The following is a 115,343-nucleotide window of genomic DNA, read 5'->3' as shown; positions in this document are numbered from 1 at the left end:
CAGCAATATATAACAACCATTTAACGATCGGGGACATCCCCGCAGCGGCAGGACTACCTTCGGCCAGGCCACCTTCTTCTTCATCTACTTCACGATCACCCATGTTATTCCCCTCCTTCTACATTGGTTTCTGTATTCGGCAAACGAGACTCAGGCAAACCGTATTTACTTTCCCCTGGAGCTCGTTTTGTCGACTTTTCAGTTAATATGATGATATCTACTCTTCTATTGAACGCCTTTGCCTCTGGAGTCCCTTCGTTTTCCAAAACCATAGGGCGATACGATCCGAAACTTACCGCCTGAAACCAACTCGGATCGATTTCTTCCGCATTGATCATAAACACAGTAGTGTTTACGGATCTGGCTGCCGCCAAATCCCAGTTATTGATATATTCTCTTTCTTCTCGTCCGGGACGATTCACAGGATTGACCGCATCGTCATCACTATGACCTTCCACTCTTACGAATCTTTCCAAACCTTTGATGAGCCCTGCCGCTTTGCGAAGAGTTTCCCGAATGGAAGGAGTGAGAATAGCGGAACCTGGATAAAAATAATCGGCACCTACGAGAGAGATGACAAGACCTCTTTCGTTTTCGGAGATCCTTACTTTTCCCGCCTCCACTTCCGGTTTGAATACTTCTTGCGCATCCTTTTTGGATTTGGATAAGTTTCTTCCCACAGTTTGAGAAGGAAGAGATTCAATATTCATCCCCATCTCTTCCAAAGATCCTTTGGAAAGAGTTTGTCCCCCCGTAAAAAATCCAGTAGTGGATTTGAATGCGGACAAAATGATCTGCATTTCCCTGGCATCCGTTTTACCGGTTGTATACAGAAGGATAAAGAAACACAATAACAAAGTCACCATATCCCCGTAAGTCGCCATGAACTCGGGTACTTTTTGAATGCATTCAGGGCATTTTTCTTTAGCCATGGTTAACGATTAATCCCCGTCGTCTTTCAATGCGGCTCTTTCGTTAGGTGTTAGGAAACTCGCCAATTTTTCCTTAACGATACGAGGGTTGTCCCCCGATTGGATGGAAAGAGTTCCTTCCACCATAACCTGTTTAATCACTAGTTCGTCTTCCGAACGTCTGGTCAATTTACGAACGAGAGGTGCGGCAAATAAGTTCTGAGCCAAAGATCCGTACAATGTAGTAATCAAGGCGGTCGCCATACCCTGTCCGATCGCACTTGCGTCCCCACCACCTAAGTTCTTTAACATCCCCACAAGACCCACAAGGGTCCCAAGCATCCCGAAACCGGGCGCAAAACCCGCATAAGCATCCCACCAAGCTCTACCATAAGCATGGCGTTGGGAAGTGTTTCCGATTTCGGTTTCCATGATATTTCTTACAAGTTCAGGATCCGTTCCGTCCACAACCAATTGAATTCCTTTTTTGAGGAACTCTTCGGGAAGTTCGTTGATATCGTCTTCCAATGCAAGAAGACCTTCCCTTCTGGCTTTCTCGGAGAAACTAACAAGCGTAGTAATTAAATTCGGAAGATCAAATGTAGGATTCTGAAAACCCTTTTTTGTTACGGCTCCGATTCCCATAGTAGAAGTCCAAGGGAAGGAGATGATCGTCGCTGCGGCGGCACCACCGAACGTAATCAAGACGGAAGGAATGTCGATCAAGTCCATGATACTAAGACCACCGGAGATGGTTCCTAGTACCATCAGAGCGGAACCAAGCGCTAGACCAATGATTGTTGCTATATCCATAATTACTTACTTTCCTTCTTCAGTTTGAGAATTGGTCTTCGGCAAAGAGTGAATTCTGGCTTTATATACAAAAACCTTATCCACCACTTCAGTGACGGATTCTTGAACGATATATTTCTTATCGTTGATGAGAGTGATTACTGTATCGGGATTCGCTTCAACCGACTCGATATGGTCCGCATTGAGAACGAATTCCGCCCCTTTCAGCCGATGTAGGATGACCAATGGATCCCCCTATAGATTTCTACTTATGTCTATCGACTGCCTTTCGAATTTCGCTTACGAATTTTTCTTCCGTAAAGCGATCGATTGATTTTTGGAAATCCCTGCGTTTGTAGGAGATGGATTCCGATTCTTTTATGGCTGAATTGAGAGATTCCACGGTTTGTTCCGGGAAAAATACCCCTGTTTTACCGGAAACTACGCTTTCCAAAGCCCCTCCCCTTCCATAAGCAATGACAGGAGTGGCATAGGCTTGGGACTCTACGGGGGTGATTCCGAAATCTTCCAATCCCGGGAAGATAAACCCTCTGGCTTTTTTGTAATAATCCAAAACTTCCTGACGAGGGATTCCCTTCTTCCAGATGATATTGGAAGGGAGATTTTTGACTAGTTTGGCCTCGTCCTGCCCTCCTCCGATGAGGATGAGTTTTTTCTTGTTTTTGGTGAAAGCTTCGATGGCTAGATCGATTTTTTTATAAGGAGCGAATGCGGAAACCATCAAGTAATAGTCTTCTTTCGAATAGTCCTGAACTCGGAACTCTTCCGACAAACAAGGAGGATAAACGATTTGATAGTCTCTTCTGTAATATTTTTGAATTCTTTTTCCCACAAAATGAGAGTTACACGTAAAATGGTCGACTCTATGTGAAGAAGCAACGTCCCAAGTTCTTAAATAATTGGAGATCATTTGAAACAGGAAAAACTTCAATCCGCTTTTATTGGGGAAATAATCGTAATACATATCCCAGACATAACGCATTGGGGAATGGATATAACTCATGTGAAACGTATTCGGATGAGGAATCACTCCTTTGGCCACACAATGAGAAGAACTGATGACGATATCGTATCCTCTCAAATCCAAAGATTCGATCGCAGTAGGAAACAAAGGAAGATAATGCCTGTAATATTTTTCTTTAAAAGGAAGATTGTTCGTGAAGGCGGTAAAGATCTTTCTATCTTCAATACGAGCATTTAACTTTCCTTTGGTGTAAAACAAAGTAAAAAGATCTGCATCCGGGTAAGCCTTGAGAAGTGCATCCAATACGACTTCTCCTCCTCTCATCCCCGTCAACCAGTCGTGTATGATGGCAACTTTCATTAGTTTTGCGGTCCTATCCTTCGTCCGAGCAGTGTGGTTCTTCCGTAAAAGGAAGCGGTGATGACGAAGGGAATGGGCAATGTGTTTTCTAAGTTTCTGGAAGATTCCATATACCTTCTTGCCTCGACACCGATCGTTTCCGCATCCGTCACAGTCGTATAAAGTTCGTCGTACATTTCCGTCGTGCCAATGAATTTAGGAATGGTTCCTTGATTGGAATTCAATTTATCGGAAATGGATCGGAGATTGAGAGTGATGTCTCGAATGTCTCCTTTGTTTTCTTCCATAGTTTGGGAAGCTGCCTTGAAAAAATCGTCGAAGTAACGGGCGGACGGCAGATAGTCGGGAGTTTTTTCCCCTGCCTGAAACGTAGGTCGGAAATAAGGAGTTTTACCGTCAGAACTTCCCGGATTGATGTTGATGACCCTATTGGAAAAAACGGTGATCGTTTGAAAATCGACGGAATAATTATCCCAAAGAGTGAGAGGTTCTTCCAATGCGATATGAAGCTCAATCGCATGATCCATGTTAGTATCTAAAAAGCGGCGGTCAGGAATGTCCAACATAGGTCTGGAATCGATATGGGCGACGTAACCCTTAGGAATACCTAAGATGCGGACTTCGGTTCCTTCTTTGATTCCGTCGATTCGGGAGTAAAACAAAGAAAGTCGATAGGGATAATTTTTGGACGGTTTTTCGGGCTGGATGACGGTAGCAAAAAAGGCGAATCCCAAAAATGCGAAAAAGCAGATTCCTACAAACAATTCGGGTGAATTCCTTTTCCAGCGCACTTTTAAAACCAACCTCTAGGTTCGAAGGCAAAGAAAGGCTTGGCAAGCAGTTTTTCAATAGAGTTAATGGAAGTCATGAAAGCAGTCACTCTTCTTAAATACGATGAGAATCAACCCGCCTTGGAATTGAGAGAAAAGGAAATTCCGGAACCGAAAGACAACGAAGTTTTAATCCGGATACACGCTGCTCCGATCAATCCTTCTGACCTAATGTTCATTAGAGGGTTGTACGGAATCAAAAAGAAAGCACCTGTCTCCGCAGGATTCGAAGCCAGTGGAACCGTAGTCTCCGTGGGCAAAGACATCAAAACTCTCAAACCGGATATGAGAGTATCTTGCGTTGCCGGACATAATGACGGTTCTTGGGCCGAATATATGCTCACTACGGAAGAGAACTGTCTTCCTCTTTTGGATGAGATCACTCTTGATGAAGGAAGCAGTTTTTTCGTAAACCCGATGACTGCTTGGGCTATGGTCACAAAATGCCAAACGGAAAAACATGAAGCTATGATCCAAACCGCTTCCGCCAGCGCTTTGGGAAAGATGGTGGTTCGCCTTTGCCAAGAAAAGAAAATTCCCCTAATCAATGTTGTACGAAAGAAAGAGCAGGAAGATGCTCTCAAAGAAATCGGAGCCGAATACGTTTTGAACTCGGAAACTCCGGGTTTCGAAAAAGAACTTTTTAAAATCTCGAAAAAATTAAATGCAACCTATGCCATCGATGCGGTAGCGGGAGATACTGCGAAAAAGGTTCTGGAATGTATGCCTTACGGAGGAAAACTGGTATGTTACGGAGCTCTTTCCGAACAGCCTTTTTCCGTGAACGCAGGTATGATCCTTTTCCAAAACAAAAAAGTGGAAGGGTATTGGTTATCTTCCTGGATTTATTCCATAGGTTTGGAAGAGTTTCAAAAACAGGCGAAAGAAGCTCAGAAACATTTGAAGACCATATTCCAAACGAAAATCAATAAGAAGTTTTCTTTCTCTCAATTCGAAGAAGGTTTGGAATTTTACAAAAAACATATGACCGAAGGAAAAGTAGTTTTCACTCCATGATCCGTTTTTTCAAATCCGACATTTCCCGATTTTCCATCGGGATCTATTTTCTAATGACCGCCTTTACTCTTTCTTGCGTATCCGATGCCAAAAAAAATCTGGATCGTCTGAAGAAGTGTAAGGTGGAACTAGTCAACGTGGAAATAACTCTTCTTCCTAGCAAAGGTTTGGCTTTTATTCCTAATCTTTCCATCTCTCCCATTGTGGAAGTCACCAATCCGAATGAGGAAGATGTGGAAGTTTACGAATTCGATCTCGACCTAACACTAGTAAATGCTTCCGGAAAGGAAAAGGTGGGAAAGGTGAAAAATCTCTCTCCTCAAAAGGTGAGTGCGAAATCCTCCCTGATCATTCCTCTTCAATTGGATTTGGAAGATGAAAAAGGCGGCCCTTCTCGCATCATTCAAATAGGAATGAAGTTATTGTCCGCCGCTTCTCGAGGAGAAGACGCCGAATTTGAAATCGAAGGAAACATAAGTTTCGATACAGGACTCGGAAAAATCCCTCTTCCCGTTTCCGAAAAACAAACGATCCGACTGAAAAAATAGAATGAAACTTTTTTTTCCGTTGTTTCTTTGTTTCTCCTTACTTTTGTTTTCCTGCATCGATTCCAAAGACGAAATCTATTACGATGGAGCGGAAGCGAATTCTAAAATCTTTTCCGCCTACGCTCTGAAAGACGCTTCTTGCGGATCCAACCATCGCATTACAACCATTCTATTCGGAAGAGTGAAAGTGACCGATGTGAATCGCTGCATCAGTGCCGTGAATTTAATGGACTGTGTGGCTTGGAATGTGGAAGACCCTTCCCCTCTAAGCTGCAAATCCATCAATTATATATTCAAATAGTTATGCTGCGGTATCTTTTCAATTTTTCCCAAACCGAGTATGTACTTCTTTTACTGCTGATTTTAGCGGGGGGGTTTTTACTTCTGTTCGGACTTTTGAAAAGAAAACACAATCCTATTGCTTCGAAAACATCCGGCTCCAAAAACGATCCTTCTTCCAAAGAAGGGAAAGGAAAATCGAAAGACCCTGCCTTACAGGTGATGGAAATTTTCGATTATAACGGAACTAAGATACTCCACCAAGACGGAGCTTATACCGTGAACGACAAAGGGGTCGTTACCAACTATTCCAATTGGAATTTACTTCCCAGAAACTATCAGGCAATGGTTAAGGAACTCGATAAACGTTCTTTAGGCGAAAAAGGGCAGGATTACTTTTTGGAAATGATCAACGGTTTTTATTACGTCTCCCAACCGGGAGGAAAGAAAAAAAGATACGATTCGATCAGTGACATACCCCCGGACATTCGAAAAAAACTGGGGGTATGAAAATCAACTTTAGTGGCTGGTAACTACGGTTCTGCGAGCTGGAATTTTTTCTTTCACGGTTTTGTTTGCCGCTTTCGCTTTTTTCTCCAAATCTCTTCTTCTGCCTTCTTCCAAAACTTTCACAGGAGGCTTTTTCAAATCCCAGACGATTCCCACAAAACTCAAGGCTTTCAAAATGTAGTAGGATAGATCCACTTCGTACCAGTAGAATCCTTGGTTTACGGAAGAACAATAGTAATGATGGTTGTTGTGCCATCCTTCTCCCATAGTCAACAAAGCTAGAAAGAAATTGTTTTTACTCGTATCTCTGGATTCGAAACGAGCGGATCCGTAAACATGGGAAAGGGAATTGATGGTCCAAGTCGCATGACCTAACAAAAATGTGGCGACTGCGTACCCGTAAACCAAATAACCCCATCCTCCTACAAGATACAATCCGACCGCAAAACTCAAAGGAGCGATCCAATGATTTCGATCCAGCCATCTGAGTTCCGGATATTTGTAAAAATCGGGAATGAGTTTCGCTTCGTAATCGTTGTATTCGTTTCTTAAAAACCAGAACATGTGAGAATACCAAAACCCTTTTCGAGAAGGGGAATGGATGTCTTTCTCAGTATCCGAATATTTATGGTGGTTTCTATGATGGGCCGCCCACCAAAGAACTCCTTTTTGCATGGCCATTGAGCCGATCCAAGCCAGAATGAACTGGAACACTCGGGAAGTTTTGAAGGAAGCATGGGAAAAATAACGATGATATGCGGCAGTAATCCCGAACATTCTCAAAAAATAAGAACCTACTGCGACCCAAAACAACTCCCAACTGAAAGGAACCGTAAAAACGGTGAATACGGTTGCCTGGATGAGAAAGAAAAGAATCAAAAACAATAGGGGGGCTTGGTTTTTAATGACCGGTTCGATTTTCTGATGAGAAGTTTCCATAGTGAATCCTATGTAAGATAGGAGCCGTTTTCCGCAGATCGGTTGCAAAAAAATTCATTCTACTTGATTCCCGCACCCACCGCACCACCCTGTCCATAGAAACCATGTCCTCAAGAGTTGTTGTTCAAAAGTATGGTGGTACCTCCGTCGGCGACACCACAAAGATTAAGAACGTTGCAAAACGAATCAAACGTTATCATGACGAAGGAAACAAGGTGGCAGTCGTTGTCTCTGCAATGGGACATACTACGGATGAGCTGGTAGACCTTGCCGATCAAATTTCCCAAAATCCTCCCAAACGCGAAATGGATATGCTCCTTTCTACGGGAGAACAAGTTTCCATCGCACTTCTTGCGATCGCCTTAAATGAAATCGGCGTTCCCGCTCAATCCTTCACGGGTTCTCAAGTAAAGATACTCACTGACGGTAACTTTTCCAATGCGAAGATCGAAATGATCGACCGCACACGAATCGATGAAGCATTTAGCAAAGGAAAGGTGGTCATCGTTGCCGGCTTTCAAGGAATCGATAAGGACGAAAACATAGTCACCCTGGGAAGAGGGGGAAGCGACACTTCCGCAGTGGCCCTTGCTGCAGCGTTAGGCGCAGATGAATGTGAAATTTATACCGATGTGGACGGAGTGTACACTGCCGATCCGCGCAAAATTCCTACAGCGAAGATGCACAAACAAGTCACATACGAAGAGATGTTGGAACTGGCAAGTCTCGGAGCGGGAGTTCTTCATTCCCGAAGTGTTGAATTAGGAATGAACTATAACGTAGTGATTCATGTCCGATCCAGTTTTCACGATAAACCGGGAACTCTCGTTATGAGTGAGGAAAAAATTATGGAAAAAATGAAAGTAAGCGGAGTTACCGCAAAAGGCGATCAAGCTCGCGTAACCATCGCAGACGTAAAAGACAAACCTGGAATTGCTGCGGATCTATTCACTCAACTGGCAAACAAGGACGTAATCGTAGATGTGATCGTTCAATCCTCTCCGAGAGACGGAATCAATACGATCTCTTTCACTATCGCTAAAAAAGATATCTCTGCCGCAAAACCGATCATAGATACTTATGCGAAAGATCATGGAAACGGTAAGGCGGAAATCGACGAAAACATTGCGATCGTATCCGCAGTGGGTGTGGGAATGAAATCTCACGTAGGTGTGGCCGCAAAAATGTTCCAAGCATTGGCGGATAAAAGCATCAACATTGAAATGATCTCCACTTCAGAAATTAAAATTTCTTGTGTGATCAAACAGAATCAATCGGAAGAAGCGGTGAAAGCGCTTCATACTACCTTCATCGGTTGATTTTTTCCTGATTCGGGTGAAACAAGTTCCCTAAAAAGAGCCTTTTGCCCGAAAATCGAAAAATCTTCACCCTGCCGTCTTCATTTTACAATTGCTAAAATGAAGTAAAAATAGAAAACATAGGATATTAGGATTGTTCCCTTGAAAACGACCGTACGCATCCTTTCTGTTTTTTTACTTCTATTATCTTTTTCCGTTTATCCTTACGAATCCATCAATCAAGTCATTGCTATCGTGGGTACACGCTCCATTTCCCAAATCGAATATGAAGACGGAGTGGAACGATACAAATCCCTTTCTCGATTCGTTCCCGCTTATAGAAAAAAAGGTTCTTTGCATTCTCAGGTTTTGGATTTTCTCATCGATCGTGCCATCGTAGACATCGCTGCCGATGAAGAATCGATTCAAGTGAATGAAAAAAGAATCGAGGCTGAAATTCAAAAGAGAATGGAAGCACAGGGAATCACCGATATCGAACAATTCAAAAGAACCGTGCAGCAGCAATTCGGTCTTCCTTATAATCTTTGGCTGGAAGATCTCCCTTATCAGATTAAAAAAGGGCAGCTTCTTCAGGTAAAAGTGTCCCCTCCTCTTCCTTCCGAACAAGAAGTGGTGAGTTGGTATAACAAGAACAAGTCGAAGGTGGGATTCGAATTCAAGTTCAGAGAACTCATCATCTCTCCCGCAAACTCTTCCATCGATGAAGAGACAAGAGTTTTCCAGGAATTGAACGACATCAGGACCAAATCCATCAAAGATCCTTCTTTTTTCAAACTGGTTGCTTCCGGGCCAAGAAACGAATCCAGAAACAAAGCAAGCGGCGGTTTGGTGAACTGGATTCCCAGTTTCGAACTTTTTAAATCCCAACCTACTACCGCTTCCGTACTCAGCCAGGTACAACAAGGTAAAGTTTCGGAAGTATTCCGTGACGATCGAAAAAGATACTGTCTTGTTTTTGTGGAAGGGATTCGTCCGACTCCTCTGGATGCGGTAAGAAAAGGAATTCAAGGCCTTTTGTTTAGAGATAAGGAACAATCATCCTTCGAAGATTGGGTTGCAGTTACTAGAAAAAACACTCCTATCATCATATTCGATCCGATCTATATGAAAGAGTACAACATCTCTAATCCGGAAGAAAAATACAACGCAGACTAAAATGACGAAAAAGGACTACTTACCTTCTCTTGCTGCCGTTTTTTTGGATGAGGAATCGTTACGATTCTTAAAAAAAAATCCCAGTCCCGATTTATGGATACGATTCAAAAATCAAATCCATTCCGTATTTCCTAATTTAACAATACATATACGAACGAACGAGGATCTTACGGATTGGATCCGAAATGAAAAAGAGTTATCCGATCTTGTTTCTTATGACAATACGAGCAGCGAACTCGAATTTTTAAACCGCATCGGAGAAAAACTTCCTCCCTCTAAATACCAAGATCCGGATTGGGATGAAGTTTGTTTTTTATACTTCAAAGGCATTTCACCTTTGTTAGATGTCAATCTGATGAAAAGATCCTGGCAGAGACATACCGATTTTTTCAGTCAATATTCCTACAGCGAAAACCTTCCCGAAGGATTGATTCCCACAGTGATTTCCAGAGAGTTTTTAGCGACTCTACCGGACGGATTAGGAACGGAAGTTCATTCTTTTTTTCTGAAAAATATCAATCATTATGATGTGGATATATTTTTCGTTCCCCCGGACCTCAGACAATATAGGTTCGACCTTAGAGTCAGAGACTATCGTAGCTTGAATTTGATTCGATCCGTTTTAAATCAAACCAAAGAACCTGTTTACGAATCGATCCTTCCCGTTCTGAAAGAACAACCATCTATTTTTCGTTATGCGCCTTCCTATATAGAATGGGAAATATTCAGAGGAAACGAAACCCTCCCTATCTTCAGTCCGAAACAATTTCTTTCCAAGGACAAAGAAGGAAGTTTCATTTCCCATAAGGACGCAAAAACGATCCTTCAAAAACTCGATTCCGCATTTCCCAGTGAAATGACGTTTTGTTTGGGCGGTAGCGGAGAACCTCTTCTGCATCCTGAGTGGAAAGAAATCGTAAGTTCCATACTGGAATATTCGAATCTGAAAGAACTCATCATCGAAACCGGCCTGTACGGAAACAGAAATGACCTGATCGATTTCATCAACATCCTGCCGGAAGAAACCAAAAAGAAACTTTGTCTGATCGTAGATGTAACTACTCTCAAAGAAAACAGATATGAACAGATCTATGGAAAAAACTTTCTCTCTTCCGTGTTGGAAAATATAGAAAGCCTAAAACAAATTCTGCCTTCTACTTCTCTTTACGTTCAAATGATCAAAATGAAAGAAGTGGAAGATGAAATCGACGCCTACTTCACTTTCTTCGAGAAAAAGAACATCAATGTCATCCTGCAAAAATACAATTCTTATGCGGGCAAACTTCCCGAAAGAAGAGTAAGTGACCTAACACCGATTCATCGGGAATTCTGCTGGCATTTGGCGAGAGACCTGTACGTGAACGTGGACGGTGAAGTTTCCATCTGCAAACAGCACCAAACATACGGTCTAGGAAATATCCTCAAAGAAGATCTTTCCTCCATTTGGGAAAAAGGCCATCCTCACTTCCGCCAATCCTTTTTAGGAAATCATTCCGAAATACCGGCCCCTTGCGTGAACTGCGATGAATGGTACACCTTCAACGCCTAAACCGTTTGCGTTCATCCAGGCAAGATTCGGCTCCACTAGACTTCCTGGAAAAATATTAGATACGATTCCGAAAGAGAGTGAAACAACTCTTCTCGATCATATCCATAAACGCATATCCTGCGTCCTTCCTTCCGAACAAATCGTATTTTTAATACCGGAAAAAGACGAAGTTTTAATCTCCTTTTTAGAAAAAAGAAAGTATATATATTTTACAGGATCGGAAGACGACGTAAGAGAAAGATACAGACTGGCTGCTGAAAAATTCGGAGCAAAAGATATAATTCGCCTAACTGGAGATAATCCTTTTATAGATATCGTTTCGATCGAACTTTTATGGGAAGCGATGTTCTATTTAAAGAACAGAATGTACTGTTTATCGATCTCGGGTCTGCCTTTGGGAATGGGAGTGGAATGTTTTTCCTACGAAGCTTTGGTTTCGAAATGGGATGAAAAAACCGAAACTAAATATAAGGAACATGTAAGTCTTCACATCAAGGAAGATTTGAATCGATACTCTGTGTTTCGATTGTCCGCCCCTCATCTTACGGAAGAAGAACGAGGCCTTTCCACTCAGATCCGAATGACAATGGATGAAACTTTGGATCGGGAATTACTTCTGAAAGTTTGGAATCTTCTGGGAAAACAAAATCCTTTTTTCGGTGCCAAAGAAGTGATTCGACTCTATGAAGAAAATCAAGATTTGTTTTCTCTCAACCAACCGGTCAAACAAGTTACATTCTCTCTTCCTAAAAAAGAATTTTCAGGAAAAGAAATAGGTGTGTTGTACGGAGAACCGAAACGTTTGGGATCGGGTCATTTCGAAAGATGTAAATCCCTTTCCATCGAGCTGCAAATGAACGGATTTAACGTCTCTTTGGCGCCTCATTTAGAGAACGAAACTTTCGAATCCAAAGATGCTTATATCATCGATGCGAGAGAGGCAAGAACTCCTAAAGACAAACCTTTTTTCACGATCGATCATCTGGATTTTTCCCCTCATCAGCAAAACTCTTGTTTGTTTCTGATGCATCCTAGATGGCCGGAGACGATTCTTCCTTTTTATTCTTCTCCATTACTCTCCTCCTTTCGAAATCGAAACAGCAAACAAGGGCAATGGATGATTTATGCAGGTTCTCTATCTAAGGAAGAATCTTTTTCTTTGGACGAATATGTGACGAATGTTTTGGCTCCTCATTGGAAGATTGATTCCATCTTGAGGATCGGAGGTGCGAAACCGGAAAAACAAAACATCCGCTTCCACGAAAGACTCACCAAATGGGAATATTATTCCGCTCTTTCCGAATCGGAAGGTTTTATCTCTTATTTCGGGCAAAGTATGATGGAAGCATTGTATTTGGAAAAAAAACTTGCTATCTTTGGAATGACTGAAATTCACAAAGAGTTAGGAGAATTTTTCGAGAGACAAACGAAAGTTCCCTATCTGGGAGAACCCGAAAACTGGATACAAACTCAGAAAGAACCTTCTTCTGAAAAACACAACCTGATCAGAAATGCTCAAAATAAAATATTACAATGGTTACACTCGATTTGAAACAACTCTCTCTTAAACTACTGCCAATCACTCTCTTCTTATTCGTATTGCATTCCGAAACTTTTTCCCTTTTGGGGCAAGGTACCCCGAACGAATCGGATGTTTTCAAATATAAAATCGAATTGGAAAAAACGGGAAGAACCATCATCAATGCGCTTCGTTACGGAAAGTTCGGAGTGGCTGATTTCGAATGGAAAAAACTCCAAGCAGAACCTTACAAGTCTGAGGCGGAATATTATTATCTAGCCGGATCCATTCACTACTCCCGATTGGAATGGCCGGAAGCAAAAGAGAATCTTACCAAAGCTCTTGCAAAAGAACCGAATCATGAAGCGGCAAGTTACCTTCTGGGAATGATTTATGCTCAGGAAGACAATTGGATGGAAGCGAAAGATACTTGGTTGGAAACGAATCAAATTTCTCCTTATAATCCTTTTTATCATTACAATTTGGGAGTCGCATACTATATATTAGGTGAATATTCAAAAGCGATCGACTCCCTTTCCAAATCTTTGGAATACAAACCCAATTATTTGGAAGCGAAAACGATCCTCGCCAAAACCTATGCGGACACAGGACATTATGAAGAAGCGAAAAAGGAAATCGCTTCCATCTTGGAGGCGGATCCTAAAAATAATTTCGCATCCAATCTTATGGGAAGGATCGTTTACGTTACGGAAAAAGATCCTAAAAAAGCGTTAGCGAATCTAAAAGACGAACGAATCTTAGGTTGGAGAGAGAAAAAAGTTTACGCACGCTGTTATTATGAGGTGAGAAAATGGAGAAATGCGGAAGCTCTTTTCAGAACAATCGCCTTTTCTCCATTTGCCGATGACTACGATCAAAGTTTTTATTTGAATTTACTTTTGAATTTAGGTTTGGAAGAAAAGGCGAACGAGTTCTTTCACTTCAGCCAGAAGAAAAACAAAAACGATTCTACGATTGCGGAAGCTTACAGGATGCTCCTCTCCAGCAGAGAGGGCAAAACCTTACTGTATCACTACTTCAAAGTCAGATACTGACTAGGAAACGACTACTTCCGTTTTGGTCTGAGTGTATTTCCACTCTACGGCCACACGGATGAGTTTTTCATTTTCGTGAATGCTTAACTTTGTTTTGATTCTGGAACGAAGAGTTTCGATGGTAGATGCGGCAAGACCCATACTTGCTGCGATTTCCTTCACAGGCATTCCTTCTCCGATCATCAAAAACACTTCCAGCTCTCTGTTGGAAAGTCTGTCGATAGGATCTTTCTCTTCTTTTTGCGAACTGCGGTACAAATGACCTAAAAGCCTTGTGGCTTGGGAAGAACTTACGAAATAATCTCCACGCAGAACGGTATGAATCGCTTCCACGATTTGAGTAGTAGTATCTTCCTTAAATACGTAACCCATCGCACCCAATTTGAAAGCACGATCCACAAAAGTGTCATCTGTAAGCATACTGATGATCACAACTGCAATATTAGGGAAAGCGGTGCGAAGTTTTTTAAGAAGCTGAAGACCGTTTTGGTTTTGTCTCAATTGAATATCGATCAAAACCAAACTAGGTTGCAGGTTTTCTATCTCGGCAAACGCCTTCTCTATGTTATCCGAGCTTCCGATGCACTCCAAATCTTCCGATTTGGAAATTAAATTCTGAAGGGCGTCGACAACCAAAGGATGGTCATCGACGATATAAACCTGCTTTTTCATGTTTCACCAACTACGATTCTTTAAGCGCGTTGATCATCTCTTGAGTAGCTTTCTTCCCATCTCCAAATAACATTAAACAGTTGTCTGCAATGAACAATGGATTCGGAACTCCCGCAAAACCCGGACTGAGTGATCTTTTTATCACAATTACTGTTTTCGCTTTATCGACATCCAAGATCGGCATTCCCGCAATAGGAGATGTCGGATCCGTTTTGGCCAATGGATTTGTTACATCATTTGCACCGTTGACAATTACAACATCAACATTTTCGAAAGTACTGTTAATCTCGTCCATTTCTTTCAGTCTATCGTACGGAATATCCGCTTCCGCAAGAAGAACGTTCATATGTCCCGGCATACGCCCTGCCACAGGGTGAATCGCAAAAGTAACATCGATTCCCTTATTTGTAAGCAATTGGTAAAGATCTCGAACAGTATGCTGTGCTTGCGCAACCGCCATACCGTAACCTGGAACGATCACTACGCTGCGGGCAATATCAAGTAGCATGGCAACTTCTTCAGAGCTTGTGGATTTCACTTTGCCATGATAAAAATTACCGTCATCTTTCACTTCTCCGCTAGCAGCAGCACCGAAACCGCCAAAAAGAACATTCGTCAAACTTCGATTCATCGCTTTACACATGATCTGAGTCAGAATGATCCCCGAAGCTCCTACAAGAGAACCGGAGATGATAAGAACGTTGTTATTCAAAACGAAACCGGTTGCGGAAGCTGCGATACCAGAATAGGAGTTCAAAAGGGAAATGACCACAGGCATATCCGCTCCTCCGATAGGTACCACAAGCAGGATTCCTAACAACAAACTCACTCCGCTCAAAATCCAGTAAATGGATTCATCGGTAGGAGCCAGAACGTTATAAACCCCTAGTCCGATACAAACGAGTCCGATAACTACCTTAACAATTTGGTCACCGGAATATCTCACAGCTTTTTCAGTGATAAACCCTTGTAGTTTACCGAATGCGACAAAACTTCCGCTGAAAGTCACCCCGCCTACAACGGCAGAGAATACGATGGAAATGATTTCTTGATAATTGACTATATAGGTATATCTGGGAATGGAAATTTGAAGAGCAGAACCTGCCACAAGAACCGAAGCAATACCACCTAAACCGTTCAAAACTGCAACCAATTGAGGCATAGCAGTCATTTGGATTTTGTAAGCAAGTACCACACCAATCAAGGAACCGACTACGATCCCGGCAAGAATCAATGTGTAATCTACAATTTGATGGTCAAACAGAGTTACCACAACGGCAATGAACATACCTACCGCACCCAGCATGTTTCCCCTAGTAGCGGTTTTAGGGTGAGCCAACTGCTTTAAACCTACAATGAATAGGACAGAAGCTATTAGATAAGAGATATTGAGTATATGAGCTAAAGTCATTGAATTTCCGATTAGTCCTTCTTTTTAAACATGGCGAGCATACGATGTGTCACAAGAAATCCACCAACTACGTTGACGGTGGCAAAAATGACAGATAAAAGACCTAAGATCTTAGTGATGTTGGTGTAGTCGCCCGGAAGTCCGGCCGAAAACAAGGCTCCGATCAAAGTGATTCCAGAAATCGCATTGGAACCCGACATAAGTGGGGTGTGAAGGATGGGTGGGATTTTTGTGATGATTTCAAATCCAACGAAAATCGCCAAAACGAAGATCGTGACTGCTGTTACAAATATTTCCATAGGTTTAGAAGTAGTTATGTAGAATTTGGGGTTTTTGGAAAACCAAATTTTATGGAGAATTCACTTGTATTTGATGAGAAAGGAATCTTCAGTACCGGATTTGCTCTGCCCATCCAAATTGCCATCCGTATCACCAGTGAGAGAAAGACCCCCGTAAATATCGGAAGACATGCCTTTGGAGGAGGTATTGGATCCGGAAGTTCCGAAAACACGAGTCCAGATTTGATTTCCATCCAAATCGTATTTGGTAAGATATCCATCCTTCAAACCTATCTTGGTATTTCCTTCCAAATTGCCGTTCGTATTTCCTGTGGTGTAGATATGGCCTGCATTGTCCGCATAAATATCCGCTGAATTCGTCGTGGAAGAACTCCCTCCTCCCAAAAGACGAGTCTAAAGTTTAACTCCTGCTAAGTTATATTTGGATAGCATTTGTACTTCAGTGCCGGATTTGATTTGGCCGTCCAAATTACCGGTTGTGTATCCGGCTGTATAAACATTTCCCATCCCGTCCCAAGAAACTGCCATAGCTTCCGTGCTGGCTGAGGCAACTCCAGAAAGGCGAATCCATTGTCTCGTTCCATCGGAAGTGATTCCAGCCCCGAGAGTTTCGGATAATGTAGGATAAATGCGAGTCCAAAGAAGATTCCCTTCGCTATCGAACTTAGAAATGAAAAAATTCTCATAAGAACCGATCTTAGGTATTCCCGACAAAGATCCATTTGTCGTTCCCGTAATATAAATATTACCATTAAGATCAGTGGCGGAAGACTTTGCAGTAGTGATCGCACCGGATGCGCCTAGAAGGCGGATCCACACTTTGATTCCTTGGTTGTCTTGATAGATGATTTTATCGGAACAAACTCCTTGTTTCAAAGCGCAACGAACTAACTCCGTTTGCCAAAAGGAAAGAGTTCCATGTTCTGAAGGATTATTAAAATCGATTTTTTGGCAGTTCGAGAGGAAAAAACAAATCAGAAAAAAAAAGTAAAAGCGTAAAAGCATAGAAGATCTAGTTCAAAAACTTTGTGAAAGGATAAAATTTGAAGATCTTCCGCTCTCAAAGCCTTTTCTTTCTTAGTATTCAGGAAACCCATTTTTGGCAATGGTTTTGCCAAAATAGGATTTCCTTTGCTCGTTTCAAAGAATGATAAGTATAAACAATTGTATTTTAAGTACAAATGGAAGTATTGTGGGGAATTTGTGAATATATCTCCCCGCCCTGATCGATGGGTGGGGAACTAGACCCGCCACCCAATGCCTTCCATCTATCAAAATTTTTCAATTTACGCAAAGGTTATTCGGAATTTCAAAAATTTTTTGAAATTCTTTTCACCTTTTTGCCTATTCGTTGAACATATATTAAACTATTTTCTTTCCAACTGAGATACGTCTCTCACAGCTCCCGTATGTGCGGAAGTTGTCATGGCGGCATACGCTTTCAATGCAGCGGATACGTATCGATCTCTTTGTTTCGGTTTCCAAGCAAGAGCCCCTTTCGCTTCCATAGCGGCTCTTCTCTTTTCCAATTCGGAATCGGAGATTTTTAATTCTATTTTACGGTTAGGGATATCGATCTCGATCGTATCTCCTTCTTCCACAAGCCCGATGATTCCTTTTTCCGCCGCTTCCGGAGAAACATGACCGATGGATAAACCGGAAGTTCCTCCTGAAAAACGACCATCCGTCAAAAGAGCACAAGCTTTCCCTAATCCTTTGGATTTGAGATACGAAGTAGGATACAACATTTCTTGCATCCCTGGCCCGCCTTTAGGACCTTCATAACGAATCACTACTACATCACCCGCTACGATTTGGTTTCCTAAAATCTTTTCCGTAGCTTCATCCTGGCTTTCCATTACACGAGCCTTTCCGGTGAACTTCCAAATAGACTCGTCCACTCCTGCGGTCTTCACAATACAACCATAAGGTGCCAAATTTCCAAACAGAACCGCCAAACCACCGTCTTGTGAATAGGCATGTTCTTTGTTTCTAATACATCCGTTTTCTCTGTCCAAATCAAGTTCGGGCCATCTCATGGATTGGGAAAAAGGTTCAACAGTGCGGATTCCTCCGGGGGCGGCCAAAAATAATTCTTTAGATTTCGCCCCTTCCTTCGCTTTAACAATATCCCATTCGTCGATCGCTTTACCGATGGTTTCCGTGTGAACGGTAGGAACTTCTCTGTTGATGAGACCTGCACGATCCAACTCAGCTAAAATTCCCATAATCCCGCCCGCACGATGGACGTCTTCAATGTGGTATTTTTGAGTGGCGGGAGCCACCTTACAAAGGCAAGGTGTCTTTCGAGAGATTTTGTCGATATCTTTCACTGTAAAATCGACACCCGCTTCTCTTGCGGCAGCTAATATATGTAATACCGTGTTTGTGGAACCGCCCATCGCAACATCAAGGCTCATCGCATTTTGAAATGCGCCGAATGTGGCGATGTTTCTAGGAAGAACGGATTGATCTTCTTTTTCATAATATCTTTTCGCCATGTCGACAATTTGTCTGCCGGCATTTAAAAACAGTTCCTTTCGATCGGAATGTGTGGCGAGGATCGTTCCGTTGCCTGGAAGTGAAAGCCCCAAAGCTTCCGTCAAACAGTTCATTGAATTTGCAGTAAACATCCCGGAACAAGAACCGCAGGTAGGACAAGCAGACCGTTCGATAGAAGCGATTTCTTCATCGGAAACATTAGGATTGGCAGCATCTACCATCGCATCCACAAGGTCTAACTTTCGAGTTTCCCCTTTCCAAATGACTTTCCCTGCTTCCATCGGCCCGCCGGAAACGAAAATCGTAGGAATGTTTAACCGCATAGCAGCCATTAACATACCTGGAGTGATTTTATCACAATTCGAAATACAAAGAAGAGCGTCCGCAGTATGTGCGTTCACCATATACTCTACAGAGTCTGCGATCAAATCCCTGCTGGGAAGAGAATACAACATCCCTCCGTGGCCCATTGCAATTCCGTCGTCGACTGCAATCGTATTGAACTCTTTGGCCACTCCGCCCGCTTTTTCGATTTCTCTGGCAACCATCTGGCCGAGATCTTTCAAGTGCACATGACCTGGAACGAATTGAGTGAACGAATTCGCAATGGCAATGATCGGCTTACCGAAATCATTGTCTTTCATTCCAGTCGCTCTCCAAAGAGCTCTGGCTCCGGCCATATTTCGACCATGAGTGGATGTGCGGGATCTATACTGAGGCATAATACCAATATCCTATTTATTTTTAGACTTACAATGATTATTAGTTAGAGAAAGGAATTCGAAAAAGATCCTCTCGAATTTTCGGAAATTATTTGTATTTGATAAGAAATGCGTCTTGGATTCCCGATCTCACCTGGCCGTCAAAATTTCCGTTGGTGATACCGGTGACATAAAGAGTTCCGTAAATATCGGAAGACAACCCTCTTCCTTCCACATCCACCAGACTTGCACCGGAAAGACGAACCCAAATCAAATTCCCTTCCGAGTCGTATTTCGTAAGAACCGCATCCTTAGTTCCATTGATAGCGACTCCATTCAAACTACCGGAAGTGTATCCTGCAGTGTAGATATGTCCTGAATTGTCCGCATAAACTCCTGTCGCAGCAGTATTCGTTGTTCCTCCCGCACCCAAAAGACGGGTCCACAACCTAACACCTGCTGAATTATATTTGGAAAGTACTTGGACATTATTTCCCGAGACAGTCTGACCGTCCAATGGATTGAGCGTGTTTCCTGCGATGTAAATCGATCCTTTGCGATCCGCAGAAATCCCTCTCATCTGAGTCGTACCCCCCGACACGCCTAGAACACTTGCCCATATCAGAGCACCGTTGTCCGGACGAAAAGACATCACTATGGAATCACTTAGTCCGCCGGGCAAACTCACTCCCGCTAAAGTCCCACTGCCGCCAGTTTCACCTAACACAAGAATGGTTCCGGAAACCGGTTCGAAACTGATTCCGTATCCGTAAGCACCTACTGCCGCATTTCCGATCAATCGAGACCAAAGTTTGTTTCCATTCCGATCGTATTTCACAAAAAATAGATTTCTTCCCCCTAAAGCGGATTCTCCATCTAATAGCTGTTCTTCTGTATTTCCTGTGATGTAAACATTTCCTTGTGGATCGGATGCGGTAGATAAACCTAAAGTTTCCGAAGGTGTTCTGTAAATCCTAGTCCATAAAACGGAACCTGCCGAATTCATTTTGATCAAAACATATCCGTCGCCCGATCCGGATTCCCCGTTTAAATCCCCGCCTCCCGAACCTGCGACCAGAATGTCACCGAAGGCATCCACATGAATGGAGTCGCAGTAAAGAGAACTGACGACAGTACTTCCCATCAAACGAATCCAAACGCGGTTTCCTCCGCTGTCATATTTGGCGACGTAGTAATTATAATTCGAACCGATCATCGGTTCTCCCCCTAAGGAGCCGCTTGTGGTACCTGCAAAATACGTATTTCCGAAACGATCCGTAGCGGAAGCTTTCGTGTCCGTATTGACGGAACTCGCTCCTAAAAAGCGGGTCCATTCCTTGATTCCTTCGTTGTTTTGCGGGATCTCAGTTTCTTTAGGAACGCATATCCCCTGACCCAAAGCACATCGAAGCATTTCCGTTTCCCAAAATGATTTTGTGCCCGGTTCTGCAGGATGATTTAGATTTAAATTTCGACATTGCATCGAAATCAAAACTAAAAATAGAAATAAATAATTTCTAAGAGCCATGTCAACGAAGCGATCCTTTTCGTTTAGACTAAAGAAGTGTCTATAACTCCTGCTTCTGCAAAACCTTTCGCGCGAAGAATACAAGAATCACATTTGCCGCACGCCTTGCCTCGAACCGGATCATAACAAGAATGGGTCAAATGAAAAGGAACTCCCACTTCCAATCCGGCAAGCACGATCTCTTTTTTATTCAGATGAAGGAGAGGAGTTTTGATTCGGATGGAATCTCCCTGTCCGGTGACTCCTTTTTTAGTCCCTAGATTCGCCATCTTTTGAAAAGATTCTATGAATTCGGGACGGCAGTCGGGATAACCGGAATAATCCAAAGCGTTGACTCCGATATAAATGGAATCGTAACCGTGTCCTTCGGCCAAAGACAAAGCAAAAGATAAGAATAGGATATTTCTGCCGGGAACATAAGTATTCGGAATTTCCTTATCTTCTCCGCTAAACAAAGATTTGGCGTTTTTTCTGACTTTTATCTTTTTTTCAGTAAGGGAACTTCCCAGAAAAAACTGAGGATCTAATTTTTGTACGAGATGTTTGATCCCGAGTAATTTAGCGATCTTTTTGCTTTTTTGAATCTCTATCTTATGTTTTTGGGAATAATCGAAAGATAGAGCAAGTAAAGGTAATTTTTTATTTTTCGGGTAACCGTAATCGCGGGCAGCAAGATAAAGACAAGTGGTAGAATCCAAACCGCCTGACAGAAGTACAACGGCTCCTTTTGCTTCGGGAAGATTTTCTTTTTTCGGATTCGGTTGGGAACCCATGAAACTACCTCTTAGGGCCTCTGTAAACGCAAGAGCTTGTGCAGGTTTCGTAAACTGTGATTTGATCCAAAAGAGGAAGCTGAGGTTTGATTTTGTTCCAAATCCAAACGGCAACATTTTCGCTCGTTGGATTTTCCAAACCTTTCACATCGTTTAAAATGTAATGATCCAAATGTTCGTCGATGATCGGTTTTACTATGCTTTTGAGTTCGCCAAAGTCCATCACCCAGCCAGTATGAGGATCGATCTCGCCTTTGAGAGTGACTGAAAATCGAAAGCTGTGGCCGTGCATTCTTTTGCACTTATGACCTTCCGGAACATTCGGTAAAAAATGAGCGGCTTCGAAACCGAACGTTTTGGAGAGTTCAATTTCCTCCATAAAACTACTCTTCTACCGCATACTCTGTGAACAAAGACTTTTGGTTTCCTATATGTTCTTGGAACTCTACCGGGTAATTGGAAGTAAAACATGCATCGCAGAAACCTCCCCCCTTATGACCTTCCACAGCACCGTGCATACCATCTAATGTAAGATAGGCGATTGAATCGACTCGGAGATATTTTTTGATCTCGTCGATGCTGTGCGTGGCTGCGATCAATTCATTATGGGTAGGAATATCGATTCCATAATAACAAGGAGAAATGGTAGGAGGAGCGGAAACTCTGAAATGGATTTCTTTGGCTCCCGCATTGCGGATCATTTTAATGATCTTTCTGCTTGTGGTTCCCCGCATAACAGAATCGTCTATGACCACGACTCGTTTGCCGTCAACCACTTCCTTCACTACGTTGTATTTGATTTTAGCACCGAAATCCCTGATCTTTTGATCGGGCTCGATGAAAGTTCTTCCCACATAATGAGAACGGATGAGCCCGCTTTGGTAAGGAATTCCTGATTCTTCACTGTAACCCAATGCTGCGATCGTAGCAGAATCGGGAACAGGGATGACAACATCGGCCTCCACTGGCATCACTCTTGCCAATTGACGACCCAATGACTTTCTTACTTTGTAAACGGAATCCCCGAAGATATAGGAATCGGGCCGTGCAAAATAGATGTATTCGAAAATGCAAAGACTCGGTTTTGCTTTGGCAAAAGGATATAGGGAACGCATTCCCGTATGATCGATGACGATCATTTCTCCCGGCTCAACATCTCTTACATATTCCGTTTCCGTGATATCGAAAGCACAAGTTTCGGAAGCGAAAACGATGGAACCGTCGGAACGTTTTCCCATCACCAAAGGACGGAAACCGTTCGGATCTCTCACTGCCACCAAATAACGAGGAGTGAGAACCAGAAGAGAGTAAGCTCCTCTGATTTGGTTCAAGGATTCGCAAAGAGCCTGAAGTAAGTCATTCGCATGACTTTTTGCCATCAAATGGACAATCACTTCGGAATCGATCGTAGTTTGGAAGATGGAACCGTCTCTTTCCAATTTATTACGAATGTCCCAGGAATTAACTAAATTTCCGTTATGCGCTAGAGCGATGGGACCCAGATGGGATTCGACCCGAATCGGCTGGGCATTCCTCAAAAAACTAGCGCCTGTTGTAGAATAGCGGTTATGACCGATGGCTGAGTCACCGATGAGTTCTTTGATTTTCGTTTGGGTGAAAATATTGGCGACTAAGCCCATATTTGCATAACGATAAAGGTGAGAACCGTCGGTGGAAACAATCCCGCTGGACTCTTGTCCTCGGTGCTGCATGGAGTAAAGACCCAGGTAAGTAAAATTAGCCGCTTCTTTACTGTTGTAGATGCCAAAAATGGCACACTCTTCTTTTGGTTTGTCAGATTGAAGAATCATTGGTAGAATGACAATTGCAGTATTTCTAAAATCGCAATTAGATGCAAATCAATTCCAACTATATTCTCGTCGACTCTCCAAAAGCGCTCGATCTTGCACTGATCAACCTCAGACAGTCGAAAATCCTATCGATTGACACAGAATCCTCGGGTTATTACACGTATTACCCACGAGTTTGCCTCATTCAGATCAATTCCAACGGTAAAAATTACATCATCGACCCCTTAAAAATTCCGGATTTGAAGGGTTTGAGTCCCCTTTTTGCGGATCCGAACATCTTAAAAATTTTTCATTCTGCGCAAGATGACATCAAAGCGCTGAAAAGAGATTTCGGTTTTCAATTCAAAAATGTCGCAGATACGATGATCAGTTCTCGGCTGCTTTCTTTGGAACAAAGCTCTTTATCCTTCGTTGTCGAGTTCTATCACCAGGTCACTCTCTCTAAAGTGGAACAAAAATCGAATTGGGAAATTCGTCCTCTTCAAAAACAACAACTACGTTATGCGGCGCTAGACACTGCTTATCTTGAATCCATCTGGCTCAAGATGGAAGAGGAATTGAAACGACGCAATCTTTACGAAGAAGCAAAATCCGATTTCGAATTCACTGCAGCAGAAGAGTATGTAGCCAAAGAAGGAGAAGGTTTTTCTTTGGCGAAGTTCCCCGATATAGTCAATTTCACTCCTCTTGAAAGAAGAAAAATTTTAGAACTTCTTCGCTACAGAGATGAGAAAGCGAAAAAGATCAACAAAGCAAGTTTCAGAGTCTTCAATAACGATAAACTTTCTCAAGCAGTGAAAGAGCAACCTAACGAAGGTAAATGTATCGAGTGGTTTGGAAAAAAAGACGGAAGTGAAATTTACAAACTGCTCGTCAGTGAATACAACGATCCGATAGAAGCATCTGAACTTTCCAAACGTCACGGGGAAGATCTCAACGAAGAAGAGGACAAAAAATTCGAATCCGCTAAAAAGTGGAGACTTCGCGTAATGAGAATTAGGCGAATGGAACATTCCCTTCTTCCTTCCAACAAACAATTGATCATTATTTTAAAATCGAATCCGAGCAATCTGGAAGAACTGAGAGCTTTGAAAGTTTTTTCCGATTGGAAAGTAGATAATTACGGTCCTTCTCTTCTGGCAGCTCTTTCCGGACTGCACTACGACTCCATGCTGAATCGTTTGGTGGCGATCCGATCCAAAGAAGCCTTCGTAGCCAAAAGGAGAAAAAAACAGAACTTCTCTCAAAAGGAAGGCTGATGTTAGACCTCACTTCTCTTTCCGAAAAACTTTCGCAAGATTGGAAAGAGAAGCCCGATACGAACGAAACCGTTTCCAGCGTCATCATTCCTATTTTCCACGATCCCCATCTGGGCCAAGGACTCATCCTGCAACAAAGGTCCGTACATCTCAAATCTCATCCCGGCCAAATCGCATTTCCGGGAGGGGTAATGGAAGAAGGAGACGCAGATCTATTGGACTGTGCTCTTAGGGAATGGGAAGAAGAGATGGGAGTCCCTCGCAGCCGTTTGCAGATTTTAGGAAGGTATGCAGGATTAAAAACCAGAACCGGTTACCACATCACTCCTTTTGTGGGGCTCTATGAAGGAGAACTCAAGTTTTCATGTAACATCGAAGAGGTGGAAAGAACAATCACTCTTCCTCTGCAATCCCTGTTCACACTCCCCTTTTATGCATTAAAAATTCCGAACCGAAAACCGGAAGAATATGTCTATTATTTCGATCTGGAAGACGGGCTATTATGGGGTGCTACTTGCGAAATCATCCTCCGCTTTTTGAAGGAATTCGCTCATTTCGATCGAAAACCGAAATTAGTGGCTCCCAATCTCTCCCAACCTCCTTTTTTAGACCCGAAACGACTCTAAGGTAAATTCGAAGAAACACCGAAGTACATTCTGTGGTTTCGGTTCGCAGGCGATTTTTTATCTTTTCGGTAGGGATTTTTCTTTTATCCTCCTTCCATTCCGTATCGCCAGACATCTCCATTTCCATCCCATCTAACAAAAGATATGTTTTTATACTGGATGCCAGCGGTTCCATGACGGAAAAGCTGAACGGAAGAACCAGAATGGAAATCGCAAAAGAACAAATGACTCAGGTTTTATCAGGGCTGCCGAAAGACAGCGAAGTAGGATTCGTCGCCTATGGAAACAGAATCGCAGGATGCAACTCGGCAAGGTTATATCATCCCATACAAAGAGGAGGTGCTTCCGCAGTCATAGGAAAATTGTACGGTGTGGTTCCGGCGGGATCTACTCCCATTGCAAATACCTTGGAAATCGTGGGAGAATACATCCTTTCCGAAAATAAAGAAACCGATATCATTTTCATTTCGGACGGAGTGGAAAGTTGTGAGGGAGATCCTCTCGCCGTATTACATGCATTAAAAACTAGAGGCAAAAAATTCAATCTTCAGATTATGGGAATCGCCATCGATTCCAAAGGAGAAGAGGATTTTGCCAAATTAGCAGCCATAGGAAACGGAAAGTATTATCCAGTAAAAGATAAAGAAGATATGGAACTTGCTTTCCAATCCATATTCTCAGGAAATCCTCCCGTTTATCTTCCTCCCACGAAAAAGGAAGATCCTAAAAAAGAGACGGATGTACCGGCTAACATCCGCATCGTAAGCATCCTGCCTTATACTTCCCTGGAAGGATCGGAAACTTATATTCTTCATTTTGAATACGATGGAATTCCGAATATTCAGGATTATATGATCCAAATGAACGTATTTTCCAAAGAGGAAAAAAACAATTCCTTCCCGATCCCTCCCCTCAGAGAAAGAAGAATGGGGGATTTGATGTTCCATGACGTTCAATTCCGGGAAGGAAGAAACGGGAAAGGGAAAATGATCATTCCCAAAAAATCCTTAAAGGAAATCCAAACCTCTTTGGAGTTATGGAGTCTGGACGACATTCCCAAGATTATTGCCAAATCGGAAACAAAACAACTTCAGGACTTTTCCAAAACCACCCGACAATCTAAGTAATGAGACAAAATCTTCTTTTTTCCGCCCTGATTTTCGGAAGCCTAATTTGTAGTTTGTCAATTTCTGCGCAATCTTCGAAAAAAATTTCCGAAGTGTACGAAACGGAAAATAAAAAACAAGGCGAACTGCTTTTTCGAAAAGCGCAGGAATTTTTTGAAGATCGTAACTACACAAAATCCATCGAAGAATTAAAGTTATTTTTAGTCCTCTATCCCCGTCATTCCCGTGAATGGGAGGCTAGGAAATTACTTTCTTCCTCATTCCGCAAAACCGGAGATACCTTGGCTCTTGCCCAAAACGAGTTACGTATGTACAAAGATTATCCCAATACGGAAGACGGATTGGATGCATATCTGGAATCCGCACGGGCTTTCCTTCGGCTGGGAAAAGAAGAAAAAGCCATTTCTATCTTAAAAGATATCACTACAAATACCTTCTCTTCCAAGATCGCTCAGGAAGCCGAATTGGAATTGTCGCAGATGGAAATTTTAGGTGAGATTAAAAATAACTAATTTTCGGGAAAATATTGCCTCCCTGCTTTCCGATAATAAAGTAGGCAAGTCCCCCAAGTAAAGGCTCAGAGTAATTTAAAGATGTCATTTTTTCAAATGGTTACCTTCCCTGCGAATTCCTACATTATTGTAGAGGGAAAGAAAGATGCGAATAACTTCTATATCATTAGAGAAGGGAAAGTCCGCGTCACCAGAGAGACTGCCGTTGTAGGGGAAGATCCGAACCAAGTCCTCGGGCCGGGAGACTTTTTCGGTGTCGTTGCTGCGATGAGCCAACACGCTCAAATCGAATCCGCTACATCCCTAACAAACGTTTCACTCATCTCCGTCAGTTACGATCAATTCGGAACTCTGATCCAAAAATCGACAGCTGTTGCGATGAACATCATTCGATTCTTTTCGATGAAGTTGCGTCAGTTCGATACTACCATCACTCGTTTGTCTTTTCGAAATGCGGTGGAAGAAGATCCGAACGAACTTTTCAAAATCGGGGAATATTATTTCCAACAGCAAAACAACCAACACGCTACTTTTGCTTATCAAAGTTATTTGAAACATTTGCCGAACGGTCAGTTCGTACCTCAGGCAAAACTCAGACTTCAGACGATGAATCAGGCATTCCAAGGCCCTGCCATCGACTATACAAAGTTCAACCGTAATTATAAAGACAGTGAAATGATCTTTTGTGAACACGAGCCGGGTAAGGAACTTTTTATCCTGCAGCAAGGTAAGGTAAAAATCTCCAAAATCGTGAATCAAAACGAAGTGATGTTAGCCGTTCTTCAAGCGGGCGATATCTTCGGTGAAATGGCGATCTTGGACAATAAACCCAGATCCGCTTCCGCAATCGCTTCCGGAGACGTGGAACTTCTTGCCATCAACAAAGCCAACTTCGAAGGGATGGTAAAGGCGCAGCCTCAATTGGCAACGAGACTCATCACTCTTTTATCAGAAAGAATTTGGACCGCTTATAAACAACTTGCCAACTTACTTTTAAAAGACTCTCAAGCGCGTATCGTAGATACATTAATGACCTTAGCTGAAAAAAATAGAGTCAAAATTGCGCCAAAACAGACTTATAATTTTGAGATAGGTACTAAAGACCTATTAAAAATGGTGGGACTTACTGATCCCAAAGATGAACTCATCATTGCAGAGTTAATGAAGCAAAATAAGTTTATTCGTTTAGATTTGGGAAAAATCGTCTGCTCCGACATGGCTGAATTGGAAAAACTCGTCCAATTTTATCATAAGAAGGCGTCGATGGAGAATAAGCTCAAGAAGCTGAAATAAATTTCTTGCAAGCAAACTTCCTCTATCGATCCTTTAGAGGCCAGTTAAAAACATGAACGAAAAAATACTAATTGAAGAAAAAGGAAATACGATCCGAGTTCGCTTTATGGATCAAATCTTGGATGGGAATTCATCCGAGTTAAGAGAAACCCTCGGAAGTATCTTGGAAAAGAACGTTTCCGAAGTGTATCTAGATTTAGAAAAAGTTGTTATCGTAAGTTCGCTTGGAATTTCACGTTTGCTTTCTTTTAAGAACAAAGCGGATGAAAAGAAAATCGCGGTTAAGATCGTAAATATCCAAGATAAACTGAAAGAGACCTTAAAGAAGCTGATGCTGGATCAATTCTTCGGACTTTAATTCCTGGAATTGCCCAGCTTTTACAATATTATGAAATGGTTATGCTTCCGGCTTTAGGCCGTGTGTAGCCAAATCAGCCTCAGTCATAATTCTAACCAATTCCTTAAACTTAATCTTAGGACTCCAACCTAACTGGCGTTTTGCTTTCGCAGGATCCCCGATCAAAAGCTCTACTTCCGTAGGACGATAGTATTTAGGATCGATTTTTACCAAAACCTTTCCCGTTTTTTTGTCCTTACCGATTTCGTGATCCGCTTTTCCTTCCCAGACCACTTCGAAACCGGCGATTTTATAAGATTCTTCAATGAATTCGCGAACCGTATGAGTTTCATTGGTAGCTACCACATAATCATCCGGTTTCTCTTGTTGGAGCATCATCCACATCATTTCCACATAGTCGGGAGCGTATCCCCAATCTCTTTTGGAATCGATATTTCCCATTGTGATGTGAGGAAGTTTTCCCGCCTTTACTGCGGATACTCCCAAAGTCACTTTTCGTGTAACAAATGTTTCACCGCGTCTAGGGGATTCGTGGTTGAATAAAATTCCGTTGGATGCATGAAGATCGTACGCTTCTCTGTAATTCACAACCGCCCAATAAGCGTATAACTTCGCAACGGCGTAAGGAGAACGAGGATAAAAAGGAGTTTTTTCCGTTTGAGGAACTTCCTGCACCAAACCGTACAATTCGGATGTGGAAGCTTGGTAGAATCTGGATTTAATCCCTGTTTGTTTGATGGCATCTAAAATCCGCAAAGTTCCCACAGCATCCACTTCTGCAGTGTATTCCGGCACTTCAAAAGAAACCTGAACGTGGGACTGTGCCGCTAGATTGTAAATCTCTTCGGGCTGAATTTTTTCCAAGATTCGATTGAGGTTGGAAGAATCGGTAAGATCTCCATAGTGCAAAGTAAGATTAGGATTTCCGTGAAGGTGTTCGATTCGATTTCGATTGAATAAACTGGTTCTACGAACGATTCCGTGAACTTGATACCCTTTTTCCAAAAGGAGTTCCGCTAAATAAGAACCGTCTTGTCCGGTGATTCCCGTGATGAGTGCTTTTTTCATATAGAATGAGAACAGTTTTGCTCCCTAAGGTTTTTGGAAAAGGAAAAAGATGGGGAACTTACATCGATTTTTACAAAATCAAAGCCTGAAATCCGTTGGTCTTTGTCCCTTCTTTCCATTTACTGGCCATTATTACGTTTATGTTTCGTTTTGATGTCAGGTCGTTTTATCTATTTTTCGGTTTTTTCTCTCTCTTTGCCCTTCCTTTAGGAGCGGAAGGAGAAAAAGAAACGAAGGAGGTACCACAATCCACTCCTCCTAAATTCGAAACAGGCTTAGGGAAAGGAATCCGACTTTCCAGCGAAAACAATGTACACAACATCCAAGTTCGATTTCGAGCGGCTCCCCGAGTAGAACAAAGCATGAACCTGGATCAATCCAACGATACTACCAACTTTTTAGTGCGCAGAACGAGGCTCGCCGTCAAAGGGGGACTCTTCAATGAAGAGTGGGTTTTCAACCTCCAATTAGGTTTTGCGGACAGGGACGTGGAAGCGGATCGCAGAAACAATCTCAGAGATGCGAATATTATATATAATAAATATAGGGATGTTAAGTTCTCTTTCGGGCAGATGAAAATCCCTTTCAGCAGGCAAAGATGGAATTCCTCTTCCGCCATGCAGATGGTGGATAGATCTTCCGTTACAGCCGAATTCAATTTGGACAGGGACGTAGGAGCCATGCTTTATTCCGAGGACTTATTCGGAGCCAAAAGAAAATTCGCCTACTACTTAGGTGTTTTCGGAGGAAACGGAAGAAACAGAGTCGATACGAAAATGCCTGGAGTGCTTACAGTAGGACGAATCATTTATTCTCCATTAGGTGGCATGTCAAAAACAGGATCCGACAACGATTGGCTGTCCGAATCCGATCTCAATAGATACCAAGATCCTAAAATCTCTTTCGGACTTTCCGGCGCTTATAATAAAAACTCGAACCGTTCTCTCAGTACCCACGGAACTCAGTACGATTTCGCTCGATTCGATTACAGTCATGCAACTGCTGATATTTATTTCAAATGGATGGGATTTTCCTTCCAGACGGAAGGTATTTGGAGAAGAGCAAATGCAGGTTATGTGGAAAAAGAAGTCTCCAATGTTTTGAAAAGGGAATATTCCAGAAGCGGTCAGGGTTATTTCGTGCAACTTGGATATTTATTTCCAAGCAATTATGAAGTGAGTTTCAGATTCGGAGAATTCAAACCTCTGGGAGAGACCGATCCTTCTCTCAAATATTCGAGAGAAGTAGGAACAGCGATTTCTTATTATTTTGCCGAACACAATTTGAAATTGCAAACGGATGTATTTCGTTATACGGGAGTCCCTCAAGCTGCGGAGGGGGACTACCAAATCAGATCCCAATTACAGGTATTTTATTGAAATGAAATATTTTATATTCATACTATCCTTCTCTTTTCTTCTTACGAACTGCAGTGCGGAAAGAAAAAAAAGCATCAATGATAAAAAAGAAACCTGCACCAATCAAGCTGCAACTGCCTATGTTGCGAGCTCCAATGCAGCCATCACAGGGTCTTACAGCTTTCAATATTCCTGCTCTGCGACTTCGGGATATTCCCCTTCCTGCTACGAATATTTTTCTTCGACAAAAAAAGACGATCTCTGCCCAATTGGATATTCTAAAGCAAAGGTAAAATGTTCCGTTCAAAACTTAATCGGTGTTTGTCGCTATAAACCGGCGGACACTACGAACCAGGTAGTGACAGTAGTGTTCACGAAACCGGGCGACAGTTCGGAACAGGCGACCAGTTTTTGTGCTTCCGGGGATATCAATGGAATTTTCACGCAAAACTATTCGGATCCTACCGCTTCTTCCGTTGATTTCGGTCAAACGATACTCAGTTATCTTCTTTGCATCGAAAAAGCTGAAAAAAATTGACCTTTTCTTTTTGTTTCGGTCGATTTCACCTCGAAAGGTTTTCATTTCGTTACTTTGCAAAACTCCAAGACATTTTTTTTCCTTTCTAGTATTTGTTTTTTTAATCTTAAATCTCCCTTCTCACTCCCAACCCGCAAAACAACTTCGATCCTCACTTCTTTTGGAAGATGGATTGGACGATTTCACATTATGGGAAAACAAAAACGGAGTTCCTGTGATCGCAGGAGTACAGTATCAATCCGGCAAACTGCTTTTTCTGAGTCTCACTGAACAAGGGTTTATTGGAAAAATCGAAGGACGTTATTTTTCAGAACCGGAATTAAAAACTGAAATTTTAAAAAGAAAAGAAAACTCCATCTTCTTCCCCTATGGGGGTGATTCCTTTTCGGAAGATTACAAAGGAGACAGTTTCGGAGCTAGATGGACGGGAACCATTAAGCCTGAATATTCTGAAAAATACAAGTTCACCACAAAAACCGACGACGGAGTGAGGCTTTGGGTCGACGGTAAACAAATCATCAACCAATGGAAAGATATGGGAGCGACCGATTTTTCCGCCGAACTGGAATTAAGTTCAGGTAAAGAATATTCATTCAAAATGGAATATTATGACAAAGGTGGAGATGCTTATGCGGAACTTTCTTGGGAAAGTTTATCCACTCCGAAATCAGTGATCAGAGAAGTAGGATCTTACGATGTCGGTTATCATTTCCAAAACCCATTCGGTCTGGAGACAGAATGGGAAAGTAATTATTTCCAAGGAAAGGAATTTCAGAACAAAATCGGAAACAAAAAGGAAACCTTCTTAAATTTTACATCGAACACAGAACCGTTTGCAAAAGGAATTCCTTTGGAAAATTTCTGCGCTCGATTCTCTTCCTCCATAAAGATTCCTGTAACCGGTGAATATCGTTTTACTGTTACAAGTGATGATGGGGTGAGACTCAAATTGAAAGGCCAAAACAAAATCGATCAGTGGATCGGAATGGCCCCCACAGAATTTTCAGAATCCCTTTCTTTTATAGAAGGAGAGAACGTCCCTATTGAAGTGGAATACTTTCAAGGAGGAGGAGGAAAATATCTGCGATTGGAATGGGAAGGACCCGGTTTTTCAAAAACTCTTCTCGGACCGAAAGGCAAAAAGTTTAGAAACAAAGAAACTCCTTCTTTAGGATTATATCCCGGGAAAATTTTTTCCAAAGACTTAAATGAGGACGGCAAAAACGATTTAGTAGTGTTACATACAGCTTACAACGGTAAGATGTCGATTCTACTTCAAAATCAATTCAACTCCCTAAACCCTCCTATAGAAGTCAGGTTGGGAAAAGACCCGGAAGATATTCTCGATTCCGATCTGGATTTTGATTTGGATCGAGACATATTGGTTAAATCGAAATCGGAGCCTTTGTTTTATAGTGTTTGGAATCAGGGAAATGTATGGATTGCAGAACCAAGTCCGAAATGGATCGAACCGATTCAATCCATTTCTATTCTGCCTTCCTATGGAAAAGAAAACCCGAACGAATCCCCTTACATAGGAATCGCAGGGAAAAATGGGAGTTATGCGAAAATACGAAAATCCAAAAACAAAGGTTGGGGAAATTTCGAATCTCTTTCCGCACAAGAAATAAAAGATTGGAAACAAAAACAAAACGATTCTACCGAAGGAAAAAAATGCATTCCTCTCGGTAAAAAAGATCTATGTTACGACAAACGAACGAAAGAATTTCAAGAATTCACAGAATAATATTATAAACTGATAATGTCTTCTATCGGCTTTGCGGTTTTGGGGGACAAAGGAAAAGGTCTTCCGAAGCTGTTGGTAAGGCTCGCATCCGGATCCACTCCGGAAGCATAATGAATGCTTGCGATCAAATCCCTGAGATGATATGCCTTTGCCGTTTTGGATGGTCTTTCTCCTTTTTCATCGGACTCTCCTAGAACAAAACCTTTTTGAAACGGACCACCGCCTAATAAACTTGTCCAAACGCGAGGATGATGGTCTCTTCCGTCCCTGCTCCCCACATCCGGAGTTCTTCCGAATTCCGAACTCAGGAAAAATACTGTTTGAGATAGAAGCCCCGAACCCGCCAAATCTTCAAGCAGAGCGGCAATTCCTTGATCGGTTTCCGACATGATTTTGGAAATTTGCGCTTTATTATTGTTATGTGTATCCCATCCTCCGATCGTAATTTGAACGAAAGGAACTTCTTTTTCCGCCAAACGTTTGGCCATTAAGAGAGATTTACCCTGCCAAGTAGTTCCGTATCTTTGCCTGGTCGCTTCCGATTCTTTCGTTAGATCGAAACTTTCCAGTCGGGAAGAATTTCTAAATTCTTCGGCCGCCTGCACCATCTGATTCCAAAGTTTCAACTGAGGAGAATGATTTCTGTTTCCGAACTCATCGTTCATCATATTCAAAATATCTTTTCTTCGAACCAATCTCTCATCCTTGTACTTACCGTAAGATGGAACCAAGTGATTCACAGGATTGTCCAAATTTCCGATATGAAATCCGGAATAAGGAACTCCTAAAAAACCGGAATTCCCTATCCGCCCGCTTCTTCCTCCCATAGTGATATAAGAAGGAAAATATGTTTTAGATTGATTTTGCTTTTTAGAATATGCGAATACTGATCCGAAATGCGGTATGTCTGGGAATCCCATCCCTTCCGGCATTCGATACCCGGTGTTGAGAAGGTATTGTCCGAAACCGTGATCACCGTCTTCACTCCAAGTGCTTCTTACGATTCCCACATGTTTCAATTGTTTGGCGGTTTTGGAAAAAGGTTCCAAAAGACTAATCCCTCCGATAGAGGAAGATACTTTGGAAAAAGAACTATTCCCTTTCGGATCCAAAGTATCTACATGGCTCATTCCTCCTTCCATATTGATGAAGATGATCGTTTTTACGGGAGATTTATGAGTGAATTCATTCTCTTCGTCTTCGGAATGTAAAGAAGCCAAAGGCAAGGAAGTCAAAAAAGTTCCTGCAAGAATTCCGTAAGCTCTTTTTAAGAACAAACCTCGGTTCATCGATGAATCGTTAGTTGACATGCAAAAACTCCTGACTGTTCAATATCGCCCAACATAGATCCTGCAAAATTTCACGATCATATACATTGTCGGGTTTGATGAGCTGCTTCGACAAAAATGTCAGCTCAGAAGGATGAGCGTGTCTTCCCAATAAAGTGAAGTAAACCGAATCGAAGGTTTTCGACATCGATTTGGTTTCATCGAACTTCTTTTTGGGAAAAGATTGATTTCCCCCGAAGTCCCAGGTTAATTTGCCGGTCACTCTTCCGTTCATCAAGGTTAATACTTGTTCAATGGTAACTTCGGAAAAATCGTCGTCTATGTCGGTTCTTGACCCGGAACCGAAAACGGACAAAAAGGTATGATACGGTGCAGGCCTTTCCACTTGTACCGAATTCGTGATGTCTTTGGCCTGTTCCTTAGGAGTTTTAATCGTTCCCATTCCCGTGAGATCAATCTCTTCCAAATTTCCTCCGTCATCCAAAGGAATCATTTTTCTTTCTCCGATCCATCCGAGAGAAAGGGTATCGGAAGCTTTCGTCAAAGAATTCAAAAGCTGATCGGGACTCAATCGCTGAGATGTGAAATAACGGATAGGATCTGCCGGATTCGGATCTTTATTATCCGCATAAGATCTTGCATAAGCATCGGAAGAAACGATATACAATATCAAATCTTTGATTTTATAATTTTGTTTCATAAATACTCGATCCAAATGGTTTAGAATCTCTTCTCCTTGAAGAACCGTCTCCTCATTCCAATCATCTAACGGAGTAAAGAAACTCCATCCCATCAAGTGAGTCCAAATTCGGTTGATTAGTACTTTTCTAAAACGATCGTTTTTACGATCCGTCAGCCAATCGGAAAAAATTTTTCTTCTATCCTCTCCCGGTTTGATCCTAGGTTCGGTTCCATCCAAAAATTTAGGACGAACCAAATCCCCACCGGGAGAATCATCCGTATGAGGGAAACGAAGACCTAACTTAGGTTCAATGTAAACCGTGGCATAAGTCAAATCGTTCTTTACCTGGTACGCTTTTCTTTGTTCTTCCGTCCATTTATTCCAGTTTTCCCTATACCATTCGTTGTTTTTATCCTGGAGGAGTTTCAAATCTGCGTTAGGGAGATGTTCTTCCAATTCTCTGGGAACATAACTCACTTCCTGGCCTTCGAAACGATTCGGATCCCAGTTCCAATCCTTCACAAACTGTTGGCTGAAAAATGCAGCCAGACCGTAGTAATCTCTTCTCGTATAACCGGAAATAAACGGATGGTCGTGACATCTGGCGCATCCCACTCTTTGTGCGTAAAATAATCTTCCTACGTATTCCGCAACTTGAAGAGGATCGCCTCCGTCTCTGATGTAAAAAGCAGCGGCAGGATTCTTCGCCACCGTTCCATGAGAATTGATCATCTCTTTAACCAAAGTATCGTAAGGTTTATTGGAATGTAAAGATTCCGCCAAATATTGGTAAAATGCTCCCGCAGGCATCTTTCTGCCTTTTGTTTTGTCTCGAAAAGCGGACCCGAACCTCAATCCCCAATATTCCGCAAAACCGGGATCTCTTAGATAATTGACCGAATAACCGGCAACTCTTGATTCCGGATCCGATTTTTCAAAATCGACAAGTTCTGCGGGAGAAGGGATCGTTCCCTTCAGATGTAAAGCTAATCTTCGTAAGACGACAGAATCTTCGGCGGTTTTAAATTTTGGGGATAATTTTCGATACAGAACATCGAGCGGATGAACGGCACCCGCAGCATGGAAGTTCGATTCCAAAAGAATGTATGTTACGGATGAAATCAGTAAAAATATTGTAAACAGAGGAAATAGGAAATTTTTTGACTTTTGCTTCCGAAACGACATGTATAGAATCTATATACTCCCTTTTGGAAATAAAATATTTTTCTTGCAAAACGTGTTTTTTATTGGATAACGCTTCCCGATGGCAGGGGAAAAAATCTATGAGATGCTTTGGGACTGCGAATTCTGCAGTTCAAAAAAACTTTTAGGCAAAACTCATAGGCATTGCCCGAACTGCGGAGCCGCACAAGACCCTGCCAGAAGATATTTCCCTTCCGATTTCGAAAAAGTGGCAGTGGAAGATCATCAATATTTCGGAGTAGATAAGACCTGCCCTTTTTGCCAAACTCCCAACGGAGCCAAAGCGACATTTTGTGGTAACTGCGGCGGCTCTTTAGACGGAGCAAAAGACGTACTACTTCGTTCCGATCAAGTGGTAGGTACCACAACCGATAACATCCAATCCGCAAAACTGGATTTCCAAAAACAAAAATCGGAGCAAGGTCCTCTCAAATCCTCTTCCCCAAAGGAAGAATTAGCATTCGCAAATTCCAAATACATCAAAGCGCACCCCAAAACCCCGAAATGGGTACTTTGGATGTTGGGAAGCATCGGGATCGGTACAATCGCCTTCGTTTGTTTGGGGGTCTTTTGGACGGAAAAAACAAACCTCAAAGTCACAAGCCAGGAATGGAGCAGAACCATTCAAATCAATCAATTCAAACCGGTTTCAGAATCGAGCTGGTGCGATAGTATGCCTTCCTCAGGTTATGATGTCAGCCGAACATCCGAAATACGAAGCTACAATAAAGTGGCCGACGGAGAAACCTGTTACACTGTAAGATCGGACAGAGGAGACGGAACTTACTCCGAAAAAGAAAGCTGTTCGACAAACTACAGACAAGAGCCTGTATACGATAGCAAGTGTTATTATAAGATAGATAAATGGGCGCCGGATCGATCCGTGAATGCGAAAGGGACCGCATCCGACAAAGAACCTTACTGGCCTACTCCCACTTATAAATCATGTTCCGGATATCAACCTTCAATCGGATGTGAAGAGTTAGGTGCAAGGTCGGAAACCTATGTGATTCATTTCGAGGAAAACGAAGGGAAAACAAAAGGGGAAAAACACGATTGTGACTTCGATCAAAAGAGATGGGAAAGTTTCGATCGAAAGACGATCTATCAAACGGAAAAAAGCGTTATTTTCAACTACATTACTTGTGATTCCGTCAAAGCTGTAAACGGAAGAGAAAATTAAGGAGAACGAATATGGATCAAAATTGGTTACAATCCACTTTGGACCGGTTCCGATCGGAAGAAGGACCTGTCAGAAAATTCTTAAAAGAAACATCTCTTTTTGCGGAAGCGTTCGCAAACCAAGAATTTGACAAAACCGATCAATTGGTAAGAAAAGAAATTACCGATCGACTCTCTTCCTTTAAGGAAGCACTTCATAAATTGGAAGAAGGTTTTGTCGCAAAAGCACAAATCCAAAACATAGGTAAGTCTACACCTGCAGTAAATTCATTGGATAAAATACTTATGAAAATATCCTCGGCAGGTTACGGACTTTCCGGTTTGGGAACAGGTTTCAAAGCTAGCGCAGAAGAGTTGGAGTCCTTATTAAAACACGACTTTGGAATATTAGAAAAGTTAGGGCAATTGGAATTGGACGTAACTCAAAAACTTTCCACCTGGTTTGCTGAAAATCCGGAAGCGGCTATTCAAAACGTAATCGCCTCCTTGGAAACGATCGAAAAAGAGTTCGATTCCAGAAACAATATATTTCTTAAAAAATAATCGCATTATCGGAGTTAAACATGGCATTAATAGACAGAATCAAATTCGAAGGCAATCCGAATGAAATTGTATGGAAGTATCCTTCCGATGAAATCAGCACAGCAGGCCAATTAGTAGTCAGCGAAAACCAAGAAGCGATTTTCTTCAAAGAAGGAAGAGCTTTGGATAGTTTCGGTCCTGGAACCCATACTTTAAAAACAGGAAACATTCCTTTATTGGAAGCTCTAGTAAATCTTCCCTTCGGAGGAAAAACACCTTTCACTGCGGAAATCTATTACGTAAACAAAGCGATTTTTTCCATGAAATGGGGAACAAACACTCCTATCCCATTGGAAGATCCAAAATATAAAATCGTTCTAAACATACGAGCATTTGGTGATTATAAATTCAGAATTAAAGACGCAAGATCTTTTCTTATAAATGTCGTTCAAGGAGGAAATAGAACGACGAATGAAGCCATAGACGAATTTTTAAAACCGAACATAGTGCGAGGAATCGGGGATTTTATATCAGAAGTAATTCTTAACAACAACACTTCCGTTGTAGAAATCAACAAATACAGAGACGAAAGTTCGACTGCGGGGAAAGTGAAATTATCTCCCGAGTTTGCAAAATACGGAATCGAACTTACGGAATTCAACGTTGCATCGGTTAACTTCGATCAAACGGATGAGAATTATCAGAGAATCCAAAAAATCATCACTGACAAATTCGAAATTGATACGTTAGGTGATAAGTATCAACAGAAAAAAATGTTCGATATCGGACAAGCATCTGCGGAAAACCAAGGGCAGGGCGGTGCAGGAATGGGTGCCGGTTTAGGTATGGGAATGGGAATGAATATGGCACAAATGATGGGGAATATGATGAATCCCAATCAAAGCCAAGGAGGACAGCCCGCTGCGAATGATCCTGCTGCAAGAATCGCCAAACTAAAAGGATTGTTAGATCAAGGTTTAATCACTGCGGAAGAGTTTGAAACAAAACGAAAGGAAATTTTATCTTCTATATGATGACTTTCGGACTTTTAGCCGTTGCAATACTTCCCGGATTCGTAATCGTTCAAAGATATTATTCGAAAGATAATCTTCAGAAAGAACCGATCGGTATCGTTCTTAAATCTTTCTTTTGGGGAGCCGCACTTGTTCTTCCCGCAGGTCTTTTGGAAACAATGTTTCCTGATCCGGAAGAATCCAATGTGATCGAATCTGCAATTCACTATTTTCTAGTGGTAGGTCTTATAGAAGAACTTTGTAAATATATTGCTATCCGCCTCTATTCCGCAAAAAATTCCGCTTTCAACGAACACTTCGACGGAATCGTTTACGGTGCCTGTGTAGGAGGAGGATTCGCTACGTTTGAAAACATATTCTACGTAATGGATCACGGATTTGTAATCGGTATCCTGCGTGCATTTCTTTCCGTACCGGGCCATATACTCTGGGGTGCAATCATAGGACATTGGATTGCAAAAGAAAAAATGGAAGGAACTAATCCGATCGTAGCTTTACTTGCAGGAGTCGGAATATCCACTTTTCTGCATGGAGGATTCGATTTCATTCTGGATGTTCACGAATACTCCGTTTTCATCGCTCCTATCTTCGTGCTTGCACCTTTATTCATAGTTCGGTGGTATACTACATCTGCTTTGAAAAAAGACAAAATCCTGCTACAAGAAAGCGGTTTCCCTACTCTCATTACGGAAAAAAATATTCAGCGGACAGAAAGTTCTCCCCTTTTCATTTCATTGCTCCGAAGCGTACTTTATGTATTCTCTACGCTTTTTTTTCTGTTCTCCCTGTTTCTATTTCCCTTCTGTATTTATGATTATTTCTACGGGGAAGATCAAAATTTCGAAACATGGATGTTTGCCATTCCTAGCCTTTCCACTTTCATTGCTGTCGGTCTTCTTTTTTGGGGGAAAAATATCAAAAAACAAAGCTCATAAAGCGTATTTCATTGTTTCGAATGAAACAATGACCAAACAAACGTTTACTATTCGAGAGCGACCGGACAAGTCTCGTCTAACAATGGAGTGTTTTTCGCTTTCGAACGCTTCTTATGCCGATTTGGGATAATATACTTTTAGCAGTAATATAAAATCGCTCTGGAAAAAACGATTTTTACAAAAGAATACAAGCTCCTAATCTCGCTTTTAAAACAAGCAAGAAAGGATGCCAAGCTTACCCAAACCGATGTGGCAAAAGCGATTGGCGAACCTCAATCTTTTGTCTCCAAAGTGGAGTCGGGAGAGAGGAAGATTGACGTGTTGGAACTATGGCGCCTAAGCCTTCTGTACAAAAAGCCTATCCAACACTTCTTTCCATTCACAAAAAAAGAATTTTCTCAGAAAGAAAAAACCGTATTGAAAGCGGCTACGTTGGATAAAAACTCCAAATAGTTCCTAATTCTTGCTATATGATCATGGAATTCATTTCCAGTACCTCGTCTACTTTCTGCATCCAATCATCGCTTTCTTTCAGACAAACGATCAAATTCTGATAGTGAAATAATTCTTCCGAATTCAATGTTTCTCCCTTCCTATCTTTCAGCCATTTTTGAGCCGGTTGATATCCTCCTATAAAAAAATTCCAGGCAGATTCAGGGACATGATCGAAGTATTGGAATTCATTGATCCATACCTTCCCGTCTTTAAATTCTATCAGATCCACCGAATTGTCTCCTGAAACGGAAAAAGTGGTAATCAAAGGATTCGAATTTTCGAATAAATGAATTTTTCTCAGTTGAGAACCGATAGATACCAGCTCCCAAAAAGATTTCGTATCTTTAGGGAGTGGAATTCTAGGGAAATCAATTTTTAATAAATCTATATATTTTTTTCTATAAGAAGGTGAATGAAGGATCGAATAAATATAATCCAAGAGATCCAAAGCACTGAAAAAAGATTTATCGTTTCTTTCCGTGTCTCGAAAAGGAATTTTAATTTCCGATTCCACATCTCGAATGAATTCGGAAGAAAGATTATGAGTTCTACGACTTTGCTTAGAATCCAAAAGAGAAACTTCTCCCTTTTCCCTAATGTAAAGTGGAGCGAAGGATGCCATACCTTTGTTGCTTACGAACACTCTGGACTCGATCATATTCTTCGAAAGAAGGGTATAACAATAATCACATCCGTACGAATATTGCCTCATCAAACAAAGACCGAAATTATCTCCCTCAAGCATATTCTCCATAATATCGGATCTATGTCTGTCGATCAGTTTCGTGGAATAATAAATATATCTGTCATCAAACGGTCTATAAGTGATTTTTTTGATCAAAGAAGAATCAAAAGAATCTTCTTTGAACTTAGAGTGATTGAAATAAACATTTTCTACCAATTTAAAATCTTCCAATACTTCGGAAGGATATTTGCTATGCTCCATCTTTTCAAAGAACGAACGAATCCTTGTTTCTAAGTTCTTTTTACTTTTATCTATAATAAAATGATCCCTATGCGTTTTGATTCCGCTGTTGATGGTAAGAAAAATTCGGTTGAGCGGGAAATATCCTTTATAGTCGGTTAGATGAGAAGTTTCGTTGGGAACGAAGAAAAAATAAGGGGCCTTCGCATTGATATTCTTCCAACCGATCGATTTTAAACCGTTCTTTCTTAAAAAATCGTATTTATCTTTTCTTTTGCCGAAACAGTCATAATGATAAATTTTTGTGCGTTCCGATCTTTTCTTTTTGATGAAGATATTGATGGAGACACCTTGTTTGATATCGAAAACGTTTTCGTCTTTGTCCCCTTTTAAAGTTTTTTCCTGACGGTTGGAATTCCCATGTAAATCCAAAATATATATTTTATTAAATGATTCCAATATGTTCTTTCTGGCTTGTCTGTGAATTAACCCGTCGATAAAACTATTGTTGGATATATAAGCCAAAATCCCTTCCCCGTTTTTATCTATAAAATGCTGACCGAAGCGAATGAATTTGAGATAATCGTCGGAAAGAGGATTGATATTTTTTTCATTCAGATCTTTTTTATAATCCGTCAGTAAACCTTCGATCCATTTGGATTTATTGGCACTGCTTACGGAATAAGGAGGATTTCCGATCACAACCATAACTGGAGTATCTCTTTTCAGATAATTCGCCTCGGTAGATTCTCTAGACAACCAACTTGCGAACAAAGTGCCCGTATCCGGATGAGCTTCTTCCAAAGTATTCGTTAGATACACTTTCAAACGGTTTTGGCTTTTTTCATCTTTAGGACGATATCCTGTTTCCTTTAGAAGTCTTTCCACTTTCAGATGACACATAGTGTATGATGCCATCAAAATTTCAAAACCGTTGATTCGAGGAATTAGATCCTCTTCCACATAACTGGACCAAGCTCCTTCTTGACCTTGGAACCGTTTGTGGATCAGCTTAATGGTCTCTGATAAAAAAGTTCCAGTGCCTGTTGCAGGATCCAAAATTTGCAACTGATGAACTTCTTTATCTATTTGTTTGTATCCGGTTTTGGATCTTTTGTCCGGCTCATCGGAGTTATATTTGATCGTGATCTTTCTATTTTCCGCAAGACCCTTCTCCAATGAAAATTCGTCTTTCAAAACTTCATCCACCGCTCTTACGATAAAATTAACGACCGGTTCGGGAGTGTAATACACTCCTCTGGATCTTCTGAGTTTAGGATCATAGGCTGATAAAAATGTTTCGTAAAAATGCAGAAAGGGATCGTTTTGAGCGGTTGCTTTTCCGAAATCCGATAATATGGAATGTAAGTTAGTTGCTCTGAATATATCGGCAAGATCGTCCACGATCCAAGAAACTCTTTCATCCAGTTGCACTCCCGATATATAATCGAAAAGATTTCTTAAAAAGGGATTGGATTTGGAAATCAATTCTCTGGCTTCCAGACGACTGAAATCGTTTCCGTTTCCATCGTTCAACCTGGCAGCAAACAAACCATAAGCGATTGTTTGCGCATAAATATCGGAGAATGTTTTCTCATCCAAATCATGAATCAAAATTTTACGAAATGCATAAAATTGGTCTCTCAAACTGTTGTTCGGATCTTCTTCCTTCAATGCGTTGTACAAAACTTCTTCCATCATTTTCGCTTTTTGTGCCATCATCTTGGCTAATTTTTCCGCAGAATCGATGGTTTGGCCTTGGAAGTTGCAAAAACTTTGTATATGCGTTTCAAAGTTCTTAAAATTTTCGGAATGAACTTTTAAATTTCCTCTTTCAAGAGAGGCAAGTTTGATTCGTTTTACTTTTTGTCCGGATCGATAGAATCGAAATTCCAAATAGTCGGAAAGGATCAGATTGTCTAAACTTCTTAAATATCTTTTGAGTTGTTCCGATTTTTCAGCTTTATCCAAGTCGATTCCTATGTTTTTCGCTTCGATATAGCCTAACGGAACTTCTTTGCGATGTATGATATAATCCGGCGCACCGCATTTCTGCCTTTTGGGCTCGTTGGTAATCACGATTCCTTCCACCAATTGACTGAGAAGCGACTGCAGATCTCCTCGATAACTGTGCTCTGTCGCTACCCCAAAGGTCAATCTGTGCTGAATTTGTTTTACATATTCTTGAATAGGCATGTAAATTTTTTCGTGAAACAACCTAATGGCCATCACACTATCCTATAATAGAATATATCAAGTAAACAACATTTTTATTCCAAATCGGGATATATTTTTGAAAATTAAGCGAAAAAAGAAGTTACATACGAAATGAAATTTAAAATTGAGGAGGATTTATAAGAATTGAGTGAAACGGTGAGATAAAAATCCCACCTAACGACTTGCCATTTCTTCGGGCCATTTGTCTCTGATTTCCAATACTGCTGGTAAAACACCGATAAACTGTTCCACCAATTTCGCATCGAAGTGAATTCCCGACTGATCTTTTAAAAATTGAACCGCATCGGATACTTCCCAGGCTTTTTTGTAAGGTCTAATTGTTGTTAGTGCATCAAACACGTCTGCGATCGCAACAATCCTTCCTTCCAAAGGAATTTCTTCCGCTTTCAATCCTTTCGGATATCCGGAACCGTCCCATTTTTCGTGGTGTGTGAGTGCGATCACCCTTGCCAATTGTAAGATCGTAGAGCTGTGTTCCCCTATGATTTCTGCACCGATCTCCGGATGTTTTTTCATCACATTCCATTCTTCTTCGGTGAGTTTTCCAGGTTTTTGAAGAATGCTGTCAGGAATTCCGATTTTTCCCACATCATGCATAGGAGCTGCGTTCAAAATGTCCTCCGCATCTTCCGAAGAAAAACCCGCCGCTAATGCCAATACACGAGAATAATGGCTCATTCGAATCACATGCATTCCCGTTTCATTGTCTTTGTATTCGGAAGCCATTCCCAATCTTTGAACGATTTGCAGCCTAGTTTCTTTCACTTCCGTGATGCTGACTAAGGAAAGATGAGTTCGAACTCTTGCTTTTACGATAGGCGGACTGACCGGCTTGGAGATATAATCAACGGCACCTAACTCAAAACCTATGAGCTCGTCATCTACTTCCGACATGGCGGTAACGAAAATAACCGGCGTCGATTTGGTGTTTTGGTCCACTTTCAATCGTTTGCAGACTTCGTGTCCGGTCATTCCTGGCATCATCACATCCAAAAGAATTAAATCGGGCTTTTCGCTTAATGCAAGTTCAATTGCTTTTTGACCGTCTTTTGCGAATAGTAGATCGTATTCATCCTGCAAAACATGTTTAAGAACTTGTAAGTTGGCGGGTTCATCATCAACGATTAATATTTTCGGAGTTTTTTGTTTTGGCATCAATCTTTAACCTTAATTTATGACTTTTTTCTGGATCGTTTTCAATTCTGCGACCGCAAGATCGAATTCAAATTGAACGATAGATTCTTCTATCCTGGAAACGGAAGATTGAAAATCGGATCTTTTTAAGGAATCCGAAATAATCTTCCAACTTCTTTCATTCAAAGAACCTCTCGATAAATCGGAGATAAATGTTTCCAGAAGAGAACCTAGATCTTTTTTCTCTTCCAAAGATAGGACGGATGAATTTACAGCTTCTTCCGAAGAAATGGAGCCGTTTTTCTGAACTTTCCATTTTTTAAACTCGTTTAAGTTTTGAAAAAAGGTTGTTTCCAGATCTGAAATTTCGCCTCTAGAGAATTCATTTTTATGCAATCGTTCTTCCCAATTTTTGGTCAATGATGCCAATTCAATTACACCCAAATTTGCAGCAACTCCTTTGAGTCTGTGAACGAAGGTAATCAACTCATCATTGTTAAAGGAAGTAATTTTTTCAGCATCGATCAATGTTTCGTATTCGGCAAAAAAGCCGTCTAATGTTTGTACGTATTTTTTAAGATCGCCGAAAAGACGAACTCCTCTCTTCACATCGAATTGTTCATGTGTTTCGAATACTTCCGTTTCTTTCGGTTGTGATGATATAAAATCTTTCCCCATTCCTATCGCTTTTGCGATTTCCTGAAATAGAACTTCCGTCTCCACAGGTTTTGCGATGAACCCGTTCATTCCTGCCGCTTTGGCCGAAACTTTATCTTCTTCGAATACGCTGGCGGAGAGTGCCAAGATCGGGATTTCATTTTTACCTTTATCTTTTTCCAACTGACGGATGATTCTGGTAGCTTCCAATCCGTCCATTTCCGGCATTTGAATGTCCATCAGAATCAAATCGAAATTTTGACTTTCCCATTTTAAAATAGCTTCCTTGCCGTTTCTCGCTACATCTATCTTGTGTCCTCCGGCGGTGAGTACCAAAGAAATCAAATCCACGTTTTGATAGACATCATCCACAACCAACACATTGAGTTTAGGTAGATTATAATTTTCTAATGATTCTTTTTCGGAGATTCTTTTTCCGGGACGCAGAGGAAGAATTACATGAAAGATACTCCCGACACCCAGTTCACTTTCCACCCAAATCTTACCCTTCATGAGTTCGGTCAATTGTTTGGAGATAGTCGTGCCTAAACCGGTGCCTCCGTACTTTCTACTCATCGAAACATCCGCCTGCGTGAAAGGATCGAATATCTTTTCCAATCGATCTTTAGAAATCCCTATTCCTGAATCTCTGATTAGAAAATGAAGTTTGTCTCCGTTTCTTAAAATGCTAAGTTTAACAAAACCCTTTTCAGTAAACTTAATCGCATTTCCCAAAAGATTGGTAAGGATTTGGCGAACGCGAAGAGAATCCCCTTTATAGAATTCCTCTACGTTCGGATCCAAATTTACGATGAACTCCAATCCTTTGTTTTTTGCTTCGATGCTCATCGAAGCCTTGATTTGATCGATTAGATTTTTGAAGGAAAAATCCAGTTCTTCCAATTCAAGAGCACCTTTCTCTAATTTGGCGGAATTAAGAATGTCATTTAACAATCGCAAAAGCGACTTGGCGGAATTACGAACCGTCTCCAAATGTTTTCGTTGGGTATCTTGTAGGCTCGTCGTCAAAAGAACTTCCGTAAACCCTATGATCGCATTCATCGGTGTTCGAATCTCATGACTCATATTGGTTAAAAAAGTAGTTTTGGTCAAAGCGGCCATCTCCGCTTTTTCTTTCGATTCGATCAAAGCTTCTTGAATCGTATGCCTGTCAGTGTTGTCTAAAATCACTCCATCCAAACATTTGATGGTTCCGTTGGGATGAAGCACCACTCCTCCGTATTCCAAAACCCAACGAATGTCTCCGTTTTTATGAAGGATTCTATAGTTTAGGACGAATGTATCTTTCGTATAAATCGCATTTTGAACGATATTTGCGATATGAATTTTATCATCAGGATGAGTGATATCATCGTAGGTTCGAATGCGGTTCGGATGCATGAAATCGGAGGCGGGGTAACCGGATAAAGTTTCGATAGCATCGCTCATGTACAATGTAGTCCAATCTTCATCCACCAAACAACGATATGCAACACCGGGAATGTTTTCGATAAGAGATCTAAGTTGTTCCTCATTCTGTTTGAGAGCCAGCTCTATCTGTTTTCTTTCCGTAATATCGTTGATAAAACCGACAAACAAATCTTCGTTGGGAAGTTTTGCATGACCGATAGCAAGCCGGATCGGAAACAAAAAACCTCCCTTTTTCATTCCTTGAGTTTCTCTGCCGGAACCGATGATCTTTGCTTCTCCCGTAGTAAGATAATGGTGAAGATAATTGTCATGATCGGAGTGATGAGGATCTGGCATCAGAAGATTGATTTTTTGTCCTATGACTTCGGAAGCTCTCCATCCGAACATCTTTTCCGCAGATTGATTGAATTCCTGGATATAACCTTTGCTGTCGATGATGATCACTCCGTCGACTGCCGTCTCTATGATCGCGCGCAATCTAGATTCACTCGCAACCAGGTTCCTTAATATATCTTTATAGCGGAGAAATAAATTCGTGATCAGTATGAAAATCAAAAAGCAGATGATCGTAAAAGAGACACTATGTGCCAAAAACGATTGGTCCACATCTTGATCGATCAGAATCACATCCGGCTGAGTGACAAAATTCGCTCCTGCCATTCCGGTGTAATGCATTCCTGAAATCGCAAGACCCATCACCAAACCGCTGATCATCGTAATTAAAAAAGGATGCAGTTTGAATTCGGATTTTCTCAATCCGTTTCTGATGTACAAGGCAAGTATCGCAAATAGAACAGCAACTATGATGGACAATGCGAACAGATAAGGATCGTAAAGAAGATCGGGTTGCATCTCCATCGCACTCATCCCCACATAATGCATGGCCCCGATCCCCGCTCCCACGATGGTTCCGGCTAATATGAGTTCTCTGATACGAGGATTTTCCTTCGTTAAAAAGGAAAGAGTCATCGTTGAAGCAATGAGTGCAGGGAAAAAAGAAATAAAAGTAAGAAGTTCGTTGTATGTAACTCGAGTGCAAAGTTCGAACGAAAGCATTCCCAAAAAATGCATAGACCATACGGCACTTCCTTGTGCCAAAGAACTGGTGAGTAAAATGAGGATTCTGGAATTTTTACTATGAACGTTGGGGAACTGACTTAGAAAATGAAGAGAGATGCAGGATGCGAAAATGGCAATGCCTATGGAAAGCAAAACCAACCAAGGATTGTAAGTTCCATCAAGGAGAACTACGTTCGTAGAATCGAAAAGAAAAAATTGATTTAAATTGCCCATCCGAATCCCTGAAAGGATTTCAGAGGGCAGTATCTTAGGCGAATAGTCGCTTAATTTCTACTAAATTATCCTCTGCTTCCTTTTCGCCTTTATCAATTATTTCTTGGTATCTCACAAAATCAAACAATTGAAACTCTTCTAAATGAAAATGTACAAACAAATCCATCCTAGGACGTTTTAAGCGAGTGATCTCTCTACCTTCCAAAGTAATGGTTCTTGTCATGATTTGTAGAATCGGTGGATACTTTAAGGTGTCCCAAATGTAGCGAAAAAAACCTTTTTCAGTACTATTCCTATCTTCGAATAGTTTTACGGGAACCATCTCCTGAAGAGGGGAAACATTCACTCCTAAAACTACATCCGCACCTTTGGAACGAATCAAACTTTCAGGAACATTGTTTATCATTCCGCCATCCACCAAAACTTTTTCTCCCAAACGATACGGAGGAAATGCTCCCGGCAAACTCATAGCACTTGTTAAAGCTTCCGTAATGGGACCTTGGTCGAAGATATGTTCTTGTCCTGTCAATAAATCAACCGCAGAAGTTGCGAAAGGAAGAGGAAGTTCCTCGATTCTTTGATCACGAAATGCTTCCTTCAGCATTTTTTTCATTCTTTTCCCTTTGAAAAAAGCAACGATAGGAAGAGTAGGATCGAAAGCACTTTCCAATCCCCCGAAGAATAGTTTGATCATTTCTTCTATTTTTTCGGGAGGTTCTTTGCGGGCATACAATGCGGCAATCACCGCACCCATGGAAGCTCCTGAGATAAAATCGAAGTGAATTCCTTCCCGATGCAGAACTTTGAGAAGACCCACATGGGCTAGAGCTCTCGCTCCTCCTCCGCCTAACGCTAGTCCTCTGGTTTTGGATACCACATAACGGGCTAAAGTATCTTTTTGATAGAAAGTTCTTAGATCACTGTCAGGAGGAAGATAACTTTTTACCACGCCGTCTTCCAAAAGACGAATGGCTCTTCCTTGGAAATTGCGGATCCTTCCTTTCCAAAAATTAACGATCTCTTCTTTTTCCTTATAAAACTTTTCCGGTTCCTGCTCCCAAAATACGATGAAGTCTGCCTGCACCACCAGATAAGGAAGTTCCTGTCTGGAAACTCCTTCATCGAAATAGATATGAACCAAAGGAGTTTTCTTTCTAACATCAGTTAGATATTCTGATATTTTGGTAGGATCCATTCCTATAAATTTGGAGATAGGAATGTTCGTACTGATCGCCTTAGTAGCGTCTCCGTAATTTTCCAAAAACGCATCTATTTTAGTGCCGAAATGATATTCAGGTTCCAGAGGGATATGAATGCATAATCTTCGTAATCCGGAGAAAGAACCACGGTTTGGTGATCTTTCCAAATGTTCTCTCATACGAGAACCCATCATATGAATGATATTTTGAGAAAGAACCTTCTCCTGAGCGGCCAATTGCAGAAACAACTTTCCATTCAAAACATAAACAAGAGTGTCTATCACCGCAATCGCGGAAGTGGAATGGTTGGAACTTGAGATAAGAGAGTTTTCGGCCAAAACCTGACCGGAACCGATATAAACGTTTCCATGATTGGAAACGTTTTCTAAAAGAATTTCGCCGTAACGAATGATGTAAATATTTTCAGAGCTCTCTCCTTTATAGTAGAGAGCTTCATGACTGCGGATGAGTTTTTCTTGAATATTATTGGCGATACGAGTCAGAACGGCAGGGGATAATTTTTTGAATAAATCAACCGACTTTAAAAAACCTTGTATCGCAAGTCGTTCCTGTTCCTTTCTTTTCATATTACCCTCTTCCTATTAAAGTCGTATGTTCACCCACTCCTTCTTGCGAAATTTTCTGACAAACATGACTGCAAGGATCAAAATCCAAATAAAAAATGCAGTCCAAATTCCGTTTGAGCCCAATTTGAGTACTATCCCGAAGAGATAGGCCAGAGGGAGCATGATTAAGAATGAGACGAATAAATATACAAACATTACCCAATACATCATTCCCGCACTTCTCAAAGCGGAACTCACAACCATATGATAAGCATCTCCTACTTGGATTAAAGCCACGATACATAAAGCAGGATAAGCTTCCGAGACCACCAGAGGTTCGTCCGTAAAGAAACTAAGCAAAAAATTTCCAAAAACGATGAATACCAAACCCATCGTGCCCATCATGATCGCAGAAAAAGTGGCGGATCTCATCGTTCCTTGATAAGCAAGCCGGATCTTTCCCGCACCCATCGCCTGTCCCAAAATGGTAGTGGCGGAAATCCCGAACGCAAAACCGGGCATAAAGGAAAGACTGAGACAAGCGATCACTACGTTTGCAGCGGCAAGAGAAATGGTGCTGATCATCCCTGCGATTTTCATAAATCCCACAAAGGAAAGATTGGTGAGAGTTCCCTCGACTGCAGGAGCGAATCCTACAACACATAACTCCCGTATGATTTCTTTATGAGGTGTCCAAACCTGTGCATCGAAGAAACGTTTTATTTCTTTTTTCATAAAAAAGAAAAGCACAACCAAAAGAGAAGGAAGACCTGCCAAAGCGGAAGCGATCGCAGCACCTTTCACACCTAACTCAGGAAAACCCCAGTTTCCGTAAATGAAGAGCCAATTGAAAAAGATATTCGAAACAGCGGCTACTATGGAAGACAACATACCCGCTTCCATGATTCCGATTCCATCGAAAAACCCTCGTAAGGCGAATCCTACAAAGAAAAGAAAAGTACCTAAGAAACGATAGGCGAGATAATCACCGGAAAGACGGATCACTTCCGGATCGTCTCCTAAAATTCCCATAATGGAATGTCCGTACTCGTATCCCAGCCAAGACAAAATGATTCCGATTCCAAGGGCCAGATAAAGTGCGTTGATGAGAGTCGTTCCTACTCCCAAATCATCCTTCTCTCCGTATCTTCTTGCGATGATGATCTGCACCGCCATGGAACCGCCCATCAAAAAGGAAAAAATAGAGAAGTAAACAATCCCGCCGAAACCGGCTGCCGCTTGAGGAACGGCACCTAGTTTCCCTACCATTGCCGTATCTGCGATCATAATGGCAGTATAACTGATCATCCCGAAAAAAACAGGGATTGCCATAGAAAGAATTTTCTGATTCAATCGAGTCAGCTTCAAGACTCGTCTAATTTTATGAAGCATGGTTTGGTCATTTTTTTATGTATTGTGATCTACACAACCACCTTTATGGATGTTTACCTGCTGAAACACTCTATCGCATCGGAAAGGAAAATCCTGCTCCCAGATGGGCGCTTTATTTGGATTCTTATGAAAAAGCATACGGAGTTCGCATCAAACCTCACTCCTTCTTTCAGGAATATGCGGATATAAAGAAGTTTCAATCCCTCTATCATTTCAGAGAAAAGGCTCCCTTTCTTCATTTTCAGGCAAAATTCAATTTGATCATCGCCTTAGTACAGTTTCATGACAAAGAGATTACAGAAGTCACGAAGGATGTGGTAGAAGCTCATTCATTACAAGACGTAAGTTATGCGGAATACAGACTTATGTTCGGTAAAGAAGAATCAAAAGAAGTCTTTTATAAAAAATTGATGGCTTGTTGTGAAGGTTTGGCACTCGGAGAAGAAAAAGCAAAATCTTTCGGGAAGTCCATCCAAGGCAGGCTTGCCATGTCTCTTCATAGGGATCTAAACTTCGAACAGCATTACGACTGGATGAAAAACTGGATGGAGAAAGAATCTCTGATCAAAAAATATCTGGTCGCCATTGATTTTTGCCATATAGAGGAAGGTTTCCCTCCTAAAGACAAAAGAAATTTCTTTCAAAATGTGATTTCGGACAACAAAGCGGAATCTTCGACTGCACTTGCCATTCTTTATCATGTAGGAGAAAGTTTCAGAGACAAAACTCCTTTCTCCGCTGCCAGATGGGTTTTGGAATCTTCCTTATGGGGAGCACATCGTTTGGGTCATGCGCTTGCATTGGGAGTTTCTCCCGATTATTTTTCCAGTGAAGAAAGAACGGAACTCGTTTCGGAAAGGCTTGATCAACTTCAATTCGAACTGGAAAATTATGAATCCATTCTCGATTACGGATCTTATTTTTCTAAAGAAGAATTGGATGCGGAAAGGAAAGAAATTTCATCCAAACCGAACACGGACACCATATCCATGTTAATGGATCATAATAAAATGAACTACCTTCGTACGTTTCAAAATTATTGTATGGCGCAAGTTGCAAAAACAAATACAGTCATCGAATCTTGCCCCAGTTCGAATCTTTATATAGGAATGCTCGAATCTTTAGTCGATCATCCGATCGCTCGCTTTTATGAAAATAAAATCAAACTTACGATCGGTTCCGATGATCCAGGTCTATTTGATACTCATCTGCCCAACGAATACGAATTAGCATTGGAATCGGGAATCTCTGAAGAAGCATTGAAAGAAATTCAAAGACGGTCTTTCGATTACAAATCCGCCATTCTGAGCGGGCGCGAAATCGATTGACCTGAATCCAGTATGTTTAAACTGGAAAAGTCCGCATGAAACGTGTGTCTTTTCTATGTTTGGTTTGTATGATCTGGTCGATCCTGTCTCCAGGTCTTCTTATGTCCCAAACGAAAGAAGGTTTTTACGACACGAACAATTACGATCTTCGTAAGCTTCCTGGAAGTGACCCGGAAGCCAACATTATGCCTGACGTTTCTCAACCTCCTACGTTTCAAAAACCTGTTTTATCCACTCCTAAAGATGCACGCACTCAATACGATCCGATTGCATCGATTCCCGGAGCAGGTGCGATGAACCCTTCTCAAATGAACACGGGGAACATCCAAACAAATGCGAGCCAAAATCCTTTATCCAAATCCGGAACACTTCCTATCAATCCCCTGACAGGAGAAGTAAATCCTGCCGCCTTACAAGGGCAACTCGATCGAAGTAGAATCAAAAAAGAAATTGAAAAGAAAAAAAAGGAAGAGTTCGACGAGGATGCGGTTTACGAAGAAACCAAATTCAGACGCGGTTACATCATTTTTTTTCTCACTGTTCCGTTCGCATTAGGGTTGTCGGCCGGTTTGGCAGGAGCCATAGGAGCCACAAAAACGTTAGGTGGAAGTCTAATCATGATTTCGGGAACCTTCGGTCTTTCCGGAACCAACGTATATCTGGACAACGAACGAATCGAGGAACATAGGGAAAAGAAAAAACAAAAACAACTCGCCGATAAAGCTCCTTGAAGTTCAAAAAATTCATAGCTACCGCTTTAGGATATTGGAAAGAGATCCAATCCAAAAAACATTCCATCCGTAAATTTTACTTCGAGTATTTAAGATCCACAGGAAGATTTATCTACACATCTTCGGGAGTCATTTCCTTAGTCGTCCTTATCGCAGAATTCGGTTTTTATTATCCAGAGGAATGGGTTCCTTATGTAAGATTTTTAGTGAGCCTTCTAGTTGATTTCTTTTTAGTGTATGAGGTTCTATCTTTTTTATTCACTTCCAAAACCGTTTGGGAATATATCAAAACCCACAAACTAGAGTTAGTTATCATATTTCTCATTCTTGTGGAAAAAGTCTACGAAGACGACATCATTTCCATGCTGAAGGAATATCACCTAACCGGAAACGATACGACATTGATCTTCCTCTCAACGAATCAAATTCTTTTTATATTCGCAAACCTAGCTCATTTTTTTCGAATTTCAAAATTTTACGATGTCAAAAACATCAGCCCTTCCCTTGTATTCGTAGGTTCCTTCGCACTCATCATTCTAATCGGAAGCAGTTTTCTTCATTTTCCTAAAGCGACCACCAAACCGGTATCTACGATCGACATCGTATTCACTACCATTTCTGCCACATGCGTGACAGGGTTGTCCACTATTTCCATTGCGGAAGATTTTACGATTACAGGTCAATTGATCCTTCTTGCGCTCATCCAAGTCGGCGGATTAGGGCTAATGACTCTCACCAGTTTTTTTTCCTTCTTTCTTGCAGGGCAAGCTTCCGTTACCGATAAATTATTGTTAAAAGATCTTTTGTCCGAAGAATCCATAGGAAAAGTGAAAGGACTTCTTAAACAAATCGCATACCAAACCTTTCTGATAGAATTTGTAGGTGCTGTGCTTCTATATTTTTCTTTTCCGGAAGAATCCCCTCTTCCCCATTCCGAAAGAATCTATTTTTCCGTTTTCCATTCCATCTCTGCATTCTGCAATGCAGGATTCAGCCTCATCCCTCAGGGGTTGTCGGATCCCATTTTCTTTAAAACGGAATCTTTTTTATCTGTTATCATGGTTTTAATTATGTTAGGTGGTATCGGATTTCCAGTTTTGGGACAGATCAAAAAAAGAATCATGAATCCGAGGGATCGTCACTTTCGCTGGTCTATCACTTCCAGATTAGTGCTTTCCACTTCCACCATACTTTGGATTTTCGGAACCGTCGCCTATTTTATGTTAGAACAAAATCATACCTTACAATCTCTGAGTACTTTCGATCAAATCTTTCATTCCTTGTTTTATTCCGTAACAACTAGGACAGCCGGATTCAACACATTGGATCTGACCCAAATGGGAATTCCCATCACTTTCATTTCCTTTTTTTTAATGTGGGTAGGAGCCTCTCCCATATCGACAGGTGGTGGAATCAAAACAACGACTCTCGCCATTTCTTTTTTCAATATACTCAATCAAATTCGAGGAAGAGCTAATTTGGAAATCCATTACAGATCCATTGCTCCTTCCACAATCATAAGAGCAAGCGCAACCATCGTATTATCATTATTTATCATCTTTCTTGCCATCTTCGGAATGGTGATCGTGGAAACGGCTCCCTTCATCGATATTTGTTATGAAGTGGTATCCGCTTTCGGTACGGTAGGACTCACAAGAGGACTTACTCCAGGGCTCACTTCTACTAGTAAAATCATACTTTGTTCCGTGATGTTCGTAGGAAGAGTCGGCATTCTCACTTTACTTATAGCTGTCACCAAACAAGCAGTCATCAATTCTTATAAATACCCTCTTGAATATGTCGTGGTAGGATAATCATGGAAAGAAAAAAAATCGCAGTCATCGGATTAGGAAGCTTCGGAAATTTATTTGCCCGGTATCTGTTTCAAGAAGGTCATGAAGTGCTCGCCATTGATAAAAGCGAAGAGATCATCCAGGAAATCAAAGATCATTCTACGGTTGCAGTAGCCTTAGATGCGACGGATGAAAGCGCTCTTCGTTCCCAGGGAATCGAAGATATGGATATAGTCGTTCTTTCCATTGCGGATCAATTCGAAACCTCCGTCATTTGTGCTGACATCTTAAAAAAGTTAGGTGCAAAAAATATATACGCACGTTATCAAACCGAGTTGCAGAGAAAAATATTAGGGCTTTTGGGAATCAAAGAACTTTTTAATCCGGAAGAGAGAGCCGCAAAAAGTATGTCGGAAATGTTAGGTTACTCAGGAATGAGAGCCAATTTTTTACTCTCCGACGAATACAGTGTTGTAGAAGTAAGCGTTCCCAAACGTTACATGGACAAAACGATTTCCGAAGCGGACATTCGAAATAAATACGAAATCAACATCATCACAATCAAACGCCCCTTCATTCAGAAAGAAGCGAAACGGGCTTCCGACAGAAAGACGGAAAAAATCATGGGGATTCCTCACGGCAATATAATCCTGAAAGAAGAAGATATACTCGTGTTATTCGGTTCTCAAAAAAATCTGAACCGATTTTTGGAAGGTTAAATGACAGGCCCGCAAAGGATCGTCTGCCTTACGGAAGAACCTACGGAGATGCTCTATCTTTTGGGAGAAGAAGATAGAATCGTCGGTATTTCCGCATATACTGTGCGCCCTCCTCGGGCAAAAAAGGAAAAACCCAAAGTCTCCGCATTCATCAGCGGCAATCTCAAAAAAATAGAAAGTCTGAAACCGGACCTAGTGATCGGATTTTCGGACATACAAGGTCAGTTGGCGAAAGATCTCATTGAACGAGGATTAAACGTTTTAATCTTCAACCAAAGATCCGTCTCAGAAATTTTAGATAATATGGTCATTATAGGAAGTTTGGTGGGCAAACAAAAGGAAGCCGCCGCACTTACCGATTCCTGGCGCAGTCAAATCGAAGATTGGCGAAAAGAAGCCATTTCCCTTCCCAGAAGACCCAAAGTTTTTTTCCAAGAATGGGACGATCCCATCATCACTGGAATCCAATGGGTAAGCGAAGCGATCGAAATTGCGGGAGGAGAAGACGGATTCTCTCATCTCAAAAACGAAAAACTCGCTAAAAATCGGATCATCACTGCAGATGAGGTAGGTACCACAAATCCTGATGTGATCGTGGGTTCCTGGTGCGGGAAACCGATGGATTGGGATTGGGTTCGCAACAAACCCGAATGGCAGAAAACGGAAGCTCTCATAAACGGTAAAATCTACGAATTGGATCCCAGCATCATACTGCAACCTGGCCCCGCTTTATTTCTGGAAGGAATTCCAAAATTAAGGGAGATCTTTCGAGAAGTAACCGCTTAGATCAGGTTTTGAGAAGAAACTGAAAATAAATCTCATTGAAAAATCGAAAGCTCAATTACCCTTGTGGTATGGGTGTTACTAAAACAGAATTATTCAGCAAAAAACAGAATCGCATTGCATCTTACGCAAAAGCTCTTGGTCATCCAGCTAGAATTGCAATTTTAGAAGCTATTATCAAAAGAAAAGCCTGTATTTGCGGAGACTTAGTAGAAGAACTGAATCTTGCTCAAGCTACAGTATCTCAGCACCTAAAGGCTTTGAAAGAAGTCGGTATCATCAAAGGGACAATTGATGGCCCCGCAGTTTGCTATTGTATTAATGAGAAATCTTGGGGGGAGATCCGTGACTACTTTGGACATTTTTTTGCCCAAAACCTAGAAAACAAAAATTGTTGCTAAAATTAGCTTGCCTTTAATCGTAATATTGCGATATATTTTTTTAAAAGAAACACTATATTACGGTAAATTATGAAACTATCTGAAATCAAAAGTATCTTACCAAATCTAAACAATGTCGAATTTCAATTGGAAAACGGAGCATTTGTTCCCGAACACTTCCATGTTACAGAAATAGGCTTTGTCACAAAACATTTTATCGATTGTGGTGGCACTATCCGAGACGAGAAAGTTGTCAATTTCCAACTTTGGAATGCCAATGATTTCGACCACAGATTAAAACCTTCGAAACTATTAAACATTGTCAAACTATCTGAAGAAAAGTTAGGTATTGAGGATGCAAACATTGAAGTTGAATATCAAGTAGATACAATTGGAAAATACGATTTAGATTTTAACGGAACAAATTTCGTTTTAAAGAACAAACAGACTGCATGTTTGGCGAGTGATTCCTGCGGTAATCCTTCTACAAAACCGAAAATACAACTTTCAGAGTTAAACAATTCTTGCTGCACTCCCAAATCTGGATGTTGCTGATACTTGATTCACGGTTATGACAATTTTTAGTAATCAGATTTTCCTTCCTGGAGGTCTGGCAAAATTAGTTTGACTATTATCGTAATATTGCGATAAGTAGATTAATGACGGCACGGATTTCTTCTCAAAAAAAAATGTCATTTGTGGATCGCTTTTTAACACTTTGGATCTTCATTGCGATGGGAATTGGTATAGCATTAGCGAAATGGTCTCCAAATTTTGTATATTGGATTCAATCACAGGAAAAAGGCGGAACGAATGTACCGATAGCTTTGGGACTTATCTTTATGATGGTTCCTCCTTTAGCTAAGGTCAATTACACTCGAATACCAAAGGCTTTTGGTCGAAAAGATTTAATATTCTATTCTCTGATTTTAAACTGGATAGTTGGACCGATGCTAATGTTTCTCTTAGCATTTCTCTTTTTTCCTGATAATAATGACTATAGAATAGGATTGATTCTTATAGGAGTTGCTCGCTGTATCGCGATGGTCTTGGTTTGGAATGACCTCGCCGATGGGGATAGGGAAGTCGCTGCTGGCCTCGTTGCGCTAAATAGTATTTTTCAACTTCTCTTTTATGGGAGTTTAGCATTCTTTTTCGTAGGTATTTTACCAGAATTATTCGGCTTTCAGAATACTCTCATAAATATTCACTATTGGGACATTGCTTCCAGCGTGCTCATATATTTAGGGATTCCATTCTTCTTAGGATGGTTTATTCGGACTGTTAGTATATCGATAAAAGGTGAAGACTGGACCATTAATAAACTTCTTCCATTTCTTTCTCCAATTACTTTAATTTTTCTTTTATTAACAATAACCGTTATCTTCAGTTTAAAAGGAGACGCTTTATTTTTGATTCCGTTTGACGTAATTCGGATTGCAATCCCTCTGTTGATCTATTTTATCTTTATGTTTCTTTTTAGTTTCGCTCTTGGAGTGATAATCAAGGCAGACTATCAAAAGAATGCAGCCATTTCCTTCACTGCTGCAGGGAACAATTTTGAGTTAGCGATTGCTGTAGCTATCGGCACTTTTGGAATAACTTCTGGACAAGCATTTGTGGGCATTGTCGGTCCTTTAATCGAAATCCCTACTCTTGTTTTTATAGTCAAAATTGCTAAAAAACTAAGACAAAGATTTTATAATAAAGGGGTTACTGCGTGAGTGATTTATTCAAACCTCTGCAATTATTCATAAAAGATAGAGAAGCGGAATATTCTTCTATTAGTGCAACGAGAAAGAAAATTTTATTAAAGCTTTCAGCAGAGATCAATCAGGGAATTGCTAAATACAAATCTGCGAAGCTTCTTTTTGTTTGCACGCATAACTCCCGACGAAGCCAAATTGCCCAAATGCTTGCGAGCGCATCTGCGGAATATCTTGGAATTGCTAATATTCAAACATATTCCGGAGGAACCGAAGTTACCGCATTTTTTGAAAACTCTGTACAAGCGTTAATAAATATTGGATTTAAAATTGAGAAAAGCGATAACAATCATCCAAATCCAAGATATTTAGTTTCAATCAATACTAAGCATGAACCCATTCCCGGATTTTCAAAACTATATTCAGACAAAATCAATCCAAATGAAAAATTTATCGCTATTATGGTTTGTTCGTCCGCTGATGAAGCCTGCCCATTTATTCCTGGAGCGGATGCAAGGATTAGCCTTCCTTATCCTGATCCAAAGAGCTATGATAATACAAATGAGGCTCCGCAAAGATACCTCGAAACTTGTGAAGTCATTGCAAGAGAGATTCTATTTACTTTGCAGAATTCTAAATAGTAATTCTCGATTCCTGTCCTTCCAATCAAAATATCTTTTCTCAGAAGAGGAAGGTAAATTGCACTCGGCCACCCTTGTTTACAAAAGCAAAAAGTGCGCCGACGGGTGATGTAGTACCTCCTACACCGATCCCTCCTCTGGAAATCAATTCTTTGTAATATCTCTGTCATATATTTGTAACAGAGATATTCTAATTTTGAAACATATCAATCTGATATGGAGACATTCATGAACTTTCCATTGAAAAAGACGCGAGCACTAGGCTCGGTATCTTTTCTAATCGCTCTTATCGCAATTCTTGCCATTGCAGGCCGTATTGAATCCCAAGCGAATCCAACAATACCACAAACAACTAACGAAACTTCTACGGAAGCTCCTGCTGCCCCCGCAGCGGAAACTGCAGCAAAAGCGCCTGCGGAAGAAGCACCTTCTAAACCGGCAGAATCCGAAATCGGACTTATTTCCTTGTTTGTTGCCGGCGGATGGTCCATGTGGCCGCTTTTGTTCTCCTCAATCGTAGGATTCGGAATCATCTTCGAAAGAATTTATTTCTTCCTAACATCTAAACTGGTTCGTAAAGGTTACAACCAAGACCTACAAGATGCAATCGATGCAGGCGGACTCAAAGGCGCTCAAGATTTTCTAACTGAGAACAAAGGGCAAAAAATCACCGACGTTCTTGTGAACGGCATGCAAGTATCCCAGAACGATCCTGAAATTTTCGCATCCGGCGTAGAACGAGAAGCAGGCGAAGTTATGACACTTTTGGAGAAAGGACTTACAGTATTATCCGCAGTATCCACCATCGCTCCTCTAGTAGGATTCCTCGGAACCGTATCCGGTATGATCAACGCATTCGATGCGATCGCAAATGCGGATCAAGTAAATGCGAAAGTGGTTGCGGGCGGTATTAAAGAAGCTTTGATCACGACTGCAGCGGGTTTGATCGTAGCGATTCCAGCAATGACTTTCTACCAATACTTACAAGGAAGAGTAGGTTTCTTTACTTCCGAAGTGGAAGAAGCAGCCAACAAAATCTATAAGGAATACCTCAAACTCAAAGCAGGGAAACAGGCGTAATAGGCTTCACCCATGATCAAGTTAAAGAAAAAACAAGAGTTAGAAGAGATATCCGCGGCATCCATGTCGGATATCGCTTTCCTTCTCTTAGTATTTTTTATGGTAACTGCAGTATTCTTTGTAAAGGAAGGATTGAATATCACTCTTCCTCAAAAGAAATCAGAGCCTCAACCGTTCTTAAGAAAGAACGTGTATGAAATCCTAGTAACACAGGATAAATACAAAATGAGAAATCCTTCTTTCGGAACAAAGGAATATGAGAATCTAAAGGAATTCCGGGAAGATTTGAATAAAATGGAAATCCCCGATCTTCCCAATAAACTAGCGTTAATTGTTACTACCGGCGATACAAAGTATGGAAAGATGTTGGATGCTTTGTCAGCGGTTCAATTGCGCGGATTTGAAAAAATCTCAGTGAGAAAAAAACAATAATATGTTGCGTAGAAAAAAAGTCCCCCCTTCGGTTCCGGTGAGTTCTATGGCGGACATCGCCTTTCTTTTACTGGTATTCTTTATGGTAACCTCCGTATTGGATTCGGATCCAGATCTTCCGATCGATCTTCCGGACGTACCCGGCGGGGAACAATTGAATAAAAAAATTGCGAACCTATACTTAAGCGCCGACGAGAAAAGAACCGTATACTTCAATTCGGTGGAAAGACCGATGAATGAAGCACTCAGCGAAATTAGAGCCAAACTCTCTACGACTCCGGATCTAAAAGTCCTGATTCATGCGGATCAAAATCTCTCCTATGCGGAGTTAGATGCTGCATTCGAATCCTTAAAAGAAGTGGGAGCCTTAAAAATCTCACTGGTAACCAAAACCACTCAAGGTGGCGGTTTAAAAGGAAACTAAAGTGAATTCCGTAACATTGCCCAAAAGATCCAAAAGAGAAAGAATTCACAGATTCATAGATCGTTACCGGATGGAAACCGGTATCGGACTTTCCGCATTATTGCAAATTCTGATCCTACTGTTCTGGTTCACTCCTAAATTTGAAGGGGACAGCTTGGACAGTTTGGTGGAAGAAGTGGCGTTTATCGATAACGTTCAAATCCAAGAACCTGTGTCGGATTCCAAACCGACGGATGGAGATTTCGATCTTACGGATAAGGAAAAAGTGGAAAAAAAGGAAGATCCTAGGATTGCAGGAGCTTCCGATCCCATCGTATCCGGTGCGACTTCTCCCGTCGATCTGTCACCTAACGTAAGACCGGAATACACTCCCGAAGCGAAATCTGCGGGAATCACTGGAACTATGACTTTGGAAGTGATCATTGCGAACACAGGAGAGGTTTTAAGAGTGCGTTCCGTAGGAAAAACATTAGGTGGTGGACTGGAACAAGCAGCCATAGACACATACCGCAAAAAAAGATTTTCACCTTCCATTATGGAAGGAAAGCCGATCACCGTAAAGGTATTGGTTCCGATTCGATTCTCACTTAACTAAAACAAAAGATATGCTTACCGAAAACGGTAAGCATATACTGTGCCGGATCAAAAACTTATAAATGGTAACTAATCGTAATTTTACTAAACGTAATGTTTTTTTCAAATAAATCTTGTTCTTCGACAGAACATTGACTTTCACTGAAAACGGAACTACTTTTTTCAAAAGATAAGTTTCTTAACTAAAAACCTAATTCTGTTCCTGGATGATTTGTTCTTCCGTTAAGGGTTTTTTAGGGACTTCGATTCTTTCAATTCTGATTTCATGAACAAAGTCCTGATCTTCGAAGCGAGCGAGAATGGAAATTCGTTTTGGAAATAATTTGCCGTTCCAATCTTCGTAATAGCCGAATTTCAAAACACCTTTGTACCAACTGAATAATTCCCTGTAAGTGAATTCGACCCATTCCAAAGCACCGGATTCTTTATCATAATATGCTAAATATTGATCGGAGTCAGGGTTTGCTTCCAAAACCCCTGTAGTCGCATAGGCGGAATCGTAGGTTTTACCCACCTTCTGCATCTCTCCCGAATAAAGTAGAATTTCGTATTCTCGGATCTTCCAAACCATAAGAAGATACAATCGCAAGGATTCCAAATAAATACGAACCTCATCGTCTCCCGTAAAAACCTTTCCCGTATCATGAGCGATCTGATAAGGCTCTTTTTTGGCCAAACCGTAAACCAAACCCTTCTCAGGACCATTGAGAAGTTCCGCTTCGATGGTATCTTTTTCGAAGTCGATCTGAACCTTTAATCTTTGTTCGTTCTCTTTGATGGGTGTGAAAAATTTTACGAACTTGGAATGCCATACATCCTTAACGGTAAACTGAATTTGTTTGTAGTTTTTCCAGTCTTCAGGAGTCAGTCTTTGTTCTGCGGGGTTATTGATTAAAAATAATGCCTTCTTTTTGAGATCGGGATTGTCTCCCGCACTGTTCAATATCTGCGGACGAAGATCGGCTAACTTACATGAGAAAAGTAGTAATGCGAAAAATAAGGGAATGAAGGTTTTTCTTTCCATCGATAACAGTATCGAATAAAATTAATGTTATGTCAATGTGTATAAAAAGAAAAGGCCGGTCACCCGGCCCTTTGCATATTAAAATCAGAAGAGTGAAACTTACGCTTTTGCGGAAGTAGCACCTGTTTTCTTGATCGATTCAGCAACTTCATTGATTTTTGCTTTTACTGATTCGATTTTGCCTTCTGGCATTCTTGATTTGATCTCTTCAGAAATTTTGTTGTAGTTTTCAACGATTTTCGAACGAGTTTCATCATAGTTTTTACCAGCTACACTAGAAAACTCTTTAATGTCTGTTAGGATTTTGTCAACGGACTGACGAACTTTTACCGATTCTTCGGAGTTGTCCAAAGCGCCTTTGGAAACCAATTCGTTGTAAGTTTGCTCTAATTGAGTTTTAGCTTTGTCTAAACCTTCTTTTCCTGATTGGAAAATTCCGATTCCAGCGTTGAGGATGTCCATGATTTGTTTTTCCATTGTTTAGCTCCTGGGTTTTTCACCTGTTTGTGCACCGCACAACTCAAGTGTGTGCATCGCACAATTTTTGTAAAGAGTTTTTTTCACATTCGATGTTGTTTTTTTAAATTTTTTCGAGTCGTGCCTTTGGAGAAAAATATGACATAATGCGATTTGAGTCAGAAAGACAAAGAGAGGCTGTGAAAAAGATATCCCTGCATTTATCTCAGTTGTTTAAATTCAGGAATATAAATTGTGATAATGGGCAATGACGCAGATCATACTTCCCGTTATGGAAAACAGGATTGCTTTTAACCGCCTAAAGTTTTTTCAATGGTATCTTTTAAAATACCATCGTTAATTCTTATTGTCTTTTAATCGATCGCCCCGACCAATTTTTCACGTTGGTGAGCCATGATATTTGCCAAAATCGCTTTGTATTCTTCACGACCAGGGTAAGGAATTTGTGCGACTCCTGATTTCACGGCAGCTTCCGCCACGGCAGGAGCTACACTGTAAAGAACTCTGGCATCTAAAGGTTTAGGAATGATATAATCTTCGTTGAACTCGATATGATCCAAACCGTATGCGGAAGATACTTCTTTCGGAACCGGTTCTTTGGTCAATTCAGCTAACGCAAATGCTGCGGCAAGTTTCATTTCCATATTCACCACTTTGGATCTTACATCCATGGCTCCTCTGAAAATGAAAGGAAAACCCAACACATTGTTCACTTGGTTCGGATAATCGCTTCTGCCAGTTGCCATAATCAAATCGCTGCGAGCCGCTTTTGCATCCGGATAAGGAATTTCAGGATCGGGATTGGCGAGAGCGAATACGATAGGGTTTTTTGCCATCGCTTTCACCATAGAAGGAGTTACCACATTTCCGATGGAAACTCCGATAAATAAATCGGTTCCAGGGAAAATATCTTCCAAAGAATTAGCGTTTGTTTTACGGATAAAAGGAAGTTTCGTTTCGTGCAGACCGGTGCGTTTGTCGTTGATCACACCTCTGGAATCCAACATAAAAATATTTTGATGTTCTACTCCGATGCGAGTGAGCATCTCCGCGATAGAAATCGCAGCAGCTCCTGCACCGTTGATGACAACTTTTAAGTTGTTTGCTTTTTTGCCAGTGATCTCCAAAGAATTCAAAAGAGCGGCTGTGGATATAATCGCTGTTCCGTGTTGATCGTCATGGAACACAGGGATTGCCATCTGAGTGTCCAAAGATTTTTCGATATGAAAACATTCAGGAGCACGGATATCTTCCAAGTTGATACCGCCGAACGTAGGCTCCAAGGATTTAACAATTGTTATGAATTTCTCCGGATCTGTTTCGTTGATCTCGATATCGAATACATCGATGCCGGCGAATTTTTTGAAAAGAACCGCCTTGCCTTCCATTACAGGCTTTCCTGCGGAGGCTCCTATATTTCCTAAACCGAGTACTGCAGTTCCGTTTGTGATGATTCCGACTAAATTGCCCCGGTTCGTGTATTCATAAACCAATTCGGGGGACTTTTCAATTTCCAAACATGGGTAGGCGACACCCGGAGAGTATGCGAGAGAGAGATCAAAACTATTTTCAGTTGGTTTCGTAGGAACAACTTTGGTTTTTCCTTTGGGAAACCGCGAGTGGTACTCGAGAGCCTTATTTTTCATGGTCGATTTTCCCAGAATTTCTGGTTCGCATGAAAATCCTAGAATAAAATAGAGGAACTGACCATCTAATTATGATTGCAAGAGAAACCTATGTCACCTTAATCTCGATCTCTGATCGAAAGAAGACAAGGAAAGTGCATGAATGAATTCTTAGGCGAATATTTGGGAACTTTGGTACTGATTCTTTTAGGAAACGGAGTGGTAGCAGGCGCTCTTCTTGAAAAATCAAAAGCAAAAAATGCAGGATGGATTTCCATCACAGCAGGATGGGCCTTTGCCGTGGTTTTCGGAATTTTTACGGCCAAAGCCTTCGGAAGTCCTGAAGCGCACCTCAATCCGGCAGTCACTCTTTCCGTCTGCATCCAATCCGGCCATTTCGAACGTTTTTTACCTTTTCTTTTAGCGCAAGTATTGGGTGCCTTTAGCGCAGGAATTTTAGTATTTTTACACTACTATCCTCACTGGAAACAAACCGAAGACAAAGGTTTGGTTCTAGCAGTGTTTTCCACCGATCCCGCAGTGACACACACTCCTTCTAATTTTATCAGCGAAGCTTTGGGAACCTTTGTCCTTATTTTAGGAATCCATTCCATTTTCTCGGAAGCAAACGGAAGTTTGGTGCCAGGGTTCGGAGCCACATTAGTGGGAGTTTTGGTTTGGGCCATAGGACTTTCTATGGGAGGCACCACAGGATATGCGATCAATCCTGCTCGCGATCTTGGACCTAGACTCGCCCATTGGATTCTCCCCATTCCGGGAAAAGGACCATCTAATTGGAAATATGCGTGGTTACCGGTAGCTGCTCCTTTCACTGGAGCTGCAATTGCTGCAATTGTATTGAAATTATTTTCAAAAGCAGTCTCTTAGGAACGTATGAATCCGTAGAGATGCGGAATTATTCGCATTTCATTATCTGCAAACGAAAGGAAAGTTCGAACAAACCGATCAAAGAAGGACTTTGAAAATAATTAATAAAGAAAGAGAAAAGAAGGATTAGAAAAAATTTATTTCCAATCCTTCAAATTGGACTGGCCAAGAAGAACGAAGTCTCTCAAAAAATCACGATACGTAACGATCGTTTCGAACTTGTTTTCTTTCGCAGGATTGAAAATTCCCCTTTTACGAAAAATTTTGGAAGGATTGTCCTTAATGTCCGACCAGGTTCCCACTTCCAAAGTCAGAGGAAGAAAACGGGCATTTTTTTTGCCATCATTCACCTTCTCCACATAATGATCATAAAAACGATCCCAAAGATCTCCGTGAGTCGTATAAGTTTCGCTTTGCGGTCCGAATTTAAAACGAGAATGTCTTTTGATCACCTTTAAAAATTCGGAAATTTTTTCGTAAACGGGAGTATCCTGGCAAGGCGATTTGGTTCCCGCATAAGGCCACCAAACATGATCGATGGTTCCAAATCCTGAATGAAGATCCAAAACGGGCATAATCGCATTTTCATTGGGATAAAAATAATGATGTACAAAACGATACAAAGCTCTGGATTCGGGTTCGAGCGAATTACCTCTGTAATACGGTAACTTGGAAGTCCATTTTTGTCCCCCAAATAAAAGAGGAGCAGACTCTGCTTCCACTCCTGAGTTACGCATCAAATCGACTCCGGCAGGGTTTGATCTTGTTTTTTTGGCAACTCCCCCCGGGTTGACAATAGGAATCACAACCAAACCGACCTTACCTTTTTCAAGTTCGGTCATATACCCGTCGCTTTTTTTATGCAGAATGTATTCCAAAAAATCGAGAAGGATGCGTATTCCCACGGTCTCCAAACCATGAACTCCTGCGACGATCCCTACAGGCTTTTTTTGAATCGCTTTCTCCGTACCTATTTCCAAAGCATGGATGGGGAAACGAAAACCTTCTTCTGTTTTGCGGGAAAAACCGAATTGTTGTAAACGGACGAGTTTCCCGCCTATTTTAACAATATCTAATATTCGCTTTTCGTATCTGTTTAATCTACGAAGCCCTCTGAGCATTCAGATCAATTTCCTGATTGGATTTTTTTGAATTCCGAACACGGAACTACAGAGTCCAGTTTGCCCTGCCTCAAATCCTCACAAGACAAATTTAAAACTTGTTTATGACATTCTCGATACAAACCTACTATGATCTCCGGAGAAGCACCGATGAGTTTATAGGCGTTACTTTCTCGGAAACGTTTTTGGCAATTCGCTTCTTCGATTCTGTCTTTGGAAAAATCTTTCAGTTTATCCGGAATGGCCGACCAGGAAGGATCTGCGCATTTTCTATACTTTTCGCAAAGTTCCGCAGTCATTTTTAAGGATTCGTCCTTCCATTCTCCCGAGTCGATTCCCTTTTGCTTTTTACAAGAAACAAACAGAGATAAGACGAGTACGGAAACAAACAGGATACGAAGAGAAAACTGAGACTGTTGTAGATGGTTCACTGAGAAGATTCCTTTTTTCTGATTAAAATTTCGATTCTTTCGTCTTTTGCTTTTTTTTCTGGAGTGTCCGCATCGTTCGATTTTTGAAACACCGCATAACCTTGTACAGACACTTGTTCTTTGGGGATTCCGTAACGAGTGACTAATTTTTCGGCTACAAGGGAAGCCCTATGAGAATGATAATCCCAGGAATTTTGGAACTTGGATTGATCCAAAGATTTTTCATAAGGAATCTGCACTCTCACCACGATGTCTATGTCCATTCCTTTGGAAAGTTCGGACAATTGTGCGAATGCGAATTCAAGATCGGGGTCATCGTCCGCAATATTCTCAGAAGATAGATCGGGAGTGAGGAAAGTGAGTTTCAATTCTTCCGTCTCCGCCAAACCCAATTTGAGTTTCGCTTTCTCTTTCAAAGACTTCAATGCATAACCGATTTTTTCCCACAAGCGATAGACGGGAGTTTTAGGTTCCATAGAATCGTTTTCTAAAATTCCGGAACCACCTTCTACGATGATCCCCATAGAAGAAAGATTCAAACCGAATCCCTTTTTGATTTCGGTGGCCACTTCCGTCAAACGTTTGGAATCAACTTTACTGATTGCATATAGAATGATAAACAAACCCAAAAGCAGAGTGATCATATCCGCATAGGTAAGAAGCCATCTTTCTTGCCCGTGAACATTCTCTTCTTCCGAAGCGGAAGATCTTCCGAATCTGCGTCTTCTCAATGGGAATCCTTCAACTCGGGAAAGGAGGAATGTAAAAATTCCCATTCCCTTTTTTCCACTTCTGAGAAGAAACTACCGAATAACTCTTGTGAAACGGGTAAAGTAGCGTAATAACCCTGCTCCACTTTTTTAAACAAAGGATACACTCCCAACATACGAGACATGACGGCAGCAGGTTTAATGATATAAGAATTGATGGGACGATGGGCTAAATCGTAAAATTTTTTGAGATTAAAAAGAACCACTTCCAATTGTTTTTTTCTAACATCAGCTAACCCTAGTTCTTTGAAATACTGTGCATATTCTGCTTGGGATAATTTTGTTCCAGGCTTCCAACCTTTATCCAAAATCAACTGCCCCAATCGAATGTCTAAATCATCCGTGATCGTATTCAATTCGATCAAACGTTCCACACTTTCCCGTGTGCCTTCTTTCATCATGTGTTTCACTTTGGCATAGGTAGTGAGGGCAAGGGATTCCCATTCCTCTTTTCCTTCCAAATTATAAACGGTTTCGAAGAAAAATTTGGCCATCTCAATGGTTTCTTTCTGCACAAAATAATGGGAATAGTATTCGTGGAACCTTTCTACCTGGACGCGGACAATTTCTTCTCTCGCCGCATAAAGCTCTTTGGACAATTTATCTTTCATTTGTGTTCCATAAAGAGAGGATAAGTAGGAAAGCCTTGCTGGTCTATTTCCGTTTTGTTCACGGAAAAACGATTCGGTATGGATACGATCTCCTTATAGAACTTAAAAGAAGCTCGGAAAAGAATTTTTCCGGAAAGAGATTCGGGAGATTGAGGAGTGTAATAAAAACTAACTCCTTGTTTATAATTGGAACCCCATCCTTCCTTTGTCACTTCCACTAATAAATGTGATGCGGGAACCTGTTTATTGGAGACGATGTTATAAACCGTGGCACCTTTTTGGTACAACCGAATCCCTTGCGAATTTTCTGTGAGTCTGATCTTTGCGTCTTCGGGGAAAGAAAGAGAAAGATAAGTGACGGTCGTATAATTGCCTCTGTTCTTCAATTGCAAAGTCACCTTCGATTCTTTGCCAACTTCCAATTTAGGTTCCACTTCCAAAGAAACGAAGGAAGGAATCGGCTGCATAGGAAGATTAGGAATCATTTCCCAGCCGTTAAAAACGAATTCCTGGGAATAGTTCGGATTGGTAGGGAAAATACGAACCGTTTTCTCTTTATTAGAATATTCGAAATCAACTCTTTTGGAGCGAACCAATTCCTCATGTTCTTTCAACTGCAAACCGTCCCAAATTTTGACGCCTTTTCGAAAGGCAAAGGGAACGGAAAATAAACCTAACGGAGGTTCTTCGGATAACACTTCCATAAAAACGGAATTGAAATTGTCTCCGGGAAGTTCGGCCAGAACGATCCTGCGGATGCAGTCTCCTTCCAGAATTTTTTTCTCTTTCCCGGGAATCGTCCCCGGTTCCCAAGATCTTTTTTTCAAATCGTAAAAGAAACTTCCTAAACTCAATTGATGGAACTCTTGTTTCCAAAGGAACTTCCAACCGCTTCCTTGTTTCTTATAAACGGAAACCGCTTCCGATTGGCCGGATTGGGAAAGAACGATGGATTCTAATTCAGGATCTTCATCCAAATTGATGACCTTAGAACCCAAGATACGAACCGTTTTTTCCGTATTGTCACCGTAAAGGGACTGAGCCACCTGCGCCGCATCGGGAGCCTCGCTGGCTTTGCACTGCTGGAAGAGAAAAGAAAGAAGAATAAGGATTAAAACGGGAAATGGATAGGACATAACGATCCTTTTCATTGAGATTCTGATTCTTTTCCGGTTCAATACTTTTTTACTTTTCAAAGAACCTTCCCGTGCTTCCTTGAGTCTATTCATAGAACGGGGACGACATTGGTTTCGACTGTTGTTGGCTTGGGTTCAGTGGCACGTAGAGGTGAGGGTCCTACTTAATAACCTTCAAAACAATAACTGCAAATAACGAATTTGCTCTAGCAGCTTAATTTTAAGCTCTACGGTTTCTCTGGCTGTTTCCCTTGGTGGCTAAGAAACCGACACCTCTCAAGGGACTTATGTAGGTCGCTTTCGACTTCGGCCGCATAAGAACTTAAAGTCGGATAGGAAGGAATCCCCCGATTGCAGGGTTAGGCCATCCGAATCTTATTTGCAATCTAAACGTGTAGAAGCTGCATTTGAGGGCGATAGGACCCGGGTTCGACTCCCGGCGTCTCCAAAATCCGAACTTCCATATAACCAAAGTTAAACAACTATCACACAATACAACTCGACGGGAGGAGAACGACCGCGAGCGTTAGATGCGTTAGCGACCCATAGGGAGCGTAAAACGCATCTTCCGAGCACACGAGGTGCGAGGACGCGAGTGGGACGGGTCGGAGTCTGCCTGACCGGGATGGGAAGGCGACGGAGACCGACTCCCGGCGTCTCCAAGTCGAGTTTCATTTCTAGCTCTCGTTCGCATAACATCCTGTTATGACGAACGAACTTCGGCCATCCATGGCCTCCGTCACCGCTAGAAACTCACTCGACAAATTCTATTAAAAGCAAAATCTTCTCTAATTCAAAATCGACAACGAACGTTTTATTTATGTTTGCTGGGGGCGCCTCGCATATTTTCGAGAATATATGTTTTTTCGATTATGGCGATCCGGCTCTCCCTCGACGAGGACGCTCGGTCGATCCATGGCGCTGGGGTGGTTTTTGAGAGTATACTATCCCCGCCCTACTCAATGGGTGGGGTTATCCACCCGCCACCCATTGACGTCCATCTATCACGCATCAGTCGCTTTGGGAATCAGATTCCTCAATTTCGATTTTTTTATTCAAATGTTTTCACCTTTTTGCCTATTCGAATCATTCCCGCGCCAGGGATCGTAGCGGAAATGAAACGAAACTGATTTCACGCTCTCGGTCGCGAAACCTCCTGTTTCGTTTCATTCGAGCGGAGAGCCCGGTCGGTTTTGAAAAAAAATGATAATTTTCAAACTAAATTCGAGGCGCCCGGAGGTTTAAAACTAAAATTATGATTTCCATTTGATTCGAGAAGGAATAAACTTCTGCGAAGGAAAACACCGAATAACATGGAAGCTAGTGAAGTTTTAAATCTTATCTTTGACAGCATCGGTTTAGTTATTTTCATCATCCTCTATTTGGAAGGACTGATCCCTCGTTACCAATATTTCTTTTTAGGATTTTTTTCCATTTGGATGAGTAACGTTTTTACAGTTGCTGAAGGTTTTTATTTTCCCGTCGCTTTCAATTTCCTGGAACATTTTTTTTATTCTTTGTCCGGTTTGTTTTTTCTTTTAGGGATTTGGAAACACTTTAAAGAAGAAAGGTTGGATTCTCTATGAATGCGACAGTTATTTTAAACCTAATAGCGATTATATTTTACGTTGCATCCTCCGTGCTGACTTTGTTTCGCATCCGTCAAAATCGGATTCATAAAGGTGCAGGGATTTTTGCAATGATTCTCCTTTTTATTCCTTTCTTCGTGTGCATCTCGAATATTTTGGAACATAGTGGAATCAGTTCCGATTTGGATGAATACGAAGGTTTCGCAAAAGATCTATTCGCCTTGTTTTTGTTAATTTTTCTTTACGTGGATTCGATGCAGAAGTCTCAAGAAAAAAGAATGCTGCAGGAAAAGCAGATTCAGAAAGATCTAGTTCTCAAATCTAAACTACTCACGGAAATTCATCACAGAGTGAACAATAATCTACAAATCGTTTCGGGATTATTGTCCATGCAGTCGGAATCACAAAAGAACCCTCATCTGTCAGAATTCATCAAAATCGCTCAAAATAGAATCCAAGCCATCGCCTCGGTACACAAAACCATTTATGTATCACCTAATTTAATAGAGGTGGATGCCCATTCCATTCTTCTTTCCATCCTGGGACACTTGAAAGATGCTTACTCTTTAGAAACTAGGAATATCGATTTCATAGAATCTTTAGATACGAATTTACAACTGGATGTGGATATCGTTATGCCTTTGAGTTTGATTCTGAATGAATTGGTCACGAATTCCATCAAACATGCATTTATCGGAGAAAAAAGAGGAACCATTCAAATCGATCTCCATGTCCATGAGGACTCTATCGAATTAGTTGTGAAGGACGATGGGATCGGGATCGCTTCTTTGGAGAATTCGGAACAAGGAATCGGAATCGTTTTGGTACAAAGTTTAGCACAACAAATTCGAGGACAAATCTCTTTCGTTTCCCAATCGGGAACGAAAATTTCGATTCTCCTTCCTAAAGATAATCATCACAAAGCCCGGTTTTGATTTCCGTCTCTGATTCTCAAGTCTTCTAAAACTTACATTGACAGAGAACAAAACCCTATCTATACTTAACTGCCGTATGAAACAAAAAATTTCATTTAACTTTGCTTATTTATTTTTCGTTTTATTCTTTCTTCCTTTCTCTTTATTTTCCGCCGAATCCATTCAAGATCATTGGGAAAAAATCGAAAAAAAAATCAATGCGCAGGATTGGGAAGCAGCCAAACCTCTCATCGAAAAAGCAGTTTCCGAATACCCTGAAGAAAAAATCTTCCGAGGCCTTGAGATAGGAATTCTTAGAAACTCAGGAAACGTAGAAGAAAGTATCGGCAAAGCTAGGGCTGCCATTTCCAAATGGCCGGAAGAAAACATTTTAAAAGAAGAACTTTCTTATTCTCTCTGCAGTTCTTTCCATTCGATCTTAAAAAAAACAAATTTTGACAGAGATTCGATTTCAAAAGAAAATCACTCGATTGCCAAAGAAGCGTTTTCACTTAAAGATTCGGAATGGAGCACAAACTTATACGGACTTTCTTTGCGGCTACAGAAACGTTATGAGGAAGCGATCCAGATTTTTTCGGAAGGATACAAACGATATCCGAATGAAAAACATTTCCAAGAACAAATCGGTCACATCTATCTGGACCAAGCATCCGACGCTTTGGATGAAAGCCAATTCCAAAAGGCGATTTTACTTTCCGAAAAAAGTTCCCGATATCTTCCTAACAATGAAAAGGCGAACCTAATCATCGCTCTTGGTTGGCTTCAGACCGATCCTGAAAAAGCTCTTCCCTATTTCACGAAAGCACACGAAAAAGAACCGGATCAGAAAAATTACAGCCAAAATCTTCTTTATATCTATTCACAGCTGGTCAACCGATGGATTCGGGAAAAAAATTTCACAAAGCTCTCGGAAGCATTTCCTTATATCAAAAAATATTCCTCTCTTCCCGGCAAACAGGGAATAGGTTTTTTAAGCATTTGGAATCAAATTTCAAACTTGGATGAAAGTTTCTCCGAATTGATTTCCTTCTTAAAAGATAAGTCTCAGAAATATCCGGACGATATCGATCTAAAAGTATTCTACGGTTCCGTTCTGAATAAACTCAGCATGAAGCAAAGAAGAAACGATCCTGTCCTTGCGGAACAAATGCAGCAAGAAGCGAATTTTTTCCTCAGAGACGGAATGAAACGTTTCGAAAACTCCCATCCGAATCGAACTTCTTTTTTAGGTATTTATTTTCCGTTAAACGGTTTCGTCGCGACGGCTTCTCCTTTCGATGCGGGAGGAACTCACAGCGGTTTCGAAAAATACAGTTACGATTTCGTTCATGTGGACAGATACGGCTCCCGCCTCAAACCGGGCACTCTGGGTAAAAACAATTCCGATTATTATTCTTTCGGGCAAACCGTTTATGCGGTAGAGGATGGAGTCGTTTTCGATCTGCATGACGAATCCAATGACAACACTCGTTTAGGAGACATTCATTTCGGTGACGGCAACGACATCCAGATCAAACATGAAAACGGTTTATTCTCCTTCTATGTACATCTGAAACACGGAAGCATCAAAGTAACCAAAGGTCAAAAAATCAAAAGAGGCGATCCCATCGCTGAAGTAGGAAACTCGGGAATGTCTTACGAACCGCATCTGCATTTCACAGTTGTTACTGCTGATGGAATTTCGACTTATTATGAATTCGAAGAATTGAAAGTACACACAGGTTTCCAAGAAATCAAAACTTCCCAGCCTTATGAAAGGGGTTGGGTAATCGAGAAATGATGATCCAGAAGATTGGTTGACACCCGTCTTTCAGTTCTCAAGCTACAAAAATCATGCCAGACGAATACATATTGGGAATCTCTGCCTACTATCATGACAGTGCCGCCTGTCTTCTTAAAAATGGAGAGATTCTAGCGGCCGCCCAAGAAGAACGTTTCACTCGAAAAAAACACGATTCCCGCTTCCCCGTCCATGCCATTCAATACTGTTTAGAGGAAGCAAAGATCACAGTAGATCAAATCGCCAATGTGGTTTTCTACGATAAACCTCTTGTCAAATTCGAAAGACTTTTAGAGACATATCTTGCCTATGCTCCCAAAGGTTTGATTTCCTTTTTCTCAGCTATGCCCGTTTGGTTGAAGGAAAAACTCTTTCTCAAAAGCACTTTGAAAAAAGAATTCTCTTCCCTTTCTCCTACGAAAACTTCCCCCGCTTTACTCTTTACGGAACACCACCAAGCGCATGCCGCTTCCACTTTTTTCGTAAGTCCTTTTGAACAATCGATCGTTCTTTGTTTGGATGGAGTAGGAGAATGGGCTACCACCTCAGCCTGGATAGGCGAAGGCAACAAACTCAAACCTCTTTGGGAAATCGACTTTCCTCATTCCATCGGTCTTCTTTATTCCGCATTCACTTATTACACAGGCTTTAAAGTGAATTCAGGAGAATACAAGGTAATGGGACTTGCTCCTTACGGAGAACCCAAATACACCGATCTCATCTACAAACATCTGATCGATCTGAAAGAAGACGGAACCTTCCGTCTGAATATGGATTATTTCAATTACGCCGCCGGACTCACGATGACGAACGATAAGTTTCATAAATTGTTCGGAGGCCCTCCTCGCAAAAGCGAATCCACTCTTACGCAAAAAGAAATGGATCTAGCAAGGTCCGTACAAGAAGTCACAGAAGAAGTGATGCTCAGGCTGGCTCGTTCCGCTCGAAAAGAAACTGGAATCAAAAACTTATGTCTGTCAGGTGGTGTGGCGCTTAATTGCGTTGCGAACGGTAAAATCTTGAAGGCGGGAATCTTCGATGAAATTTTCATCCAACCTGCTGCAGGAGATGCAGGTGGTGCTTTAGGTGCGGCTCTCTCCGCTCATTACGAATACAAAAATCATCCTAGAAAAGTGAATCCTCTCGATTCCATGAAAGGTTCTTACTTAGGCCCTAAATACTCCAACGACTCCGTGAAAGAAAGCTTAGATAAGTTAGGTGCCAAATACTCGTATTATCCTGACGGCAAACTGGAAGAAAAACTAGCGCAAGTTCTTTCCGAAGGAAACGTAATCGGTTATTTCCAAGGCAGGATGGAATTCGGACCGAGAGCTTTGGGAGGACGTTCCATCATAGGGGATCCTAGAAATCAAAAGATGCAGTCCGTCATGAACTTGAAGATCAAATACAGGGAAAGTTTCCGTCCATTCGCACCTGCGGTGCTTGCGGAAAAAGTATCCGACTATTTCGAAATCAAAGCAAAAAGTCCTTATATGCTGATCGTTGCAGATGTTTTAGAAAAACATAGAATTCAAATGAGTGCGGAACAACAGAAGCTTTTCGGAATCGAAAAATTGAATGTTCCCAGATCTTCCCTTCCTTCCATCACTCACGTCGATTATTCTGCAAGAATCCAAACCGTTCATTCGGAGACAAATCCCAAGTTCTATTCTTTGATCAAAGAATTCGATAAATTAACCGACTGTCCTGTGTTAGTAAATACTTCCTTCAACGTGAGAGGAGAACCTATCGTTTCCACTCCCGAAGATGCTTATCGTTGTTTTATGAGAACGGAGATGGACTTCCTGGTCGTAGAAAACTACGTTCTGGATAAAAAAGACCAACCTGTTGTGGAAAAAGACGAGTCTTGGAAACAAGAATTCGAATTAGATTGATAGGAAACTCACAATGTCACATGATAAAATAGAACCTACTCCTTCCGACTTACGCAAGTTCGCTTTCATAGTAGGAGGAGTTTTAGCTCTTGTTTTCGGCGCTCTCATTCCTTACTTAAACAGAGGATCTTGGAATCCTTATTTGGTTTACGGAGGCTCTGCCGTTGTTTTTCTAGGAGCGGTTTTTCCGAAATCTCTTTACTACCCTCACAAGGTTTGGATGTGGATCGGTGAGATTTTAGGATGGATCAACACCAGAATCATCCTTTCCGTCATCTTTTTCGTGCTCTTCACCCCGATCGGGCTCCTAAAAAGATTATTTGGCAACGATTCCATGCGTAGAAAATTGGAGCCTGAGGCCGATTCCTATCGAATTCCAAGTTCGACAAGAGAAGCAAGCCATATGGAAAGACCTTTTTAGGGGAACACAATGTTAGAATTATTGAAAGATCTCTGGGATTTTTTAAAGATAAGAAAGAAATTTTGGCTGGCACCCATAATCATCATTTTACTTTTATTAGGTGCCCTTCTCGTTTTGACACAAGGTTCGGCGATCGCTCCGTTCATCTACACCTTGTTCTAAAAACCGATGTATTATCGGGAAGATTTTTGGAGAATTTCTCCTAATTTCTTCCCGAACAATGCATGTCCTTCCCGATTCCAATGCGCATCATACGGAAAATATAAATTCTCCGGATTCTCTTTCCAAAACAATTCCGTAGTAAACAAACAACCAAGTTTGTGAGAATCGCAAAATTCCTTCAGCAACTGGTAATGAGGATTTGCCTCTTGATAAAGATTCAAATCTCTTTTAGTCTGTTTCCCTAGAATTCCTCCTTCCGCAAAAAATTCCTTCGCAGGAACATAAATCAAATTCAAGCCGATTCCTTTGGAATTCAAAAATTCATAGATCTTTGTTAGGTGGTCTTTCTGTTTTTGGAAACGGGAAACCCATACGGAAGAATTCGGATCTTCGTAAAAGCCGAACTGTCCGTTGTATTTTTTAGTGATTTCAGAACCGAGAGGTGCCAGCTTTCCGTACTTCTCCAAAGACTGCGCATGACTCAAAACGGTAACTTTCGGTTCTCTTCCTTCTTTGTAATATAAGATGGGCTCGGGAATTCCTTGATAGGTTTTCCATCCTCTCTTCGCCAAACGAAAAAGAGACGATTCTTTCAAAAAATTATAAATTGTCGTTCCAGTAAATTTGGCAAGAGTCGGTTTCAAAGGAGAAGGAACTCCTTCCTGGAAAGTCATAAACATTTCCAATTTTTCGTTATCGTCCAAATCGTTATCGAAGATTTGAATCCAAACTTCTTTCGGATTGTATTTGGAAACGAATTCCCTCAAATGAATTTGAAAGAGTGCTGGGCAGGAACCGTGCACTCCCATATTTCTAATTCGGCGATTTGCAGGCAAAGAGAGATTTGCAATCGAGGAAAAAACTTCTTTCTCATCCACTCCCCAACCTTCCGTAAACGAATCCCCTAAAAGCAAAATCGGATACTCATTCGAGGGATCCAATGTCTGCCGACCGCCTTCCGCATTGGTTTCCACGGAAACTTTGTATTCTTCCGAAACAACGTTTCCCTTCTTTTCGGGATAAAGAGAAAAAAGAAGATGATCATCGAAGGTTTTGACAAGAACGACTTCCGGATCGAAGAGACGGAGAACCAATTCCGCCGCTCCCAAATAAAAAACAGCAAGGCAAAGATAAAGCGCAGCTTTCTTAGGGTTCAGTTTGAACATATTGGGAATAAAAACCTAGATAAGTTTATTGGATACCAAAAATTTATTGCCTAACATTTCAATCGTTAGATTATTATGGGGATCGTTATGGTTTTCGTGAATAGAGCGGAAGAGAAGGAAAAATCGAGATTCGAAACAATCCGCCCGCAAACATTTTTGGGACTTCTGATCTTTTCGGTCATCATCCTGCTCGTTTTCTTTTTCTTTCATCTTACCATATTTTTCAATTCCGAGTTCAAACAGGAAGAGAATCTAGTTCATCTTCAATTTCTAAGTTTCGCTTTGATTCTTTTTCTTTCTTATCTATCCTACTACTCTTCTCATTATTTCTACGACCGTAAAAAGCAGGAAGAAACCAACTCCATCCTGCTTCACGGTACTTTCGACATTATCTTTTGGCTGAATGAAGAAGGCAGTCTTTTGGCGAAAAACGACCAAGCAAAAAAATGGATGAAAGGATTAAAGTCTTCCGGAAGTTCCATTCTTTCCTTATTGGATCCGGAAGTGGCAGAGTCCATCTTAGAGAAGTTACAAGAAGGTTTGGCGGAAGAAGAAATCATAAAATGGGAATCTCAAATCGATTACGGAGGAGTCGTTTTCTTTTATGAAATTTATCTCCACCGCTCCCACGGCCAAATTTTTCTCAGCTTAAAAAACATAACGGATCGAAAGAAAGCGGAAATCGCACTTTTAGATTCTTACAAAACGATTGCGGAAGATTTGGAAATCGCAAGAGAAACACAAAAGATCATCATGTCTTCCCCTTTGCCGAAAAAAGAATTCGTTCATGTGGAGTCTTTTTACAAACCATACATGAGCGTGAGCGGAGACATCATAGGATCCTACTCCAAAGACAAAGACTCTTATCATTTTATTTTCGGAGATGTGACAGGGCACGGAACCGCTTCCGGAATGATTTCCTGTGCGGTAGCACTAGCATTTCAAACAACTGTTAGAGAAGAACTTTCTCCCGCGGCAGGTCTTCAGTCATTGCATAAAATTTTAAAATCGATCACTCATGCACATCTTCTCAGCGCGGTGTATCTTTCCATTTCCAAATCCGACAAAAGACTGAAATATTCCTACGCAGGACATCACTCTTGTTATGTGATACGAAACGGGCAATTCATCGAATTGGAAGGAAAAGGTCATCCTCTTCTCTCCATCATAGAACCGGAGACTTTCGATTATGAATTTATTTTGGAAAAAGGGGATCGTTTGTTTCTTTTTTCGGACGGACTATTTGAGATTCTGGATCGAAGCGGCAACATTCTAGGACAGAAAGCGTTCATCCAATACGTAAGTCCTCTCGCAAATTTGAGATCCGATTTGTTTTTGAATAAGGTATGGGAAAAAATTCTAATCGAATTGAACGGAAAACAATTGGATGATATGAGTATGTTACTCTTGGAAATCAGTGAGTAAATCGCTGGTTTCCTGGTTCATCAGAATGGTGATGACTGCGGTCGCACCGTTGTCCAAATAAGTAAGATCGTCGAACGAAAGTTTTCTGGCCATAAAAATTCCTCGGCCGTGAGTTTTGAACGCATTTTTGGTCATTGCCTGCAAAGAAAGATATTTCTGCCAATCGAATCCTTTTCCTTGGTCTTTGATCACAATCGTGATTTTTTCCCCGTCTTTATCGAATAACACCTGTACGAATTTATCCTTGTATTCGGGAAGTTCCAATCTATTGAAAATTTCCTCCATCAACTTATCGTTGTTATGAAGTTCCGTTTTCTCTTGATAGGTGATTCCCAGATTTCCATGTTCGATGGCGTTGTTGAGGATCTCCATAATTCCTGTAAGAACTCTTTCCGGATCGGGGCAGGCATTGGCAAGAAGCGGAGCCAATTCGTGGGACTCACGAATGGTTTTGATCCTGAATTCCCCTTTCGTAAGATGCCGCAAAGCCCCCATACCTTTGTGAAGGTCTTCTTTGGCTTTGATGAGTTTGATGTAATGTTCTACCGCCGTCTGAACGATGGTCACAAGCACCGCTCTCGAATAGGGTTTTGTAAGATAATAAAAAGCGCCTGAGTCGAGTCCTTCCGTCATATCCGAAATTCCGCTCATTGCCGTTTGGAAGATAACAGGGATGTCTCTCCATTTTTCGGAACGTTTGATTTTACGTAAAAGTTCGATCCCATCCATCTTGGGCATCAATCGATCCAATATAATTGCGTAAAAAGAATGATCCCCCTGGTTTAAGATGGCCAGAGCTTCCTCTCCGTCTTTGGCTTTCACGATGGTGAATCCCTTTTCGGAAAGGGATTCTTCAATGATCATTAGATTGATAGATTCATCGTCGACTGCCAAAAGGTGCATTATAATCCTTCTCTTTTCCTCGGGAGCAGCATCGTAAAAACCGCCCCACCTTCTTCATGATTCTCCGCATACAGGAGACCGTGATGATCATTCACAATTTCTCTAGAAATAGACAAACCGAGGCCTGTGCCTTTCGTGCCCGCCTTTACTTGTTTGGATTGAATGAATTTTTCAAATATTTTATCGATATCTTCGTCGGGAATGCCAGGCCCGAAATCTCTAATTTGTAAACCTATACCTTTCACATAATTTTCAGTTTTTCGAGGAATAAATTCCCTTTCTATCTTTTTAATTTCGATATTTGTGTGATCGGGGACGAACTTTAAGGCATTGGAAAGTATGTTCCGAACCACCTGCTCGATCCTTTCATAATCGAATTCGGCTTCCCACCTTTCTTCGGTTTCTTCAAAGATCACCTTTACCGATTTTTTTTCCAAAATAGCCCTAAGTTCGCTTATTACGTGTTTTACGGTATCTTTCAAACAGGATTTTTCATAAATATATTTCATCTTGCCGGATTCCAATTTTGCGAGATCCAGAAGATTCTCCAAAAGACCTAAAAGCCTTTTTCCAGATGCGTCTATGATTTGGAAATATTCCTGAATTTTTTCGGGAGTGGCAGAGTTCGCTTTTTCTTCGCCTAATTCTGCATAACTGAGAATAGCATGAATTGGTGTCTTCAATTCGTGGGAAATGTTCGCCAAAAAAAGAGACTTCATATAGGAAGCTTCTTCTGCGACATTTTTGGCGATCTTCAGATCCATGGTCTGTTTTTCTACTAAATCTTCCAGATGATTTCTATACTGATAGATTTCGGCTTCCTGCATCTTTCTTTGGCTGATGTCTCGGATGATTCCCGTTAGCATCGTTCCCGAATTGGTTTTGAACTCTCCTACGGAAAGTTCGCAAGGGAAAAGATCGCCTGATTTCCGTTTAGCGACCAACTCTCTTCCCATACCGTTGATGATTCTATTTTTGTTTTTGAGATATCTGGAAAGATAACGGTATCTTCTTTCGTTGTTTCCCGGAGGAACGATGAAATAGACCGACTTTCCCAAAAGTTCTTCTTGTTTGTAACCGAAAGTTCTTTCGGCGGCTTTATTGAAGAATTGAATCATTCCGTCATCGTTGATGATGACGATCGAATCGGCTGCGTTCTGCGCCATGGATAAAAATCGGGACTCACTTTCCAAAAAAGCAGCTTCCAATCTTTTTCTTTCCGTAATGTCCCTGTGAGTGGAAACGATGTACCCGTCATATAAAACTACGAATCTCACCTCGGCATGACGGAATTCTCCGTCGTGAAGATATTGGTATTCTTTCCAAAATACCTGGTTTTTTCTCTCATTCAGATAAGCGATCGCTTCCAAAGTGATCGATACCAAATATTCCGGCAAACCATCTGACAAATGTTTGCCCAACATTTCCTCGGGGGAAATGTCCATTTTGAGATAACGGGAAGGTTTGTAATCGACGATGATTCCCGAACTGGTGAACTTCAACCAATAGTCAGGATTAGAACGAAGCAAATTTTCCAATTCACGCAAAACCTCTTCCGAAGAAAAAGATCTAGGGTTCTGCCAAATTCGTTCCGTGATTTTTAATGAGCTCATTCGTTTCGGGTGCTTTTCAGAAGGATGGGGTCGCTGTATTTTTTCGGAAAGAAATTGTAAGATTTTGCAAAGAAAAAAGGCTGAACGAAAGGATCGTAACTTGCTCTACCACTCTCTTCTCAAACCCATTTTATTCCGACTCGATCCGGAATCCGCTCATCATCTAGCGGCTACTTTTCTCCAACTTTCCCAACGATTGCCTTTTTTCCACCAAACTTTATCGTCTCTCTTTGAATTTAAATCGGAGCGCCTGCGACAAAACATTGCGGGTATCGATTTCCCTAACCCAATCGGAATGGCGGCAGGTTTCGACAAAACAGGAGAACTATTTCCTTCTATAAGTTATATGGGATTCGGTTTCGTAGAAGTAGGAACCATCACCGCCAAAGAACAACCAGGAAACGAAACCCCTCGACTTTTCCGTTTCCCGGAACAAAAGGCTCTGATCAATAGAATGGGATTCAATAATCCGGGAGCCGACAAAGCGGAAAAAACTTTACAAGGTCAAAAAAAGGCCAGAGTCAGAGGGATCAATGCGGGCAAATCCAAAATCACACCGATCGAAGAATCCGTAAGCGATTATGTCTATACTCTGAAGAAACTTTCACCTTATGCAGATTATGCTGTCATCAATGTCAGCTCTCCGAACACTCCCGGTTTGCGTTCTCTGCAAAATAAAACAGCGTTATTGGAACTCATTACGGGAATCCAAAAAGAGTTCGGGAAAAAATTCCCCATCCCTTTGTTTTTTAAATTCGCTCCCGACCTGGAAGAAAACGATCTCAGAGAAAATCTGGAGATTTGTCTTACACATAACATCGATGGGGTGATACTGACGAACACCACATTGAATAAAGATTCTTTAGGCCAAGGACCTCACCCGGAAGGAGGGCTTTCGGGAAAACCTTTGTTTTCCAAATCCCTATCTTTCGTTTCCATCGCCTATCAAATCTTAAAAGGAAGAATTCCCATTATAGGAGTGGGAGGGATCGATTCCGGAGAAAAAGCGCTGCAAATGCTCGAAGCAGGAGCGAATCTTTTACAAATTTATACAGGTTATATTTATGAAGGACCTTTTCTTCCTTCTCAAATCAATTCTTACTTGAACGATCATCTGAAAAAAAATAAAATCACAAACATTGCCGAAATCATCGGCTCTCGCAATCAGGTGACAAAATGAAATCTACATGCACTCATTTCGGCCTTTGCGGCGGATGTTCCAATTTAAATACAGAGTACGGACGAGAACTGAAAAAAAAAGAACAAGTGTTAAAGGACTATTTTTCCTCTTACCGTCATGTTCAGTTCCGCCCTATCGTAGCCAGTCCGAATGCAGAACTCTATCGTCACAAACTACAGCTCCCTTTCGGAAGAAGAACCATCGGTAGAAAAACAATCACTACCTTAGGTCTTTTCAACCAAGAATCCACATTCATCGTCGACCAGACGGAATGCCTCATCCAAGAACAAGGACTGACGGAGATAGGACAAGCTGTCAAACTTTGGGCCAGAAAAGAAGGCCTTCCGCCTTATAACGAAAAGTCGAAAAGAGGGATTTTAAAATATCTGGTCGCCAGAAAATCTTTTTCTACGAAAGAAATCATCATAGGAATCGTAACCAACGGAGAGGAACTTCCTTATCCGAAGGATCTTTCCAAAAGACTTCACAACCACATAACAGACCGCATTGGAAAATCGGGAAAGTTCGGAAAACTGGTAGGAATCGTTCAAAACATAAATTCCAAACACAGTTCTATGGCTTTAGGCAAGGAAGAAAACCTTCTTTGGGGAAGACCATACATTCATGAATTCGTAGGAAAATTCAAATTCAGAGTGGGACTTTCCACTTTTTTACAGGTGAATCCTTCTCAGACTCCCAGCCTCTACAATTTAATTTTGGATGAGATCCAACCGGGAACAAAAGTGATCGATGCCTATTCCGGAATCGGCACTATCTCCTTATGGTTGTCAGGTGCTGCTAAAGAAGTGGTCGGATTGGAAGAAAATCCCAACTCTCATAGAACTGCGATCGAAGCTCTGAAAACGAATCATATTAAAAACGTACGTTATAGAAAAGGAAGAGTTTCCGAAACACTTCCTACCGTTTTAGGAAAAGACTATTCCACAATCGTTTTGGATCCTCCTCGCATCGGTTTGGGAGAAGAAGTAGCCAACCATTTGGTACATTCTAATATTCAAAAGATAGTTTATGTTTCCTGTGATCCTAAAACTCTTTTGGACGATACCAGAGTGTTAAGCAACAAATACTATTTGGCCTCTGTGCAACCGGTAGACATGTTCCCTAGAACGGATCATTTGGAAACGGTTGCCGTGTTTACTAGAAAACCTTGAGGAGAAAATAACAATGGATCCAATTACCTTAACAATAGGACTGCTTGGAATCGTTTTTGGAACCGTTACTTTGGTTTTGAGATTTATAAATCCTGAGAAATTAGGCAAACTTGAAGCGATGAAAAAGATATTTGGAGAGAAAGCCGGCAATATCGTGCATCTAGTTAGTTACTCACTTGTTCCCATTGCCTTCGGTTTGGTGTTGATATTTGACAGCTTCCCAAAACAATAAGTAGTCGATTTTCTTTATTATAGTAATTTCAATGCAAGACAGACAAATTTTCAAACCTTGTCTCATCCCACAACTGCCGCTACATTCTTTGCGGCAATTTTACTGAAAGCCATGATCGTAAAACTAGGATCAACACTCACTCCCGTAGGGAATACGGAAGAATCGGATACGAACAAATTTTTGAAACCGTGGACTCTGTGATGGGAATCCACAACTGAGTTTGCCGCAGACTGACCCATTCTGCAACCTCCCGCAGGATGAGGCGCCGCCATAGGAAACTCGCCAGGTCTCCATTGCAAACGATCGATTTCCTCTTTTTTAGGAGGTTTTAAAAATCGATGAACTTTCATTCCGGGAAGAAACACTTCCTTAGCGCCTGCTTCGAAATTGATAAGAATCTGCTTATAGGTTAAATCATTGAATATTTGTTTGGTGAGATTGCCGAAAGGATAATGAATTTTTCTTTTCCCGGAAGAATCCACTTCGATGGAACCTAACTCAGATTCCACATCATCGATCCATCCGATCGTCCCGCCTATCTTTTCCATCTGGCTCATAAAATGAAAATGATCTTTCCCGAATCCCGGCACCAGTGCGGCTAAAGTCGCAGGCTGGAGCTGATTCGGCATCAGCATATATCCGCCTTGCAGATATTCTCCGTTTCTAAACTCGGCCAATCGAAAAGCTTCTACTCCGTAAGCGGCAGGAATATTTCTCCATTGAACGATTTTTTCTTCGTAAAGAGCATGAACCATAGGAGAAGGATTGATCGCCAAAAATTTTCCCAATACAGGGAATCTGTTTCCGAAACCGTTTCTGAGAAGAAAGGTAGAACTTCCGAATCCACCCGCCGCCAAACACACTGACTTCGCTTTAAAAATTACCTTTTTGGGTTCCGGTCGTAAGCTCCCCCGGTTGATGACAGTCGCCTCCAAACCGGAAACGGAACTGCCCGCAAGAATCAATTTGTCAGCCCTTAGATCGGTATAAACTTCAGTACCTAAAGCCACCGCTCTGGGGATATGAGTCACCAACTGCGATTGTTTGGCGCCGAACATACACCCCTGCATGCAGTGTCCTGATTTTTGACAGTTCTTTCTTGCCTGAGGAACGGAATGCCCTTCCCATCCCAAACTTCTGGTGGAAGATCGGAACAATTGGTTCATTCGATTGAAATAAGGTTCTTGTGCATCATGAACATGCAGATCCTCTTCCAATTCTTTCCAATAAGGCGCTAAATCTTCAGGCAAGTGATGTTCGATTCCGTATTTGCGATTCCATAGAAGCAAACGATCGTCAGGTGTTCTATAACTGTCCGCCCAATAATGAACAGAAGCTCCTCCCAGATTATTTCCATACACCAAAGAAACACTTCCATCGGAAGTGGTGTGGAAATTTCTTTCTGCGGAAACTTTTCCCGCCATATTCAGTTCGTTGTTATCGAAAGTGCCAGTATGATAATTTCCACCTTGTTCCACAAGAGCGACCTTCAATCCTTTTTTGGCCAACTCGTAAGCAAGTGTAGCTCCTCCGCAGCCGGAGCCGATGACAACTACGTCGGTTTCAATGACTTCACCGTTCTGATAAGATTTCCAATCTCTATAATGACCGACTTTCATTTAACTACCGCTAATTGTCTTTTTATAATAAATTCTGGATTCGCTCCATTTTTCGGAAGGATTGGCAAACGGACCGTCAAAACCGATCTCCTGCCATGTGCTTTTATGACCGTAGTATGCCAAAAAAGTGACCAATTTCAAATTTCCGACCACCGCTCTCATCGTATCCGAATCCGTAGATTCCGTCTGTTTTAGAAAACGAATTCGATCATCTCGATGCATTTTAGAAAAACGGGAAAAATAACCGTAGAAGAAAGGAGCGTATTGCAAAGCAGTGATGGCCAGATGAAACTCTTCTTGGATTTCTTCGGAGACGAAATAAAATTCCTCATCTAACCGACGCACTACTTCCGCCTCGTCCGCAGAAGGCATCCCCTTTTCTTGAACTGGCAAAACCGAGTCGGACCAAACTTGCATAATCTCCAATTCCGAATCGGAAAAATAAAGATACTTTTCCTTAACCTTATTCCCGCAAGCCCAGAGCCAAAGCCCCATTGCGGAAAAACCAAGGCCGGATAAAAAACCTTTTCTAGAGAGCAATTGCATAGATCCTCCCGTAGTGATCCTTCGATTTACGTTTTACGGAAACAGAGTTTCCTTTCGATAAAAGAAATGCATCTCCCGTAGCAGTGATGTCCCAAACTTTTCCTCTAAAAAAAACGTTCATTCCCGTTTTGAAATTTTGTTTGGATCCTCGACCTAATAAGGAATATTTTTTCCAAGCCTGCCATTCCGTAAGATTTCCCAAATCGGACTTGGAAACATCTTTCGGATTCGCATAACCGTTGTATCCGTTCCATTTTTTATCCCAAGAATCGGCAGGAGCCACCAAAGAAGGCACAGCTAATATTTCCGCAGATTGGCTTTTGGCATTAGAATACGCTTCCGGGAACCAAGAATCCGCACAAATCAAAATCGATAGGCTTCCTATAGGAGTAGTGATCACAGGATTTTCCTCCATCGGAAACGAAGAAAGAAAGGTTTGTTCCTCATCGATAGGAAACGACTTTCTTGTGATTTTATCTTCCACCTCTCCGTCCGGGCGAAAGTAAAAACTAACATTCTGTAGAGGTCCATCCGTAACCGTAATTTTTCCTTCGATGACTTTGGGTTCCGGAAGGATGACAGAACCTGCAACGATTCCGATTCTGTATTCTTTCGCCAAACGAGAAAAAACGGATTGATAGGTATAAGCGATCTGCCAAGCCTTCATTCGGAAAAGTGTTTCCTTTAAAGGTTCGCTGGATACATTATTGCTGAAAAGATAAGACCAAAGAAAACGACCTAAATTTTTGGTTACTACTACTTCCATCGCATCCTCTACAGTCTCTTTTTGGAAAAGACTTTGATCTTCTCCTGCTGCGATCAGCCAAGTGCCGATGTATTCCGGAAAAATGACTACGGATCTTTCCGTAGAAAGCACCTCTTCTTTCTTCGCATAATCAAGATATGTTTTTAGGGTCTGATAAAATGCCTCTTCCGAAGAATAGGACTCTTCCGACAGATACGGTTCAATCCCCACCAAGTAACCTTTCTGTGGTTTCCCCTCAATCTGAATTTCAATCGAAGGTTCTATCTGTGTCTTACTGAGTTTTTCCCAACTCAATTCCGTTTTATTGCAAGAAACGAAGATAAGAAGAATCGGAAAACAGTGAAAAAATTTCATCAATTGCATTCTACAATGAATTCCCAAGAGAACAATATTTTATTGTCTTCCTTCATTTTTCTTATACTTTGACCCTAATCTATGAAAGAGAAAAATTCTCCGAAGAAAATCGTTCTCGCTTACTCGGGTGGTTTGGACACATCCGTAATTTTGGCTTGGTTGAAAGATACCTATGGCTGTGAAGTCATCGCTTTCTGTGCCGATATCGGCCAAAAAGAAGAACTCGCCGGCCTGGAAGAAAAAGGTAAAAACACAGGGGCTTCTAAAGTTTATATCCAAGACCTTCGTTTGGAATTCGCCCGCGATTTTATTTTCCCGGCAATTCGTGGTTCCGCAATTTATGAAATGAGATATCTTCTAGGCACTTCTCTCGCACGTCCTTTGATCGCAAAGGCCATGGCGGAAATCGCTGCAAAAGAAGGAGCGGATGCTTTCGCTCACGGTGCTACAGGAAAAGGAAACGACCAAGTTCGTTTCGAACTTACTTACAAAGCGCTTTCGCCTAATTTGCAAATCATTGCTCCTTGGAGGATTTGGGAATTCGGAGGAAGAGCGGATCTAATCGAATACGCAAAAAAGAAAGGAATTCCCGTTCCCGTAACAGCTGCTAAACCGTATTCGATGGATAGAAATCTGATGCACCTTTCCTTTGAAGGGGGGATTTTAGAAGATCCTTACAACGAACCATTGGAAGAAATGTTTTTACTTTCCGTTTCTCCCGAAAAAGCTCCCGACAAACCGACATATTGCGAATTGACTTTCGAAAAAGGAGACTGTGTTGCCATCGACGGAAAAAAAATGAATCCTTTGGAAGTGATGGAGACATTGAACGATCTGGGCGGCAAAAACGGAATCGGAAGAGTCGATATCGTGGAAAACAGACTAGTAGGAATCAAATCCAGAGGAGTTTACGAAACTCCTGGCGGAACCATCCTGCATGTGGCTCACAGAGATTTGGAATCCATCACTCTGGACAGAGACACACAACATAAAAAAGACGAACTTTCTCAAGAATTTGCAAGATACATCTACAACGGACAATGGTATTCCAATCAGATGAACGCTCTAAGAGCTTACATCGATTATACGCAAAACTTCGTATCAGGAACAGTAAGAATCAAACTTTATAAAGGAAATTGTACAGTTGTTGGGCGAAAGTCGGACAAATCCCTCTATAATGCGGGACTATCCACCTTTGAAAAGGAAGAACTTTACAACCAAAAAGATGCGGAAGGTTTTATCAACCTTTTCGGGCTGCCTATGAAAGAATGGGCCAGAGTTTGGAAATAAAAATGAGCGCGAGCATTGCTGTTTATCCTGGGTCGTTCGATCCATTTACCAACGGTCACCTTGATATCATTCGGCGTGCTCATCCTCTGTTCGAACAGATCATCATTGCGGTAGCCATCAATTCCAAAAAAACCTCCCTCTTTTCCGCAGAGGAAAGAGTGGAGATGATCGGAAAGGTGTTCAAAGGTTGGGACAAAATCTCAATCGACACTTTCGAAGGATTGACCGTAGACTACTGCAAAGAAAAAAATTCCCGTGTCATTCTCAGGGGTTTGCGTGCGGTTACCGACTTCGATTACGAATACGCAATCTCCTTGATGAACAAAAAATTAGCCCCGGATATCGAAACTTATTTTCTAATGGCGGACAATGAGTACTCTTTTGTGTCCTCTACAATCGTCAAAGAAGTAGCAAGACACGGAAGAGCCGTATCCAATCAAGTACCTGATGTTGTGAACGAAGCTCTTTCTAAAAAATTCCATCTTTAGAGGAAGGAAAGATCGGCTGGCAGAAAATATGAAAACAAAATCGACTCTCTTTTATGCTCTCATTCTTTTGGTATTCGGCTTTTTCGGATACCTGTTGATTCAGCAAGGTTCTTTATTAGAGTCGGTGGATGTTGTTGTACCTCAAAACGAGTCCTCCAGCCTTTACGAAGAATTTCTAACTAAAATCAAACATCCATTAGCTTTATTATTCTTACAAATCATAGTCGTTTGTTCTTTTGCCCGCTTTATGGGTTATATTTTTTCCAGAAAACTGAACCAACCAAGTGTGATGGGAGAAATTGTAGGAGGGATTTTACTCGGCCCTTCCGTTCTGGGATATTATTTCCCTGAAATTCTGCAAGTATTGTTCCCTGCAACAAGTTTGCCTACGTTAGGAACTCTCAGCCAAATAGGTCTTATCTTATTTATGTTCATCATCGGAATGGAGTTGGATGTCTCCGTTCTGAAAAACAAAGCGCATTCCGCAATCGTCATCAGCCACGCAAGCATCCTATTCCCTTTCATCTTGGGAATGATTCTGGCTTATTATTTCTATCAAAACCATGCTCCCGAAGGAATTTCCTTCCTCTCTTTTTCCCTTTTTATGGGAATCGCCATGAGCATCACCGCCTTTCCCGTACTCGCCAGAATTCTACAAGAAAGAAATCTCACAAGAACTCCGTTAGGTGCTATGGTCTTGACATGCGCCGCAGCGGATGATCTTACCGCATGGATTTTACTCGCCATCATCGTCACCATCTCAAAAGCGGGTAATTTAAGTTCGGCGTTATTTACGATCGGATTATCATTCGCATACATACTTACGATGATTTATTTCATCGCTCCTTTTCTGAAACGATTGGGTTCCATCTATATCTCCAGAGAAAACCTAACTAGAACCGCAGTTTCGATCATACTTCTCATTCTATTCGGTTCCGCATTCGCTACGGAAGTGATCGGTATCCATGCGCTCTTCGGCGCTTTCCTTGCCGGAGTCATTATGCCTGTAGAAGGAAATCTGAAAAAACTCATCGCTGAAAAAATAGAGGATGTAGCCGTCATTTTATTTCTTCCTATCTTTTTCGTGATCACTGGTCTTAGAACACAGATCACACTTTTAAACGACTCGAATCTTTGGATTGTTCTAGTGCTCGTTATTTCCGTCGCAGTCATCGGAAAATTTTTAGGAAGTGCCATCGCAGCTCGCATAGCAGGATCTAACTGGGAAGACAGTCTTTCCATAGGCGCTTTGATGAATACCAGAGGACTGATGGAACTTGTAGTCCTTAACATCGGTTATGATTTGGGAATTTTAAGTCCGGGTATTTTTGCAGTTTTCGTCCTGATGGCTCTTTTTACCACTCTCTCTACCGGGCCTCTTTTGGATGGAATCCAAAAATGGTTCTCCAAAAAACCTACGATCGTAGACATTCCCTCCAAAGCGGAAGAAAATAAGCTCAAGGTAGTTGTGGCTTTTGCTCAGGAAAAAATGGGAAAAAGTTTGGTTCGATTTGCCTATGCACTTTCGGGAAACCAGAAAAAAAACCTAAACATCACCGCACTTCACATTTCGCCTAATGACTCTTTATCGAATGAAGATCTGAAAAACTACAGAGAATCCAGTTTCGAATCCATTCGATCCACAGGCTCTGAATTCGGAGTGAATGTAAAAACGGAATACAGAGTTACGGACAACATCACCTACGAAATCGTTAATTTTGCCAAACAAAACTTCTCCAATCTGCTTTTGATCGGAGCCGCAAAACCTTTGTTTTCCAGAAGTTATACAGGCGGTAAAATCAAAGGAATTCTCAATTATACGCCAGCTACGGTAGGAGTTCTTATCGACAACGGGCTGGAATCTTACGACAAAGTGGGGATCGTTTACCACAGCCAAGACGATCAGATCCTCAAATTTTCCGAGAAACTAACGACTCTCAAAGGAATGAAGTCCGCCAAACTGAAACTAGAAGACATACTCCAACCGGAAACGGACATAAATCCTTTCCCTGTCTCTCTCGCAAAACTTTCCGAATTCTCTTTGGTACTCATCGACCTGGAAACTTGGGACGAAGTGGGTTTCGAAAAGCTGGATGAGCTTCCTACTTCCTTTCTGTTGGTACGATTTTTACATACCTAAAGATTCGATTGCTTTTTTGCCTTCCCTGAGGGTTTTGGACTTATGGAAAGAACTTTCATTATGCTAAAGCCCGATGCGGTAAAAAACAAACACATCGGTGACATCCTTCAAAGAATCGAAAAAGAAGGATTTAAAATTCTAGGACTCAAATCCCTAAAACTCAGTCTGGAAGATGCGAAACAGTTTTATAAAGTACACTCTGCTCGCCCATTCTACAATGATCTTTGCAACTATATGGCTTCCGGCCCGATCGTAGCTGCTGCTCTTGAAAGAGACAATGCAGTTCTCCATTGGAGAGATGTAATCGGTGCGACTGATCCTAAAGAAGCAGCTGCGGGAACTATCAGAGCTTTGTTTGCGGAAAGCAAAGAAGCGAATGCGGTTCACGGTTCCGATTCCGTTGAAAATGCTCTGCAAGAAATTGCATTCTTTTTCAAAGGATATGAACTCAATTAATTTCTTGGAAACCGGCTTATTGAACTAAGCCGGTTTTTCTCTTCTGTGAATTCCTTTTCCGACTCCATCGATTCCGCAAGATCAGTTTTTGATCCGTTTTTCCTTCCCTTTCTTACGGAAACATTTTATAAATACGGCCTCTCCAGAGCCAGCGAAGCTGCACTTTACAGTTTAAGGGCGGGCGGCAAAAGAATTCGTCCTGTTATTTCAATTAATTCATATTATGCGAACGAAAAAATAACAAAAGACGAATCTTCCATCACACTAAAGAACCTTCTTATCCTTTCCTCTTCTATCGAATGCATTCATACCTACTCTCTCATACACGACGATCTTCCTTCTATGGATGACGATGATTTCAGAAGAGGGAAACCTACCTGTCACAAAGAGTTCGATGTTCCAACCGCAATCTTAGCGGGAGACGCTTTGAATTCCCTCGGATTCTACCTGATCGGCTTAATAGAAACGGAAGATCCTAAAGTCCTCAGAGATCTACTCTCTTATCTGCACCAAGGTGCGGGGGTTCCTGGAATGATCACCGGACAAATGGAAGATTTGGAAGAAGAAGGAAAAGCAGGATTATCCTCGCATCGCAAAAACATTTCTTCCGCAGAGAAATTAATTTCCATTCATGAAAAGAAAACGGGAGCACTCATTCACTCCAGCTTTCTGATGGGAAACCGCCTGCGAGAAGATTATGCGGAACGAGAAACGGTTCTTTCCGAATATGCGAAAGAAATCGGACTTTTATTTCAAATCACGGATGATATCTTAGATGTGGAAGGAAGCAAAGAATCTTTGGGAAAAACTCCAGGTAAAGATGCGGATTCGGGAAAACTCACCTATCCCGGGCTTTACGGAATGGAGAAAGCAAAACAAATTAGAGACGATTCCAGAGACAAAGCCTTAGGTTTGGCGGAATCCTTGGAATCAAATCAATTCCATTTTTTCAAAGGACTGCCGAAATACATTGCCGAAAGAAAAAATTAGACTCGATGCCTATCTAATCAAGCATGAGTTATGCGATGGAGAAAAGCACGCACTCTCTCTCATTCTTTCCGGTTCCGTACTAATCAACGACACTCCTATTTTCAAACCTGGCACACTCGTCAAACCGAACGATAAAATTCGTTTGCGGGAGGTCATCAAACAATACGTTTCCAGAGGCGCTTGGAAATTATTAGGGGCCTTTTCGTCCTTTCCCGATCTAAGCGTAAAAGATAAACTTTGTTTCGACTTCGGAGCCTCCACGGGAGGGTTTACTCAAGTGCTCCTGGAAAAAGGCGCTTCCCGCATATTTGCCATCGATGTGGGATACGGACTTTTATCCCAAAGAATTGCAAACGATCCGAAAGTAACCGTCCTTGATCGAACTCATATCAAAGACCTGAATTGGGATCTGCTGCCTCGGGAAAGTTCGGTTTTCATCTGCATGGATCTCAGCTTTATTTCTCTCAGTTCCGTATTTCCAACAATTACACGTTTGGCGAACGAATCCTGCGAAACGGCTTGGGAAGGAGTTTCTCTCGTCAAACCTCAGTTCGAACTGGACTCGAATTTTCTCGTAAAAGGTATCGTCACAGATCCGAAACTTTTGGGAAGAAGCATAATTTCAGTTTGGCGAAAAATCAGGAAACAAGACCCTACATTTCGATGTTTGGGTTTGGCGGAATCACCCATACAAGGAGCGGACGGAAACAGGGAATTTTTACTTCGTTGGAAAAAGGAGAAAATTAAATAGAAAAAGAAGCGACCGCTTCTCTCAACTGATCCGTAGTAAACGGCTTCAAAAGAACATGGTAGGATGGATCTTTCGAAATTTTAATTCTATGATCGTCGTCTAGAAAGCCAGTAAGGAAAAGAACCGGAACCGCAAACTGATTTTTCAAAGACTCCGCAGTTTCCATCCCGCTGACACTTCCTTCCAAATTGATATCCATCAAAATCAAATCGGGAACTTTTTCGGAAACCACTTGAAATGCCTCATCCCCGGAAGGAACTACAGCAATTACATTGTATCCGAAAGACTCTATCTTTTGTTTGATATTGAGTCCTAGGAAGGGTTCATCCTCTACGATGAGGATGTTCTTTTTCGTCATATTGACTCGATTTTAAATATAGGGTTTAGTTAAAAAGTAAAAATACTGGATAAAATTTAAAAGTCACAATTCTTTCCCTGCTCATATTACCTTTCCGTTTCAAAAGACACAGTTTTGACTTATGTCGGATGAATACAAACTCAAAGGGATTCGCCTAATTTAAGAATTACAAAATATTCTAATTTCGTTAGATATCGATTTCGGTTTTTCCAAATGAATCGCATGTTTTGCGCCGGCAATCCATACTAGTTTGCTTCCTCGAATGTATTTTTTCATGGTTTTCATCATGAAAGGAGGAGTGATCGCATCTTTATCGCCAGCAAGAATCAGACAAGGGATTCGGATGAGAGATGCCTTTTTTCCGTGGAAAATTTCATTTTCACGCTTCAATGTATTTTCCTGCAGGAAAGTATTTTCCCAGCCGTTCCATACAGTAACAAGAGTATGTCGTAAAAAAAAGTTCGGTTCGGGGGTTTCCTCTCCGTACAAATGCTGCAAAAGCGAGATCACATCCTTTTCGGTTTTAGGAAACAAAAGTTCCCTCATCTTATCTCTTTCCGGATGAGGGATGCCTCCCGGTGCAAGTAAAACCAAATTAGAAACGATTTTAGAGTGATCTTTCAAAACGATGTGCTGAGAGATAAGACCTCCCATAGAATGACCGATCAAAGTTACGTCTTTTAATTCCAATCTTTCAAAAGCGGAGAGAAGTAAATCGGCCCAAACGTCTATTTGAAACAGATATTTGATTTTAGGGAGTTTGCTTTTCCCGTAGCCAGGAAGATCAAAAACAAGGATTCTATAATCATCATTTAACAATTCTTTGATGACTCTTCTGTATCCGAAACTTTCGTCCAAAAGTCCGTGCAAAAATACGAGGGTTTTTTTCGATTTGGAATTGTATTCCCAATGAAACAGAGAATGGCCGCCGAGATCCGTCTGAACGGGAGTTCCGCCCATATTTTTCATTGATTTGCTTCTCTGATGTTGATAATTACGGTAAAGCGCTCTATATAAAAATGATAACATCATTGGAGTGGTAAAGAGTTAGGATTTTAAATGATTGAATCTACAATTTCATTGATCAACAATCTCTTCTCACCATCCTATGAAGGCTTCCTGCTAGTCGATTCTAAAAGTTTAAAAATCCAAATCGCCAACCCTAGTATCGAAAAAATGTTGGGTTTCGAAAAAGGAGAACTTCTCAATTTTTCTTTGGAGGAAATTCTACCGCAAGACGGACTATTTCTCCGAATGGTGAACGTTCTCAACCAAAGCGATCTCAAAAATAAATTTCTTTGGCAGCTCAAACGAAAAGACGGAAAAGTCATCCACATCGAATTTATGATCCGGATGATTCGCCTTCCCGGAGACGATGAAAGCGAATTGATGGCCATCTATGTGGAAGACAAATCCCAAATCAAAGAACTCGAAATTCAAATCAATTATACTCAAAACTTTCTGCATGCAATTCGTGCGGTAAAACAAGTGATCCAGGAAGATAAAGATTCTTTTACTATTCTTGATACCGCTTGCCAGTTCCTTCAAAAATCCAGACAATTCGATTTTGTTTGGGGAATCCTCAGAGACGGTCAACAAAACCAAACCGTTTTTTATGAGAAGGAAGAAAACAACGAACTAAAGATAAACGTTGAAAATCAACTGATCGAAAATCCATCTTTGCTTCCGATTCAAAACGTACTGAATATTTCCGACGAACAATTTTATCTCTACTCCAACGAATCTGAAAATCATAGAGACTGGTGTGAATCTATGAATCCGAGCGGATCTTTGAAAGGAATTTGTATTCCCATTGCTTGGAACGGTAAAATCTACGGAGCCTTCGAAATCGTTTCCTTCCAAGAAAATTCTTTTTTAGGGGAAGACATCAGCATCTTACACGAATTAGGAATTGACATCGGTTTTGCGATCTATTCCAGGATCAACGAAGAAGAACGATTCAAGGCACTGAAACAAATCAGTTATCAGGCGAAAATTCTAGATACTCTCGAAATTCCTATTTTTTCTTTGGATCAATATCTAAGAGTCCAATATGCGAACGTTACTTCCTTAAAAACATTAGGTTTGTCTTTTCCAGAATTGAAAAAACTGGATTTGATCGATCTTCTTTGTAAAGAAGGATCCGTAAAATCCTCCATCCTGCAAAAATCCGTAAACATTGAAATTCAACTAACAGATGCAAATGGAAGAGAGCTTTCTATGATGTTTCAGTCTTCCATCATACGGGATGACAATGGAGATTTCCAAGGATTGATGATCATTCTTTTCGATTTTACCGAATTGAAAAATGCCCAGTCACTCATCATCAGTTCCGAAGAAAAACTAAGAACCATCTTTGCCACAATGAACAACGGGATCGTAGTTGTGAACGAAGAAGGGATCATCCAAGATATAGCTCCTATCTTTAAATTTTTGCTCTTCCAAGTGGTTCCTTTGGAAAAAGGAGATTATATTTTCTCCTTCCTAAAACGAAAAACACAAGATGTTCTTTTGAATGCCGTAAAAGAATCCCAGAAGACTCAAACGATTCTCACAAGGGAGTTCAATTTTCAGATTTTAAATGAAGAATTCTCCTTCGAAATTCGCTTTATTCCAGTTAGGCGCTATTCGAATATAGAAAAAGTGATTATGCTTGTGTTCAGCGATACCACGGAAGCGAAAAGAATCGATCGTCAATTGATCGAATCTATGAAATTCGCAAGTATCGGAGAGATTGCGGCAGGTCTTGCTCATGAAATCAACAATCCTCTGCAAAGTGCCCTTCTCTATTTGGATGATCTCATTGTAGTAGGAGAAGAAGATCCTTCCGAAAGAAAAGCGATTCTTAAAAAAGTCGAATCTGCGAATTTAAGAATTAGAGATTTGGTAAAATCTTTATTAGACTTGGGAAGAATGGAAAGTCCCAACAGAGATCTTGTTTCTCCGTATTACATTCTTGTAAGAGCGAGCGAACTTGTGGAAGTCAGCTGTAAAAAAAAGGGAATCGAATTTACAAGGCATGCAGGTCCCAACTTGCCGGGGATCTTCGTTCGTTGGCAAGAAATAGAGCAAGTACTAATTAACTGCGTCGTCAATTCAATCAATGCGATTTCCGAAATGGATCCTGTTCCTAAATTCCCGAAAATTGAAATTGGAATTGATTTGGTTCGCATCAGCAAAAAAGATTGGGTAGTGTTCTCAATCGAAGACAATGGTCCCGGTATGAGTGAGTCCGTTTTGGATAAGGCCTTTCTCCCTCTGTTTACAACTCGTCGTGAAAAACAAGGAACCGGACTAGGTCTTTCCATATCAAAAAAAATCATCAATGAGCACGAAGGTGATATTCTCATTAAATCGAAGCTTGGTGAAGGAACAAAAATAGAAATTTTTCTACCTGCATATTCCGAAATAAATGAATAAAATTTTAATCATAGATGATGAGGAAGAAATCCGCACCGCATTAAAAAGGGTTCTCACACGAGAAGGATACGAGGTAGATCTTTCCGAGTCCGTAGAAACCGCCATCCAAAGAATTAAATCGGACAACGGCTATAGTTTAGTCATTTCGGATATTATGATGAAAGGAATGAACGGAATCGATTTCATTCAGTTCGTTTCCGAATCCAACCTCAATCTTCCAGTCATATTGATCACAGGTAATCCTAATCTTTCTTCTGCAGAATCCGCAGTCCGATTTAAAGCCTTCGAATATATCTCCAAACCTGTAGACAGACATCAAATTCTAACAGTTGTAAAACGTGCAATCGATTCTAAAACGAAAAAAGACATCGAAGTGGAAAAGATGCATCAGTCGGAAATAATGGAGAAGGTTCTGCGTTCTCAAAATCTCGACCTGAACCGCCAGAATGCCGCCATCTTAAACGCAACTTCTGACGCAGTCATCACGATCGATTCCAATAAAATCATAGTTTCCGCAAACCTTGCCAGTTTTTCTATGTTTGGTTATCCTTCTCCTGCCGATTTGATCGGACAATCGGTAAACGTTCTATTTACCGAAGGGAAAATGGAAAAATATGTGGATCAAATTCAATCCGTAATGAGTGACAGCAAATCGACTCACGCATATCAACTAACGGATGTCACCCTAAAGAAATCGAACGGAACCACATTCGTATCCGACATCGCCATCTGTTCCTACATACTGGACGGAGACGCTTACTACACCGGAGTGGTTCGAGATGTATCTCAGAAAAAACAGATGGTAGAACAACTGATCGATTCGGAAAGAAGAGCCTTTTTAACTACCGTTGCGGCCAGCATCGGTCATGAGATCAACAACTCTCTGACTGCAATTTTAGGCTTTGTGGAAATGGCGAGTAAGGAAAATGCGGAAGCGAATTTAAAAGACAGAGCCTTACAAGTCACTCTAAATCAAACACAAAAACTACAGGCATTGACTTCCAACTTACTTCAGTTAGGAAAATCCTCCAAAATCAAATCCGAAAAAATAGAGAAGATCGATTTGAACGATGCCATCGCTCACGTTTTGGGTATCTTCAAAGAAACCGCTCGTTTGAAATACTGCCAAATCAATTGGGAACGAACGAAAGATCCTCTTTACATTTCCGTAAATCCCGACCAATTCAGTTTGATTCTCTCCAACCTTCTTTTGAACTCTTCCGATGCCACTCAAAACATAGGAATCATTACGATCCATGCGGGCCAGGAAAACGGAAAAGTGTTTTTGTCCGTTTCCGACGACGGATGCGGAATGGAAGAAGAAGTCATCGCAAAAATTTACGACCCCTATTTCACAACGAAAGAGTTGGGAAAGGGAACCGGATTAGGAATGTTTGTCGTAAAACAAATCGTAGACTCCTTTAACATCAAAGTCAAAATCACTTCCGAACCGGGAAAAGGTTCCACATTCTCCCTTTATTTCCCTTATACAAATAATAACGGTTAAATGAATCTATCCAAAGAAATTATAGAACAAGTCGAAATGATTTTCGGCAAAAAATACGAATTAGAAGCGCTTCAAGAAGAAGCTTCCACCAGAAGATATTTTTTGATCCGTTCCGGATCGAAAAAGGAAGTGCTTTGTACGGATCAAAAAATCAATTTCGATTTCGTACAACTCTCCGAATTTCTCGATCAACATCAGGTCAAAGTTCCTAAAGTTCTTCGCACCAATGAATCTTTAGGACTCACTTTCCTTTCCTGGGAAGGCAGAAAAGATTTAGGAAGTCTTAGTTTAACTGAGTATCAACGGAAAATTCCTAAGGTAATCGACTTAATTCTTCGTCTGCAAAAACTGGATCCTCCTTCTTTCGTAAAAGAAAGAAGATTCGATACCGAAAAATTGATGTTCGAGATCAACCTAACGTTAGATAAATTTCAATCTTTTTCAAAAATCTATTCCATCGAAACGGAAATCACTTCGGAAGCATCCGCTTTTATGGAAGAAACCGCCGGTTATCTAGACAAACATCCGATGAACGTTTTCACACATAGAGACTTTCATTGCAGAAATCTATTGTTAAACGAAGAAGACGGACTGACTCTAATCGATTTCCAAGACGCAAGAATGGGACTTCCGCAATATGATTTAGCAAGCCTTCTTTATGATGCCTACTATCCTTTGCCCAGAGAATATAGACTGGAAGTTTTAAAGTCGTTTCAATCGAAATCGATCGGTGGGGATCAAAAATTCAAAGAAGCTTTTTATCTTCAAGCTTTGCAGAGATCTTTCAAGGCGTTAGGAACTTATTTCCGTATGGTGGCGGATGAAAAGAAAATGAAGTTTTTACCTTCCATTCTTTCTTGTCTGCAGCAATTGGAAGAAATCATTCAATTGGGAATGTTTGCTGACTCGTTGTTTATTTTTGTCCGTTCTCTTCGCAATGAACTTTCCAAACACCCCGAATTCAAATCGATCCAAGTTTCATGAACGTATTTTTTCTAGCGGCAGGTTTCGGCAAACGTATGGGCGATTGGACTAAAACCACTCCCAAACCTCTTCTTAAAATTTCAGAAATTTCGTTTTTGGATTACTCTCTTTATCTGGCAAACTCATGGGGAGCGAAAAAAGCATGGATCAACGTCCATTATCTTGCCGAACAAATCGAACGGCATCTAACTAATTTTAATGCATTTCCTCTTAAAATCGCAAAAGAGAAGCAAAAAATCTTAGGTACTGCGGGAGGAATCCGAACCGCTCTTTCCGGTGAAGGTTTCAATGAAACGATTCTTCTTTTTAATCCGGACACTCTTTTATTTCCCGATTCAAAATTCGAAATCAGAAAAGATCTGCCGAAAGACTCATCTATTCATCTTTACCTGCAAAAAAGACAACCTAATGATCCATATACGAAAATCGATTTAGGCACGGATGGAAAATTGGAATTCGGCAAAGGGGAATTTTATTATATAGGACTTTGTCTTTTAGATCCTAAGATACTATCCCATTTGCCTGAAGGAGAATATTTCGATCTTTCGGACAATTTTAAAGAAATGGCGAAATTGGGAAAAATCACAGGAGAGGAATTTTTAGGATCTACTTTGGATTTGGGAGAAAAGGATCTATATGAAAGTTTTATCGCCAAAAATGTATTTGGCGATCAGAAAAAAACGATCCTCGATTTTATCCGAAGATCGTTTCCCTAAAAAATTTAAGATTTCAATCTTTCCAAAATTTCTTTCTGGCGGGATTCATACCCTTTTTTCCCCAGAAGAGCGAACATATTGTTCTTATAATCTTCCACTCCAGGTTGGTCAAAAGGATTTACCCCCAACATATATCCCGAAACTCCGCAACTGAACTGATGGAAATACATAAGTTCACCTAATGTCTCTTCTGTGAGTTCGGGAAGTTTGATTTCCAAACAAGGAACATTTCCGTCGGAATGAGCGATCAAAGTTCCTAAAATCGCCTTTTCCGAAACTTCGGATAATTTTTTCCCGGAGAGATAATTGAGTCCGTCGTTGTCTTCCGGTTTTTCGGTAAGATAAAGATCGTTTCTAGGTGTTTCAATATGAATCACCGTTTCGAATAAATTTCTTTCTCCTTCCTGAAGATACTGACCCATGGAATGCAGATCGGTTGTAAATACAACGCCTGCTGGGAAAATTCCTTTTTGTTCTTTTCCTTCACTTTCACCAAACAACTGTTTCCACCATTCGATGAAGTATCCGAGAACCGGAGTATAACTAACTGTAACTTCTGTTTTTTTTCCTGCAGAATAAAATGCATTTCTATAACTTGCGTACAAACATGCTAAGTTCTTTTCCGGGGAAGATTCGGCGCAAAGTAAGGACTCCATCGCTTTGGCACCGTCTATCAATTTATTTACGGAAAGACCGGCTGCAGAAATAGGAAGCAAACCCACAGGAGTGAACACTGAATATCTGCCGCCTACATCATCCGGGATGACGAATGTCGGAAATCCGTATTCATCGGAAAGTTTTTTCAACGCTCCTTTGGAGGCGTCCGTAGTCGAAAAAACCCTGTTCTTCACTCCTTCCTTTCCGTACTTTCTTTCCAAAAGAGAAAGTAACAAACGAAAGGCGATTGCAGGCTCCGTAGTCGTTCCCGATTTGGAAATCACGTTTACCGAAAAATCTTTCGTTTCTAAAAAGGCCAAAAGTTTTGCATGATAATCGGAATCCAAATGATGTCCCGCATATAAAATACGGACACCTTTTTTGGAAGGTTCCAAATTTTGAAAGGGGGAAGAGATGGCTTCTATGACAGCCCTTGCTCCTAGATAAGAACCTCCGATTCCCACAACTACCAAATACTGGGAATGACTTTGGATCGCTTCGGCAGCATCTCTGATTCGTGTTAGTTCGGAAGAAGCGATAGAGGAGGGAAGATGAACCCATCCTAAATATTCGTTCCCCTTTCCCGATTTGGAAAGTAAGGTTTCTTTCGCTTTCCCGGAAGCAACCAACTGCTGATCCAAAATGGAATCGGCGACAAACTTCTTTGCAAATCGATCCGAAAAACTTAAGTGGGTCATAGAAACATCCCCTCGTAAAAATAAGACATTTAGATTTTAAAAATGAAGTGAATAGATAACAATGTAAACAAAATTTGGGAATCACAATGACCGTAACCCGAAATCTTTTTCAGGAATTTTCGAATCAATTCGAGGGAAATATAGATTCCATCCGTCATTTTTCTTCCCCGGCAAGAATCAATATCATCGGAGAACATGTTGATTACCTAGGAGGAATTGTTCTTCCTGCGGCCATAAACTTCTCCATTCAATGTCTCATCCGTCCGAACGGAAAGAACGAATTCCGTCTTTACTCCCTCGACTACAATCGCAAAACAGAAATCAAACGACCTTTTCAAAACGATTCTCAAAATCCCTGGGCGGATTACATAGCGGGAGTCATCATAGAACTGGAAAAAATAGGACACGCCATTCCTGGATTCGATCTTCTCATCCAAGGAAATATCCCTCAAGGTTCCGGACTTTCTTCTTCCGCGGCTCTGGAAGTAGTCGTTTGTTATGCGATCACAAATGTATTTCAGATTCCTCTCACCAAAGAGGAAATCGCAGTGATCGGCCAGAAAGCGGAGAATCATTTCGTAGGAACCAAATGCGGAATCATGGATCAATTCATTATCGCGGTTGGCAAACAAGATTACTGCATATCTTTGAATACGGAAACGCTAAAATACGATTATCATCACTTCGACTTAAAAGACTGCGAATTTTATCTGATCAATTCGAATGTAAAACACAGTCTAAAAGACAGTGAGTACAATACCAGAAGAGAGGAATGCGAATCCGCTCTTAAAAAAATAAAAAACAAACATCCGAACATCCAAAACTTGTACTCTTTCCTTTTGCCGGAGAAAGAATGGGATACTTTTGCTTTTACAAAAGAGGAAATCAAAAGAGTCAAACATGTGGTAGGGGAAAGAGAGCGAACCACTTCCGTCATCAACGGACTCAAATCAGGAGATTTAGATTCTGTCGGGAAACAAATTTATGACAGCCATTGGTCATTATCCGAGAATTTCGAAGTATCCTGTCCGGAAACAGATCATTTGGTAAGCAGTTTGGAAAGATCTAATGCAAAAGGAGCCAGAATGATCGGAGGTGGATTCGGAGGATGTGTACTCGTTTTGGACAAAATCGCAAATTTTTCGACTACTAGCCGAGAAATAGAAAAAAGTTATCAACAAAAGTTCGGGCATTCTGTAAACTTCTACAAGTTTAAGATTTCGGACGGAGTGAAAGAGATCACCAAAACATGAGCGAAAATTGGCAAGAATACACAATTGAATCAGGCGAATTTAAGATGGAAGTGGTAGCAAAACCATCCGTCATCCTTCCTCACACAGCAATCGTATTTGCTCTTTCAGGAGAGATCAACCTCTACAATTCGCAAGCGATCAAAGAAAATCTAGAGTTACTCATCGGAAAGGGACTATTGCATTTTTTTCTGAATGTGGAAGATGTTTCTTATATCGATTCATCCGGGTTAGGTGTGTGTTTGGGAATTCATTCCCGACTTTCGAAAAATTCAGGATTCATTCGATTGGTGTCTCCTTCGGAAAAAGTACGTTATGTTCTGGAGCTCACCAAATTAAAAAGCCTCTTACAAATTTTTCCTTCTTTGGAAGAGGCTTCTCAGTCTTTTTAATTAGAAATAAGTAGGGAAAAGATATTTCAACTTCTCGATTTGCGTCGGGTTTCTTTTTTCAGGAGCGGTCACCAAGGAAAATTTAGTTCCTCCCACCAAAGATTGGTCGTCGCTGACTCCCAGATGATCGATCAAAGCAGATAACAATTGCTTAGCGGTTTCCGCATTTTTATTCAAATTCTGAATCACCATTTCTAAAGTTACGTGCGCTTCGTCCTCTTTCCAGCAGTCGTAGTCCGTGGACATACAAACCATTTGGTAAAGAATTTCGGCTTCTCTTGCAAGTTTCGCCTCAGGAAGAACGCTCATATTGATGATGTCCGCTCCCCAAGAACGATACATGTGAGACTCGGCTCTTGTAGAGAACGCAGGACCTTCCATACAAATCAATGTTTTGTTGGTATGGATTTTGAGTCCGATGGACTTTGCGGCAGCTTCCACTTTTTTAGCCAAGCCGGCAGAAAAAGGATCCGCAAAAGGAACGTGTGCCACCATTCCGTTTTCGAAAAAAGTAGAAGGACGATTTTTGGTGCGGTCAATGATTTGAGAAGGAAGGACAAAATCTCTAGGAGGAATTTCTTGACGCAAACTTCCTACGGAACTGAATGCGATGATCTCTTCCACACCTAAACTTTTAAGAGCGGCAATATTTGCCTGAGCAGGAACTTCGCTTGGGCTTAAAAAATGTCCCTTTCCATGTCTTGGTAAAAATGCAATTTCTTTCCCTTTGAACTTACCGATTGTGATTTTATCCGACGGTTTTCCCCAAGGAGTATCGGGAAATACCTCTCCTTTGATTTCCATCCCGTCTAGGGAGTACAACCCTGTTCCGCCGATCACCCCGATTTTCACTACACTGCTCATCCAACACCTCTTGAAAGCATGCTGAAATTTCTCTTTTTAGTTGCATTCGTTTTTTTCATTAACAGACTAGAGTTTGCTTAAAGGAGAGATCATGAGCTTAGTCAAAAAACTGACAATCGTTTGTCTTAGTCTACAATTACTTGTATCTTTTGGTGCAACCGCTGCGCCAAGTTTCGATTCATCAACGGAACAAGACAGAAAATCTGTCAGTGTCACCATCTATAACGGTGGGATCGGCCTCGTAAGAGAAACCAGAAATATCAATTTAGGAAAAGGAGTCCGCACATTACGTTTCGAAGATGTTGCATCTCAAATCATTCCTCAAACAGTTCGTGTCAAAGCCGAAGAAGGAAAAAAATTCACAGTTTTCGAACAGAACTATGAATACGATCTCATCTCTCAGGAAAGATTGATGGATAAATACGTCGGAAGAGAAGTAACGATCTATCGTGACGGAAAAGAAAAGGAAGTTGCTACGAAAGCGACTTTGATTTCCAACAACGGAAGTCCCGTTTATAAAATAGGAGATGAAATTTCCTTAGGTTATTACGGAAGAGTGACTGTTCCCACGATTCCGGACAATTTGTTCGCAAAACCTACATTGGTTTGGAAATTGAAAAACGAAGAAGACAAATCCCAAAGTTTGGAAGTATCTTACCAAACCCATGGAATGAATTGGTCTGCCGATTACATTCTCGTTTTAGATAAAGAAGAAAACACTGCCGGATTGAACTCTTGGGTCACTTTAAACAATAATTCAGGAACCAGATTCGCCGATGCCACATTACAACTTGTAGCTGGAAAAGTACAGTTGGTAACGAACAGGCCGCAATACGCTCCTTCCGCAAAAATTACAAAACGCGCTTTGGAAATGGAAGTATCGGATGCGGCTCCCTCTTTCGATCAAGAAAATCTTTCCGAATACTATCTGTACACTTTGGATCAACCGACTACTATAGGTTTCAACCAAACCAAACAAGTGCAGCTCTTTCAGACGGAAGATCTAGGGATTAAAAAATATTTCGTATTCGATAATCTTCCGATGTACGAAGGAAATGAAAAACATTTCAACAATGCTGCCGTAAAATATATCTTTAAAAATTCCAAAAAGAATAATTTAGGAAGACCTCTTCCTTCCGGAACCGTTCGTGTTTTTAAAGCGGATTCCAAAGGCAGACAACAATTATTAGGCGAAGATACGATCGATCATACTCCCGAGAACGAAGACATCAAAATCCAAACGGGACAAGCCTTCGATGTAGTAGCGAACGGAAGAAGAGTTTCTTACGAAGTATTCAAACTATCCAAAGGCGACAAAACCGTTTATTCCGCTGAGATTCGTAACCGTAAAAAAGAAGATATAGAAGTGCGTTTTTATGCGAACCTTTGGGGAGATTGGAATATCACAAAATCCTCTCATAAATTCGTAAAAGAATCCTCCACCAAAACCTACTCAGATGTTCCTATCAAAGCAGGGGAAACGGTTACGGTAGAATATACCGTGGAAACGAAGTACTAAAAGTCTGTAGTTTTGGGTTTTTCAGGCACATTTCGTTTGATGAAAGAGATATGTTTCTAAAAAATCAAATCGAGGAAAGGAATCCTTGACAAATCATTTAAACTCAGATAATTTGATATTAAACTAATGGGAACTAAATTCAAAGGAAACAAAAAAGAAATTCAGGCACTCGATTCTTTCATTAAATTGAAAAGAGCCTCCGAGTCCCTGTCTTCTCGTGTGACTGCCGAATTTTCCAAATTGAATATTTCGGAAAGTCAGTTCGGGGTTTTAGAAACCCTCTACCATTTAGGGCCTCTTTGCCAAAAAGAGCTGGGTGATAAAATCCTAAAGAGCACAGGAAACATCACACTTGTGATCGATAACTTGGAAAAAAGGCATTTGGTAGAGAGGGTTAGAAGTGTGGAAGATAGAAGATTCATTTCCATCCATCTCACCGGAGATGGTAAAAAATTTATTGAATCGATCTTCCCGGATCATGTAAAAAGAATCACCAATGAGTTTTCCGTTCTTACTGTAGAAGAACAAGAAACTCTAGGAAACATTTGCAGAAAATTAGGAAAAAAGGATACTTCTCATGAATAAAGCCGCTTTGGTCATCCGCATCTTACTCGGTCTGATCTTTTTCGTATTCGGACTCAATGGATTTTTCAACTTCATCAAAGGCGAAGCAAGCGGAGCCGCTCTTGCATTTGCAACACAACTAGTGGAAAGCAAATTGTTTTATGTTGTGAAGATCCTTGAAGTGGTAGCAGGTGCAGCTCTTCTATCTAACTACTTTGTTAGGTTAGCCATTGCAATTTTAGCTCCGATCACTTTCAACATATTCTGGTTTCATTTGGTTTTAGCACAAGAAGGACTTCCGATCGGAATTTTCGTACTAGCAGCCAATATCTTTTTGATCTACTATCATAAGGATGCATTCGCACCTTTGTTCGTAGTGAAACCAAGAAATTAAAACCGAACTTTTGTATTAGAATCGCTACTCTTCCGTTTTTTTTAAAAGAGGAATCCCTTTTTTACCCGCATAAAAAACGATAAGAGTAGTTTTTCAATCTCTGTAATCCATCACCAAACGAAATCCGGCTCTTCTATCTTCGGTTAGATTCGGGATTCCTCCGTACGATCTGGAAACCGCACTGCTGTTCTTAGCATTTTCAGAAAAAGATCCGCCTCTCACTACCTTATAGATTTTCCCGAAAGAGAAGTTTTTCAGATGGTGGCCAGGGTACAATTCGTACCAACTGGAAGTCCATTCGGGAGCGTTTCCGCACATTCCCATCGCTCCGTAAGGGCTGCTTCCTTCCGTAGAAAGTTCGAAAACGGAAACTGTTTTTCCCAATTTCGACTCCCTGGAGTTACAAAGCAAAGAATCATAATCATCGCCAAATGGATATTTTGTGGTAATGATTTGGTAGGATAAAGTTTCGTCTCTGTTCGTATATTCCACGACTCCAGGTCCTCTGGCCGCTTTTTCCCATTCCCATTCCGTAGGAATTCTTTTGCCTACCCATCTGGAATATTTCTCCACTTCTCTGTAAGTCAAATTGACAACGGGATGATTTTCTTCGCCGGAAGGAAACTTACCTCCGATCCAATGACTGGGAGGAGTGGAATTCGTCTGTTTTAAATAGTATGAATATTCTCCGTTTGTGACTTCATACTTATCGATGTAATACGAAGGAAGTTCTTTCAAAGTGGCAAGACTGGGATCGTTGAAGTAAGGATTGAAGTTGTCTTGAGAAGGATCTGTTCCTTGCCCGTAAAGAAACAAACTTCTGGTAATGAGAACCATTTCTTTTCTATCTTTGGGGTGGACGATGGATTTGCGGGGAGGTGTGAATCTTCCTTTGAAGTATCCGCCCGGTTCCACATAAAAATCCTCTTCCACATAACTTGCGATATATGTATCCGTTGTGACTCCGGAAAGTTTACTTTTAGGATCGGAACTAAAATCTCCTACCAAAATCACTTCGAAGTATTTATCTTTCGGTTGGATTTTTTTCTCTTCCCAAACGGCTTCTCTTAAAAGGAAAGATCCGACGGGAAGATTGGTTTCTTTTTGATAAACAGGATAATCTTTTTTAGAATCGAAAAGGGATTTGAGTTCTTCTGAGGAATATTTCGCAATTTTTTGATTTCTATAAATTCTTATTTTGATCCAAACTCTGTTTTTATAGACTCCGACCACGTCTCCTTTCCATAGAAGGACTTTTTTCTTTGTAGTCGCAAAAGGAGATACGTCTTCCTCCGTCTCATTTTCCTGTGCGAAGGAAACAGAGGATAAAAAGAAAACAAACAAAAGAAAAAAAGCGATTCGTTTCATAGTCTCTTTCTTATCATCGACCAGTTTTCAAGAAACCTTTTGATTGAAATTTTCCCGGACTGTGTATAATAGCATTCGAAGGAAATCAGCAGCTTTGATCCAATTTCAATACAAAAGAGAAAAAAACAACATCCTGATTTCCCTGAAAACGGATTCTACCCAATTCGGTACATTTCACCGCATAGCAACTATTATTTATGCTTTGAAATTAGACATTTTATCCGGAGAATTAGGCACCGTCGAAGAGGATGGTGTTCAATATACAGTGGATTCATTCATCTTGCAGGCGGATGAAAACAATGCTACCCAGGCGGCTTTTCAGCTGGGAGTGATGATGGATTCCCTCTTTTCTCAGAATGCAAAATTCGAAGAAGTTTTGAGCAAATTACAGATCCAAGAACCTGCGGTAGCCACATTCTTCAAAGAAAGCCCCGAATTCATTTTTACCGATCTCCCCGAAAAAGGACAGACTTGTTTGTATTTGGAATCCAGTGCGGGTCGAGGTTTGTTGTATTATGTTTCCAGAATTTTGATGGAAAATCAGGTGAACATTCTCACGGCCACAATCGAGACCGATCCCAAATCGGGCCGTGCGAAAGATAGTTTTTATCTCACAAGTGCAGATGGCGCCATGTTCGCCTCAACCTCATTAGCTGAGAAAATTCGAGGCGAAATTTTAGCACCGATTAAAACTTTTTAGTTTTTACAAAGCACCTTGTTTTTTGTGGATTTAGGTTCTGCGAAATTCGCTCCTGTCTCCAATTTTATGGAAATCGCTTTTTCCTTAGACTTAGCAGACTCGTTGCTGCTCCAGTACTTGTCGGAGTTTTTCAATTCCTTGGAAGCGTTTTTAGCAAAGTCACCTAATTCTTGTTTGGAAGGAAGGCTTGCTCCGATTTCTTTGCAATAAGCGGCAGCTTCAGTCCATTTTTTCTTAGTTCCGATTTTATCCACCAAGTATGCGGATGTTGCGGATGCCACAGCTTCTTCCGGAGCGGTAGGAGCTTCCGTAACTTCTGGTTTACTCTCCTCAACTTTAGGAGCAACAGGTGTAGTCGTAGTTTCCACTTTTGCCGGTTCAACAGCGACTTGGTTTTTCTTTGCTACGTATTTCGCATAACCAAGGTAGCCGATTGCAGCAACACCTGCTAAAACGAGAAATAGATAGATCCCGTTGCCGGATTCTTGTTTTTCGGATGCCGGTTCGGAGTGTGTTACAGCAGATTGCAAAGACGCTTGTGCGGATTCGTCATTTGTATAGAGAGCGGCTGATTCCTCTCTCACCGATTGCTTTTTAACCGTGTTTGATTTCTTCTTAGCAGCCTGTTTTTTGGGCGCAGCTTTTTTCTTAGCGGCAGATGATGATTTTTTCGTTGCCATATGGAATATCCTTATTGCCGAGACAATACTTTATAATAGTTATCACATAAATTCGGAAAAAGCTGAAGAAGTTCTTCTCAAATTTGAAATTTTTTGAAATTTTTTTAAGTGTATTCCCATTTCTCATTCGAAAACTAGCACATAGATGAAGCAAATTCGTATCGGTCTTGTCGGAGCAGGCGTTGTAGGCTCCGGGTTACTGCAGCTCTTAGAAAAAAACAAACACATTGTCCAGAATAGAAACAATCTAGACATTCAATTGACAGCCGTCGCCACAAGAACTCCAAAGCGGGCACAGCCTCTCACCTCTCTACCCATAACGAGCGACGTCCTTTCGGTTACAAAACGTTCGGACGTGGATATCGTGGTGGAACTGATAGGCGGAACAACCACCGCTTACGATGTAGTTTTATCCGCCCTTAAAAACAAAAAGTCCGTCATCACTGCAAACAAAGCGCTTCTTTCCGAAAAAGGGGAAGAACTCTTCCGAATCGCGAAAGAAAACGGGGTAGAATTAGGATACGAAGCCGCAGTAGCAGGTTCCATCCCCATCATCCGCACTTTGAGAGACGGCCTTGCCTCCTGCGAATTCGAAGTCATCTGCGGAATCCTAAATGGAACTACCAATTTCATTCTTTCCCAAATGGAGTCTGAGAACTGGGACTACTCCACTGCCCTCAAAAAAGCACAAGAACTGGGATTTGCGGAAGCGGACCCCACGTTCGATGTGGAAGGGATCGATGCCGCTCATAAAATCTCTCTTCTCTCCTCCCTTGCCTTTCAGGAGAAAGTTTCCTTTTCGGATCTGCAAGTGGAAGGAATCAGCAAACTTCAGTCCGTAGACATTTCAGCGAGTAAAAATCTAGGATACAGAATCAAGCTGTTGGGAATCTCTAAACGAAGTTCTGCGGGCATTCTTACGAAAGTCCATCCTACTCTCGTTCCTTTGAATCACCCTTTAGCAAATGTTATGAAGGAATCGAATGCCGTTTTTTATAAAACCGTGGAAGCGGGAACGGGAATGATCACTGGAAAAGGTGCGGGTGGACTTCCCACTGCGAGTGCCGTTCTTTCCGATTTGATCTATTATTCTTCCCGATTCGGTGTGGCAGGTTCCATCCCTGAAAATAATATATTTCCAAAATCGAAAAAATCTCCTGAGAAAGAAAATGAAGCACGTTATTATCTTCGTTTTTCCACTTTGGACAAGCCTGGTGTTTTGGCAGAGATTGCAGCGATTTTAGGCAAAAATGGTATTTCTATCGCATCTGTTCAACAGAAAGAATCCGAAAAGGAACCTGTGAATGTGATCGTGGTCACCCATTCTGCAAAGGAAGGGAACTTTGAAACCTCCATTTCCGAAATTGATCAAATGTCGTCGATCATCAAAGAAAAAACGGTAGCCATTCGATTGCTGGAAAACTTATGATTCCTGTAGCCACATGGGATCAATCGAATTCTCCGCTCTCTCTCTTGAAACCGAAATCATAGAAATCGGTAAAGATCGGGTTTTATTAGTTTCTTTCAACGACCAAATCACAAATACGAATGCTTACGATATCAATCGTAATATTTCCGCTATCTTTGAAGAAGATGTTTATAATTTAATTTTAGATTTAACAAATCTTCAATACATCAACAGCATCGGAGTGGCGACTCTTCTAGGAATGATCAAAACCGTGGAATCTAAAAACGGTAAAATTCAAATCGGAGGATTGAATCATTTCTTAGAGAACGTAGTGAAACTGATGGATCTTCCGAAACAAATCCAAATCCACGCCACCAAAGAAATTGCGATTAAAAACTGGAATTAGGCGGTGAGAAGGTTTTCCTTTTTTTCCAGCCACAACCTTTCTTCGATCAAATTCAATAGTTCACCTAATCCTTGTCTAGTGAATGCGGAGACGAGTATCTCGCCGTTTTCTGCCAAAATCTCGAATTGTTCCGAATCGATGTTGTCCGCTTTATTGTAGATCACTAGTCTGGGGATTTCGTGCAGATTCAAACTGTTCAAAATTTCGTCGACCGCTTCCATTTGTTCGGAATGATTCGGATTCGAAACGTCCACAACATGAAGCAATAGATCCGCATCGCCTAATTCCTCTAAAGTGGCTTTGAAAGCTTGAGAAAGATCGGGAGGAAGGTCATGAATGAAACCTACAGTATCGGAAATGATGATTTCTCTTTCTTCCGGAAAACGAATGCGCCTTGTGGTAGGATCTAAAGTAGCGAAGAGTTTGTCCTCTGCCACAACTTCCGAATTGGTAAGAGCATTCAACAAAGTGGATTTGCCTGCATTCGTATAACCGACGATCGCTACGATCGGGATCTCGTTTCTGGATCGGGCTTTGCGGTTGAGTTCCCTGCGCTTTTTTAAAGATAGAAGTTCGTTTTCCAAACGGGTGATTTTTTCCTCTACCCTACGTTTTCCGATTTCCAGTTTCGTTTCTCCCGGCCCTCTTCCGCCGATTCCCCCGGTAAGCCTGGACATATTGTCGTCTAACTCTGACAGGCGATTTTTCAGATATTTCAACTGAGCCAATTCTACCTGCAGTTTACCGTCTCTGGATTTTGCATTTTTGGAAAATATATCCAAAATCAATTGAGTTCTATCTATGATTTTCAGATCGCTTGCATCGGAAATTTTTTTCGCCTGGGAAGGTGTGAGTTCCAAATCGAAAATCAAATGTTCGATATCCTTATGAACCGATTTCAAAATGATCTCTTGCAGTTTTCCTTTTCCGACCACAGTGGAAGAGTCGGGAAGTTTTTTCTGCATATAAGTATCCACCACATGAATTCCCGCAGTTCTGCAAAGTTCCTTGAGTTCTTCCATAGAATGTTCGGGACTGCGCTTCATTCTGCGGGTATCGTAAACTCCTACCAAAAAAGCCCTGTTATGTTTTTGTGAATCTTTCAGATTGGAATTGTTTTTAGTGAACTCGGATTCCAGTGCTTGAATCTCTTCCGAATAACCTTCCTTAATTTGTCCCGGATAAATACGATCTTCCAAAATCCAAAGTTTTTCCGAGTCGGGATCGGGATTGATGTATGCGGAATAAAAAAATTTAGGAATGCCGGATGGATCCACTACTCCTGCAGTAATGGAATCGAAACGGTTGAGAACCAAGTCCATTAGATCTTCTTGGTTTAGAGTTTCTTCTTTGAGATGAGTGTGAAAGAGGCGAAGGCCTCTTAAGCGGGAATGCGCTACACGATAGCGGTCTAAGTGGGGAATTTCAATGGAATGATCACTTCCCACGATCAAGTGAGTGACATAACCGGAGCGGTCGATCAACACACCGATTTGGCGCCTGATTTCGACAGAAAGTTCCCCAACACTTCTGGAAAAATCAAAAGTGATGATGGAATCGCTTCTTAATCTCTTTTCTGAGAGAGATTTTAACTTTTTTATCTGATTTGGCTTCAGACCACTCAGATTGCCGCTAATTTTACTTATAGTACAATACCGATATTAAGAGTATGGAAATAGGTTATCATAAACTTAGAGCGGGTCAAGACATAATTTGGAAGGGAGTTTTCTGCTGCCTGATCCTGTTTCTCTTGCAATGTTCCTCCGCAAGACCATATCAATTAACAGACGCATCTCCTCGTTTTAAAGAATTCCAAGGGACGGACATTGATCCTCTCAAAGGAAAAAAGTCTGCCGTCAAATTATCAAATAACAAAACCTATGATGATTTTATCCTTACCGCTAAGAAGAATGTAACTACCTTAGAGTTTGCGGATAACGTAGTGATGAAAGCGGACGCAAAACGATCTTTAGGAGAAGAGATCAAAGCGGAGATGGCCGCTGCAGCTTATTTGGAAGAGGATCTTCCTGAAATCGTAAACAGCATTCAATCCTTACAAAAACGAAATCTGGAGCTGATGAACACCGCTCCTAATTATTTCGACGGTCCTAGTTTAGGAAGAGTGAGCGGAGAACTCGGAGACATATTGAAAAAACTCAACGAGTATGCTCCCAAAGCGCAAGCGATCCAAACCTCCGTCAAAAATCTAAGATCGGATAGCAATAATTATCCGAAGACGAATGAAACAGTCGTACAAGAACCGAAAAAAGATCCTGAGATTCAAAAAACGGAAGTTGTAGAAACAAAAGAACCTGTTATTGTTGCGAATCAAAAAGACATCAAAGATGTTAAATCGAACAAAGATGAATTGCAGATCAAACGATTGGAAAGAAAGGCGAAAGTAACCGGGACCGCCAAAGATCTGTTTAAGGAACAAATCAAACAAGAAGAAGAAGTTCTTACCGAAGAGGAAAAAAGAGACAAGGAATATACGGAACAAGTTCGTAAAGGTTTGGTCCAAGTATTCCAATGGGAACACTTCAAAAAACCAAAGAATCTGGAAAAACTTCTTCTTACCTATCCTATTCCTAGAGTAAGATCCGCAGCTGCACTTGCCTTAGGAAGATTGAAAGCAGGAAGAGGCGCTTTACAGACAGCAATTGATAAAGACGGATACCAAGTTAGACCTGCCGCTTATAAAGCACTTGCGGATATCGGGGATAAAAAATCCCTTTCTTACTTCATCTCTGGAACAAAAGCGGAAGACCCTGAAGTCATAGCGGCCAGTTTCGAAGGATTAGGAAAAACGAAAGATCCTGCAGGAAGAGAACTGATCTTAACCCAAGGACTTAACTCCGAGTATGTGATCATCGTTGCCGCTTCTTTAAGAGGGCTTGCTTACAACAGAATCCCTGCAGACGTAGAAGTGATGGAGAAATTTTTGAAATCTTCCGAAGACGAAGAAATCAAAGAAGCTGCCATCGAAGCGCTTTCCATTCACGGAAGCAAAGAAGGTCTTCGCATTTTGGAAACAAACGTGAAGGAACAACCCGCTTTAGCTTTGAAGATATTGGATGAAATCGGTAAAAACCCAAGTTTATCCGCAACTTTCTCTTTGATCCGCCTGAACGAATCTTTGGAAGACGAAAAATTAACCAAAAGAATCGGCGAACATTTGTTAAGAAAAAAAGCGTTCGGAAGATATGCAGTGATTCAAATCGAAGACGACTTTCTTCGCAGCGAAGCAAACGAAAGATCGAAAGCGGTCTCTTATATCAAGCAGAATGAAATCGGTTTGGTTATCGGTGAGTCGAAGAAAGAATTCGCTGTTCGAATGGGAGAGAACATCGTCACGGATAAATA

112 protein-coding genes and 1 other RNA gene (2 of these 113 cut by a window edge) are annotated in these 115,343 nt (G+C 41.1%); 67 read left to right on the top strand and 46 right to left on the bottom strand.

The annotated features are described in order from the left end of the window. The 6 genes in view from EHS15_RS04495 to EHS15_RS04470 are tightly spaced (at most 19 nt apart) and all read right to left on the bottom strand, a layout consistent with a single transcriptional unit that may run on beyond the window. Positions 1-103 carry the 5' end (the start) of a flagellar basal body-associated FliL family protein gene (locus EHS15_RS04495; RefSeq protein WP_135759336.1) on the bottom strand. Its footprint begins 425 nt before the window's first position, so the window shows 103 of its 528 coding nt (coding positions 1-103); it begins with the start codon at positions 101-103; its stop codon lies beyond the left edge, outside the window. Position 104: 1 nt separating this feature from the next. Continuing rightward, on the bottom strand, positions 105-932 hold the full coding sequence (gene motB / locus EHS15_RS04490; protein WP_135759335.1) for a flagellar motor protein MotB: 828 nt from the start codon (positions 930-932) through the stop codon (positions 105-107). A gap of 9 nt (positions 933-941) precedes the next feature. Further along, positions 942-1,724, bottom strand: coding sequence for a motility protein A (locus EHS15_RS04485; RefSeq protein ID WP_135759334.1), 783 nt, complete (start codon positions 1,722-1,724; stop codon positions 942-944). Positions 1,725-1,730: 6 nt separating this feature from the next. Continuing rightward, positions 1,731-1,949, bottom strand: a complete 219-nt coding sequence (locus tag EHS15_RS04480; protein ID WP_135759333.1) for a flagellar FlbD family protein — start codon at positions 1,947-1,949, stop codon at positions 1,731-1,733. Between the two features lie 19 nt (positions 1,950-1,968). Then, the gene (locus EHS15_RS04475; RefSeq protein WP_135759332.1) at positions 1,969-3,048 is read right to left on the bottom strand and encodes a glycosyltransferase; all 1,080 of its coding nucleotides are present in this window, start codon (positions 3,046-3,048) and stop codon (positions 1,969-1,971) included. Beyond that, entirely contained in the window at positions 3,048-3,812 is a 765-nt protein-coding gene (locus tag EHS15_RS04470) for an MlaD family protein (protein WP_246051892.1), read from the bottom strand. The genes EHS15_RS04475 and EHS15_RS04470 overlap by 1 nt, the downstream gene beginning before the upstream one ends. 102 nt (positions 3,813-3,914) lie before the next feature. Between EHS15_RS04470 and EHS15_RS04465 the strand changes: the two genes are divergently transcribed. Genes EHS15_RS04465 through EHS15_RS04450 form a run of 4 tightly spaced genes read left to right on the top strand, consistent with a single transcriptional unit; the run spans position 3,915 to position 6,232 of the window. Next, positions 3,915-4,895 (top strand): zinc-binding dehydrogenase, encoded by a 981-nt coding sequence (locus EHS15_RS04465; protein ID WP_246051891.1) that lies wholly within the window; start codon positions 3,915-3,917, stop codon positions 4,893-4,895. Further along, entirely contained in the window at positions 4,892-5,443 is a 552-nt protein-coding gene (locus tag EHS15_RS04460) for an LEA/WHy family protein (RefSeq protein ID WP_135759329.1), read from the top strand. The genes EHS15_RS04465 and EHS15_RS04460 overlap by 4 nt, the downstream gene beginning before the upstream one ends. A 1-nt stretch (position 5,444) precedes the next feature. Beyond that, positions 5,445-5,744: an LIC13255 family lipoprotein gene (locus EHS15_RS04455; RefSeq protein ID WP_135759328.1), complete on the top strand. Its 300-nt coding sequence runs from the start codon at positions 5,445-5,447 to the stop codon at positions 5,742-5,744. A gap of 2 nt (positions 5,745-5,746) precedes the next feature. Next, positions 5,747-6,232: a hypothetical protein gene (locus EHS15_RS04450; RefSeq protein WP_135759327.1), complete on the top strand. Its 486-nt coding sequence runs from the start codon at positions 5,747-5,749 to the stop codon at positions 6,230-6,232. A gap of 9 nt (positions 6,233-6,241) precedes the next feature. Here the strand turns inward: EHS15_RS04450 and EHS15_RS04445 are convergent, their stop codons facing one another. Further along, on the bottom strand, positions 6,242-7,171 hold the full coding sequence (locus EHS15_RS04445; RefSeq protein WP_135759326.1) for an acyl-CoA desaturase: 930 nt from the start codon (positions 7,169-7,171) through the stop codon (positions 6,242-6,244). A 104-nt stretch (positions 7,172-7,275) separates the two neighbouring features. On the opposite strand from EHS15_RS04445, the gene EHS15_RS04440 reads away from it, so the two are divergent. The 5 genes from EHS15_RS04440 to EHS15_RS04420 all read left to right on the top strand — a co-directional run bounded on the left by EHS15_RS04440 (position 7,276) and on the right by EHS15_RS04420 (position 13,768). Beyond that, positions 7,276-8,490 (top strand): aspartate kinase, encoded by a 1,215-nt coding sequence (locus tag EHS15_RS04440; RefSeq protein ID WP_135759325.1) that lies wholly within the window; start codon positions 7,276-7,278, stop codon positions 8,488-8,490. A gap of 141 nt (positions 8,491-8,631) precedes the next feature. Further along, on the top strand, positions 8,632-9,645 hold the full coding sequence (locus EHS15_RS04435; RefSeq protein WP_246051890.1) for a putative peptidyl-prolyl cis-trans isomerase: 1,014 nt from the start codon (positions 8,632-8,634) through the stop codon (positions 9,643-9,645). 1 nt (position 9,646) lies between these two features. Beyond that, positions 9,647-11,194, top strand: a complete 1,548-nt coding sequence (locus EHS15_RS04430; protein ID WP_135759323.1) for a spiro-SPASM protein — start codon at positions 9,647-9,649, stop codon at positions 11,192-11,194. Continuing rightward, a complete protein-coding gene (locus EHS15_RS04425) occupies positions 11,169-12,746 on the top strand; it encodes a cytidylyltransferase domain-containing protein (protein WP_135759322.1) in 1,578 nt (525 codons plus the stop codon). The genes EHS15_RS04430 and EHS15_RS04425 overlap by 26 nt, the downstream gene beginning before the upstream one ends. After that, positions 12,728-13,768, top strand: a complete 1,041-nt coding sequence (locus EHS15_RS04420) for a tetratricopeptide repeat protein (RefSeq protein WP_135759321.1) — start codon at positions 12,728-12,730, stop codon at positions 13,766-13,768. The genes EHS15_RS04425 and EHS15_RS04420 overlap by 19 nt, the downstream gene beginning before the upstream one ends. Here EHS15_RS04420 and EHS15_RS04415 read toward each other — a convergent pair whose 3' ends face one another. The 10 genes from EHS15_RS04415 to purF form a co-directional block, all read right to left on the bottom strand. Then, positions 13,769-14,440 carry a response regulator transcription factor gene (locus tag EHS15_RS04415; RefSeq protein ID WP_135759320.1) on the bottom strand — a complete coding sequence of 224 codons (672 nt, stop codon included), beginning with the start codon at positions 14,438-14,440 and terminating at the stop codon, positions 13,769-13,771. A 10-nt stretch (positions 14,441-14,450) separates the two neighbouring features. Next, positions 14,451-15,851 (bottom strand): NAD(P)(+) transhydrogenase (Re/Si-specific) subunit beta, encoded by a 1,401-nt coding sequence (locus tag EHS15_RS04410; RefSeq protein ID WP_135759319.1) that lies wholly within the window; start codon positions 15,849-15,851, stop codon positions 14,451-14,453. A gap of 11 nt (positions 15,852-15,862) precedes the next feature. Then, positions 15,863-16,150, bottom strand: a complete 288-nt coding sequence (locus EHS15_RS04405) for an NAD(P) transhydrogenase subunit alpha part 2 (protein ID WP_135759318.1) — start codon at positions 16,148-16,150, stop codon at positions 15,863-15,865. Positions 16,151-16,210: 60 nt separating this feature from the next. Then, a complete protein-coding gene (locus EHS15_RS19300; RefSeq protein WP_246051889.1) occupies positions 16,211-16,534 on the bottom strand; it encodes an SBBP repeat-containing protein in 324 nt (107 codons plus the stop codon). A 9-nt stretch (positions 16,535-16,543) separates the two neighbouring features. Then, the gene (locus tag EHS15_RS19295) at positions 16,544-17,155 is read right to left on the bottom strand and encodes an SBBP repeat-containing protein (RefSeq protein ID WP_246051888.1); all 612 of its coding nucleotides are present in this window, start codon (positions 17,153-17,155) and stop codon (positions 16,544-16,546) included. A gap of 362 nt (positions 17,156-17,517) precedes the next feature. Then, the gene (gene ilvD / locus EHS15_RS04395) at positions 17,518-19,374 is read right to left on the bottom strand and encodes a dihydroxy-acid dehydratase (RefSeq protein WP_135759317.1); all 1,857 of its coding nucleotides are present in this window, start codon (positions 19,372-19,374) and stop codon (positions 17,518-17,520) included. Between the two features lie 88 nt (positions 19,375-19,462). Then, positions 19,463-20,881 (bottom strand): SBBP repeat-containing protein, encoded by a 1,419-nt coding sequence (locus EHS15_RS04390; RefSeq protein ID WP_135759316.1) that lies wholly within the window; start codon positions 20,879-20,881, stop codon positions 19,463-19,465. A gap of 23 nt (positions 20,882-20,904) precedes the next feature. Then, positions 20,905-21,654 (bottom strand): 7-cyano-7-deazaguanine synthase QueC, encoded by a 750-nt coding sequence (gene queC, locus EHS15_RS04385; protein WP_135759315.1) that lies wholly within the window; start codon positions 21,652-21,654, stop codon positions 20,905-20,907. A gap of 4 nt (positions 21,655-21,658) precedes the next feature. After that, on the bottom strand, positions 21,659-22,033 hold the full coding sequence (queD, locus tag EHS15_RS04380) for a 6-carboxytetrahydropterin synthase QueD (RefSeq protein WP_135759314.1): 375 nt from the start codon (positions 22,031-22,033) through the stop codon (positions 21,659-21,661). Positions 22,034-22,037: 4 nt separating this feature from the next. Next, the gene (purF, locus tag EHS15_RS04375) at positions 22,038-23,465 is read right to left on the bottom strand and encodes an amidophosphoribosyltransferase (protein WP_135759313.1); all 1,428 of its coding nucleotides are present in this window, start codon (positions 23,463-23,465) and stop codon (positions 22,038-22,040) included. A 41-nt stretch (positions 23,466-23,506) separates the two neighbouring features. Here purF and EHS15_RS04370 point away from each other — a divergent pair, with 41 nt between their 5' ends. The 6 genes from EHS15_RS04370 to EHS15_RS04345 all read left to right on the top strand — a co-directional run bounded on the left by EHS15_RS04370 (position 23,507) and on the right by EHS15_RS04345 (position 28,640). Next, entirely contained in the window at positions 23,507-24,724 is a 1,218-nt protein-coding gene (locus EHS15_RS04370) for a ribonuclease D (RefSeq protein ID WP_135759312.1), read from the top strand. After that, complete coding sequence (locus tag EHS15_RS04365; RefSeq protein ID WP_425460622.1) at positions 24,721-25,350, top strand: NUDIX hydrolase; 630 nt, start codon at positions 24,721-24,723, stop codon at positions 25,348-25,350. The genes EHS15_RS04370 and EHS15_RS04365 overlap by 4 nt, the downstream gene beginning before the upstream one ends. A gap of 32 nt (positions 25,351-25,382) precedes the next feature. Continuing rightward, positions 25,383-26,477 carry a vWA domain-containing protein gene (locus EHS15_RS04360; protein WP_246051887.1) on the top strand — a complete coding sequence of 365 codons (1,095 nt, stop codon included), beginning with the start codon at positions 25,383-25,385 and terminating at the stop codon, positions 26,475-26,477. Between the two features lie 53 nt (positions 26,478-26,530). Then, positions 26,531-26,989, top strand: a complete 459-nt coding sequence (locus EHS15_RS04355; RefSeq protein WP_135759310.1) for a tetratricopeptide repeat protein — start codon at positions 26,531-26,533, stop codon at positions 26,987-26,989. 81 nt (positions 26,990-27,070) lie between these two features. Next, positions 27,071-28,282 carry a Crp/Fnr family transcriptional regulator gene (locus EHS15_RS04350; RefSeq protein ID WP_135759309.1) on the top strand — a complete coding sequence of 404 codons (1,212 nt, stop codon included), beginning with the start codon at positions 27,071-27,073 and terminating at the stop codon, positions 28,280-28,282. 52 nt (positions 28,283-28,334) lie between these two features. Next, positions 28,335-28,640, top strand: coding sequence for an STAS domain-containing protein (locus tag EHS15_RS04345; protein ID WP_135759308.1), 306 nt, complete (start codon positions 28,335-28,337; stop codon positions 28,638-28,640). Positions 28,641-28,679: 39 nt separating this feature from the next. On the opposite strand, the gene gmd is transcribed toward EHS15_RS04345, so the two are convergent. Then, positions 28,680-29,708: a GDP-mannose 4,6-dehydratase gene (gene gmd, locus EHS15_RS04340; protein ID WP_135759307.1), complete on the bottom strand. Its 1,029-nt coding sequence runs from the start codon at positions 29,706-29,708 to the stop codon at positions 28,680-28,682. 140 nt (positions 29,709-29,848) lie between these two features. On the opposite strand from gmd, the gene EHS15_RS04335 reads away from it, so the two are divergent. From EHS15_RS04335 to EHS15_RS04325, 3 genes are all read left to right on the top strand, one after another. Further along, positions 29,849-31,087, top strand: coding sequence for a porin (locus EHS15_RS04335; protein ID WP_135759306.1), 1,239 nt, complete (start codon positions 29,849-29,851; stop codon positions 31,085-31,087). A 1-nt stretch (position 31,088) separates the two neighbouring features. Beyond that, positions 31,089-31,604: a hypothetical protein gene (locus EHS15_RS04330; RefSeq protein ID WP_135759305.1), complete on the top strand. Its 516-nt coding sequence runs from the start codon at positions 31,089-31,091 to the stop codon at positions 31,602-31,604. A gap of 172 nt (positions 31,605-31,776) precedes the next feature. Continuing rightward, positions 31,777-33,351 carry a PA14 domain-containing protein gene (locus tag EHS15_RS04325; RefSeq protein WP_167884150.1) on the top strand — a complete coding sequence of 525 codons (1,575 nt, stop codon included), beginning with the start codon at positions 31,777-31,779 and terminating at the stop codon, positions 33,349-33,351. 2 nt (positions 33,352-33,353) lie between these two features. On the opposite strand, the gene EHS15_RS04320 is transcribed toward EHS15_RS04325, so the two are convergent. Together EHS15_RS04320 and EHS15_RS04315 are read right to left on the bottom strand one after the other, a co-directional pair. Beyond that, on the bottom strand, positions 33,354-34,661 hold the full coding sequence (locus EHS15_RS04320) for a DUF1501 domain-containing protein (RefSeq protein WP_342775499.1): 1,308 nt from the start codon (positions 34,659-34,661) through the stop codon (positions 33,354-33,356). Beyond that, positions 34,651-36,420 carry a DUF1553 domain-containing protein gene (locus tag EHS15_RS04315; protein ID WP_342775498.1) on the bottom strand — a complete coding sequence of 590 codons (1,770 nt, stop codon included), beginning with the start codon at positions 36,418-36,420 and terminating at the stop codon, positions 34,651-34,653. Before EHS15_RS04315 ends, EHS15_RS04320 begins: the two co-directional genes overlap by 11 nt. Positions 36,421-36,586: 166 nt before the next feature. Between EHS15_RS04315 and EHS15_RS04310 the strand changes: the two genes are divergently transcribed. The 5 genes from EHS15_RS04310 to EHS15_RS04290 all read left to right on the top strand — a co-directional run bounded on the left by EHS15_RS04310 (position 36,587) and on the right by EHS15_RS04290 (position 40,651). Further along, on the top strand, positions 36,587-37,708 hold the full coding sequence (locus EHS15_RS04310; RefSeq protein WP_135759302.1) for a zinc ribbon domain-containing protein: 1,122 nt from the start codon (positions 36,587-36,589) through the stop codon (positions 37,706-37,708). 11 nt (positions 37,709-37,719) lie between these two features. After that, the gene (locus EHS15_RS04305; RefSeq protein ID WP_135759301.1) at positions 37,720-38,250 is read left to right on the top strand and encodes an LIMLP_15305 family protein; all 531 of its coding nucleotides are present in this window, start codon (positions 37,720-37,722) and stop codon (positions 38,248-38,250) included. 20 nt (positions 38,251-38,270) lie between these two features. Further along, entirely contained in the window at positions 38,271-39,263 is a 993-nt protein-coding gene (locus EHS15_RS04300) for an SPFH domain-containing protein (protein ID WP_135759300.1), read from the top strand. Continuing rightward, complete coding sequence (locus EHS15_RS04295; protein WP_135759299.1) at positions 39,260-40,198, top strand: PrsW family intramembrane metalloprotease; 939 nt, start codon at positions 39,260-39,262, stop codon at positions 40,196-40,198. The genes EHS15_RS04300 and EHS15_RS04295 overlap by 4 nt, the downstream gene beginning before the upstream one ends. A gap of 159 nt (positions 40,199-40,357) precedes the next feature. Continuing rightward, positions 40,358-40,651: a helix-turn-helix domain-containing protein gene (locus EHS15_RS04290; RefSeq protein ID WP_135759372.1), complete on the top strand. Its 294-nt coding sequence runs from the start codon at positions 40,358-40,360 to the stop codon at positions 40,649-40,651. Positions 40,652-40,664: 13 nt separating this feature from the next. Here the strand turns inward: EHS15_RS04290 and EHS15_RS04285 are convergent, their stop codons facing one another. The 5 genes from EHS15_RS04285 to EHS15_RS04265 form a co-directional block, all read right to left on the bottom strand. Further along, positions 40,665-43,814: a type ISP restriction/modification enzyme gene (locus EHS15_RS04285; RefSeq protein ID WP_135759298.1), complete on the bottom strand. Its 3,150-nt coding sequence runs from the start codon at positions 43,812-43,814 to the stop codon at positions 40,665-40,667. Positions 43,815-44,009: 195 nt separating this feature from the next. Next, complete coding sequence (locus EHS15_RS04280; RefSeq protein WP_135759297.1) at positions 44,010-45,011, bottom strand: response regulator; 1,002 nt, start codon at positions 45,009-45,011, stop codon at positions 44,010-44,012. 12 nt (positions 45,012-45,023) lie between these two features. After that, entirely contained in the window at positions 45,024-48,371 is a 3,348-nt protein-coding gene (locus EHS15_RS04275) for an MHYT domain-containing protein (protein WP_135759296.1), read from the bottom strand. 34 nt (positions 48,372-48,405) lie between these two features. After that, positions 48,406-50,157 carry a patatin-like phospholipase family protein gene (locus EHS15_RS04270; RefSeq protein ID WP_135759295.1) on the bottom strand — a complete coding sequence of 584 codons (1,752 nt, stop codon included), beginning with the start codon at positions 50,155-50,157 and terminating at the stop codon, positions 48,406-48,408. A gap of 15 nt (positions 50,158-50,172) precedes the next feature. After that, the gene (locus tag EHS15_RS04265) at positions 50,173-51,468 is read right to left on the bottom strand and encodes an MATE family efflux transporter (protein ID WP_246051885.1); all 1,296 of its coding nucleotides are present in this window, start codon (positions 51,466-51,468) and stop codon (positions 50,173-50,175) included. 77 nt (positions 51,469-51,545) lie between these two features. Between EHS15_RS04265 and EHS15_RS04260 the strand changes: the two genes are divergently transcribed. The 13 genes from EHS15_RS04260 (at position 51,546) to EHS15_RS04200 (ending at position 62,140) form a co-directional block, all read left to right on the top strand. Then, the gene (locus EHS15_RS04260) at positions 51,546-52,856 is read left to right on the top strand and encodes an amidohydrolase family protein (protein ID WP_135759293.1); all 1,311 of its coding nucleotides are present in this window, start codon (positions 51,546-51,548) and stop codon (positions 52,854-52,856) included. Between the two features lie 35 nt (positions 52,857-52,891). Next, positions 52,892-53,587: a hypothetical protein gene (locus tag EHS15_RS04255; RefSeq protein WP_210416286.1), complete on the top strand. Its 696-nt coding sequence runs from the start codon at positions 52,892-52,894 to the stop codon at positions 53,585-53,587. Then, positions 53,584-55,401 carry a TrkH family potassium uptake protein gene (locus tag EHS15_RS04250; RefSeq protein ID WP_135759292.1) on the top strand — a complete coding sequence of 606 codons (1,818 nt, stop codon included), beginning with the start codon at positions 53,584-53,586 and terminating at the stop codon, positions 55,399-55,401. The genes EHS15_RS04255 and EHS15_RS04250 overlap by 4 nt, the downstream gene beginning before the upstream one ends. A 2-nt stretch (positions 55,402-55,403) precedes the next feature. Further along, on the top strand, positions 55,404-56,099 hold the full coding sequence (locus EHS15_RS04245) for a potassium channel family protein (protein WP_135759291.1): 696 nt from the start codon (positions 55,404-55,406) through the stop codon (positions 56,097-56,099). Further along, positions 56,100-56,885 (top strand): cobalamin-binding protein, encoded by a 786-nt coding sequence (locus EHS15_RS04240; RefSeq protein ID WP_135759290.1) that lies wholly within the window; start codon positions 56,100-56,102, stop codon positions 56,883-56,885. It abuts the gene before it with no gap. 35 nt (positions 56,886-56,920) lie between these two features. Continuing rightward, on the top strand, positions 56,921-57,283 hold the full coding sequence (locus EHS15_RS04235; protein ID WP_425460620.1) for an ArsR/SmtB family transcription factor: 363 nt from the start codon (positions 56,921-56,923) through the stop codon (positions 57,281-57,283). Between the two features lie 69 nt (positions 57,284-57,352). Further along, on the top strand, positions 57,353-57,817 hold the full coding sequence (locus EHS15_RS04230; RefSeq protein WP_135759289.1) for a DUF6428 family protein: 465 nt from the start codon (positions 57,353-57,355) through the stop codon (positions 57,815-57,817). A 104-nt stretch (positions 57,818-57,921) separates the two neighbouring features. After that, positions 57,922-58,986 carry an ACR3 family arsenite efflux transporter gene (arsB, locus tag EHS15_RS04225; RefSeq protein WP_135759288.1) on the top strand — a complete coding sequence of 355 codons (1,065 nt, stop codon included), beginning with the start codon at positions 57,922-57,924 and terminating at the stop codon, positions 58,984-58,986. Next, positions 58,983-59,609, top strand: coding sequence for a low molecular weight phosphatase family protein (locus EHS15_RS04220; protein WP_135759287.1), 627 nt, complete (start codon positions 58,983-58,985; stop codon positions 59,607-59,609). Before arsB ends, EHS15_RS04220 begins: the two co-directional genes overlap by 4 nt. 228 nt (positions 59,610-59,837) lie before the next feature. Beyond that, positions 59,838-60,689, top strand: coding sequence for a MotA/TolQ/ExbB proton channel family protein (locus EHS15_RS04215; protein WP_135759286.1), 852 nt, complete (start codon positions 59,838-59,840; stop codon positions 60,687-60,689). A 12-nt stretch (positions 60,690-60,701) separates the two neighbouring features. Further along, positions 60,702-61,121, top strand: coding sequence for an ExbD/TolR family protein (locus EHS15_RS04210; protein ID WP_135759285.1), 420 nt, complete (start codon positions 60,702-60,704; stop codon positions 61,119-61,121). Position 61,122: 1 nt separating this feature from the next. Continuing rightward, a complete protein-coding gene (locus EHS15_RS04205; protein ID WP_135759284.1) occupies positions 61,123-61,545 on the top strand; it encodes an ExbD/TolR family protein in 423 nt (140 codons plus the stop codon). 1 nt (position 61,546) lies between these two features. Beyond that, positions 61,547-62,140 (top strand): energy transducer TonB, encoded by a 594-nt coding sequence (locus tag EHS15_RS04200; RefSeq protein WP_210416285.1) that lies wholly within the window; start codon positions 61,547-61,549, stop codon positions 62,138-62,140. 189 nt (positions 62,141-62,329) lie between these two features. Here the strand turns inward: EHS15_RS04200 and EHS15_RS04195 are convergent, their stop codons facing one another. The 3 genes from EHS15_RS04195 to EHS15_RS04185 form a co-directional block, all read right to left on the bottom strand. Then, positions 62,330-63,163 (bottom strand): LBF_0142 family lipoprotein, encoded by an 834-nt coding sequence (locus EHS15_RS04195; protein WP_135759283.1) that lies wholly within the window; start codon positions 63,161-63,163, stop codon positions 62,330-62,332. Positions 63,164-63,262: 99 nt separating this feature from the next. Then, positions 63,263-63,640 (bottom strand): phasin-related domain-containing protein, encoded by a 378-nt coding sequence (locus EHS15_RS04190; protein ID WP_135759282.1) that lies wholly within the window; start codon positions 63,638-63,640, stop codon positions 63,263-63,265. A 353-nt stretch (positions 63,641-63,993) separates the two neighbouring features. Next, on the bottom strand, positions 63,994-65,286 hold the full coding sequence (locus tag EHS15_RS04185) for a malic enzyme-like NAD(P)-binding protein (RefSeq protein ID WP_135759281.1): 1,293 nt from the start codon (positions 65,284-65,286) through the stop codon (positions 63,994-63,996). 138 nt (positions 65,287-65,424) lie between these two features. Here EHS15_RS04185 and EHS15_RS04180 point away from each other — a divergent pair, with 138 nt between their 5' ends. Then, positions 65,425-66,153, top strand: a complete 729-nt coding sequence (locus tag EHS15_RS04180) for an MIP/aquaporin family protein (RefSeq protein ID WP_135759280.1) — start codon at positions 65,425-65,427, stop codon at positions 66,151-66,153. A 137-nt stretch (positions 66,154-66,290) separates the two neighbouring features. On the opposite strand, the gene EHS15_RS04175 is transcribed toward EHS15_RS04180, so the two are convergent. The 5 genes from EHS15_RS04175 to EHS15_RS04155 are packed head-to-tail and all read right to left on the bottom strand — an operon-like array spanning position 66,291 to position 70,222. Then, positions 66,291-67,274, bottom strand: coding sequence for a M14 family zinc carboxypeptidase (locus EHS15_RS04175; RefSeq protein ID WP_135759279.1), 984 nt, complete (start codon positions 67,272-67,274; stop codon positions 66,291-66,293). Between the two features lie 5 nt (positions 67,275-67,279). After that, positions 67,280-67,705, bottom strand: coding sequence for an LA_2478/LA_2722/LA_4182 family protein (locus EHS15_RS04170; protein ID WP_135759278.1), 426 nt, complete (start codon positions 67,703-67,705; stop codon positions 67,280-67,282). After that, entirely contained in the window at positions 67,702-68,436 is a 735-nt protein-coding gene (locus tag EHS15_RS04165) for an OmpA/MotB family protein (protein ID WP_246051884.1), read from the bottom strand. Before EHS15_RS04165 ends, EHS15_RS04170 begins: the two co-directional genes overlap by 4 nt. After that, positions 68,433-69,086 (bottom strand): FFLEELY motif protein, encoded by a 654-nt coding sequence (locus EHS15_RS04160; protein ID WP_135759276.1) that lies wholly within the window; start codon positions 69,084-69,086, stop codon positions 68,433-68,435. The genes EHS15_RS04165 and EHS15_RS04160 overlap by 4 nt, the downstream gene beginning before the upstream one ends. Beyond that, positions 69,083-70,222 carry an LIC13341 family surface-exposed protein gene (locus tag EHS15_RS04155; RefSeq protein ID WP_135759275.1) on the bottom strand — a complete coding sequence of 380 codons (1,140 nt, stop codon included), beginning with the start codon at positions 70,220-70,222 and terminating at the stop codon, positions 69,083-69,085. The genes EHS15_RS04160 and EHS15_RS04155 overlap by 4 nt, the downstream gene beginning before the upstream one ends. A 98-nt stretch (positions 70,223-70,320) precedes the next feature. On the opposite strand from EHS15_RS04155, the gene ssrA reads away from it, so the two are divergent. From ssrA to EHS15_RS19045, 7 genes are all read left to right on the top strand, one after another. Beyond that, positions 70,321-70,673: a transfer-messenger RNA gene (gene ssrA, locus EHS15_RS04150) on the top strand. An 862-nt stretch (positions 70,674-71,535) separates the two neighbouring features. Further along, positions 71,536-71,808, top strand: a complete 273-nt coding sequence (locus EHS15_RS04145) for a hypothetical protein (RefSeq protein WP_135759274.1) — start codon at positions 71,536-71,538, stop codon at positions 71,806-71,808. After that, positions 71,805-72,746, top strand: coding sequence for a sensor histidine kinase (locus EHS15_RS04140; protein ID WP_135759273.1), 942 nt, complete (start codon positions 71,805-71,807; stop codon positions 72,744-72,746). Before EHS15_RS04145 ends, EHS15_RS04140 begins: the two co-directional genes overlap by 4 nt. Before the next feature lie 76 nt (positions 72,747-72,822). Continuing rightward, complete coding sequence (locus EHS15_RS04135; protein ID WP_135759272.1) at positions 72,823-74,526, top strand: M23 family metallopeptidase; 1,704 nt, start codon at positions 72,823-72,825, stop codon at positions 74,524-74,526. A gap of 53 nt (positions 74,527-74,579) precedes the next feature. Next, entirely contained in the window at positions 74,580-76,421 is a 1,842-nt protein-coding gene (locus EHS15_RS04130) for a carbamoyltransferase family protein (protein ID WP_135759271.1), read from the top strand. 13 nt (positions 76,422-76,434) lie between these two features. Then, positions 76,435-76,842, top strand: a complete 408-nt coding sequence (locus EHS15_RS19290) for an SxtJ family membrane protein (protein ID WP_135759270.1) — start codon at positions 76,435-76,437, stop codon at positions 76,840-76,842. A 9-nt stretch (positions 76,843-76,851) separates the two neighbouring features. After that, a complete protein-coding gene (locus EHS15_RS19045) occupies positions 76,852-77,004 on the top strand; it encodes a DUF5989 family protein (RefSeq protein WP_167884149.1) in 153 nt (50 codons plus the stop codon). An 11-nt stretch (positions 77,005-77,015) separates the two neighbouring features. On the opposite strand, the gene EHS15_RS04120 is transcribed toward EHS15_RS19045, so the two are convergent. Further along, positions 77,016-78,170: an SGNH/GDSL hydrolase family protein gene (locus EHS15_RS04120; protein WP_135759269.1), complete on the bottom strand. Its 1,155-nt coding sequence runs from the start codon at positions 78,168-78,170 to the stop codon at positions 77,016-77,018. Between the two features lie 87 nt (positions 78,171-78,257). Between EHS15_RS04120 and EHS15_RS04115 the strand changes: the two genes are divergently transcribed. Then, the gene (locus EHS15_RS04115) at positions 78,258-79,595 is read left to right on the top strand and encodes a PP2C family protein-serine/threonine phosphatase (protein ID WP_167884148.1); all 1,338 of its coding nucleotides are present in this window, start codon (positions 78,258-78,260) and stop codon (positions 79,593-79,595) included. Here EHS15_RS04115 and EHS15_RS04110 read toward each other — a convergent pair. Both EHS15_RS04110 and EHS15_RS04105 read right to left on the bottom strand, forming a co-directional pair. Continuing rightward, positions 79,572-80,498: a response regulator gene (locus EHS15_RS04110; protein ID WP_246051883.1), complete on the bottom strand. Its 927-nt coding sequence runs from the start codon at positions 80,496-80,498 to the stop codon at positions 79,572-79,574. The genes EHS15_RS04115 and EHS15_RS04110 overlap by 24 nt on opposite strands. Then, a complete protein-coding gene (locus tag EHS15_RS04105; RefSeq protein WP_135759266.1) occupies positions 80,498-82,111 on the bottom strand; it encodes a sensor histidine kinase in 1,614 nt (537 codons plus the stop codon). The genes EHS15_RS04110 and EHS15_RS04105 overlap by 1 nt, the downstream gene beginning before the upstream one ends. Before the next feature lie 64 nt (positions 82,112-82,175). On the opposite strand from EHS15_RS04105, the gene EHS15_RS04100 reads away from it, so the two are divergent. From EHS15_RS04100 to EHS15_RS04090, 3 genes are read left to right on the top strand one after another with little or no spacing between them, the layout of a single operon-like run. Then, positions 82,176-83,291, top strand: a complete 1,116-nt coding sequence (locus tag EHS15_RS04100) for a quinone-dependent dihydroorotate dehydrogenase (RefSeq protein ID WP_425460619.1) — start codon at positions 82,176-82,178, stop codon at positions 83,289-83,291. Beyond that, on the top strand, positions 83,288-84,463 hold the full coding sequence (gene rlmD / locus EHS15_RS04095) for a 23S rRNA (uracil(1939)-C(5))-methyltransferase RlmD (protein ID WP_135759265.1): 1,176 nt from the start codon (positions 83,288-83,290) through the stop codon (positions 84,461-84,463). Before EHS15_RS04100 ends, rlmD begins: the two co-directional genes overlap by 4 nt. A gap of 13 nt (positions 84,464-84,476) precedes the next feature. Beyond that, entirely contained in the window at positions 84,477-84,695 is a 219-nt protein-coding gene (locus EHS15_RS04090; RefSeq protein ID WP_135759264.1) for a hypothetical protein, read from the top strand. A gap of 62 nt (positions 84,696-84,757) precedes the next feature. Here EHS15_RS04090 and EHS15_RS04085 read toward each other — a convergent pair whose 3' ends face one another. Genes EHS15_RS04085 through EHS15_RS04075 form a run of 3 tightly spaced genes read right to left on the bottom strand, consistent with a single transcriptional unit; the run spans position 84,758 to position 87,980 of the window. Then, on the bottom strand, positions 84,758-86,314 hold the full coding sequence (locus EHS15_RS04085) for an FAD-dependent oxidoreductase (RefSeq protein ID WP_135759263.1): 1,557 nt from the start codon (positions 86,312-86,314) through the stop codon (positions 84,758-84,760). Beyond that, the gene (locus EHS15_RS04080) at positions 86,315-86,860 is read right to left on the bottom strand and encodes a hypothetical protein (protein WP_135759262.1); all 546 of its coding nucleotides are present in this window, start codon (positions 86,858-86,860) and stop codon (positions 86,315-86,317) included. It lies immediately after the preceding gene. Next, a complete protein-coding gene (locus EHS15_RS04075) occupies positions 86,844-87,980 on the bottom strand; it encodes a nitrilase-related carbon-nitrogen hydrolase (RefSeq protein ID WP_135759261.1) in 1,137 nt (378 codons plus the stop codon). Before EHS15_RS04075 ends, EHS15_RS04080 begins: the two co-directional genes overlap by 17 nt. Positions 87,981-88,061: 81 nt before the next feature. Here EHS15_RS04075 and EHS15_RS04070 point away from each other — a divergent pair, with 81 nt between their 5' ends. Genes EHS15_RS04070 through EHS15_RS04045 form a run of 6 tightly spaced genes read left to right on the top strand, consistent with a single transcriptional unit; the run spans position 88,062 to position 94,095 of the window. Then, complete coding sequence (locus EHS15_RS04070) at positions 88,062-89,270, top strand: argininosuccinate synthase (RefSeq protein ID WP_135759260.1); 1,209 nt, start codon at positions 88,062-88,064, stop codon at positions 89,268-89,270. Positions 89,271-89,272: 2 nt separating this feature from the next. After that, positions 89,273-89,758 (top strand): pantetheine-phosphate adenylyltransferase, encoded by a 486-nt coding sequence (gene coaD, locus EHS15_RS04065; protein ID WP_135759259.1) that lies wholly within the window; start codon positions 89,273-89,275, stop codon positions 89,756-89,758. 28 nt (positions 89,759-89,786) lie between these two features. Further along, positions 89,787-91,898, top strand: a complete 2,112-nt coding sequence (locus tag EHS15_RS04060) for a cation:proton antiporter (RefSeq protein WP_135759258.1) — start codon at positions 89,787-89,789, stop codon at positions 91,896-91,898. Positions 91,899-91,940: 42 nt separating this feature from the next. Continuing rightward, positions 91,941-92,354, top strand: coding sequence for a nucleoside-diphosphate kinase (locus tag EHS15_RS04055; RefSeq protein ID WP_135759257.1), 414 nt, complete (start codon positions 91,941-91,943; stop codon positions 92,352-92,354). A gap of 45 nt (positions 92,355-92,399) precedes the next feature. Continuing rightward, positions 92,400-93,344, top strand: coding sequence for a polyprenyl synthetase family protein (locus EHS15_RS04050; RefSeq protein WP_135759256.1), 945 nt, complete (start codon positions 92,400-92,402; stop codon positions 93,342-93,344). Continuing rightward, a complete protein-coding gene (locus tag EHS15_RS04045; RefSeq protein ID WP_135759255.1) occupies positions 93,325-94,095 on the top strand; it encodes a TlyA family RNA methyltransferase in 771 nt (256 codons plus the stop codon). Before EHS15_RS04050 ends, EHS15_RS04045 begins: the two co-directional genes overlap by 20 nt. Here EHS15_RS04045 and EHS15_RS04040 read toward each other — a convergent pair. Further along, positions 94,088-94,453, bottom strand: coding sequence for a response regulator (locus EHS15_RS04040; RefSeq protein ID WP_135759254.1), 366 nt, complete (start codon positions 94,451-94,453; stop codon positions 94,088-94,090). The two genes, EHS15_RS04045 and EHS15_RS04040, sit on opposite strands and share 8 nt — an antisense overlap. 159 nt (positions 94,454-94,612) lie before the next feature. Then, the gene (locus EHS15_RS04035) at positions 94,613-95,422 is read right to left on the bottom strand and encodes an alpha/beta fold hydrolase (RefSeq protein ID WP_135759253.1); all 810 of its coding nucleotides are present in this window, start codon (positions 95,420-95,422) and stop codon (positions 94,613-94,615) included. Positions 95,423-95,512: 90 nt separating this feature from the next. Between EHS15_RS04035 and EHS15_RS04030 the strand changes: the two genes are divergently transcribed. Genes EHS15_RS04030 through EHS15_RS04015 form a run of 4 tightly spaced genes read left to right on the top strand, consistent with a single transcriptional unit; the run spans position 95,513 to position 101,080 of the window. Continuing rightward, positions 95,513-97,873 carry an ATP-binding protein gene (locus tag EHS15_RS04030; protein ID WP_135759252.1) on the top strand — a complete coding sequence of 787 codons (2,361 nt, stop codon included), beginning with the start codon at positions 95,513-95,515 and terminating at the stop codon, positions 97,871-97,873. Further along, on the top strand, positions 97,866-99,380 hold the full coding sequence (locus EHS15_RS04025; RefSeq protein WP_135759251.1) for a hybrid sensor histidine kinase/response regulator: 1,515 nt from the start codon (positions 97,866-97,868) through the stop codon (positions 99,378-99,380). The genes EHS15_RS04030 and EHS15_RS04025 overlap by 8 nt, the downstream gene beginning before the upstream one ends. Then, complete coding sequence (locus tag EHS15_RS04020; protein ID WP_135759250.1) at positions 99,381-100,364, top strand: phosphotransferase; 984 nt, start codon at positions 99,381-99,383, stop codon at positions 100,362-100,364. Beyond that, positions 100,361-101,080: an NTP transferase domain-containing protein gene (locus tag EHS15_RS04015; protein WP_135759249.1), complete on the top strand. Its 720-nt coding sequence runs from the start codon at positions 100,361-100,363 to the stop codon at positions 101,078-101,080. The genes EHS15_RS04020 and EHS15_RS04015 overlap by 4 nt, the downstream gene beginning before the upstream one ends. A gap of 5 nt (positions 101,081-101,085) precedes the next feature. Here the strand turns inward: EHS15_RS04015 and EHS15_RS04010 are convergent, their stop codons facing one another. Next, complete coding sequence (locus EHS15_RS04010) at positions 101,086-102,435, bottom strand: glucose-6-phosphate isomerase (RefSeq protein WP_135759248.1); 1,350 nt, start codon at positions 102,433-102,435, stop codon at positions 101,086-101,088. A gap of 86 nt (positions 102,436-102,521) precedes the next feature. On the opposite strand from EHS15_RS04010, the gene galK reads away from it, so the two are divergent. After that, positions 102,522-103,688, top strand: coding sequence for a galactokinase (gene galK / locus EHS15_RS04005; protein ID WP_135759247.1), 1,167 nt, complete (start codon positions 102,522-102,524; stop codon positions 103,686-103,688). Next, the gene (locus tag EHS15_RS04000; protein ID WP_135759246.1) at positions 103,685-104,077 is read left to right on the top strand and encodes an anti-sigma factor antagonist; all 393 of its coding nucleotides are present in this window, start codon (positions 103,685-103,687) and stop codon (positions 104,075-104,077) included. The genes galK and EHS15_RS04000 overlap by 4 nt, the downstream gene beginning before the upstream one ends. On the opposite strand, the gene mtnP is transcribed toward EHS15_RS04000, so the two are convergent. Further along, positions 104,078-104,941, bottom strand: a complete 864-nt coding sequence (gene mtnP, locus EHS15_RS03995; RefSeq protein WP_135759245.1) for an S-methyl-5'-thioadenosine phosphorylase — start codon at positions 104,939-104,941, stop codon at positions 104,078-104,080. It lies immediately after the preceding gene. 91 nt (positions 104,942-105,032) lie between these two features. Here mtnP and EHS15_RS03990 point away from each other — a divergent pair, with 91 nt between their 5' ends. The 3 genes from EHS15_RS03990 (at position 105,033) to EHS15_RS03980 (ending at position 107,418) form a co-directional block, all read left to right on the top strand. Continuing rightward, complete coding sequence (locus EHS15_RS03990; RefSeq protein WP_135759244.1) at positions 105,033-106,460, top strand: DUF4139 domain-containing protein; 1,428 nt, start codon at positions 105,033-105,035, stop codon at positions 106,458-106,460. Positions 106,461-106,586: 126 nt separating this feature from the next. Next, positions 106,587-107,045: a MarR family winged helix-turn-helix transcriptional regulator gene (locus EHS15_RS03985; RefSeq protein WP_135759243.1), complete on the top strand. Its 459-nt coding sequence runs from the start codon at positions 106,587-106,589 to the stop codon at positions 107,043-107,045. Next, a complete protein-coding gene (locus tag EHS15_RS03980) occupies positions 107,038-107,418 on the top strand; it encodes a DoxX family membrane protein (RefSeq protein WP_135759242.1) in 381 nt (126 codons plus the stop codon). The genes EHS15_RS03985 and EHS15_RS03980 overlap by 8 nt, the downstream gene beginning before the upstream one ends. 93 nt (positions 107,419-107,511) lie before the next feature. Here the strand turns inward: EHS15_RS03980 and EHS15_RS03975 are convergent, their stop codons facing one another. Continuing rightward, the gene (locus EHS15_RS03975) at positions 107,512-108,786 is read right to left on the bottom strand and encodes a formylglycine-generating enzyme family protein (protein WP_135759241.1); all 1,275 of its coding nucleotides are present in this window, start codon (positions 108,784-108,786) and stop codon (positions 107,512-107,514) included. Positions 108,787-108,880: 94 nt separating this feature from the next. Between EHS15_RS03975 and EHS15_RS03970 the strand changes: the two genes are divergently transcribed. Next, positions 108,881-109,486 carry a hypothetical protein gene (locus tag EHS15_RS03970; protein WP_135759240.1) on the top strand — a complete coding sequence of 202 codons (606 nt, stop codon included), beginning with the start codon at positions 108,881-108,883 and terminating at the stop codon, positions 109,484-109,486. Here EHS15_RS03970 and EHS15_RS03965 read toward each other — a convergent pair. Continuing rightward, positions 109,483-110,166: a C-type lectin-like domain-containing protein gene (locus EHS15_RS03965; RefSeq protein ID WP_135759239.1), complete on the bottom strand. Its 684-nt coding sequence runs from the start codon at positions 110,164-110,166 to the stop codon at positions 109,483-109,485. The genes EHS15_RS03970 and EHS15_RS03965 overlap by 4 nt on opposite strands. A 145-nt stretch (positions 110,167-110,311) precedes the next feature. Here EHS15_RS03965 and EHS15_RS03960 point away from each other — a divergent pair, with 145 nt between their 5' ends. Together EHS15_RS03960 and EHS15_RS03955 are read left to right on the top strand one after the other, a co-directional pair. After that, the gene (locus tag EHS15_RS03960) at positions 110,312-111,595 is read left to right on the top strand and encodes a homoserine dehydrogenase (RefSeq protein ID WP_135759238.1); all 1,284 of its coding nucleotides are present in this window, start codon (positions 110,312-110,314) and stop codon (positions 111,593-111,595) included. Positions 111,596-111,608: 13 nt separating this feature from the next. Beyond that, positions 111,609-111,980: an STAS domain-containing protein gene (locus EHS15_RS03955; RefSeq protein ID WP_135759237.1), complete on the top strand. Its 372-nt coding sequence runs from the start codon at positions 111,609-111,611 to the stop codon at positions 111,978-111,980. Here the strand turns inward: EHS15_RS03955 and hflX are convergent. Further along, positions 111,977-113,581, bottom strand: coding sequence for a GTPase HflX (gene hflX, locus EHS15_RS03950; protein ID WP_135759236.1), 1,605 nt, complete (start codon positions 113,579-113,581; stop codon positions 111,977-111,979). The genes EHS15_RS03955 and hflX overlap by 4 nt on opposite strands. Before the next feature lie 68 nt (positions 113,582-113,649). On the opposite strand from hflX, the gene EHS15_RS03945 reads away from it, so the two are divergent. Then, positions 113,650-115,343: the 5' portion of a HEAT repeat domain-containing protein gene (locus EHS15_RS03945; RefSeq protein WP_246051882.1), read on the top strand. 214 nt of this gene lie beyond the right edge of the window; only the first 1,694 of its 1,908 coding nucleotides appear in the window; the start codon lies at positions 113,650-113,652; the stop codon falls past the right edge of the window.

The organism is Leptospira idonii (assembly GCF_004770995.1).
In the GTDB taxonomy this organism is placed as follows: domain Bacteria; phylum Spirochaetota; class Leptospiria; order Leptospirales; family Leptospiraceae; genus Leptospira_A; species Leptospira_A idonii.
Note: the sequence above shows the minus strand (reverse complement) of the source record. Positions and strands in the feature narration are given on the sequence as shown.

Bases quoted from the DNA above. Each gene is read 5' to 3' on its own strand.
- EHS15_RS04035 (WP_135759253.1), bottom strand. From the start codon at position 95,422: ATGAAAAATATGGGCGGAACTCCCGTTCAGACGGATCTCGGCGGCCAT.
- EHS15_RS04445 (WP_135759326.1), bottom strand. From the start codon at position 7,171: ATGGAAACTTCTCATCAGAAAATCGAACCGGTCATTAAAAACCAAGCC.
- EHS15_RS04460 (WP_135759329.1), top strand. From the start codon at position 4,892: ATGATCCGTTTTTTCAAATCCGACATTTCCCGATTTTCCATCGGGATC.
- arsB (WP_135759288.1), top strand. From the start codon at position 57,922: ATGACGGCACGGATTTCTTCTCAAAAAAAAATGTCATTTGTGGATCGC.
- EHS15_RS04410 (WP_135759319.1), bottom strand. From the start codon at position 15,851: ATGACTTTAGCTCATATACTCAATATCTCTTATCTAATAGCTTCTGTC.
- EHS15_RS04190 (WP_135759282.1), bottom strand. From the start codon at position 63,640: ATGGAAAAACAAATCATGGACATCCTCAACGCTGGAATCGGAATTTTC.
- EHS15_RS04145 (WP_135759274.1), top strand. From the start codon at position 71,536: ATGGAAGCTAGTGAAGTTTTAAATCTTATCTTTGACAGCATCGGTTTA.
- rlmD (WP_135759265.1), top strand. From the start codon at position 83,288: ATGAAATCTACATGCACTCATTTCGGCCTTTGCGGCGGATGTTCCAAT.
- EHS15_RS04015 (WP_135759249.1), top strand. From the start codon at position 100,361: ATGAACGTATTTTTTCTAGCGGCAGGTTTCGGCAAACGTATGGGCGAT.
- EHS15_RS04320 (WP_342775499.1), bottom strand. From the start codon at position 34,661: ATGTCAACTAACGATTCATCGATGAACCGAGGTTTGTTCTTAAAAAGA.
- EHS15_RS04255 (WP_210416286.1), top strand. From the start codon at position 52,892: ATGAAACGTGTGTCTTTTCTATGTTTGGTTTGTATGATCTGGTCGATC.
- EHS15_RS04120 (WP_135759269.1), bottom strand. From the start codon at position 78,170: ATGTTCAAACTGAACCCTAAGAAAGCTGCGCTTTATCTTTGCCTTGCT.
- EHS15_RS03965 (WP_135759239.1), bottom strand. From the start codon at position 110,166: ATGGCAACGAAAAAATCATCATCTGCCGCTAAGAAAAAAGCTGCGCCC.
- coaD (WP_135759259.1), top strand. From the start codon at position 89,273: ATGAGCGCGAGCATTGCTGTTTATCCTGGGTCGTTCGATCCATTTACC.
- EHS15_RS04055 (WP_135759257.1), top strand. From the start codon at position 91,941: ATGGAAAGAACTTTCATTATGCTAAAGCCCGATGCGGTAAAAAACAAA.
- EHS15_RS04260 (WP_135759293.1), top strand. From the start codon at position 51,546: ATGTATTGTGATCTACACAACCACCTTTATGGATGTTTACCTGCTGAA.
- EHS15_RS04405 (WP_135759318.1), bottom strand. From the start codon at position 16,150: ATGGAAATATTTGTAACAGCAGTCACGATCTTCGTTTTGGCGATTTTC.
- EHS15_RS19290 (WP_135759270.1), top strand. From the start codon at position 76,435: ATGTCACATGATAAAATAGAACCTACTCCTTCCGACTTACGCAAGTTC.
- EHS15_RS04040 (WP_135759254.1), bottom strand. From the start codon at position 94,453: ATGACGAAAAAGAACATCCTCATCGTAGAGGATGAACCCTTCCTAGGA.
- EHS15_RS04155 (WP_135759275.1), bottom strand. From the start codon at position 70,222: ATGTCCTATCCATTTCCCGTTTTAATCCTTATTCTTCTTTCTTTTCTC.
- EHS15_RS04085 (WP_135759263.1), bottom strand. From the start codon at position 86,314: ATGAAAGTCGGTCATTATAGAGATTGGAAATCTTATCAGAACGGTGAA.
- EHS15_RS04070 (WP_135759260.1), top strand. From the start codon at position 88,062: ATGAAAGAGAAAAATTCTCCGAAGAAAATCGTTCTCGCTTACTCGGGT.
- EHS15_RS03980 (WP_135759242.1), top strand. From the start codon at position 107,038: ATGAATAAAGCCGCTTTGGTCATCCGCATCTTACTCGGTCTGATCTTT.
- EHS15_RS03985 (WP_135759243.1), top strand. From the start codon at position 106,587: ATGGGAACTAAATTCAAAGGAAACAAAAAAGAAATTCAGGCACTCGAT.
- EHS15_RS04115 (WP_167884148.1), top strand. From the start codon at position 78,258: ATGGTTTTCGTGAATAGAGCGGAAGAGAAGGAAAAATCGAGATTCGAA.
- EHS15_RS04210 (WP_135759285.1), top strand. From the start codon at position 60,702: ATGATCAAGTTAAAGAAAAAACAAGAGTTAGAAGAGATATCCGCGGCA.
- EHS15_RS04230 (WP_135759289.1), top strand. From the start codon at position 57,353: ATGAAACTATCTGAAATCAAAAGTATCTTACCAAATCTAAACAATGTC.
- queD (WP_135759314.1), bottom strand. From the start codon at position 22,033: ATGGAGGAAATTGAACTCTCCAAAACGTTCGGTTTCGAAGCCGCTCAT.
- EHS15_RS04415 (WP_135759320.1), bottom strand. From the start codon at position 14,440: ATGAAAAAGCAGGTTTATATCGTCGATGACCATCCTTTGGTTGTCGAC.
- EHS15_RS04335 (WP_135759306.1), top strand. From the start codon at position 29,849: ATGTTTCGTTTTGATGTCAGGTCGTTTTATCTATTTTTCGGTTTTTTC.
- EHS15_RS04130 (WP_135759271.1), top strand. From the start codon at position 74,580: ATGCCAGACGAATACATATTGGGAATCTCTGCCTACTATCATGACAGT.
- EHS15_RS04030 (WP_135759252.1), top strand. From the start codon at position 95,513: ATGATTGAATCTACAATTTCATTGATCAACAATCTCTTCTCACCATCC.
- EHS15_RS04345 (WP_135759308.1), top strand. From the start codon at position 28,335: ATGAACGAAAAAATACTAATTGAAGAAAAAGGAAATACGATCCGAGTT.
- EHS15_RS04205 (WP_135759284.1), top strand. From the start codon at position 61,123: ATGTTGCGTAGAAAAAAAGTCCCCCCTTCGGTTCCGGTGAGTTCTATG.
- EHS15_RS04295 (WP_135759299.1), top strand. From the start codon at position 39,260: ATGATGACTTTCGGACTTTTAGCCGTTGCAATACTTCCCGGATTCGTA.
- EHS15_RS04020 (WP_135759250.1), top strand. From the start codon at position 99,381: ATGAATCTATCCAAAGAAATTATAGAACAAGTCGAAATGATTTTCGGC.
- EHS15_RS04245 (WP_135759291.1), top strand. From the start codon at position 55,404: ATGGAAAGAAAAAAAATCGCAGTCATCGGATTAGGAAGCTTCGGAAAT.
- EHS15_RS04450 (WP_135759327.1), top strand. From the start codon at position 5,747: ATGCTGCGGTATCTTTTCAATTTTTCCCAAACCGAGTATGTACTTCTT.
- EHS15_RS19045 (WP_167884149.1), top strand. From the start codon at position 76,852: ATGTTAGAATTATTGAAAGATCTCTGGGATTTTTTAAAGATAAGAAAG.
- EHS15_RS04270 (WP_135759295.1), bottom strand. From the start codon at position 50,157: ATGAAAAGAAAGGAACAGGAACGACTTGCGATACAAGGTTTTTTAAAG.
- EHS15_RS03990 (WP_135759244.1), top strand. From the start codon at position 105,033: ATGAGCTTAGTCAAAAAACTGACAATCGTTTGTCTTAGTCTACAATTA.
- gmd (WP_135759307.1), bottom strand. From the start codon at position 29,708: ATGAAAAAAGCACTCATCACGGGAATCACCGGACAAGACGGTTCTTAT.
- EHS15_RS04425 (WP_135759322.1), top strand. From the start codon at position 11,169: ATGAATGGTACACCTTCAACGCCTAAACCGTTTGCGTTCATCCAGGCA.
- EHS15_RS04310 (WP_135759302.1), top strand. From the start codon at position 36,587: ATGGCAGGGGAAAAAATCTATGAGATGCTTTGGGACTGCGAATTCTGC.
- EHS15_RS04280 (WP_135759297.1), bottom strand. From the start codon at position 45,011: ATGCCAAAACAAAAAACTCCGAAAATATTAATCGTTGATGATGAACCC.
- EHS15_RS04080 (WP_135759262.1), bottom strand. From the start codon at position 86,860: ATGCAATTGCTCTCTAGAAAAGGTTTTTTATCCGGCCTTGGTTTTTCC.
- EHS15_RS04060 (WP_135759258.1), top strand. From the start codon at position 89,787: ATGAAAACAAAATCGACTCTCTTTTATGCTCTCATTCTTTTGGTATTC.
- queC (WP_135759315.1), bottom strand. From the start codon at position 21,654: ATGGGTTCCCAACCGAATCCGAAAAAAGAAAATCTTCCCGAAGCAAAA.
- EHS15_RS04195 (WP_135759283.1), bottom strand. From the start codon at position 63,163: ATGGAAAGAAAAACCTTCATTCCCTTATTTTTCGCATTACTACTTTTC.
- galK (WP_135759247.1), top strand. From the start codon at position 102,522: ATGACCGTAACCCGAAATCTTTTTCAGGAATTTTCGAATCAATTCGAG.
- EHS15_RS04465 (WP_246051891.1), top strand. From the start codon at position 3,915: ATGAAAGCAGTCACTCTTCTTAAATACGATGAGAATCAACCCGCCTTG.
- EHS15_RS04140 (WP_135759273.1), top strand. From the start codon at position 71,805: ATGAATGCGACAGTTATTTTAAACCTAATAGCGATTATATTTTACGTT.
- EHS15_RS04135 (WP_135759272.1), top strand. From the start codon at position 72,823: ATGAAACAAAAAATTTCATTTAACTTTGCTTATTTATTTTTCGTTTTA.
- EHS15_RS04350 (WP_135759309.1), top strand. From the start codon at position 27,071: ATGTCATTTTTTCAAATGGTTACCTTCCCTGCGAATTCCTACATTATT.
- EHS15_RS04300 (WP_135759300.1), top strand. From the start codon at position 38,271: ATGGCATTAATAGACAGAATCAAATTCGAAGGCAATCCGAATGAAATT.
- EHS15_RS04305 (WP_135759301.1), top strand. From the start codon at position 37,720: ATGGATCAAAATTGGTTACAATCCACTTTGGACCGGTTCCGATCGGAA.
- EHS15_RS04420 (WP_135759321.1), top strand. From the start codon at position 12,728: ATGGTTACACTCGATTTGAAACAACTCTCTCTTAAACTACTGCCAATC.
- purF (WP_135759313.1), bottom strand. From the start codon at position 23,465: ATGATTCTTCAATCTGACAAACCAAAAGAAGAGTGTGCCATTTTTGGC.
- EHS15_RS04455 (WP_135759328.1), top strand. From the start codon at position 5,445: ATGAAACTTTTTTTTCCGTTGTTTCTTTGTTTCTCCTTACTTTTGTTT.
- EHS15_RS04000 (WP_135759246.1), top strand. From the start codon at position 103,685: ATGAGCGAAAATTGGCAAGAATACACAATTGAATCAGGCGAATTTAAG.
- EHS15_RS04275 (WP_135759296.1), bottom strand. From the start codon at position 48,371: ATGGGCAATTTAAATCAATTTTTTCTTTTCGATTCTACGAACGTAGTT.
- EHS15_RS03975 (WP_135759241.1), bottom strand. From the start codon at position 108,786: ATGAAACGAATCGCTTTTTTTCTTTTGTTTGTTTTCTTTTTATCCTCT.
- EHS15_RS04265 (WP_246051885.1), bottom strand. From the start codon at position 51,468: ATGGCAATCCCTGTTTTTTTCGGGATGATCAGTTATACTGCCATTATG.
- EHS15_RS04010 (WP_135759248.1), bottom strand. From the start codon at position 102,435: ATGACCCACTTAAGTTTTTCGGATCGATTTGCAAAGAAGTTTGTCGCC.
- EHS15_RS04185 (WP_135759281.1), bottom strand. From the start codon at position 65,286: ATGAAAAATAAGGCTCTCGAGTACCACTCGCGGTTTCCCAAAGGAAAA.
- EHS15_RS04440 (WP_135759325.1), top strand. From the start codon at position 7,276: ATGTCCTCAAGAGTTGTTGTTCAAAAGTATGGTGGTACCTCCGTCGGC.
- EHS15_RS04110 (WP_246051883.1), bottom strand. From the start codon at position 80,498: ATGCACCTTTTGGCAGTCGACGATGAATCTATCAATCTAATGATCATT.
- EHS15_RS04180 (WP_135759280.1), top strand. From the start codon at position 65,425: ATGAATGAATTCTTAGGCGAATATTTGGGAACTTTGGTACTGATTCTT.
- EHS15_RS04160 (WP_135759276.1), bottom strand. From the start codon at position 69,086: ATGAAAGATAAATTGTCCAAAGAGCTTTATGCGGCGAGAGAAGAAATT.
- EHS15_RS04485 (WP_135759334.1), bottom strand. From the start codon at position 1,724: ATGGATATAGCAACAATCATTGGTCTAGCGCTTGGTTCCGCTCTGATG.
- ilvD (WP_135759317.1), bottom strand. From the start codon at position 19,374: ATGCCTCAGTATAGATCCCGCACATCCACTCATGGTCGAAATATGGCC.
- EHS15_RS04090 (WP_135759264.1), top strand. From the start codon at position 84,477: ATGGATCCAATTACCTTAACAATAGGACTGCTTGGAATCGTTTTTGGA.
- EHS15_RS19295 (WP_246051888.1), bottom strand. From the start codon at position 17,155: ATGCTTTTACGCTTTTACTTTTTTTTTCTGATTTGTTTTTTCCTCTCG.
- EHS15_RS04075 (WP_135759261.1), bottom strand. From the start codon at position 87,980: ATGAAATTTTTTCACTGTTTTCCGATTCTTCTTATCTTCGTTTCTTGC.
- EHS15_RS04215 (WP_135759286.1), top strand. From the start codon at position 59,838: ATGAACTTTCCATTGAAAAAGACGCGAGCACTAGGCTCGGTATCTTTT.
- EHS15_RS04430 (WP_135759323.1), top strand. From the start codon at position 9,647: ATGACGAAAAAGGACTACTTACCTTCTCTTGCTGCCGTTTTTTTGGAT.
- EHS15_RS04105 (WP_135759266.1), bottom strand. From the start codon at position 82,111: ATGAGCTCATTAAAAATCACGGAACGAATTTGGCAGAACCCTAGATCT.
- EHS15_RS04330 (WP_135759305.1), top strand. From the start codon at position 31,089: ATGAAATATTTTATATTCATACTATCCTTCTCTTTTCTTCTTACGAAC.
- EHS15_RS04240 (WP_135759290.1), top strand. From the start codon at position 56,100: ATGACAGGCCCGCAAAGGATCGTCTGCCTTACGGAAGAACCTACGGAG.
- EHS15_RS03955 (WP_135759237.1), top strand. From the start codon at position 111,609: ATGGGATCAATCGAATTCTCCGCTCTCTCTCTTGAAACCGAAATCATA.
- EHS15_RS04025 (WP_135759251.1), top strand. From the start codon at position 97,866: ATGAATAAAATTTTAATCATAGATGATGAGGAAGAAATCCGCACCGCA.
- EHS15_RS04370 (WP_135759312.1), top strand. From the start codon at position 23,507: ATGCAAATCAATTCCAACTATATTCTCGTCGACTCTCCAAAAGCGCTC.
- EHS15_RS04175 (WP_135759279.1), bottom strand. From the start codon at position 67,274: ATGCTCAGAGGGCTTCGTAGATTAAACAGATACGAAAAGCGAATATTA.
- EHS15_RS04475 (WP_135759332.1), bottom strand. From the start codon at position 3,048: ATGAAAGTTGCCATCATACACGACTGGTTGACGGGGATGAGAGGAGGA.
- EHS15_RS04285 (WP_135759298.1), bottom strand. From the start codon at position 43,814: ATGCCTATTCAAGAATATGTAAAACAAATTCAGCACAGATTGACCTTT.
- mtnP (WP_135759245.1), bottom strand. From the start codon at position 104,941: ATGAGCAGTGTAGTGAAAATCGGGGTGATCGGCGGAACAGGGTTGTAC.
- motB (WP_135759335.1), bottom strand. From the start codon at position 932: ATGGCTAAAGAAAAATGCCCTGAATGCATTCAAAAAGTACCCGAGTTC.
- EHS15_RS03960 (WP_135759238.1), top strand. From the start codon at position 110,312: ATGAAGCAAATTCGTATCGGTCTTGTCGGAGCAGGCGTTGTAGGCTCC.
- EHS15_RS04390 (WP_135759316.1), bottom strand. From the start codon at position 20,881: ATGGCTCTTAGAAATTATTTATTTCTATTTTTAGTTTTGATTTCGATG.